The organism is Psychroflexus sp. S27 (genome assembly GCF_002810405.1).
Lineage (GTDB): Bacteria > Bacteroidota > Bacteroidia > Flavobacteriales > Flavobacteriaceae > Psychroflexus > Psychroflexus halocasei_A.
In genome coordinates, this window is sequence record NZ_NEXQ01000020.1 from 1 (window position 1) to 115343 (window position 115343).

At 33.4% G+C, this 115343-nt stretch carries 112 protein-coding genes (1 of these 112 running past the window's edge); 36 read left to right on the forward strand and 76 right to left on the reverse strand.

Translation table 11 applies throughout. From position 1 onward, the window contains the following. The 12 genes from CAP47_RS04135 to xerA form a co-directional block, all read right to left on the reverse strand. Positions 1 to 181 (reverse strand): transposase (locus tag CAP47_RS04135; protein ID WP_192869940.1); only part of this gene is annotated, 181 nt, incomplete at its 3' end. A gap of 151 nt (positions 182 to 332) precedes the next feature. Then, positions 333 to 1142: an enoyl-ACP reductase gene (locus tag CAP47_RS04140; RefSeq protein WP_100775520.1), complete on the reverse strand. Its 810-nt coding sequence runs from the start codon at positions 1140 to 1142 to the stop codon at positions 333 to 335. Positions 1143 to 1176: 34 nt separating this feature from the next. After that, complete coding sequence (gene recN / locus CAP47_RS04145) at positions 1177 to 2829, reverse strand: DNA repair protein RecN (RefSeq protein ID WP_100775521.1); 1653 nt, start codon at positions 2827 to 2829, stop codon at positions 1177 to 1179. Between the two features lie 54 nt (positions 2830 to 2883). Continuing rightward, complete coding sequence (locus tag CAP47_RS04150) at positions 2884 to 3768, reverse strand: DUF4835 family protein (RefSeq protein WP_100775522.1); 885 nt, start codon at positions 3766 to 3768, stop codon at positions 2884 to 2886. Further along, positions 3765 to 4964 (reverse strand): bifunctional phosphopantothenoylcysteine decarboxylase/phosphopantothenate--cysteine ligase CoaBC, encoded by a 1200-nt coding sequence (gene coaBC / locus CAP47_RS04155; RefSeq protein ID WP_100775523.1) that lies wholly within the window; start codon positions 4962 to 4964, stop codon positions 3765 to 3767. The genes CAP47_RS04150 and coaBC overlap by 4 nt, the downstream gene beginning before the upstream one ends. After that, positions 4964 to 5299: a DNA-directed RNA polymerase subunit omega gene (locus CAP47_RS04160; RefSeq protein ID WP_100775524.1), complete on the reverse strand. Its 336-nt coding sequence runs from the start codon at positions 5297 to 5299 to the stop codon at positions 4964 to 4966. Before CAP47_RS04160 ends, coaBC begins: the two co-directional genes overlap by 1 nt. Continuing rightward, complete coding sequence (locus CAP47_RS04165) at positions 5289 to 6110, reverse strand: outer membrane protein assembly factor BamD (protein WP_100775525.1); 822 nt, start codon at positions 6108 to 6110, stop codon at positions 5289 to 5291. The genes CAP47_RS04160 and CAP47_RS04165 overlap by 11 nt, the downstream gene beginning before the upstream one ends. A 65-nt stretch (positions 6111 to 6175) precedes the next feature. Beyond that, on the reverse strand, positions 6176 to 7060 hold the full coding sequence (gene dapA / locus CAP47_RS04170; RefSeq protein ID WP_100775526.1) for a 4-hydroxy-tetrahydrodipicolinate synthase: 885 nt from the start codon (positions 7058 to 7060) through the stop codon (positions 6176 to 6178). Then, positions 7050 to 7556 carry a DUF6913 domain-containing protein gene (locus tag CAP47_RS04175; protein ID WP_100775527.1) on the reverse strand — a complete coding sequence of 169 codons (507 nt, stop codon included), beginning with the start codon at positions 7554 to 7556 and terminating at the stop codon, positions 7050 to 7052. Before CAP47_RS04175 ends, dapA begins: the two co-directional genes overlap by 11 nt. 39 nt (positions 7557 to 7595) lie before the next feature. After that, positions 7596 to 9455, reverse strand: a complete 1860-nt coding sequence (locus tag CAP47_RS04180; protein ID WP_192869941.1) for a peptidase M61 — start codon at positions 9453 to 9455, stop codon at positions 7596 to 7598. A gap of 20 nt (positions 9456 to 9475) precedes the next feature. Further along, positions 9476 to 11479 (reverse strand): monovalent cation:proton antiporter family protein, encoded by a 2004-nt coding sequence (locus CAP47_RS04185; RefSeq protein ID WP_100775529.1) that lies wholly within the window; start codon positions 11477 to 11479, stop codon positions 9476 to 9478. Positions 11480 to 11544: 65 nt separating this feature from the next. After that, entirely contained in the window at positions 11545 to 12441 is an 897-nt protein-coding gene (gene xerA, locus CAP47_RS04190) for a site-specific tyrosine recombinase/integron integrase (protein ID WP_100775530.1), read from the reverse strand. 45 nt (positions 12442 to 12486) lie between these two features. Here xerA and aroQ point away from each other — a divergent pair, with 45 nt between their 5' ends. Together aroQ and CAP47_RS04200 are read left to right on the forward strand one after the other, a co-directional pair. Beyond that, positions 12487 to 12909, forward strand: a complete 423-nt coding sequence (aroQ, locus tag CAP47_RS04195; protein WP_100775531.1) for a type II 3-dehydroquinate dehydratase — start codon at positions 12487 to 12489, stop codon at positions 12907 to 12909. Next, complete coding sequence (locus CAP47_RS04200) at positions 12902 to 13618, forward strand: ATP-binding protein (protein WP_100775532.1); 717 nt, start codon at positions 12902 to 12904, stop codon at positions 13616 to 13618. Before aroQ ends, CAP47_RS04200 begins: the two co-directional genes overlap by 8 nt. A 55-nt stretch (positions 13619 to 13673) precedes the next feature. On the opposite strand, the gene CAP47_RS04205 is transcribed toward CAP47_RS04200, so the two are convergent. Genes CAP47_RS04205 through CAP47_RS04215 form a run of 3 tightly spaced genes read right to left on the reverse strand, consistent with a single transcriptional unit; the run spans position 13674 to position 19065 of the window. Next, complete coding sequence (locus tag CAP47_RS04205; RefSeq protein ID WP_100775533.1) at positions 13674 to 14966, reverse strand: amidohydrolase family protein; 1293 nt, start codon at positions 14964 to 14966, stop codon at positions 13674 to 13676. 1 nt (position 14967) lies between these two features. After that, entirely contained in the window at positions 14968 to 17955 is a 2988-nt protein-coding gene (locus CAP47_RS04210; protein WP_100775534.1) for an amidohydrolase family protein, read from the reverse strand. A 15-nt stretch (positions 17956 to 17970) separates the two neighbouring features. Further along, positions 17971 to 19065, reverse strand: a complete 1095-nt coding sequence (locus tag CAP47_RS04215) for a DUF3810 domain-containing protein (RefSeq protein ID WP_100775680.1) — start codon at positions 19063 to 19065, stop codon at positions 17971 to 17973. Positions 19066 to 19167: 102 nt separating this feature from the next. Between CAP47_RS04215 and purL the strand changes: the two genes are divergently transcribed. Then, complete coding sequence (purL, locus tag CAP47_RS04220) at positions 19168 to 22824, forward strand: phosphoribosylformylglycinamidine synthase (RefSeq protein WP_100775535.1); 3657 nt, start codon at positions 19168 to 19170, stop codon at positions 22822 to 22824. A gap of 87 nt (positions 22825 to 22911) precedes the next feature. Continuing rightward, entirely contained in the window at positions 22912 to 24687 is a 1776-nt protein-coding gene (locus CAP47_RS04225; protein WP_100775536.1) for an AMP-dependent synthetase/ligase, read from the forward strand. A gap of 4 nt (positions 24688 to 24691) precedes the next feature. Here the strand turns inward: CAP47_RS04225 and CAP47_RS04230 are convergent, their stop codons facing one another. Continuing rightward, entirely contained in the window at positions 24692 to 26104 is a 1413-nt protein-coding gene (locus CAP47_RS04230; RefSeq protein ID WP_100775537.1) for a TlpA family protein disulfide reductase, read from the reverse strand. Positions 26105 to 26243: 139 nt separating this feature from the next. On the opposite strand from CAP47_RS04230, the gene CAP47_RS04235 reads away from it, so the two are divergent. Beyond that, the gene (locus tag CAP47_RS04235; protein WP_100775538.1) at positions 26244 to 27866 is read left to right on the forward strand and encodes an ABC-F family ATP-binding cassette domain-containing protein; all 1623 of its coding nucleotides are present in this window, start codon (positions 26244 to 26246) and stop codon (positions 27864 to 27866) included. Positions 27867 to 27944: 78 nt separating this feature from the next. On the opposite strand, the gene carB is transcribed toward CAP47_RS04235, so the two are convergent. Both carB and rpmH read right to left on the reverse strand, forming a co-directional pair. Then, complete coding sequence (carB, locus tag CAP47_RS04240) at positions 27945 to 30797, reverse strand: carbamoyl-phosphate synthase large subunit (RefSeq protein ID WP_100775539.1); 2853 nt, start codon at positions 30795 to 30797, stop codon at positions 27945 to 27947. A gap of 92 nt (positions 30798 to 30889) precedes the next feature. After that, positions 30890 to 31051, reverse strand: coding sequence for a 50S ribosomal protein L34 (gene rpmH, locus CAP47_RS04245; RefSeq protein ID WP_093239703.1), 162 nt, complete (start codon positions 31049 to 31051; stop codon positions 30890 to 30892). Positions 31052 to 31186: 135 nt separating this feature from the next. On the opposite strand from rpmH, the gene CAP47_RS04250 reads away from it, so the two are divergent. Both CAP47_RS04250 and CAP47_RS04255 read left to right on the forward strand, forming a co-directional pair. Beyond that, positions 31187 to 31702, forward strand: a complete 516-nt coding sequence (locus tag CAP47_RS04250; RefSeq protein ID WP_100775540.1) for a hypothetical protein — start codon at positions 31187 to 31189, stop codon at positions 31700 to 31702. 331 nt (positions 31703 to 32033) lie between these two features. Next, positions 32034 to 32738: a TlpA family protein disulfide reductase gene (locus tag CAP47_RS04255; protein WP_100775541.1), complete on the forward strand. Its 705-nt coding sequence runs from the start codon at positions 32034 to 32036 to the stop codon at positions 32736 to 32738. Here the strand turns inward: CAP47_RS04255 and CAP47_RS04260 are convergent. From CAP47_RS04260 to CAP47_RS04270, 3 genes are read right to left on the reverse strand one after another with little or no spacing between them, the layout of a single operon-like run. Further along, complete coding sequence (locus tag CAP47_RS04260; protein WP_100775542.1) at positions 32707 to 33072, reverse strand: sulfite exporter TauE/SafE family protein; 366 nt, start codon at positions 33070 to 33072, stop codon at positions 32707 to 32709. The two genes, CAP47_RS04255 and CAP47_RS04260, sit on opposite strands and share 32 nt — an antisense overlap. Before the next feature lie 5 nt (positions 33073 to 33077). Continuing rightward, positions 33078 to 34025: a lytic transglycosylase domain-containing protein gene (locus CAP47_RS04265; RefSeq protein ID WP_410523959.1), complete on the reverse strand. Its 948-nt coding sequence runs from the start codon at positions 34023 to 34025 to the stop codon at positions 33078 to 33080. Positions 34026 to 34031: 6 nt separating this feature from the next. Continuing rightward, on the reverse strand, positions 34032 to 34682 hold the full coding sequence (locus tag CAP47_RS04270; protein ID WP_238140948.1) for an alpha/beta hydrolase: 651 nt from the start codon (positions 34680 to 34682) through the stop codon (positions 34032 to 34034). Positions 34683 to 34834: 152 nt separating this feature from the next. Here CAP47_RS04270 and CAP47_RS04275 point away from each other — a divergent pair, with 152 nt between their 5' ends. After that, positions 34835 to 35083, forward strand: coding sequence for an N-acetyltransferase (locus tag CAP47_RS04275; protein WP_238140950.1), 249 nt, complete (start codon positions 34835 to 34837; stop codon positions 35081 to 35083). Here CAP47_RS04275 and mtaB read toward each other — a convergent pair. Continuing rightward, positions 35080 to 36408, reverse strand: coding sequence for a tRNA (N(6)-L-threonylcarbamoyladenosine(37)-C(2))-methylthiotransferase MtaB (gene mtaB, locus CAP47_RS04280; RefSeq protein ID WP_100775544.1), 1329 nt, complete (start codon positions 36406 to 36408; stop codon positions 35080 to 35082). The two genes, CAP47_RS04275 and mtaB, sit on opposite strands and share 4 nt — an antisense overlap. 148 nt (positions 36409 to 36556) lie before the next feature. Between mtaB and CAP47_RS04285 the strand changes: the two genes are divergently transcribed. Genes CAP47_RS04285 through CAP47_RS04295 form a run of 3 tightly spaced genes read left to right on the forward strand, consistent with a single transcriptional unit; the run spans position 36557 to position 40015 of the window. Beyond that, positions 36557 to 38158 carry an ABC transporter substrate-binding protein gene (locus CAP47_RS04285; protein WP_317042686.1) on the forward strand — a complete coding sequence of 534 codons (1602 nt, stop codon included), beginning with the start codon at positions 36557 to 36559 and terminating at the stop codon, positions 38156 to 38158. Further along, entirely contained in the window at positions 38158 to 39477 is a 1320-nt protein-coding gene (gene rmuC / locus CAP47_RS04290) for a DNA recombination protein RmuC (RefSeq protein WP_100775545.1), read from the forward strand. Before CAP47_RS04285 ends, rmuC begins: the two co-directional genes overlap by 1 nt. Beyond that, positions 39470 to 40015, forward strand: coding sequence for an acyl-CoA thioesterase (locus CAP47_RS04295; RefSeq protein WP_192869942.1), 546 nt, complete (start codon positions 39470 to 39472; stop codon positions 40013 to 40015). The genes rmuC and CAP47_RS04295 overlap by 8 nt, the downstream gene beginning before the upstream one ends. 1 nt (position 40016) lies before the next feature. Here the strand turns inward: CAP47_RS04295 and CAP47_RS04300 are convergent, their stop codons facing one another. Continuing rightward, complete coding sequence (locus CAP47_RS04300; protein ID WP_100775547.1) at positions 40017 to 40724, reverse strand: DUF4294 domain-containing protein; 708 nt, start codon at positions 40722 to 40724, stop codon at positions 40017 to 40019. Between the two features lie 99 nt (positions 40725 to 40823). Between CAP47_RS04300 and CAP47_RS04305 the strand changes: the two genes are divergently transcribed. Continuing rightward, on the forward strand, positions 40824 to 41894 hold the full coding sequence (locus CAP47_RS04305) for a M42 family metallopeptidase (RefSeq protein WP_100775548.1): 1071 nt from the start codon (positions 40824 to 40826) through the stop codon (positions 41892 to 41894). 72 nt (positions 41895 to 41966) lie between these two features. Here CAP47_RS04305 and CAP47_RS12415 read toward each other — a convergent pair whose 3' ends face one another. Both CAP47_RS12415 and CAP47_RS12420 read right to left on the reverse strand, forming a co-directional pair. Then, positions 41967 to 42245: a hypothetical protein gene (locus tag CAP47_RS12415; protein ID WP_202820546.1), complete on the reverse strand. Its 279-nt coding sequence runs from the start codon at positions 42243 to 42245 to the stop codon at positions 41967 to 41969. After that, positions 42246 to 42407 (reverse strand): hypothetical protein, encoded by a 162-nt coding sequence (locus CAP47_RS12420; RefSeq protein ID WP_202820547.1) that lies wholly within the window; start codon positions 42405 to 42407, stop codon positions 42246 to 42248. It abuts the gene before it with no gap. A 208-nt stretch (positions 42408 to 42615) separates the two neighbouring features. On the opposite strand from CAP47_RS12420, the gene CAP47_RS04315 reads away from it, so the two are divergent. The 3 genes from CAP47_RS04315 to CAP47_RS04325 all read left to right on the forward strand — a co-directional run bounded on the left by CAP47_RS04315 (position 42616) and on the right by CAP47_RS04325 (position 43965). Beyond that, entirely contained in the window at positions 42616 to 43212 is a 597-nt protein-coding gene (locus CAP47_RS04315; protein ID WP_100775549.1) for a Crp/Fnr family transcriptional regulator, read from the forward strand. Between the two features lie 76 nt (positions 43213 to 43288). Next, the gene (locus CAP47_RS04320) at positions 43289 to 43573 is read left to right on the forward strand and encodes a hypothetical protein (protein WP_100775550.1); all 285 of its coding nucleotides are present in this window, start codon (positions 43289 to 43291) and stop codon (positions 43571 to 43573) included. Further along, entirely contained in the window at positions 43570 to 43965 is a 396-nt protein-coding gene (locus CAP47_RS04325) for a group III truncated hemoglobin (RefSeq protein WP_317042687.1), read from the forward strand. The genes CAP47_RS04320 and CAP47_RS04325 overlap by 4 nt, the downstream gene beginning before the upstream one ends. A 61-nt stretch (positions 43966 to 44026) precedes the next feature. Here CAP47_RS04325 and ftsZ read toward each other — a convergent pair whose 3' ends face one another. The 13 genes from ftsZ to mraZ are packed head-to-tail and all read right to left on the reverse strand — an operon-like array spanning position 44027 to position 59389. Beyond that, the gene (ftsZ, locus tag CAP47_RS04330; protein WP_100775551.1) at positions 44027 to 45934 is read right to left on the reverse strand and encodes a cell division protein FtsZ; all 1908 of its coding nucleotides are present in this window, start codon (positions 45932 to 45934) and stop codon (positions 44027 to 44029) included. Between the two features lie 24 nt (positions 45935 to 45958). Continuing rightward, positions 45959 to 47347: a cell division protein FtsA gene (gene ftsA / locus CAP47_RS04335; RefSeq protein ID WP_100775552.1), complete on the reverse strand. Its 1389-nt coding sequence runs from the start codon at positions 47345 to 47347 to the stop codon at positions 45959 to 45961. A gap of 8 nt (positions 47348 to 47355) precedes the next feature. After that, positions 47356 to 48075, reverse strand: a complete 720-nt coding sequence (locus CAP47_RS04340) for a cell division protein FtsQ/DivIB (protein WP_100775553.1) — start codon at positions 48073 to 48075, stop codon at positions 47356 to 47358. Then, complete coding sequence (gene murC, locus CAP47_RS04345; RefSeq protein ID WP_100775554.1) at positions 48072 to 49418, reverse strand: UDP-N-acetylmuramate--L-alanine ligase; 1347 nt, start codon at positions 49416 to 49418, stop codon at positions 48072 to 48074. The genes CAP47_RS04340 and murC overlap by 4 nt, the downstream gene beginning before the upstream one ends. Further along, positions 49418 to 50515 (reverse strand): undecaprenyldiphospho-muramoylpentapeptide beta-N-acetylglucosaminyltransferase, encoded by a 1098-nt coding sequence (gene murG / locus CAP47_RS04350; RefSeq protein WP_100775555.1) that lies wholly within the window; start codon positions 50513 to 50515, stop codon positions 49418 to 49420. Before murG ends, murC begins: the two co-directional genes overlap by 1 nt. Further along, complete coding sequence (locus CAP47_RS04355; RefSeq protein ID WP_100775556.1) at positions 50512 to 51723, reverse strand: FtsW/RodA/SpoVE family cell cycle protein; 1212 nt, start codon at positions 51721 to 51723, stop codon at positions 50512 to 50514. The genes murG and CAP47_RS04355 overlap by 4 nt, the downstream gene beginning before the upstream one ends. An 11-nt stretch (positions 51724 to 51734) precedes the next feature. Beyond that, complete coding sequence (gene murD, locus CAP47_RS04360; RefSeq protein WP_100775557.1) at positions 51735 to 53075, reverse strand: UDP-N-acetylmuramoyl-L-alanine--D-glutamate ligase; 1341 nt, start codon at positions 53073 to 53075, stop codon at positions 51735 to 51737. Next, positions 53075 to 54292 carry a phospho-N-acetylmuramoyl-pentapeptide-transferase gene (gene mraY, locus CAP47_RS04365; protein ID WP_100775558.1) on the reverse strand — a complete coding sequence of 406 codons (1218 nt, stop codon included), beginning with the start codon at positions 54290 to 54292 and terminating at the stop codon, positions 53075 to 53077. The genes murD and mraY overlap by 1 nt, the downstream gene beginning before the upstream one ends. A gap of 3 nt (positions 54293 to 54295) precedes the next feature. Continuing rightward, positions 54296 to 55762 (reverse strand): UDP-N-acetylmuramoyl-L-alanyl-D-glutamate--2,6-diaminopimelate ligase, encoded by a 1467-nt coding sequence (locus CAP47_RS04370; protein ID WP_100775559.1) that lies wholly within the window; start codon positions 55760 to 55762, stop codon positions 54296 to 54298. Beyond that, a complete protein-coding gene (locus tag CAP47_RS04375) occupies positions 55759 to 57723 on the reverse strand; it encodes a penicillin-binding protein (RefSeq protein ID WP_100775685.1) in 1965 nt (654 codons plus the stop codon). The genes CAP47_RS04370 and CAP47_RS04375 overlap by 4 nt, the downstream gene beginning before the upstream one ends. Further along, positions 57716 to 58036 (reverse strand): FtsL-like putative cell division protein, encoded by a 321-nt coding sequence (locus CAP47_RS04380; RefSeq protein WP_093239782.1) that lies wholly within the window; start codon positions 58034 to 58036, stop codon positions 57716 to 57718. The genes CAP47_RS04375 and CAP47_RS04380 overlap by 8 nt, the downstream gene beginning before the upstream one ends. A gap of 2 nt (positions 58037 to 58038) precedes the next feature. Further along, positions 58039 to 58941, reverse strand: a complete 903-nt coding sequence (rsmH, locus tag CAP47_RS04385; RefSeq protein ID WP_410523960.1) for a 16S rRNA (cytosine(1402)-N(4))-methyltransferase RsmH — start codon at positions 58939 to 58941, stop codon at positions 58039 to 58041. Beyond that, positions 58934 to 59389 carry a division/cell wall cluster transcriptional repressor MraZ gene (mraZ, locus tag CAP47_RS04390; RefSeq protein ID WP_093239789.1) on the reverse strand — a complete coding sequence of 152 codons (456 nt, stop codon included), beginning with the start codon at positions 59387 to 59389 and terminating at the stop codon, positions 58934 to 58936. Before mraZ ends, rsmH begins: the two co-directional genes overlap by 8 nt. A gap of 275 nt (positions 59390 to 59664) precedes the next feature. Here mraZ and CAP47_RS04395 point away from each other — a divergent pair, with 275 nt between their 5' ends. Both CAP47_RS04395 and yihA read left to right on the forward strand, forming a co-directional pair. Beyond that, complete coding sequence (locus tag CAP47_RS04395) at positions 59665 to 60429, forward strand: alpha/beta fold hydrolase (protein WP_093239793.1); 765 nt, start codon at positions 59665 to 59667, stop codon at positions 60427 to 60429. 11 nt (positions 60430 to 60440) lie between these two features. Beyond that, complete coding sequence (gene yihA / locus CAP47_RS04400) at positions 60441 to 61037, forward strand: ribosome biogenesis GTP-binding protein YihA/YsxC (protein ID WP_093239797.1); 597 nt, start codon at positions 60441 to 60443, stop codon at positions 61035 to 61037. Positions 61038 to 61039: 2 nt separating this feature from the next. Here the strand turns inward: yihA and CAP47_RS04405 are convergent, their stop codons facing one another. Then, a complete protein-coding gene (locus tag CAP47_RS04405; protein WP_100775561.1) occupies positions 61040 to 61915 on the reverse strand; it encodes a diacylglycerol/lipid kinase family protein in 876 nt (291 codons plus the stop codon). A 67-nt stretch (positions 61916 to 61982) separates the two neighbouring features. Here CAP47_RS04405 and CAP47_RS04410 point away from each other — a divergent pair, with 67 nt between their 5' ends. Next, positions 61983 to 62951: an App1 family protein gene (locus tag CAP47_RS04410; RefSeq protein WP_100775562.1), complete on the forward strand. Its 969-nt coding sequence runs from the start codon at positions 61983 to 61985 to the stop codon at positions 62949 to 62951. Between the two features lie 47 nt (positions 62952 to 62998). On the opposite strand, the gene gldC is transcribed toward CAP47_RS04410, so the two are convergent. Beyond that, positions 62999 to 63334 (reverse strand): gliding motility protein GldC, encoded by a 336-nt coding sequence (gene gldC, locus CAP47_RS04415; RefSeq protein WP_093239810.1) that lies wholly within the window; start codon positions 63332 to 63334, stop codon positions 62999 to 63001. 3 nt (positions 63335 to 63337) lie between these two features. Further along, positions 63338 to 64312, reverse strand: coding sequence for a gliding motility lipoprotein GldB (gene gldB / locus CAP47_RS04420; protein ID WP_100775563.1), 975 nt, complete (start codon positions 64310 to 64312; stop codon positions 63338 to 63340). A gap of 67 nt (positions 64313 to 64379) precedes the next feature. Here gldB and nadE point away from each other — a divergent pair, with 67 nt between their 5' ends. After that, positions 64380 to 65156 (forward strand): NAD(+) synthase, encoded by a 777-nt coding sequence (nadE, locus tag CAP47_RS04425; RefSeq protein WP_100775564.1) that lies wholly within the window; start codon positions 64380 to 64382, stop codon positions 65154 to 65156. Here the strand turns inward: nadE and dnaG are convergent. Together dnaG and CAP47_RS04435 are read right to left on the reverse strand one after the other, a co-directional pair. Beyond that, positions 65149 to 67104: a DNA primase gene (gene dnaG, locus CAP47_RS04430; RefSeq protein WP_100775565.1), complete on the reverse strand. Its 1956-nt coding sequence runs from the start codon at positions 67102 to 67104 to the stop codon at positions 65149 to 65151. The two genes, nadE and dnaG, sit on opposite strands and share 8 nt — an antisense overlap. 9 nt (positions 67105 to 67113) lie before the next feature. After that, entirely contained in the window at positions 67114 to 68091 is a 978-nt protein-coding gene (locus CAP47_RS04435) for a polyprenyl synthetase family protein (protein WP_100775566.1), read from the reverse strand. 268 nt (positions 68092 to 68359) lie between these two features. Here CAP47_RS04435 and CAP47_RS04440 point away from each other — a divergent pair, with 268 nt between their 5' ends. Beyond that, the gene (locus CAP47_RS04440) at positions 68360 to 69184 is read left to right on the forward strand and encodes a T9SS-dependent choice-of-anchor J family protein (protein ID WP_100775567.1); all 825 of its coding nucleotides are present in this window, start codon (positions 68360 to 68362) and stop codon (positions 69182 to 69184) included. A gap of 223 nt (positions 69185 to 69407) precedes the next feature. After that, a complete protein-coding gene (locus CAP47_RS04445) occupies positions 69408 to 70310 on the forward strand; it encodes a T9SS type A sorting domain-containing protein (protein WP_100775568.1) in 903 nt (300 codons plus the stop codon). Positions 70311 to 70382: 72 nt separating this feature from the next. On the opposite strand, the gene rlmN is transcribed toward CAP47_RS04445, so the two are convergent. From rlmN to CAP47_RS04460, 3 genes are all read right to left on the reverse strand, one after another. After that, positions 70383 to 71423: a 23S rRNA (adenine(2503)-C(2))-methyltransferase RlmN gene (rlmN, locus tag CAP47_RS04450; RefSeq protein WP_100775569.1), complete on the reverse strand. Its 1041-nt coding sequence runs from the start codon at positions 71421 to 71423 to the stop codon at positions 70383 to 70385. A 41-nt stretch (positions 71424 to 71464) separates the two neighbouring features. Then, the gene (locus CAP47_RS04455; protein ID WP_100775570.1) at positions 71465 to 72316 is read right to left on the reverse strand and encodes a hydroxymethylglutaryl-CoA lyase; all 852 of its coding nucleotides are present in this window, start codon (positions 72314 to 72316) and stop codon (positions 71465 to 71467) included. Between the two features lie 84 nt (positions 72317 to 72400). Continuing rightward, complete coding sequence (locus CAP47_RS04460) at positions 72401 to 73426, reverse strand: quinone-dependent dihydroorotate dehydrogenase (RefSeq protein ID WP_100775571.1); 1026 nt, start codon at positions 73424 to 73426, stop codon at positions 72401 to 72403. Positions 73427 to 73532: 106 nt separating this feature from the next. Between CAP47_RS04460 and pepT the strand changes: the two genes are divergently transcribed. The 3 genes from pepT to CAP47_RS04475 are packed head-to-tail and all read left to right on the forward strand — an operon-like array spanning position 73533 to position 76141. Next, the gene (gene pepT / locus CAP47_RS04465; RefSeq protein ID WP_100775572.1) at positions 73533 to 74777 is read left to right on the forward strand and encodes a peptidase T; all 1245 of its coding nucleotides are present in this window, start codon (positions 73533 to 73535) and stop codon (positions 74775 to 74777) included. Next, positions 74778 to 75152, forward strand: coding sequence for a fluoride efflux transporter CrcB (crcB, locus tag CAP47_RS04470; protein WP_317042688.1), 375 nt, complete (start codon positions 74778 to 74780; stop codon positions 75150 to 75152). After that, a complete protein-coding gene (locus CAP47_RS04475) occupies positions 75149 to 76141 on the forward strand; it encodes a hypothetical protein (RefSeq protein WP_100775573.1) in 993 nt (330 codons plus the stop codon). Before crcB ends, CAP47_RS04475 begins: the two co-directional genes overlap by 4 nt. Here the strand turns inward: CAP47_RS04475 and CAP47_RS04480 are convergent. The 6 genes from CAP47_RS04480 to CAP47_RS04510 all read right to left on the reverse strand — a co-directional run bounded on the left by CAP47_RS04480 (position 76138) and on the right by CAP47_RS04510 (position 81575). Beyond that, positions 76138 to 77064 carry a 2-hydroxyacid dehydrogenase gene (locus CAP47_RS04480; RefSeq protein ID WP_100775574.1) on the reverse strand — a complete coding sequence of 309 codons (927 nt, stop codon included), beginning with the start codon at positions 77062 to 77064 and terminating at the stop codon, positions 76138 to 76140. The genes CAP47_RS04475 and CAP47_RS04480 overlap by 4 nt on opposite strands. A 9-nt stretch (positions 77065 to 77073) precedes the next feature. After that, entirely contained in the window at positions 77074 to 77697 is a 624-nt protein-coding gene (locus tag CAP47_RS04485) for a response regulator (protein ID WP_100775575.1), read from the reverse strand. After that, on the reverse strand, positions 77694 to 79532 hold the full coding sequence (locus CAP47_RS04490) for a tetratricopeptide repeat-containing sensor histidine kinase (RefSeq protein WP_100775576.1): 1839 nt from the start codon (positions 79530 to 79532) through the stop codon (positions 77694 to 77696). Before CAP47_RS04490 ends, CAP47_RS04485 begins: the two co-directional genes overlap by 4 nt. Before the next feature lie 278 nt (positions 79533 to 79810). Continuing rightward, positions 79811 to 80425, reverse strand: coding sequence for a deoxynucleoside kinase (locus CAP47_RS04500; protein WP_093239866.1), 615 nt, complete (start codon positions 80423 to 80425; stop codon positions 79811 to 79813). A 12-nt stretch (positions 80426 to 80437) separates the two neighbouring features. Beyond that, positions 80438 to 81220 carry a hypothetical protein gene (locus CAP47_RS04505; protein WP_153043487.1) on the reverse strand — a complete coding sequence of 261 codons (783 nt, stop codon included), beginning with the start codon at positions 81218 to 81220 and terminating at the stop codon, positions 80438 to 80440. Positions 81221 to 81227: 7 nt separating this feature from the next. After that, positions 81228 to 81575: a DUF6122 family protein gene (locus tag CAP47_RS04510; RefSeq protein WP_100775578.1), complete on the reverse strand. Its 348-nt coding sequence runs from the start codon at positions 81573 to 81575 to the stop codon at positions 81228 to 81230. A gap of 69 nt (positions 81576 to 81644) precedes the next feature. Here CAP47_RS04510 and rpe point away from each other — a divergent pair, with 69 nt between their 5' ends. From rpe to CAP47_RS04525, 3 genes are read left to right on the forward strand one after another with little or no spacing between them, the layout of a single operon-like run. Continuing rightward, a complete protein-coding gene (gene rpe, locus CAP47_RS04515) occupies positions 81645 to 82304 on the forward strand; it encodes a ribulose-phosphate 3-epimerase (protein ID WP_100775579.1) in 660 nt (219 codons plus the stop codon). 6 nt (positions 82305 to 82310) lie between these two features. Further along, positions 82311 to 83267, forward strand: coding sequence for a YpdA family putative bacillithiol disulfide reductase (locus CAP47_RS04520; protein WP_100775580.1), 957 nt, complete (start codon positions 82311 to 82313; stop codon positions 83265 to 83267). Between the two features lie 50 nt (positions 83268 to 83317). Continuing rightward, the gene (locus CAP47_RS04525) at positions 83318 to 84403 is read left to right on the forward strand and encodes a flavin-containing monooxygenase (RefSeq protein ID WP_100775581.1); all 1086 of its coding nucleotides are present in this window, start codon (positions 83318 to 83320) and stop codon (positions 84401 to 84403) included. On the opposite strand, the gene CAP47_RS04530 is transcribed toward CAP47_RS04525, so the two are convergent. The 9 genes from CAP47_RS04530 to dnaK all read right to left on the reverse strand — a co-directional run bounded on the left by CAP47_RS04530 (position 84373) and on the right by dnaK (position 93336). Next, the gene (locus CAP47_RS04530; RefSeq protein ID WP_100775582.1) at positions 84373 to 85281 is read right to left on the reverse strand and encodes a Ppx/GppA phosphatase family protein; all 909 of its coding nucleotides are present in this window, start codon (positions 85279 to 85281) and stop codon (positions 84373 to 84375) included. The genes CAP47_RS04525 and CAP47_RS04530 overlap by 31 nt on opposite strands. Then, positions 85282 to 87342 carry a polyphosphate kinase 1 gene (gene ppk1, locus CAP47_RS04535; protein ID WP_100775583.1) on the reverse strand — a complete coding sequence of 687 codons (2061 nt, stop codon included), beginning with the start codon at positions 87340 to 87342 and terminating at the stop codon, positions 85282 to 85284. Further along, positions 87343 to 87840, reverse strand: coding sequence for a SixA phosphatase family protein (locus CAP47_RS04540; RefSeq protein WP_100775584.1), 498 nt, complete (start codon positions 87838 to 87840; stop codon positions 87343 to 87345). Next, positions 87837 to 88484, reverse strand: coding sequence for a pyridoxamine 5'-phosphate oxidase (gene pdxH, locus CAP47_RS04545; RefSeq protein ID WP_100775585.1), 648 nt, complete (start codon positions 88482 to 88484; stop codon positions 87837 to 87839). The genes CAP47_RS04540 and pdxH overlap by 4 nt, the downstream gene beginning before the upstream one ends. 62 nt (positions 88485 to 88546) lie before the next feature. Continuing rightward, on the reverse strand, positions 88547 to 89461 hold the full coding sequence (locus tag CAP47_RS04550) for a ribonuclease Z (RefSeq protein WP_100775687.1): 915 nt from the start codon (positions 89459 to 89461) through the stop codon (positions 88547 to 88549). A gap of 6 nt (positions 89462 to 89467) precedes the next feature. Then, entirely contained in the window at positions 89468 to 89800 is a 333-nt protein-coding gene (locus CAP47_RS04555; protein ID WP_100775586.1) for a ribonuclease Z, read from the reverse strand. Then, positions 89790 to 90728 carry an aspartate carbamoyltransferase catalytic subunit gene (locus CAP47_RS04560; protein ID WP_100775587.1) on the reverse strand — a complete coding sequence of 313 codons (939 nt, stop codon included), beginning with the start codon at positions 90726 to 90728 and terminating at the stop codon, positions 89790 to 89792. The genes CAP47_RS04555 and CAP47_RS04560 overlap by 11 nt, the downstream gene beginning before the upstream one ends. A gap of 4 nt (positions 90729 to 90732) precedes the next feature. Continuing rightward, positions 90733 to 91272: a bifunctional pyr operon transcriptional regulator/uracil phosphoribosyltransferase PyrR gene (gene pyrR, locus CAP47_RS04565; RefSeq protein ID WP_100775588.1), complete on the reverse strand. Its 540-nt coding sequence runs from the start codon at positions 91270 to 91272 to the stop codon at positions 90733 to 90735. A gap of 153 nt (positions 91273 to 91425) precedes the next feature. Next, positions 91426 to 93336 carry a molecular chaperone DnaK gene (dnaK, locus tag CAP47_RS04570; RefSeq protein ID WP_100775589.1) on the reverse strand — a complete coding sequence of 637 codons (1911 nt, stop codon included), beginning with the start codon at positions 93334 to 93336 and terminating at the stop codon, positions 91426 to 91428. A 247-nt stretch (positions 93337 to 93583) separates the two neighbouring features. Between dnaK and CAP47_RS04575 the strand changes: the two genes are divergently transcribed. Beyond that, positions 93584 to 95023 carry an L-serine ammonia-lyase gene (locus tag CAP47_RS04575; protein WP_100775688.1) on the forward strand — a complete coding sequence of 480 codons (1440 nt, stop codon included), beginning with the start codon at positions 93584 to 93586 and terminating at the stop codon, positions 95021 to 95023. Between the two features lie 78 nt (positions 95024 to 95101). Here the strand turns inward: CAP47_RS04575 and mltG are convergent, their stop codons facing one another. From mltG to dapF, 3 genes are read right to left on the reverse strand one after another with little or no spacing between them, the layout of a single operon-like run. After that, entirely contained in the window at positions 95102 to 96145 is a 1044-nt protein-coding gene (gene mltG / locus CAP47_RS04580; protein WP_100775590.1) for an endolytic transglycosylase MltG, read from the reverse strand. Next, entirely contained in the window at positions 96135 to 96656 is a 522-nt protein-coding gene (locus CAP47_RS04585) for a GNAT family N-acetyltransferase (protein ID WP_100775591.1), read from the reverse strand. Before CAP47_RS04585 ends, mltG begins: the two co-directional genes overlap by 11 nt. Then, positions 96650 to 97435: a diaminopimelate epimerase gene (gene dapF, locus CAP47_RS04590; protein WP_100775592.1), complete on the reverse strand. Its 786-nt coding sequence runs from the start codon at positions 97433 to 97435 to the stop codon at positions 96650 to 96652. The genes CAP47_RS04585 and dapF overlap by 7 nt, the downstream gene beginning before the upstream one ends. Positions 97436 to 97543: 108 nt before the next feature. Between dapF and CAP47_RS04595 the strand changes: the two genes are divergently transcribed. Beyond that, complete coding sequence (locus tag CAP47_RS04595) at positions 97544 to 98947, forward strand: trypsin-like peptidase domain-containing protein (RefSeq protein ID WP_100775593.1); 1404 nt, start codon at positions 97544 to 97546, stop codon at positions 98945 to 98947. A gap of 75 nt (positions 98948 to 99022) precedes the next feature. Here the strand turns inward: CAP47_RS04595 and CAP47_RS04600 are convergent, their stop codons facing one another. The 7 genes from CAP47_RS04600 to CAP47_RS04630 all read right to left on the reverse strand — a co-directional run bounded on the left by CAP47_RS04600 (position 99023) and on the right by CAP47_RS04630 (position 105762). Beyond that, on the reverse strand, positions 99023 to 99589 hold the full coding sequence (locus CAP47_RS04600) for a non-canonical purine NTP diphosphatase (protein ID WP_100775594.1): 567 nt from the start codon (positions 99587 to 99589) through the stop codon (positions 99023 to 99025). Continuing rightward, the gene (locus CAP47_RS04605) at positions 99589 to 100773 is read right to left on the reverse strand and encodes a DUF58 domain-containing protein (RefSeq protein WP_317042689.1); all 1185 of its coding nucleotides are present in this window, start codon (positions 100771 to 100773) and stop codon (positions 99589 to 99591) included. The genes CAP47_RS04600 and CAP47_RS04605 overlap by 1 nt, the downstream gene beginning before the upstream one ends. A 143-nt stretch (positions 100774 to 100916) precedes the next feature. Continuing rightward, a complete protein-coding gene (locus tag CAP47_RS04610; protein ID WP_100775596.1) occupies positions 100917 to 101963 on the reverse strand; it encodes an AAA family ATPase in 1047 nt (348 codons plus the stop codon). Position 101964: 1 nt separating this feature from the next. Continuing rightward, on the reverse strand, positions 101965 to 103161 hold the full coding sequence (locus CAP47_RS04615) for a DUF4350 domain-containing protein (protein ID WP_100775597.1): 1197 nt from the start codon (positions 103159 to 103161) through the stop codon (positions 101965 to 101967). Continuing rightward, the gene (locus CAP47_RS04620; RefSeq protein WP_100775598.1) at positions 103154 to 103870 is read right to left on the reverse strand and encodes a hypothetical protein; all 717 of its coding nucleotides are present in this window, start codon (positions 103868 to 103870) and stop codon (positions 103154 to 103156) included. The genes CAP47_RS04615 and CAP47_RS04620 overlap by 8 nt, the downstream gene beginning before the upstream one ends. A gap of 37 nt (positions 103871 to 103907) precedes the next feature. Then, positions 103908 to 104813: a hypothetical protein gene (locus tag CAP47_RS04625; protein WP_093245639.1), complete on the reverse strand. Its 906-nt coding sequence runs from the start codon at positions 104811 to 104813 to the stop codon at positions 103908 to 103910. After that, the gene (locus CAP47_RS04630; protein ID WP_100775689.1) at positions 104797 to 105762 is read right to left on the reverse strand and encodes a stage II sporulation protein M; all 966 of its coding nucleotides are present in this window, start codon (positions 105760 to 105762) and stop codon (positions 104797 to 104799) included. The genes CAP47_RS04625 and CAP47_RS04630 overlap by 17 nt, the downstream gene beginning before the upstream one ends. A gap of 37 nt (positions 105763 to 105799) precedes the next feature. Between CAP47_RS04630 and CAP47_RS04635 the strand changes: the two genes are divergently transcribed. Both CAP47_RS04635 and CAP47_RS04640 read left to right on the forward strand, forming a co-directional pair. Further along, positions 105800 to 106513, forward strand: a complete 714-nt coding sequence (locus CAP47_RS04635; RefSeq protein WP_100775599.1) for an RDD family protein — start codon at positions 105800 to 105802, stop codon at positions 106511 to 106513. Next, entirely contained in the window at positions 106513 to 107148 is a 636-nt protein-coding gene (locus tag CAP47_RS04640; RefSeq protein WP_093245648.1) for a trimeric intracellular cation channel family protein, read from the forward strand. Before CAP47_RS04635 ends, CAP47_RS04640 begins: the two co-directional genes overlap by 1 nt. A 3-nt stretch (positions 107149 to 107151) precedes the next feature. Here CAP47_RS04640 and CAP47_RS04645 read toward each other — a convergent pair whose 3' ends face one another. Then, the gene (locus CAP47_RS04645) at positions 107152 to 107862 is read right to left on the reverse strand and encodes a peptidylprolyl isomerase (RefSeq protein WP_238140952.1); all 711 of its coding nucleotides are present in this window, start codon (positions 107860 to 107862) and stop codon (positions 107152 to 107154) included. Between CAP47_RS04645 and CAP47_RS04650 the strand changes: the two genes are divergently transcribed. Next, the gene (locus CAP47_RS04650; protein ID WP_100775690.1) at positions 107850 to 108512 is read left to right on the forward strand and encodes an NUDIX hydrolase; all 663 of its coding nucleotides are present in this window, start codon (positions 107850 to 107852) and stop codon (positions 108510 to 108512) included. The genes CAP47_RS04645 and CAP47_RS04650 overlap by 13 nt on opposite strands. A 72-nt stretch (positions 108513 to 108584) precedes the next feature. Beyond that, positions 108585 to 109397: a lysophospholipid acyltransferase family protein gene (locus CAP47_RS04655; protein WP_093245662.1), complete on the forward strand. Its 813-nt coding sequence runs from the start codon at positions 108585 to 108587 to the stop codon at positions 109395 to 109397. Between the two features lie 7 nt (positions 109398 to 109404). Here CAP47_RS04655 and CAP47_RS04660 read toward each other — a convergent pair whose 3' ends face one another. Genes CAP47_RS04660 through CAP47_RS04670 form a run of 3 tightly spaced genes read right to left on the reverse strand, consistent with a single transcriptional unit; the run spans position 109405 to position 111377 of the window. Further along, positions 109405 to 110277 carry a TraB/GumN family protein gene (locus tag CAP47_RS04660; protein ID WP_100775601.1) on the reverse strand — a complete coding sequence of 291 codons (873 nt, stop codon included), beginning with the start codon at positions 110275 to 110277 and terminating at the stop codon, positions 109405 to 109407. After that, positions 110274 to 110876, reverse strand: coding sequence for a hypothetical protein (locus CAP47_RS04665; RefSeq protein ID WP_100775602.1), 603 nt, complete (start codon positions 110874 to 110876; stop codon positions 110274 to 110276). Before CAP47_RS04665 ends, CAP47_RS04660 begins: the two co-directional genes overlap by 4 nt. Before the next feature lie 6 nt (positions 110877 to 110882). After that, positions 110883 to 111377: an RNA polymerase sigma factor gene (locus CAP47_RS04670; RefSeq protein ID WP_093245674.1), complete on the reverse strand. Its 495-nt coding sequence runs from the start codon at positions 111375 to 111377 to the stop codon at positions 110883 to 110885. Positions 111378 to 111624: 247 nt separating this feature from the next. Between CAP47_RS04670 and CAP47_RS04675 the strand changes: the two genes are divergently transcribed. From CAP47_RS04675 to CAP47_RS04685, 3 genes are all read left to right on the forward strand, one after another. Then, complete coding sequence (locus tag CAP47_RS04675) at positions 111625 to 113373, forward strand: DEAD/DEAH box helicase (protein ID WP_100775603.1); 1749 nt, start codon at positions 111625 to 111627, stop codon at positions 113371 to 113373. A gap of 69 nt (positions 113374 to 113442) precedes the next feature. Continuing rightward, entirely contained in the window at positions 113443 to 114207 is a 765-nt protein-coding gene (locus CAP47_RS04680; protein ID WP_100775604.1) for a carboxypeptidase-like regulatory domain-containing protein, read from the forward strand. Between the two features lie 2 nt (positions 114208 to 114209). Then, complete coding sequence (locus tag CAP47_RS04685; protein ID WP_100775605.1) at positions 114210 to 114884, forward strand: SIR2 family NAD-dependent protein deacylase; 675 nt, start codon at positions 114210 to 114212, stop codon at positions 114882 to 114884. 1 nt (position 114885) lies between these two features. On the opposite strand, the gene CAP47_RS04690 is transcribed toward CAP47_RS04685, so the two are convergent. Next, positions 114886 to 115343 carry the final stretch of a DMT family transporter gene (locus CAP47_RS04690; RefSeq protein WP_100775606.1) on the reverse strand. The gene runs 469 nt beyond the window's last position, so only the last 458 of its 927 coding nucleotides appear in the window; its start codon lies beyond the right edge, outside the window — the gene reads right to left on this strand; the stop codon is at positions 114886 to 114888.

A 115343-nucleotide genomic window follows, 5' to 3' on the forward strand; every position in this document is an offset into this window, starting at 1 on the left:
GATCCGAACTCACTACTCCTTTCAGTATTTCTATACCTTCGGCTTCACATATTTGGATTAAAAGCTCACGACAACGAGTTTGAACATCTCCGCGAAGTACCTTGTACCGATATTTTGTAACCCAAACAATATGGCACGTTAAATAACTTACCGTATGGGAGCCTTTTCTTTGATAACTCATAGTACGAAAATATAGATTTTTTCGCACTACTAAAGTGCTGCAATAAAATTGCAGGGTTTAAATCCCTTTTTTGAGACCAATTAAGAGTTTTTTAAATAAAAAAAACGCCCGAAAGCGTTTTTAGAAATATAAATATTTATAATAAGTGTTATTATTCAAATTTCTCAATAACATCTTGACTCACGCCAACATTAGAGAAACCTCCATCATGATAAAGGTTCTGTAATGTCACTTTTTTTGTTAAGTCAGAAAATAAACTAATTGTGTAATCTGCACATTCAAGAGCTGTTGCATTTCCTAGAGGTGACATTTTATCTGCGTAATTAATAAAAGCATCAAAACCTTTTACGCCTTTACCTGCTGTTGTTGGAGTTGGAGATTGAGAAATCGTGTTTACTCTTACTTTATTGTCTTTACCAAAGAAATAACCAAAACTACGTGCAATAGATTCTAAATAAGCTTTATTATCAGCCATATCATTATAATCAGGAAAAACACGTTGTGCAGCCATATATGTTAAAGCAACAATACTTCCCCATTCGTTCATCGCTTCTTTCTTTTTCAAAACCTGCATCACTTTATGAAATGACATTGCTGAAACATCCATTCCCTTATGAGTCCAGTCATAATTCTGATCAGTATAATGTCTTCCTTTTCTAACATTAATCGACATACCGATTGAGTGCAATACGAAATCTATTTTACCTCCTAAAATTTCTGTCGCCTGATCAACTAACTTTTCAAGATCTTCAATATTAGTTGCATCAGCTGCAATTATTTCAGAATTTGTTTTTTCAGCTAGGTCTTTGATTGACCCCATACGCATCGCTATTGGCGCATTTGACAACACAAAAGTTCCGCCTTCTTCATGAACACGTTCTGCTGTTTTCCATGCGATAGAATTTTCATCTAATGCACCAAAAATAATTCCTCTTTTTCCTTTTAATAAATTGTATGACATGTGATTGATATTTTGATTTGTAAATTTATAACATTTATTGAGCTAACAAAGATTTTGCATGCGAAACTGCTGATTCTGAATCTTTACTTCCAAGCATTTCGGCCAACTCATCAACGCGTTCTTTAGTCGATAAAACTGATATTTGTGATTGTGTTTTCTGATTCACAACTTCCTTAAACACTCTTAAATGTGTCTTCCCTTTCGCTGCAATTTGTGGTAAGTGTGTGATGGATATCACCTGCATATTTTCAGACATGTCAAGCATGACGTCACCCATTTTTTCTGCAATTTCACCTGAAACACCTGTATCTATTTCATCAAAAATTAAACTTGGCAATTTTAAATGTTGAGATAATAAATATTTAATTGCTAAAGTTATTCTTGACATTTCACCTCCTGAAGCAACCTTCTTAATTGCTTTTAAATCTTGGCCTTTATTTGCCGTAAATAACCACTCAAAACGATCGCCTCCCTGAGCTGTGTAATCTTTCGTAAAATCACCTGATATTTTAAGTTGAGCATCTTGAATACCAAGATTTTTCAACATCAACTCAACATGCTCACTGATATTTTTAACGACTTTATTTCGGTTTTTAAATAATACTTGAGCTGATTTTTCTAATTTTTCTTCCTCTTCAGAAATCTGCTTCTTTATCGCATCTTGATTGGATTGTGCGTTATCAGAATTTTCGATTTCTTTTTCTAATCGAGATTGAATCTCTAAAAGCTCTTCAATTGTTTGAACTTGATGTTTATTTTGCAAATGATAAATCGCTTCCAATTTATCATCAACCTGAGTTTTTAATTCAGGATCGTTTTCTACATTTTCAAACTCTCGTTCAAGGTCACTTGTTAAATCTTCAACTTCTATTAAAACACTCTCTAACCTTTCTGAAAAACCTGCCATTTTCTCATCATATTTGGCAGCGTTTTTTAGTGAAGTGGCACTTTGTCTTAATTGTCCTAAAGCGCCCAAGTCTTCATGAGTCAATGCTTGTAAACTTTCCGATAAACTTTCTTGAAGAATTTCAACATTATCAAGTTTAGCTTTAAGCTTTTCTAGATTAGCTTGCTCTCCTGCTTTGAGTTTGGCTTCATCCAATTCATTGTATAAAAATAAATTATAATCATAAGCTGCAGAAGCTTGACGTTGTTGTTCTTCTAGATCATGAAGTTTTCTTTTAAGTTCTCCTAAATGATAAAAAGATTCTTGATATTTTTTCTTTTGAACATCTGTTGAAGCAATCGTGTCTAATATAAAATATTGAAAATCTTCTTCTCCAATACTCAATGTTTGATGCTGACTGTGAATATCAATAAGATGCTGACCTAGTTGTGAGATTTGAGCTAAACGAACTGGGGTGTCATTAACAAAAGATCTTGATTTTCCTGATGGTAATATCTCTCGACGGATAATCGTACTATCATCATAATCGATGTCCAGTTCTTCAAAAATTGCTTGAAGTTGATAATCAGATATATTAAACTCAGCTTCAATAACACATTTTTTAGATGCATCACGAACTGTACTTAAATCTGCCCTTTTTCCCAAAAGTAAACTAATGGCACCAAGTAAAATTGATTTACCTGCGCCAGTTTCTCCTGTAATTACGGTAAAGCCTTTATTGATGTTAAGTTGAACATCTTCAATGAGTGCAAAATTTCGGATATTTAGTTTGTTCAGCAAAGTCTTTAATTTTGCCGTAAATTTACGAAACTTGCGGAATTATCAAGCTTTTGATTAAGATTTGATTTGTCGCCAAGAACGACTGTGAACTGGAGAAATACTTAGAAGTAATTTTTTAATTTCAGTATGATTTTCGTCATTACCACCGCTGTAGATTTGTAAAATTTCATTTGCTTTTGCATCAAAAAATCCTCTTATAACTGTTGAACTGGATCTGGATTTAGATAATGCTGAAATCTCTTTTAAGCTTTCGGTAATTTCAGATTTTGCTTTTTCAGAATCCATATAAAACTGGTCTAAACCTTGACGGTGATAACGGTAATATGCTGATCTAAAATTAGCGTAATTTGCAGAAATGAGCTCTCTAATCAGATTGATACGAGAGTTGTTTCCTGATGAAGCATCCCAACCTGTTCCTCTTTGTTGTGAGAAATTCGCGATTTGGTTAGCTGCTTCATAATAATCTGTTCCACCTTCTTCTTCAAAACTATCAGCATCCAATCCTAAAATTGCATAAACATAGTAGGAAATTGTCGAAACTAAATTATTCTGATAACTCGTTGACGAAAAGTTGAGCGCTTGGTATTCGTTATACTGAAAATTAAAATCAGAATCCTTGTAATTTATTAATGAAGAAACTTGATCGGTTCCAAAAATAGGTCGAGAGGCTTGAATTTGTAATGTTGCTCTGAAATTATTTTCCTTTAAATCTTGCACCATGATAAAGAAACTAATATCAATCTTTTGGTGAGACTCTAAATGTTGATTTGTCCATGAGTTTCTATTGATAAACTCAGTCAATTCAGTTTCCAATGTTTTGAAAACGCTTAATTGGGTTTGTCCTGTTTGCTTAGCATCAATGGTAACTTCAGCATTGATTTCTTGTGAAAAACCAATTTGAACTACAAAACAAAAAGCAATAATAAATAGGTTTTTCATGATAAAATATTTGATGAGATAAATTTAAAAATATCTTGAGCAACTTCTTTTTTAGGTTTTGCATCAAAGTCAAGCTGTTCATTTTTTGTCAATAAACTTACTTGATTAAAGTCTGAACCAAAAACTTGATTAGAAGCATTATGTTGATTTAAAACAATAACATCAAGATTTTTCTTTTCGATTTTAGCTTTTGCATGTGCTTCAGCATTTTCGGTTTCTAAAGCAAAGCCCACAAGATATTGATCGGTTTTATGCTCTCCGATATATTTCAAAATATCTTGAGTTTTCTCTAACTCTAAAGTCATTGTTTCATCTGACTTTTTAATTTTCTGATCAGCTTGGTGTTTAGGTTTATAGTCAGAAACCGCTGCAGAAGAAATGATGACATCAGTAGAGCTAAACTCTTTTTGTACAGCCAGAAACATTTCATCAGTAGATCTCACATCAATAAGTTTAAGATGAGGATGGGAGATAGTTAAATATGTTGGTCCAGAAACCAAAACAACCTCAGCACCTAATCTTAAGGCTTCTTCGGCTAAAGCATAGCCCATTTTTCCACTAGATCGATTCCCTATAAATCGAACAGGATCAATAGCTTCATAGGTTGGTCCTGCAGTGATTAAAACGCGTTTTCCGTGTAAAGGTAATTGTGATAATAAATCTTGACTGACAAACTCAAGAATTTCTTCGGGTTCAGCCATTCGGCCTTCTCCAGATAATCCACTTGCTAACTCTCCTACTCCTGGCTTAATAAATTTATTTCCAAATTTAATCAACTGATCAATGCTTTGTTTTGTACTGCGATGCTTATACATATCTAGATCCATTGCTGGCGCAAAATAAACTGGACATTTTGCCGAAAGATATGTCGTCAATAATAGATTATTTGCTGCTCCATTCGCCATTTTAGACAATGTATTTGCAGTAGCTGGTGCGATTATAAACAAATCAGCCCACAAACCTAAATCAACATGATTTGTCCAGTTTCCTTCATCATCAGCTAATTGATGATAAACAGGATGTCCTGAAAGTGTTGATAAAGTAAGCGGGGTTACAAAATCTAGTGCATCAGGTGTCAAAACAACTTTGACGTCTGCACCATTTTTTTTTAATAATCTAACTAAAAAAGCAGATTTGTAAGCGGCAATACCAGCTGTGATGCCGACTAATATTTTCTTGCCGCTCAAAACTTGCATTATGCTTCTTCGTTTTCTTTAGTATGTCTGTAGTAGATTTTATCTTCTAACCACTCTTCTAAAGCTAAAGCATGTGGTTTAGGCAATCTTTCATAAAACTTAGAAACTTCGATTTGCTCTTTGTTCTCAAATATTTCTTCTAAACTTTCATTATAAGTTGCAAATTCTTCAAGCTTTTCAAGCAGTTCTTTTTTCATATCAGAATTAATCTGGCTAGAACGCTTTGCAATAATAGAGATTGCCTCGTAAATATTATTAGTCGGCGCATCGACTTTATTTTTATCGATCGTTACTGTTGTTGTTGGTGCTTTAGAATCTTTAATATTAGTTTTCATATACTTTTTCTTTTAATCTTTTATTGATATCGTCAAAATACGTTTGAGCTTCTTCTGCAAACTCCCCTTCAGGGTAATATCTTAAATAATCTTCTCCGTAATTTTTCGCTTCTTTTAACCTTTCTTCTACCAAAACTCGCAAGCTATTAATTGCTAACAAGTAAGCAGATTCATATTTGTAAAAGTAAGCTTTCTCTTTATAATCAGTTCCGGGGTAATCAAGAATATAGTTATCTAAAGCTTCAATTGCAGCTTTGTAACGCTCAGTATGATGGTATTGTTTTGCAATTTCATAATACTTTTTGTCTATTTTTTCTTGTAACTCAGCTACCAAAACATTAGCCTCATCAAAATGTTTACCTTCAGTATAAGTGTCAATATATATTTGCAATTTAGCCAAAGCTTTTAAGCTCTGAGATTGATCTAAACTATAAACTGGTGAAACTTCATAGTAACTTTTAGCAGACTTAAAGAGTGCTTCTTCAGATTTTTGACTTGTTGGGTATGATTGCGTAAACCTTTCAAATAAATGCGCCGCTGTAAAATAATCTCCACTTAAATAATAAGCGTTTGCATTCATATAAGTCACAGTTTCACCTTGAGGTTTACCTCTGTATTGTGGTAAAATTTGATCAAACAAACGCATCGATTTATTGAAGTAACGATTTTTGTCTGTTTCAACACCTTTTTCATATAATTCTTTTGCCATTTCATATTTCGGGCCAACTTCTTCAGATTTAAGTACCTTTTGATACTCACTGCAAGAGCTGAAAAGAATTAATGACAATAATAAAACTGTAACGTACCTCATAGAGAATAAATATTTTGCAAAATTACTGATTATAATCTTATTAAAAAAACGCAATTTTTTTAAGCTTATTTTAATGTGTTAATAAAATCTGATAATTTAGTTTTTAATCCGGCTGTTGCTTCCACTAAAGGCAAGCGAACATCTGCTTCACAAAGTGACTTAGCCTCAAAAACCGCTTTGATCCCCGCTGGATTTCCTTCTTCAAAAATCAAGTCAATGCCTTTCATCAATTTATATTGTAAAGCAAAAGCTTCATCAACTTTTCTTGATAAACCGAAATTCATCATTTTAGAAAATTCTTTTGGAAAACCTTCAGCCATCACTGAAATAACGCCTGCCCCTCCTGCTAAAACCATTGGCAAAGCAATCATATCATCACCAGATATCACCAAGAAATCTTTTGGCGTGTCTCTTATTAAAGTCATCGCCTGATTCATATCGCCTGCTGCTTCTTTGATACCGATAATACTATCAAAATCTTCAGCTAAGCGCACGACTGTTTCTGGTTGCATGTTTGACCCTGTTCGACCTGGCACATTATAAAGAACAATAGGTAAATCAGATGCTTTTGCTAAAACTGCAAAGTGTTGATAAATTCCTTCTTGAGTGGGTTTGTTATAAAATGGTGAAACCGATAAAATTGCGTCAAAACCATCAAAATTTTCACGTTGATAGGTTTTAAGCAATTCTGCTGTGTTATTGATTCCGACACCTAACATTAAGGGTAATCTGCCATTGTTTTCTTCGCGAATTGTTTTTTTAACAAGCTCCTTTTCTTCTTTTGAAAGCGTTGCACTTTCGGCCGTTGTCCCTAAAGCCACAATATAATCTATACCATTATCTATTTGGTAATTGACCAATTTTTTTAAGGCTTCAACATCAACTTCTTTATCTTTTGTAAAAGGCGTGACAAGCGCAACACCAGTTCCTTTAAATTGATTAAGATCCATAATCGATTTGTTTTAAATATTTTGAAGCTTCACTAAAGAACTCCTGAGGTTCTTTAGATGAAACTCTAATAAGCATTTGATTTTGTTCTAAGTCTGAAATTCCGACTTGAAAATTGGCTTTTAAACATGAATTCATCAATTGCAAATAAACAGATTCCTCATTAAATAGATTAAAAATCAACTGATAAGTTTGACCATAAAAGCCTTTTAGTTCTTCTGACTTTGGTTTTGAAAAAAAATTAAAATCCTTTTTTGAAAAAACATGCAAGCCTTCTGCTGATTTATCTTGATTTTCATCTGAAAAAGCAATTAAATCCAATTGATAGTTTTTAAATTCTTTAAAATTATTTTGAAAACACTGCAATAATTCATTTGAAGAATAATCACTCAGATGAAACAGAATAGCAACGCGATCAGATTTACGTTCTGATTTCTGATTTTTTAAATTTTTCTTTAATGTCTTCTCTAAAAAGTAACTTTTGAGCCCTTTTCCCATTCTTCATTTATAATTATGAATTGATTTGATTGATAAATCTTAAAATTTCAACCATGCTTTTCTTAGTTTATAAGCCTCAGAATCTTTAGGAATATCCTTAGCTTCTATTTCAAAACTTGTTGTTGTCGGTCTTGAAACTTTCCCTTCAAGTTTAATTTCTTTACCACCTCTTTCAACAACCATCGTTAAGTCGTCACCAGAATTCCATCTAAAAGATGCACTGATCATTGCACGAACATTATGCAGCTCGTATTCTGTACCGTTCACGCTCTTGATATAATCACCTGGTTTTACTCCCAATTCTTTAAAAGTAGAATGTAAAGGGTAAGCTTTTCTAAAGAAAATTTTATTATTCTTAGTGTTTACGTCAATAAAAGGCGTTTCACCATCAATAAAAAACTCTGTTTGCTTTTGTTTTTGAATGTATTCTAAACCAACTTTATTTAAAAATTCCTCATAAGGAATTGGCGTTGAACCTGTGATATAAGTATCAAAATAATTCTGAAGTTCTGGATAAGTTGCTTTCACAAATTCAGAAATCAATTCATCATCTTGAAATGGTTTATTTTTTCCGTATTTATCAATTAATGTTTTTAAAGTTTTTAAAATCCCTTGATCACCATCACTCAATTCACGCAATCTGATATCAAGCGTCATTCCGATTAAAGCACCTTTAAGGTAAACATTGTAATATTGGTCTTTGTAATCGTCTGACAAAATATTTTCGCTTAACTCAGTCATTGGCATTTCATCATTAAATCCTTGTGATGTTTGAATTTTTTCTGCCATACGATCATAAAATTCTTGTTCAGTAATCAAACCTTGATTGACCTGAAATAAATTTGCAAAATATTCAGTCACACCTTCATATAACCATAAATGCTGAGACATTTTAGGTGTATTATAATCAAAAAAATGTACTTCTTTCGACTGAAGATTTAAAGGCGTGATAATGTGAAAAAACTCATGTGACACAACATCCGTCATCGATTCTTCTAACTGCTCAAGAGACATCATTTCCGGCAAAACCACTGTTGTCGATGTGTGATGCTCAAGCGCTCCAAAACCTGTTGCGTCAGTTTTTTCCATATCTGATAAATACAGGATAATTGAGTAGAGCGGCGTGTTATCTATCTTTCCTAAAAAAGATTTCTGCGCTTGCACCATTTTCTCCATACTTGGTTTTAAATCTTCAGCTGTGTATTTATTATTAGGCGAATAAACGCTTAATTCAACCACCATATCTTGGATATCAAAAGTCGTTTTACTTAATTTACCATACATAATTGGGTTGTCAATCAATCCGAAATAACGCGAAGTCATATAAGCATCTGTCACTTTTTGATCAATAGTATCACGACTTGCGATTTGCAATGAAGATGCACTTTTAAAATCAAGTGGTCTTGTAATTTTTAATTGATGATTTTCTTCTTGATGTCCTTCAAAATAACCAACAAAGCCATGTAAATTCAGCATGTAATTTTCGCCTTCTTCAATATTTGTCCCAGCTGGAGAAAAAACACCGCCTTCATCATCGATATCATAAGTGTCATTAACTTTATATGAAATTCTGTCAAGTTCTGTTGCATTATTAATCGTCCATGTATTTTCATCATTTTGAACAACAGGCATTGTTTTGCCTTCATAATCGTAAGCGATCATTTCTTGCACAAACTGTCCATAATCACTAAGATCATAAGTCCCAGGAACTGTTTTAGGAATATAAAACTTGATACTTTCTGTTTTAATTTTCCCCGGATTATGTGTGACGGTTAACATATCTTGATCGACATTTGTTAAGTCAATCGAAACTTCTATTCCTTTTGAAGCATTAGGCTGAACGCCACACGCCACAAAGAGTAAGCTTGAGATGACAAGTGCTGAAATTCTTTTATGCATCATTTCTTTTTTTATTTTATTTAAATTTTAATCACCTTATTCAACGCGTTGATGTCTTTTGGTGCACCAAAGATATAGATGATATCATCAACTTCAATTTTAGATGTTGGTTTTATTTCTGATTTGTAGTAGCGTCCGCGTTTGATGCCCAATACAACTAAATTATATTTTTGCGAAAGCTGTGATTCAATTAATGATTTGCCTACAATATCATTATCCTTATGTTGCACATGCAGTGAAGCAACTTCTTTGTTTGGAATATTGAGTTGTTCAAAGGCTCCTTTTGCAGAAAAAGGTTTCACACTAGTCAACATTTCATAGTCTGAGGATCTGATGTTTGAAACAATTCTGTTGATCTCATCATGCGTGATCATATATTGTTTTAAAACACGTGTAAAAATTTCAATAGAAGTTTCAAATTCTTCAGGAATAACCTCGTCTGCACCCAATTTCATATTTTCTTCTATTTCCTTCACGTATCGTGTTCTCACAATTGTATGCACAGTTTGTGAAAACAAACGAATGGTAGAAATAATTTTCTTTGTTGCATTAGGATCAGAAATCGCAATCACGGCCGTTCTCGCTTTCTGAATATTGATATATTTCAAAATTTCTGGTTCAGACGCGTCTCCATAAACCACAGGATGATTTCGGCGTTTTGCTTCTTGAATTTCATCGTAATCAATTTCAACAATCACATAAGGAATACCTGTTGATCGCGTAACGCGAGCAATATTTTTACCATTAATACCATAACCAATAATGACAACGTGATCATCCCAATCATCATCCTGATCTTCTTCATTAGAACTCAAAGCCTTTTTCTGTGCTTTGATACGAGCTCTCACACGTTTCGGCAATGGAACTTTTAAAAAGTAAGCTGTTAGCGCATCAGATTTTTGTATAAAAAACGGTGTGAGTGCCATCGTCATGATTGAAACGGCCAAGAAATACTGATACATATCTTGTGTCAACAAATCATTTTGAACACCAACTGTCGAAAGTAATAATGAAAATTCCCCAACTTGAAAAACAGCTAAAGCCGTCATCATTGCTGTTTTGACATTCAACTTTAAAACAGCTGAAGTCACAAAAATAATAATCATTTTTACGAGCAAAACAATCAGGACAAAAGCTAGAATATAAAGAACATTTTCAGCGAAGAAACTTAAATCTAAAAGTGATCCGACAGATATGAAAAAAAAGCTGATAAATATTTCTCTAAATGGCAAAACGTTTGCTGTGGCTTGATGACTGTATTCTGATTCTGAAATAATCAAACCAGCAAAAAAAGCACCCAATGCTAATGACAAACCTACTGCTGATGTTAACCAAGCAATAGCAAAACAAAAAACAATTGTTGTCAATATAAAAAGTTCACGATTTTTGGTTTTGACAACCATTTTAAAAACTTGTGGAACAATGTATTTTTGTAAAATCCAGACAACGACACCTAAACCAATCAGTTTAGCTATTAGAATGAGAATTGTCATTGTAACATCATCAGATTTTCCAGCTAAAATTGGTGTCATTAACATCATTGGGACAACAATAATATCTTGAAAAATTAAAATTCCTAAAGCTAAACGTCCGTGAGATTGTGAAATTTCACCGCGTTCCTGAAGCATTTTCAACACAATTGCAGTTGAACTTAAAGCAATCAGAAATCCAATAAAAATAGCTGTATTATAATTGATTCCGAAAGCATAAACCACTAAGCTTGTCAATAAAATTGTACCAATCACTTGAACACCACCGCCCAGAAAAACAATCCGTCGCATTTTCATTAAACCACTAAAGGATAACTCTATGCCAATCACAAAAAGCAAAAAGATAATTCCAATTTCAGAGAGTAATTCAACTTCATGATTTGAGCTCAATAAATTAAAAGCACTTGGTCCTACAATTATTCCCGCTAATAAAAAACCCAAAATAGAAGGTAATTTTAACTTCTGAAAGCCGAGAATAATAAAAATTGAGATGCCAAGTACAACAACAATCTCCTTGAGTAATGGAATTTCCATAAATTAATTTAGGTTTGGTTGAATATATTAATTTTTATGAGTTTCAAATAAATTTTGTTCTTTTTTTACGCACGTGGATGAAATTGCTCAATTGTGTCACGCAAATGAGTCTGATTCAAATGTATATAAACTTCAGTTGTTGTGATACTTTCATGTCCGAGTATTTGTTGTATTGCTCTTAAGTCAGCACCATTTTCTAATAAATGCGTTGCATAAGAATGTCTAAAAGTATGTGGACTTATTTTTTTGTCAAGATTTGCTTCTTCTGAAAATTTTCTAACAATTGTAAAAATCATGGCACGTGTGAGTTGTTTTCCTCGTCTGTTTAAAAACAAAACGTCTTCAAATCTATTTGCGATTTCACCCAATCGCCTTACATCGTTAATGTAGATTTCTATCAAATGCTGTGTGTAATCATTTAGAGGAACAAACCTCTGCTTCTCCCCTTTTCCGACAATTGAGATAAACCCTTCGTCAAAAAACAAATCTGACAAGCGTAAATTAATCAATTCAGAAACACGCAAACCACAACCGTAAAGCGTCTCAATAATCGTTTTGTTACGCTGACCTTGAGGATGTGATAAGTCAATTGCAGCAACAATTTCATCAATTTCTTCAACACTTAAAGTGTCTGGTAGTTTCCTTCCAATTTTAGGCGATTCTATCAACAAAACAGGATTATCATCTCTCACTTCATCGAAAACCAGGAAATCAAAAAAGCTACGCAAGCCAGATAAAATTCGAGCTTGTGTGCGCTCGTTAACCACCTTTGAGAGTTCATAAATAAAAGATCGTAAATCTTCTGTTGAAATCTTTTTTGGACCGACTTCAATCTCATGAACTGCTAAATATTTTACTAATTTTTCGACATCAAGAATATAAGAATTGACAGTATTTTCAAGCAAACCTCTTTCGATTTTCAAGTAATTTTTAAAAGAATTGATTGCCGATTGCCAATGCATGCTGTATCTTAATTTTTTGTAATTTAGCTAACCTAAGCTTAGTTTATGAAATTACATATTATCAACGGACCAAATTTAAACTTATTAGGAAAAAGAGAACCTAAAATTTATGGTAAAAAAAGTTTTAAAACTTTTTTTACAGAGTTACAATTTAAATTTAGAAAAATTGAATTATCCTATTTTCAATCTAATTCAGAAGGTGATCTGATCACCGAAATTCAAAATACAAAAGCCGAAGGTATCATCATCAACGCTGCGGCATACACGCATACTTCAATTGCTATTGCTGATGCCATTGCAGCTATTGATATTCCTGTTGTGGAAGTCCATATTTCGAACACGCATGCCAGAGAAGATTTCAGAAAAAAATCTTACTTATCTCCTGTTGCTAAAGGCTGCATCTTTGGTTTTGGCATGCAAAGTTACGAGCTTGCTATTCAAAGTTTTTTAAACAAAGAAAATGTCTAAAACTTACCTCAACTGGAGTTCTGGTAAAGATGCAATGCTGGCTTTGCATAAATTACAAAACACAGCGAATTCCCCAGATTTATTAGTCAGTACAATCAACGCTGAAGTCAACAGAGTCAGCATGCATGGCTTACCCGTTTCTCTTCTAGAAAAGCAAGCAGAAGCATTACAAATGAAGCTTCATCAAATTCCTTTAAACGGACAATTATCGTTGAATGAATATAATAAAGTGATGCAAAAAGAAGTGACTGATCTTTATCATCAAGGTTATAAAACTTCAGTTTTTGGTGATATTTTATTAGAAGATTTAAAAATTTATCGTGAGAAAGAATTTGAAGGTTCAGGCATTCAAACTTTATTTCCTTTATGGAAGAAAGACACATCAAAACTCATACAAGAATTCATTGAGTTAGGTTACAAAGCAATTGTTGTTTGTACAAATTCAGCTTATTTAAATGATGATTTCTGTGGAAGAATCATTGATGAAGATTTCTTAAAAGATTTACCTGACAATGTTGATCCTTGTGGTGAAAATGGTGAGTTTCACACTTTTGTTTTTGATGGGCCGCTTTTCAAAAAACCAATTTCATTTGAAGTTATTGGAAAAGTTCAGAAAAACTATCAAGCCAATGAAGATGAAAAAGATGATTGTTTTAAGGAAGAAAAACAATCTTGGGATCATGAATTTTGCTTTTTAGATATCAAATAAAAAACTGCCTTAAAATAATCTAAGGCAGTTTTAAAATCATTATTTCTTAGAGAAATTATTCGTTTTCGTATTTCTCAGAATAACGTTTATAAAGTTCAGTTTGATGAGACTCTAAACTAATATCTCTTCCTTGAATATAAGCTTTCATCAATCTGTTTCCGCGCATTTCAAGCGCATCACCTTCACTGATAAAAAGCGTTGCATCTTTGCCAACTTCTAAACTTCCGACTTGATCATCGATTCCTAAAATTTTAGCTGTATTTAATGTGATCATTTTTAAAGCTTCATTTTTATCAAGACCGTAAGCTACAGCAGTTCCTGCATAAAAAGGAAGATTACGTGAGTTTTGACGCTCCATGTCTCCGCTTCCTTCTAAAGCAACCAAAACACCAGCTTCATGAAGTATTTTTGGCAATTTGTATGGCAAATCATAATCGTCATCTTCAAAATTTGGCACTGAATGAACCCGCTGAATTAAAACTGAAATTTGAGATTTATTAAGTTCATCAGCCAATTGATGCGCTTGATAGCCTCCAACAATCGTCAGATTATTTAGCTTCATTTCTTTTTGAAAACTAATCACATCTCTAATTTCTTTCTCACCATTAACATGAACAAAAAGATTTTTATTTCCATTAAAGACACCTTGCATTGCGCGTTTAGCTAAATCAATTTCTTGATTTGTTTCTTTATAAACACGTGCATTTTTGAAGTAAGTTCTTAGCTCATCAACTTCTTTTTGGTAATCCTTATTTTGCTCGTAACGACGATCAGCATCATACCAATTTCCACTTCTTGAAAAACCTGAAGGCCAATTGACATGAACAGCATCATTTTCTTTTATGATCGCATCTTCCCAGTTCCAAGCATCAAATTGTACAATTGAAGAAGTACCTGAAATTCGGCCGCCTCTTGGCGTGATTTGCCCCATCAAGACGCCGTTAGGACGCATACTTTCAACAATTTTACTTTCAGTATTGTAAGCAATAATACTTCTGACGTGTGGTAACATTTTACCAAGCTCGCGCTCATCATCAGAAGCTCTTACGGCATCAACTTCTACCAAACCTAATGTTGAGTTTGGCGCGATAAAGCCTGGATAAACATTCTTACCTTTTGCATCAATCACTTTTCCTTTTGCCTGAGATTGATCAGTACCGACGTAAGTAATTTTTCCTTTTTCAAAAACGATAACAGAATTCTCAATTTGATTCCCGTTACCAATATATGCAGTTGCGCCTTTAATAGAAATCGCTTGTTTTTGAGAAGATGCTGGCGTTTGTTGTGCGTAAGAATATGAAAACATCACAGCAAAAACCAGATATATAAATTGTTTGATTGACTTCATTTTAGTTGTGTTTATGATTGATGTGATCTAAACTATCACAGTGTAAAAACTCTTTTTCTTCCTTTTTAATAGGTTGTGTTTCCATGCCTTTGTTTTTGGCAGCCATCATTTGATTAATTAAAACTTGACGCTCTTTTTTAATCTCTTGTCGCATTTTTTTATCTTTTTCAAGATCAAAATAAACAACACCTTCGATTAATGTTTGAAGTGGTTTAGCATAAACGCTTAAAGGATGTGCATTCCATAATACAACATCAGCATCTTTACCTTCTTCAACAGTTCCGACACGATCTTCTAAGTGTAAAAGTTTGGCTGGGTTTGCTGTGACAAACTTACAAGCATCTTCTTCAGAAACGCCGCCATACTTCATTGTTTTAGCGGCTTCTTGGTTTAAACGTCTGATCATTTCGCCATCATCACTATTAATAGCAACTGTTACACCTTGGTTATGCATAATTGCTGCATTATGAGGAATGGCATCATTAACCTCATATTTGTAAGCCCACCAGTCAGCAAATGTTGAACCGCCAGCGCCGTGTTCTTTCATTTTGTCAGCAACTTTGTAGCCTTCTAGAATATGCGTAAATGTGTTGACTTCAAAATCGAAATCTTCAGCAACTTTCATCAACATATTAATTTCACTTTGCACATAAGAGTGACAAGAAATAAAACGTTCTTTGTTTAAAATTTCTAGCAAAGTTTCCATTTCTTCATCCTTTCTGTAAGCTTTTCCAGAAGCTTTGCGTTCACCGTAAGCTTGAGCTCTTGTAAAGTAATCTCTAAAAACTTGCTCGACTCCCATTCTTGATTGTGGAAAACGTGAACGTCCTCCCCAGTTAGATTGTTTAACATTTTCACCTAAAGCGAATTTGATAAATTTTGGCGAGTTATCATAAATTAACTCATCTGCGCTTTCTCCCCACTTCAATTTGATAATTGCAGAGCGACCACCAATTGGGTTTGCCGATCCGTGCAATAATTGCGCAGTTGTAACACCGCCAGCTAAAGATCTGTAAATACTAATATCATCAGGGTTGACAACATCTTCCATTTTGACTTCTGCAGAAGAATTGTGCCCGCCTTCGTTTACTGAAGACAATGCAATATGCGAGTGCTCATCAATGATTCCTGCCGTTAAAAATTTTCCTGTTGCATCAATTACTTTTGAATTTCCTGATCTGAGGTTTTGACCAATTTTAGAAATTTTACCGTCTTTGATTAGTACATCTGTATTTTCTAATGTTCCATTTTCAGATCCAGTAATCACTGTTGCATTTTGAAAAAGAATTTTCTTAGCTTCTTGTTTTGGTTCTTTAAAACCATAAGCCGTGTTCGGGTAATTGACAGTGAGTAAATCTTCAAACTTCAACTGCTCTTTTTCTTTTTTATCCTTCTTATCAGATTTTTCTTCTTGTACATTTCGTAAACGCTGTGCTGTAAAAGTAGTTGTATTACCATTTTCCAAAGTGACCTTACCTTTAATCAGGCTAGGAACTTCATCAATTTTAGCACTTAAAACTTTGTAGTTTTTATCTTCTTTTGAAGACAAAATCAATCTTAACCATTGGTTTTCAAAAGATAATTTTGCAGCATATTTAAAATCTTTTTGCTTTACTTCAGCAGAATATTTTCCTGATTTTTCTTTTATTTTTAAATCAAAAGCTTCATTATTAATCGTCAATTTATACTGACCTGCAATATCAATCTTATGAATATCCTTATAACGATGACGCTCACCTTGCACCCAGTTTTCTGCAATTTCAAAATTATCTGTAAACAATTCATTATCTGAAATAATGAAGTTTGCTAATTTTCCTTTTTCAAGTGTTCCAACATGCTGATCAGCATTGATTAATTTTGCGGGAACTGAAGTTAAAGCAGCTAGAGCGACTGATTTATCTAAACCTAAATCGACAGATTTTTGAAGATTTTTCAACAACATATCTGGCGATTTTAAATCACGTGTTGTAAATGCAATTTCAATTCCTTTTTGTGAAAGCATTTGCGCATTTGCAGGCGCTAATTGCCAATCTTTCATATCGCTTAAAGAAAGGTATTCTCTTAAATAAGGATCTTCAACATCATAAGCTTTTGGATAATTGACTGGTAAAACAAAAGTAGCTTGAGTTTTGGCAATTTCATCAACTCTTTTATACTCATCACCGCCTCCAATAATTGCGTACTGAACACCAAACTGATCTCCAATTTTATCAGCACGTAAAGCATTTAGATAATTCTCTGTTGAGAAAATTTGCGGTAAATTTTCTTGAGCAATAGAAGCTTCAATCGCCAAATCTTTATCTTCGATCAGGCCATTTTTATAAGCTTCTGTGTCATGATAAAATTGTCTTAACAAAGCTGTAAAGCCCATTATGGAACTAGGGTAAGCCTGCTGAGTTTGTTTGCTTCTATCAAAAGCAAAATACTGAGCTGATTGTGGGTTGAGCATTCGTGAGTGAGCCGTTTCATCAGTTAAAGCTATCAAAGCACTTGTACCGCGCACAAAGCCATCTGCAATATGTGTATTCACAACTCCAAAACCAGCTTTTCTTAGTTTCTCTGCTTTTTTCTGATCGTACTCAAAATGAGATTTCGCTTCTTGATCTGGTCTAACGTGATCATTCCAGTAATAACCGCTTCTGTTAGCGTCATATTGTGGCTGAGATCTTCTTTTTGCAGATTGTATTTTTTTGATTCCAAAATCAGAATAAGTTTCTACAAAAGATGGATAAATATGTTTGCCTGGCGCATCTACAACAACTGTATTTTCAGGAAGTTTAACTGAACGTCCAACTTCTACTATTTTGCCGTCTTTAATTAGAAGTGTTGCATTTTTTAGTGTTTTTTGAGCATTGACATGAATCATAGCCGAGGTGATTGCAACATAATTTGATGTTTCTGACTTTACGGCTTTTGAATCAGGGAAATAGTCCTGAGCAAAACTCGTTATGCCAAATAAAACACAAAACATAAAAATGTACTGTTTCATAAGATAGAATTTAGATTATTGATTTATTGTTTGAGTTGATTGATATAAATTATATTTCTTATTGTAATTCACAAGTAAGGCAACAACATAACTGTAACTTTTCAATCCGTCAGGTTGTTTATTCACTTTTAAATAATTACCATAAATGGTTTTCATAATAAATTCTGTTGGGCCACGATGTTTCTCCCAAAACAACTGAACTTCCATATAATTTTTGAAGATTCCAGGATTCACATCATCCTTCATTATCGAAAATAATTCAGGATCTCTTAAATAGATGTCATTAAGACTATACTTTAAGGCAAAAGTTAAACCTGAATACCTGATAAAATCATTTTTTGAATTTATTGTCACTATTGCACCTATAAAATTGGCTTCATTCTCCTTGGCATAACCCATCTGGTGACCAATTTCATGCGCCATTGTTGTGGGTTGCTTGTATTTTGGTACAAGTGTATTGTATTGTGCTTCGTTTGTAAACGGATTAACATAACCACTAAAACCTGCATAAGTTAATGGTAATGAAAGCATTGAACTTTTGAGGTTTTCATAGGGATAACGCAAGTTGAGATTTTCGTTTTGAAACTCTTGATATGTTTCAAAAACTAAATTTTGCAATTCATTTTTTCTGAAATAATAATCGACAGCTAGCGTATCATGAGCAGTTAATTGACTGTGTAAAAGATTTGATTTTTGAATTAAATCACAAGTAAATTCAGTCAACTCTTCAGTTGTATAATCTGGATCTAAATTTAAATTAACATGCAAAGGATTTCTGTAATAATTGAAACCCCAAAATGCATGAAACAGAAAATAAGTGACAGAAAGAAATGCTAAAGCTTGATAAATAATCAACCTAAACGGTTTAAATTTTCTTTTAAAAAGAAAGATAATCCATTTAACAATCCAAAAAACAATGACAACATAAAATATATCTCCTACAGAAAAAGGAATCCAAAATAATTGTAAGTGCTGAAGTTTTGAAACCATCAGAAAGAAATTCTGACTGTAATAATGCTCTATAAAACCTGGAAATGATGATATGACCGAGACAATAATGATTTGTATGAATAAGAAAAAACTTAATATTTTGAGAATACGTAATTTCAAGTTGAAAGATTTATTTAAGTCCAAACTTAATCAAATTCATACATTACTCATATTTTTATTGTAATTTTGAGGGCGTCTAAACACAACTTTAAAACACAACTAATGATTGTTTTCTTCAAGACCACCCCGACGCACTTTTTTGCAGTTTCCACATCCAAAAGACCTGATTTCGAAAGTATAAAAAAGCTAAAATGGCTTTTTGGCGATGCTACTTTTGTTGATCAAAAAGAAATTACTGGCACTTTTATAGGCCCAAGACAAGTAATGGTCACTCCATGGAGTACAAATGCTGTAGAAATCACCCAAAATATGGGGATTAAAGATATTGAAAGAATTGAAGAATTCCAGAGTGTCGAAAATGGTTTTGAAGCTTATGACCACATGATTTACCAAAAATATGAAGAACTCAATCAACATATTTTTGACATTAATATTGATCCTGAGGAAATTCAGAATATTGATGATATTTCAGATTACAATCTCAAACAAGGCTTAGCGCTAAATGAAGAAGAAATTCAATATCTAAAAGAACTTTCTAAACGTTTAAAAAGACCTCTCACCGATGCTGAAGTTTTTGGTTTCTCACAAGTCAATTCAGAGCATTGTCGTCACAAAATTTTTAACGGACAATTTATTATTGACGGTGAAGAGAAAGAAGAGTCATTATTTAAAATGATTAGAAAAACTTCATCTGAAAACCCTAATTCAATTATATCAGCATATAAAGACAATGTCGCTTTCATCGATGGCCCGAAATTGCAGCAATTTGCACCTCAGCGTCCAGATGAAGCTTCTTTTTATGAAAATAAAGACTTCAATTCTGTTATTTCTCTTAAAGCAGAAACACATAACTTCCCAACAACCGTTGAACCTTTTAACGGAGCTGCAACAGGAAGTGGTGGTGAAATTAGAGATCGATTAGCAGGCGGAAAAGGTTCTTTGCCTTTAGCAGGAACTGCTGTTTACATGACATCTTACTCTCGCACAAATTCTCCACGTTCATGGGAGAAAAACATAAAAGAAAGAGATTGGCTTTACCAAACGCCACTTGATATTTTGATCAAAGCTTCTAATGGTGCTTCAGATTTTGGAAACAAATTTGGTCAACCACTTATCGCTGGTTCTGTTTTTACATTCGAGCATGAGGAACATGAATGTTTTTTGGCTTTTGATAAAGTTATCATGATGGCTGGCGGAATTGGTTATGGTAAGAAAGAGCAAGCTTTAAAAGAAACACCAGCTTTAGATGACGACATCATCATTTTAGGTGGTGAAAATTACCGTATTGGTATGGGCGGTGCAGCTGTTTCTTCAGCTGACACTGGCGAATTTGAAAGTGGCATTGAACTGAATGCCGTACAACGATCAAACCCAGAAATGCAAAAAAGAGTTGCCAACACAATTCGTGGCATGGTTGAGAACGACCATAACCCGATTAAATCAATTCATGACCATGGCGCTGGCGGACATCTTAACTGTTTGAGTGAGCTTGTAGAAGACACAGGCGGATTTATCAATTTAGAAGAATTGCCTATTGGTGATCAAACGCTTTCTGATAAAGAAATTATCGGCAACGAATCACAGGAAAGAATGGGACTTGTGATTGATGAAAAAAATGCGAAGTTTTTAAAGAAAATTGCAGATCGTGAACGCTCTCCAATGTATTTTGTTGGTAAGGTGACTGACGATCATCGTTTTACTTTTAAAAATAATAAGACTGACAAAACCTCAATGGATTTAATGCTTGAGGATATGTTTGGAAGCTCTCCAAAAACAATCATGCAAGATAAAAGTGTCAATAGAACTTATGCTGAAATTAAAGAAAGCGAAAATGACATTTATAAGCATGTAAAAAATGTACTTCAACTAGAAAGCGTTGCTTCAAAAGATTGGTTAACCAACAAAGTTGATCGCTGCGTAACTGGTCGTGTTGCAAAACAACAAACATTAGGTCAATTACAAATACCTCTGAACAATGTCGGTGTGATGGCACTTGATTATTTAGGTCAAAAAGGTGTTGCAACATCCATTGGACACTCACCAATTTCAGGATTGATCAATCCTGTTGCTGGCTCAAAAAACTCCATTGCAGAAGCACTTACAAATATCATTTGGGCACCTTTAGAAGAAAATCTTAAATCGGTTTCTCTATCTGCCAACTGGATGTGGCCTTGCAGAAATGAAGGTGAAGATGCTAGACTTTATGAAGCTGTAAAAGCGGTTTCTGATTTTGCCATCAACCTTGGTATTAATGTGCCAACAGGGAAAGATTCTTTATCCATGACGCAAAAGTATAAAGACAAAGAAGTTATCTCTCCTGGTACTGTTATCATTTCTGCTGCTGGACAATGTTCAGAAATCACTAAAGTTGTCGAGCCACTTCTTCAAGCTGAAGCTGGAAAAATTTATTACCTCAACCTTTCAAAAGATCAGTATAAGCTTGGCGGCTCAGCCTTAGGTCAAACTTTAAACAAAGTTGGTTCAGAAGCACCTTCAATTAAAGATGATAATTTCTTTAAAGAACAATTTAATGGCATCCAAAAGCTAATTAAAGCTGACAAAATCGCAGCTGGTCATGATGTTTCTTCAGGCGGATTAATCACAGCTTTGTTAGAAATTTGTTTCGCAAATAAAGATTTAGGTGCTGACATTAATTTAGATAATTTAAAAGAAGAAAATACACTCAACTTACTTTTCTCAGAGAACAGCAGTTTGATTTTTCAAGCGAAAGGTGATATTGAGAAAGAGTTGAAAGAATTTGGTATAGAAGCCATAGAAATTGGTCGAGCAACAAGTAAGCCTGAATTAAATATCACACATCAAAATCAAGAATTAAATTTTGATATTGATGAATACCGTAAAATCTGGGCTAAAAAATCTTACGAATTTGATTGTGAACAAAGTGGAAAAGAAAAAGCTTTAGAAAGATACGAGAACCTTGATAAAGTTGGGTTGAATTATAAATTTCCAAAACAGTTTACAGGCAAAAAACCTGAAACACCAATACAAAAAATCAAAGCTGCTATCATTCGTGAAAAAGGTTCAAACTCTGAACGCGAAATGGCTAGAGCCTTACATATTGCAGGCTTTGAAGTGAAGGATATCCACATGACAGATTTGGTTTCTGGTAAAGAAAATCTTGAAGATGTGCAAATGATTGCTGCTGTTGGTGGTTTTTCTAATTCAGACGTTTTAGGAAGTGCAAAAGGTTGGGCTGGTGCTTTTAAGTATAATCAAAATGCTCAAAACGCTTTGATTAATTTCTTCAATAGAGAAGATACTTTATCATTAGGTGTTTGTAATGGTTGCCAATTATATATTGAGCTAGGCCTTATCAATCCTAAGCATGATGAAAAACCTCGAATGCTTCATAACGACTCAAATAAATTTGAATGTCAATTTACAGCAGTTGATATTTTAGAAAATAATTCAGTGATGTTAAAATCATTAGCTGGTTCTCGATTAGGAATTTGGGCCGCTCATGGCGAAGGGAAATTTCAATTACCTAAAGCTGAAAGTGATTATCAGATTCCTGCAAAATATTATGCTGACTCATATCCTTCAAATCCAAATGGATCTGATTACAACGCAGCGATGCTTTGTGATGAAACCGGCAGACATTTAGTGATGATGCCTCACTTGGAAAGATCAACATTTAGTTGGAATTGGGCTTACTATCCTAAAGACAGAAATGATGAAGTGACACCATGGATAGAAGCATTTGTAAACGCCAGAAACTGGCTTGTCTCAAAAAAATGATAAATACCATGCAATAATGTTATAAAATATAGAATAAAAGAATTCAATAATTTTTTCTTATTTTGCAGGGTACAAAACTTAAGATTAATGAAAAACATTAAACGTCTTTTTGACTTTCCATATTATCAGTTAGAAAACTATGAGCTTGAAGAAGCCTTAGTGACTAAATATGATGGAAAATGGATTGCAACGTCAACACGTTCATATATAGATCAAGCGAATCAAATCAGTAGAGGTTTATTAAAAATGGGAGTTAATGCAAATGATAAAGTTGCTTTAATTTCATCAACAAACCGTACTGAATGGAATATCATGGATATTGGCATCATGCAATTAGGGGCTCAAAACGTTCCTATTTATCCAACAATTTCAGAAGAAGACTATGCCTATATTTTAAATCATAGTGAATCAAAATATTGCTTTGTTTCCGATAAAGAAGTTTATGACAAAGTGATGGCAATTAAAGATCAGGTTCCATTATTAAAAGAAGTTTTCACCTTTAATGACATCAAAAACACTAAAAACTGGAAGGAAGTTTTAGAGCTTGGAAAAAATGACAGCAGACAAGCTGAAGTTGAAGCCTTAAAAGCAAAAGTTACCGAAGATGATGTGGCGACAATTATCTACACATCAGGAACAACTGGAAGACCTAAAGGTGTTTTGCTCTCTCATAAAAACATAGCGAGTAATGCAATTAACAGTTCCACACGTTTGCCCTTTGAGACTGGTAAAGCAAGAGCTTTAAGCTTCTTGCCCATTTGCCACATTTACGAAAGAATGTTGCATTATCTATATCAAGCTAATGGTGTCAGTATTCACTTTGCTGAATCTATAGAAGCTATTAGTGATAACCTTAAAGAGGTGAAGCCAGACGTGATGTCTGCAGTTCCGCGTTTATTAGAAAAAGTTTACGATAAAATTATTGCTAAAGGTTCTGACTTATCTGGTATAAAAAAAGCACTTTTCTTTTGGGCTGTAGATTTAGGTTTAAAATACAAACCTTATGGTCAAAATGGATGGTGGTATGAGTTTAAGCTCAACATCGCAAATAAGTTAATCTTTAGTAAATGGCAAGAAGCTCTTGGAGGAAATCTAAGCGTTATTGCTTCAGGAAGTGCTGCTTTACAACCGCGATTAGCCAGAGTTTTTAATGCTGCAAATATTCGTGTTATGGAAGGCTATGGTTTAACAGAAACTTCACCGGTTATTGCGGTAAACGACATGAGAGATCATGGCTTTAGAATCGGTACAGTCGGCAAACCAATTCCTGAAACAATCGTTAAAATTGCTGATGATGGTGAAATTTTAGTCAAAGGTCCTCAGGTGATGAAATCTTATTATAAAGATGAAGAGAAAACTAACGAGGCTCTCGTCGATGGTTTTTTCCATACTGGTGACATAGGTGAAATTGATAATGATGGTTTCTTAAAAATTACCGATCGTAAAAAAGAAATGTTCAAAACCTCTGGCGGAAAGTATGTAGCTCCACAAATCTTAGAAAATACAATGAAGCAATCTCGTTTTATTGAACAGATCATGGTGGTTGGTGAAGGTGAAAAAATGCCAGCTGCTTTTATACAACCAAATTTTGAATTTGTTATAGAATGGGCAGAGCGTAAAGAAATTAATTTGGGGGATACACCTCAAGAAATCGTTTTAAATAAAGATTTAATCAGCCGAATTGAAGAAGAAGTTATTTACTATAACAAGAAGTTTGGCAACTGGGAACAAATTAAAAAATTTGAATTAACTGGTGAAATTTGGACAATTGAAGATGGACATTTAACACCTACATTAAAACTAAAAAGAAGAAATATTAAAGAAAGATACTTGAATCTTTACAATAAAATCTACGGTTATTAATCAATTATTGATTAACCAACTCTAATAAATTAGATTCTATTTTATTACTTGAGAAGGGGATATTACTTTTTGTGATATGCCCTTTTTTATTGATTAAAAACATACGATTAATATGATTCACAATAAATCTAACTTCTCGGTTTTCTGCATTAGGTTTTAGCAACAACTTGTATTCTTTGGACTTATCGATTCCAAATTTTTTGAGTCTTTGCTTCCATAATTCTGCACTTTCTGTGTCAAAATTTAAACCTATAAATTTTATTTCAGGATACTTTTTTTGAAGGTTTTTCACCTTATTAACCTGATAATTTCTATATGCAGGTGAATGAAAAGACCAAGAGGATATCGCTAAAGGCTTGTTTTTAATGAGTTCGCTCACTGTGATTGTATCGAGTTCAGATGTCACTAATTTTTGATCACCTAAGTAACGATTTTCAAGGAAATTCTTTTGTATTTTAGTTGAAGCTAAGAGATCTTTTTTAATCTCATCAGATAGGTTGCAATTTTTGATTAAAGATTTAGTGTCTTCTAATTGATTTTCATTTTTAGAAAATAAAATTTCTTCTTTAACAAAGCGTTTATAAAAACGATTCCGAATCACATCATTTGTGAACAATTCATCTGCGATAGTTAGACGCTTTTTAACATTTTTAAAGCTGTTAATTTTAAAGCAATCCACATCATTTTCATCACAGTCCTCAATAGACTTATTTTTTAGATAATTATCTAAAAATCTTAAATACCCAAAATGATTTAATAATTCATCATCATTAAAATCAATCGTATCTCTATAATTGAAGAAATCATCACTAAAATCTTTTTTACGTTCTTTGAAATACTTTTGAATTAAAAAAGCATAACGCTCTCTCATATCATAAAATTCGTAAACAATACTTTTTTTAGCGATACGGTTGAAGTAATCAGAAAAATCATAATGTTGATTCAGATCTTCAAGTGAACTCAAACGCATTTGTCTGATAGAATCAGTTTTAAAAGAAAAATCTGAAGGTTTGACTTTGTAATATTTTAAAATCAGGTTATCGTTCTTTTCATTCATCAAATACATATTGATGAGAAAGTTGTTCTCTGCTGCTGATGATCCTCCAAAAGCTAAAGATTCATCAAAAGCCTTCATATTTACCCTAAAAACAAGACTGTCGTTAGGTTTTAAATAAATCAGTTGCCATTCAGGGACGTGGTGAAAAGTATAAATACCTTCTTCTTCAATATTTATAGAGTCAGAAAAACGGTTGTTAGAATCAATCTTTATATGCTTTATCAGTTCGCCGTCTTTACTAATAGATACAACACTATCAAGCGGATGAATCACTTCACCACCTATGTAGGTCATTTCATTTTCAGTTTTTGTACAGCCTGCAATAAAACTGATAAAAACTAAAGACAATAAAATTCGCATAAGATTTAATCCTGTTGGTCCCGCACAAATATATATTTAGCAAAACTATTTTGATGTTAAGCAGTCGTTAAAAGCTATATTTTGAGTCCTTTATAATGTGGATTAATATGCTTACTTTTGCAAAAAAATTAAAATAACTATGCTTACAGTTTCTAATTTGTCTGTTCAGTTTGGCAAACGCATTTTGTTTGATGAAGTCAACACGTCTTTTACTGATGGCAACTGCTACGGTATTATTGGTGCAAATGGCGCCGGGAAATCGACTTTTCTAAAAATCCTATCAGGTCAAAACGAGCCGACTTCTGGACATGTTCACCTTGAACCTGGTAAACGTATGTCAGTACTAGAACAAGACCACAGTATCTATGATGAATACAACGTTTTGGAAACCGTCATTATGGGAAATAAACCTTTGTATAAAATCAAAAAAGAAATGGATGAGATTTATGCAAAAGAAGATTTTGGTGATGCTGATGGTGAGCGTGTTGGTGTTCTTCAAGTTGACTTTGAAGAAATGGACGGCTGGAATGCTGAAAGTAATGCCGCCTCTCTCCTATCAAACTTAGGTATTGATGCAAGTATTCACTACACACACGTTAAAGATTTAGATGGTAAGCAAAAAGTACGTGTTCTATTAGCAAAAGCAATTTTTGGTAATCCTGATGTGCTTATCATGGATGAACCGACTAACGACCTGGATTATGAAACAATCACGTGGTTAGAAAATTTTTTAGCTAATTTTGATAATACTGTTATTGTTGTTTCTCACGACAGACACTTTTTAGATGCTGTTTGTACACATATTTCTGATATTGATTTTGGTAAAATCACACACTACAGCGGGAATTATACTTTCTGGCATGAGTCATCTCAATTAGCTGCGAAACAGCGTGCACAACAAAACAAAAAAGCTGAAGAAAAGAAGAAGGAACTTCAACAATTTATTGAACGTTTTAGTGCAAACGTTGCTAAATCTAAGCAAGCGACATCCCGTAAGAAAATGTTGGATAAGTTAGATTTTAAAAATATTAAGCCTTCAAGTCGTCGATATCCTGCAATTATTTTTGAAAAAGATCGTGAAGTTGGAGATCAGATTCTTCACGCTGAAAACCTTTCTGCGAATATTGATGGCGAAGTTTTATTCTCAAAAGTTGACATCAACTTAACTAAAGGAGATAAAGTTATTTTGTATTCAAAAGATTCAAGAGCAACAACAGCTTTATACGAGATCATCAACGGAAAACAAGAACCAGATACTGGCAAATATCAATGGGGCGTGACTACCTCTCAATCATATTTACCAAATGATAACAGCGAGTTTTTTGATAATAAACTTTCTTTAGTTGATTGGTTAAGACAATGGGCACAAACTGAAGAAGAACGTGAGGAAGTTTACATCCGTGGATTTTTAGGGAAAATGCTTTTCAGTGGTGATGAAGCCTTAAAAACTTCTGATGTTTTATCTGGTGGTGAAAAAGTAAGATGTATGCTCAGCAGAATGATGATGATGAGAGCTAATGTTTTGATTCTTGATGAACCAACCAACCACCTTGATCTTGAATCGATTACTGCTTTTAACAACTCTCTCAAGAACTTTAAAGGTAATATTATTATGACAACGCACGACCATCAGTTTGCTCAAACAGTCGCTAATCGTGTTATAGAGATTACACCTAAAGGCGTTATCGATAAGCATAGTACTTTCGACGATTACATGTCAGATCCTAAAATTAAAGAACAAAGAGAAAAAATGTACGCTTAATTTTATCGGATTTTTTATAAAGCTTAAAAGGCTGCTTTTATCAAAAAGCAGCCTTTTTTAATAGATATAATTCAGTTATTATTTACTTAAATACATGCGTCTTTTTGCATAAAGATTATAAAAATCATCATCTCGTAAACTATCGATAAATAAAATACTTTCTCCTGTACTTTTCATTTCAGGACCTAGTTGCTTATTCACATTATGAAATTTATCGAAAGAAAAAACTGGTTGTTTTATCGCGTAACCTTCTAATTGTGGGTTAAAATCAAAATCTTTCACCTTTGCATGACCCAACATCACTTTAGTTGCAAAGTTAACATAAGGTTCGCCATAAGCTTTTGCGATAAAAGGAACTGTACGAGAAGCTCTTGGGTTTGCTTCAATAATAAAGACCTCATCATTTTTCACGGCAAATTGAATGTTGATTAACCCAACTGTATTTAAAGCAAGAGCGATTTTACGCGTGTGATCTTTGATTTGTTCAATCACTAAGTTTCCTAAATTAAAGGGAGGTAATGTTGCGTTTGAGTCACCTGAATGAATTCCGCAAGGTTCAATATGCTCCATTATTCCGATAATGTAAACATCTTCACCATCACATATTGCATCAGCTTCTGCTTCAATAGCACCATCTAAATAATGATCTAAAAGAAGTTTGTTATTTGGAATTTTACTTAACAAATCGACAACATGCGCTTCTAATTCTTTTTTGTTGATCACAATTTTCATCCCTTGACCACCTAAAACATAAGAAGGTCTAACAAGAATTGGAAAGTCTAATTCATCAGAAAGTTTTAATGCTTGGTCTGCAGTTTCAGCAACACCAAACTCTGGATAAGGAATATTATTTTCTTTTAACAAAGTTGAGAAACTCCCTCTATCTTCAGCTAAATCCAAAGATTCATAACTTGTTCCTATGATATTTATACCGTATCTGTCTAATTTTTCTGCTAATTTAAGCGCTGTTTGTCCACCCAATTGAACGATCACACCATCAGGTTTTTCATGCCTGATGATATCATAAATATGTTCCCAAAAAACAGGTTCAAAATAAAGTTTATCCGCAATATCAAAGTCGGTAGAAACTGTTTCTGGGTTACAGTTAATCATGATAGTTTCGTAACCACACTCTGAAGCAGCAAGCACACCATGAACACAGCAATAATCAAATTCTATTCCTTGGCCAATTCGGTTTGGTCCAGATCCTAGAACAATAATTTTTTTCTTGTCCGAAACTTCACTTTCATTTTCAACATAAATTTCTCCATCAGCTGTTTCTATCTCTGCTTCAAAGGTTGAATAATAGTAAGGTGTTTGTGCCTCAAATTCTGCAGCACAAGTATCAACAAGTTTATAAACGCGATTAATATTGAGGTTACTTCGTTTATTATAAACTTCACTTTCTAAACAATTCAACATGTGTGCGATTTGTCTATCAGCAAAACCTTTTTGTTTCGCTTCAAGTAAAAGTGGCTTTTGAAGTGTTTCAATGGTAAACTTTTCTATTTCTTTTTCTAAAAAATGAAGTTCTTCATATTGTTTTAAGAACCACATGTCAATTTTAGTGATTTCATGAATTCGACTGAGAGGAATTCCCATTTGAATGGCATCATAAATGACAAAAACTCTATCCCAACTTGCAAATTCAAGTTTTTCTAAAATTTGGTTATAATCTTTGTAACCTTTTCCATCTGCACCTAAGCCATTTCGTTTGATTTCAAGTGACTGTGTTGCTTTGTGTAAGGCTTCTTGAAAAGAACGACCGATTCCCATCACCTCGCCGACAGCTTTCATCTGTAAACCTAAAGTTCGATCGGAACCTTCAAATTTATCAAAATTCCATCGTGGAATTTTAACAATAACGTAATCTAAAGTTGGCTCGAAGTAAGCTGAAGTTGTTTTGGTAATTTGGTTTTCAAGCTCATCTAAGTGATAGCCTATTGCGAGTTTTGTCGCAATTTTAGCAATTGGATAACCTGTTGCCTTAGACGCTAATGCGGAAGAACGAGAAACTCTAGGGTTAATTTCAATAGCGATGATATCCTCATTTTCATCAGGGCTTACTGCAAATTGCACATTACAACCTCCAGCAAAATCTCCAATACTTCGCATCATTTTGATAGCCATATCACGCATGCGTTGATATGTTTTATCGCTTAAGGTCATTGCTGGTGCGACAGTAATTGAGTCACCTGTATGGATTCCCATCGGATCCATGTTCTCAATGCTACAAATAATAGTTACATTATCATTGGCATCACGTAATAACTCAAGCTCATATTCTTTCCAACCTAATAAAGCTTTATCGATTAAAACTTCATGTATCGGTGAAGCTTCAAGTCCACGATGAAGAAGTTTTTCAAACTGATCTTCAGTATGCACAAAAGAAGCGCCTGTACCGCCAAGTGTAAAAGACGCTCGAATAACTAGAGGAAAACCAAATTCTTGAGCAACTTCTTTTCCTTCAAGGTAAGAAGTTACAGTTTTTGAAGGTGCCACAGGGATATCGATTTTCTGCATGAGTTTTCTGAACTCTTCTCGATCTTCGGTAATATTAATCGCATCAATATCGACACCAATAAGCTTGACATCAAAATCTTTCCATATCCCTTTTTCGTCAGCTTCGATACAAAGATTTAATGCAGTTTGTCCTCCCATTGTTGGTAAAACAGCATCAATTTCTGGATGTAATTTAAGAATTTCAATAATCGACTTAGTCGTTAATGGCTTAAGATAAACGTGATCTGCCATTGTTGGATCAGTCATTATAGTTGCTGGGTTTGAGTTGATCAATATCGTTTTGATACCGTCTTCTCTAAGCGATCTTAAGGATTGTGATCCTGAGTAATCAAATTCGCAAGCTTGACCAATAACAATTGGACCAGAACCAATAAGTAAAACGTTTTTTAGATCGTGATTTTTAGGCATAATAATGGGCGTTGAAATTTCATTAAATTGTATAAAAAAAGGTGTTGCTTTTAAAAAACAACACCTTTAAAATATGATTAAGTGATCATAAATTATCTTTTTCTCATGCTTAATTCAGATGACACAGATAATCTTTTTCTACCTTTTGCTCTTCTTCTTGAAAGAACCTTTCTTCCATTCTTAGAAGCCATTCTCTCTCTAAAACCATGTTTGTTCTTACGTTTTCTTTTCGAAGGTTGGAAAGTTCTTTTCATTATCTTTATGTTTTATTAATCTTAGTATTTATTTTATCGCGTGCAAATATACAATAAAACCTTTTTTAAGCAAACTTGTACTTAAAGATTTTCTCATTCTTTTTTGTAAATTTGCAAATTGACTAAAACTTAAACATGTTCAATAAAAATTTAAAACTCATTATCGCCGGATTGATTATTGCATTTGGTATTTACCAAATCACTGAATCGTTTATTGGTAACGGCATTTCGCTTATTTTATTCTCAGGAATTTTCATCTTTCTTTATTTTAAAAATGAAATGATTCTTTTGGCATTTTTAAGATTGCGTAAGCAAGATTTTGAAGGTGCCAAAAAATGGCTCGACCGCATCAAAAATCCTGAAAAGGCACTTACTCAAAAGCAATTAGGCTATTACAATTATTTACACGGTTTGATGCTTTCACAAAAAAATATGACTCAAGCCGAAAAGTATTTCAAAAAAGCGATTAAACTTGGTTTGTCAATGGATCATGATTTAGCGATGGCTAAACTCAACTTAGCAGGGATTGCTATGACAAAACGTAGAAAAAGAGAAGCGCAAATGCTTCTTAAGGAAGCTAAAAAGCTTGATAAAAATGGTATGATGACAGACCAAATCAGAATGATGAAACAACAGATGAAAAAAATCTAAAAATTTGCTTTTCTGAAACTCATTGGTGTTTGTTCAAAACACCTTTTAAAAACTTGAGGTAGAGTTAAAACATAAATCAATTGTGATATCTTGAATTTTAAGATCCATATTGATAAGTAGGTTTTCCACTTTCTCAAGTTTTTTTATTATATATTGTCGAAGTGTTGGACATATCCATATTATACGAGAAAAAAATTATATCCAGAACTCTATCTTAATCTGAAATAAGTATTAAAATTACTATTAATCTTAAGTTCAATAGATTAAATCTGTATTATATAGCTTTGAGTTATCATTTTTTCCTAAATTTACAAATAACCAACCAAAACTAATGCTAAAACTATTCTCTATATTATTTCTATTTTTTCAATTATCTTATGCACAAGATGATCAATCAAGCTTAGATGATTTTGTTTTTGAAAACGTACTTGCCAATCATAGAGAGTTTGATTACAAAATCCACAATGCATACCTCAATCAAGATTACGATAAGGTAGAAAAAATATTTAGAGATTTTATCGAAGATAATCTTCATAATAAAATCATGAATGATTTCACTTGGAATAAATTTAGGTCTAAATATAAATCTCTTTATGACATTGATCTTCCTATTTATTTAATGACCAGAAGTTCATGGTCGCTTCCTAATATTGGCGAAATACCAGCAATTAATAGATTAGCCAAAAAGTACAAAAAAGAAATTAAATTTGTTGTTTTGTTTTGGGATAATAAGCAAAAAATGAAAAAGCAAGGACGCAGATACTCACGCCATGTCAATGTAGTTTATATTGATGAAATGCAAAATAAAGACGCTTATACTATCAAAGCATTAAAACATGTTTTAGGAGTTCCAACTTCTTTTGTTATAAATAAAAATAAGCTTGTTATGGATGTTGACCGACCAGTTGCAACACCTTTTCACATTGAAGAAAGTCAAGCAAAACAAACTTGTGTTGAATCAATAGAAGAGAAAATTAATCATGCCTTTGATAGTTCTTATAAACTTATTTCTGAAAAATCATCCGCAGACCGATAATAAGCATCAAAGCGCCAAATAAACGCTTTAAAAGAGACTCACTAATTGTCACTGCCAATTTGGATCCTAAATAACCTCCCACAACAAAAAATATCGCCATAACTAAGGCATACTTCCAATTGACATGACCTTCTTGGTAATAATTATAAGCGGCTGCAAAAGTAACTGGTACTGCTAACACAGCTAAACTTGTCCCTTGAGCTTCTTGTTGAGAGCCTAATAACAGAAGTAGTAAAGGCACCATAATAACGCCGCCTCCTACACCAAATATCCCACTCATGAAACCACTCAAAAGACCAAATAAAATCAAGAAAAACAAAAATGAAGCTGACATAAAGTTTATTTTAAAAGTGGGATTTTAATTTCATAATTTTTACGAGAAGCATTGTTCAAATGCGTATCTCTCAACCATGTATTGTAATTTTTAAAAGTTTTGTAAGATAAATTGTAGTTCTTAGCAAAGTCAGCAAAATCTGAAATAACTGTATCAACTTCAACAATCTTTGTTGGTATCAATTCATAAAGGTCTTCCTTCTTATAATGATAGCCATAATCACTAGGGTCTGTCATAATTGTTTTGATTGCCAAAATTCTGAAAACATAACGCCTTGTTTCTTCATTAAGAAGTAAATCATAATAATTATCTGTTTTCTGACGCTCCATTTGCCTGCTAATTCCTGACATGCCTCTATTATAAGATGCTGCAGCTAAGCTCCATGTTCCAAATTTTTCTTTAGCTTTTTTAAGATATTGACAAGCTGCTCGTGTTGATTTTTCAATATGGTAACGCTCATCAACATTACTATTAATTTCAAGCCCGTATTCGCGTCCCGTTTGAGAAAGTATTTGCCAAAAACCTGTTGCTCCAGCTGGTGAAACAACTTGTGTTAAACCACTTTCAGCAACGGCTAAGTATTTGAAATCTTCTGGCACACCTTCTTCTTTGAGGATAGGTTCAATTAACGGAAAATATTTGTGCGCTCTTTTAATCAACAATAAAGCATTTGATTGCCAATATGTATTGACTAAAAGTTCTCTATCAAGTCTTTCATGGATGTCTGGATCATCAAGCGGTACATTTTCACCTGCAAATTTAATCTGATGAGGCACCTTTAATGCAAAGACATTGTAATCTTCTTTAAAAGATTTCTGTAGCTCTTCTTTTTTTGTTCTTTGCTCTTTTACACTAGTTTGCGTGAAACTGGTGACGCCTAAATAAGCTATAAATAGAAGCGCAAGTGCTCCTGTTAATTTTAGTGCTTGATTAAAAATTTTTGTCATTGACATAATTTATTATTTTAGTAATTCTGGCAAATGCTCATTAAACCATTTGTAACGGTTAAGTATCATTATATGTGTTCCTCCTTTAATAGTGATACAATTTGTGATATTTTTAATAGGAAAAACGATGTCCTCATCTCCTTGTATGTGAATTAAATCTTCGTCTGGCACTGCATTTTTCCAATTTAGAATTTTATCAATTGACCAATCTAAATAAGTTTTATTATTCATCACCATATAATTTTTATAAAGCTCAATTCTTTTACGAATCGTATTCCCCACTGGTAAACGTTCTATCTGGTCTAAATAATTGAGTAAACCCGTTGGCAATATTTTATAAAAACTTGTATCACGTGCTAAATTCATATGAGTTGGCAACTCGGTATGAGATTTTACACTTGAAATAATGATTACTTTTTTGACGTTCAAAAATTTTTTCATTTCCTGAACTAAAATTCCCCCAAAAGAAACACCAATTAAGATAATATTTTCATGATTAACATCTTTAGCCATACGCTGAGCATAATCTTCAAGAGACTCGTCTACCTCTGGTAATTTCCAACTCAACCAATGCATTTCAAAATGCTTTTCTGGTAATTTTATTCTTTCAAAAATCCTTGGACTGGCAGCCATTCCAGGCATAAAATAAACATGTGTCAGCATAAAATCTGCATCTTATATTCCTTCTTACAAAGCTACGATTTAAACTTAATATGTTGTATTTTTATAGTGGATTTTCTAATGATACAATACCAATTATAATGAAAAATCAAAACTCAATATTAAGAAAAAATGAATTTCAAAGACAATTTGAAATGGAGACTGAAAAAGGTCTTATCTCTCTTGAATATCAAGAACATGCAAGACAAATTTTTTTAACAAAATTAAATTTACCCTCTGAATTTGACGATCAAAACTTAGTTGACCAGTTCTTAAAAGAAGTGTTGAGTACTTTTGATGATGAGCGCATCAGTGTGATGCCAACATCTCCAGAAGTTGCTAAATTTTTCAAAAAAAACAGAAACAAATATAAAAATTTGCTTCCAGCCGGAATCTCTATCTAAACAGAAACTTCTTCATGCACAAAACTGCACTTCACTAAACCGTCTTCTGCAATTTCGTCAAGTCTAATTTCATGTAGAGTATTGACTAATTCAGGATTCCAAGGCGTTTTTATTTTAACATAATTCTCTGTAAAACCGTGAATATAACCTTTGATATTTTCGCCTTCAAAAAGAACTTCGTGTGTTTTCCCGATTTGATTTTCGTAAAAAGAACGACGCTTTTTAGCCGACAAACCTCTTAACATTTTACTTCTTTTTTTACGCTTTGCATTAGAGACAACACCATCCATTTCTGCAGCTAAAGTGTTTTCTCTTTCAGAATAAGTAAAAACGTGTAAATAAGAAATATCAAGTTCGTTTAAGAAATTGTAGGCTTCTAAGAAATGTTCATCCGTTTCACCAGGAAAACCAACAATGACATCAACACCAATACAGGCATCAGGCATCAAAGATTTAATCTGCTCAACGCGATCAACATAAAGTTCACGCATGTAACGACGTTTCATTTTCTTTAATAAATCATTGCTTCCACTTTGTAAAGGAATATGAAAATGCGGAACAAATTTCTTGCTATTCGCAACAAAATCAATGGTTTCATTTTTCAACAGATTTGGCTCAATTGAAGAAATTCTCAAACGCTCAATCCCGTCAACTGCTTCAAGACCTTTCACCAAATCAAGGAAAGTGTGCTCATGCTTTTTGTTGCCAAATTCGCCTTTTCCGTAATCACCAATATTTACACCTGTCAGAACGATTTCTTTGATGTCTTGATCAGAAATATCCTTTGCGTTTTTAAGAACATTTTCTAGCTTATCTGAACGTGAAATACCACGAGCCAAAGGAATTGTGCAATACGTACATTTATAATCGCAACCATCTTGTACTTTTAAGAAAGCTCTCGTCCGATCGCCTATTGAATAAGAACCGACATAAAAATCAGCTTCATCAATTTCACATGAATGCACCTCGCCAAAATCATTTTTACTTAAATCGTTGATGTAATCTGTGATTTTGAATTTTTCAGTTGCTCCTAAGACCAAATCGACACCATCAACAGCAGCAAGCTCTTCTGGCTTAAGTTGTGCATAGCAACCAATCCCGATAATAAAAGCATTTTCATTTACTTTTTGTGCTTGACGCACAATGGTTTTAAAACGCTTATCAGCATTTTCAGTTACGCTACACGTGTTGATCACGACAATATCAGCAGGCTTACCAAAATCTGTTTTAGTGTATCCTTTATCTTCAAATTGTCTTGATATTGTTGATGTTTCTGAGAAATTTAACTTACATCCTAATGTATAAAAAGCGACTTTTTTCTGCATGATATCCGATTCTTCAGGTCTCTAAAAAACTTTTTTTATGCGAAATTCAGATTAGATTTTATCGCAAACTCACTGCCGCGGTGCGTTAATCTTCTTTATATTCGCATTAGAATTTGCAAATATACCAACTAAAATCTGTTTTACTAAATTGAAAGAAAGGCTTCTACATTTTTTTATTATAATTTTCATTGCAACAGCTTTATTTTCATGCACTTCAAATCAAAAAGAAGAACGTGACCACATGGTCTTTCGCTATAATGAACATGCCAACATCACGTCATTAGATCCTGCTTTTGCTAAAGATCAACGAAATATTTGGGCTTGCGAACAACTGTACAACACTTTAGTCAGATTGGATAATGAGCTAAATATTCAACCAGATATAGCTAAAAGCTGGACGATTTCTGAAGATGCTAAAACCTATCGTTTCAACTTAAGAGATGATGTTTTTTTTCATCAAAACAAAATTTTTGGAAGAGACTCAACACGTCAACTTGTTGCGAAAGATGTTGTTTACAGCCTCAATCGACTAACCGACCCTAAAGTTTCTTCCCCAGGAAGCTGGATTCTAGAAAAAGTAAAACACATCAAAGCGATTGATGAATCGACTATTGTAATTGAACTTAAAGAAGCTTTTCCTGCATTTCTAGGGACTTTAAGTATGAAGTATTGTAGTATTCTACCTCAAGAAGCCGATGGAATTAACCTTAGAAAAAATCCAATTGGCACTGGTCCTTTTAAATTTAAACGTTGGATTGAAAATGAAAAATTAGTTTTCAGAAAAAATGAACTTTATTTTGAAACTGATAAGAATGGAGAGCAACTTCCCTATTTAGAAGCTGTTGCGATTACTTTTCTACCAGATAAACAAAGTGAGTTTATGGCTTTTGTTCAAGGAAAAATAGACTTCCTAAGTGGTCTTGATCCGAGTTATAAAGATGAGTTACTGACAAATACTGGCCAGTTACAAAAGCAATATCAGGATGATATCGTTCTAGATAAATCACCTTATTTAAACACAGAATATTTAGGATTTAATATGGAAAGTGAATCACCTGAAATACAATCCATTGATTTCAGGCGTGCCGTCAATTACGCTTTTGATAGAACTAAAATGATCAAATATCTGCGAAACGGCATTGGCAGACCTGCACATCACGGCTTTATTCCTGAAGGTTTACCGGGTTTTGAACAAATAGAAGCTTTTACTTATCAGCCTCAGAAAGCAAAAAAATTATTGGAAAAATTCAAAAACGAATCTGGTATAAAAAGACCTCAACTTCAAATCACAACCAATGCAAATTATTTAGATTTAGTTGAATACATTCAAAAATCACTTGAAGATATCGGGATTCAAGTTGCGATTGAAGTTTTGCCTCCGTCAACAATTCGACAGCAAAGATCGGCAGGTCAACTCGATTTATTTCGTGCCAGTTGGATTGCTGATTATCCTGATGCTGAAAATTATTTAGGTTTATTTTATTCACCTCAAAAAGCGCCAAAAGGGCCAAATTATACCTTTTTTGAAAATGCAGAATTTGATTCTATTTTCGAAAAAAGTCAGACAACCACAACCGACAGTTTAAGATATCAGATGTATACAAAACTCGATCAATTAATTATTGAAGAAAGTCCGATTATTCCTCTATATTACGATGAAGTCACACGGTTTTATCAAAAAAACATCGAAGGCTTAAAAATGAATCCTATTAATTTATTGGTTTTAAAAACCGTTAAAAAAACAAAATAATGGAAGTTCTTATTTTCAGTGGTGTCGCCATATTATTTGCTTTGATAGGAATCTTTATTGGACAAAAATTTCAAAAGAACAAGCTTTCAACTGAAGTCAAATTGCTTAAAGATCAAAATGAACAATTAAAGCACAATGCTATTCAAGAAAGAGAAAGTTTGCAAGGTAAAATAGATGAAATCATTCAGAAAAAGAATGATTCAGAAATACTTTTAGAACGGAAAAATGTTGAGAATGAAAATTTGAACGAAAAACTCCTTCATCAAAAAAATGATTTAGAACAACTTCAAGAAAAATTTAAAACAGATTTTGAGAATTTAGCCAATAAAATTTTAGAACAAAAATCAGCCAAATTCACATCACTTAATAAAGATAATATCTCTCAAATTTTGAATCCTCTTAAAGAACGAATTCAAGATTTTGAAAATAAAGTTGATAAGAATAATCTAGATTTCTTGAAAACGCATTCAGAATTAGGTGAAAAACTCAAAAACCTGAATGACTTGAATCGGAAAATCAGCCAAGATGCAGAAAATCTAACCAAAGCACTTAAAGGTGACAACAAAGCTCAAGGCAATTGGGGTGAGCTTATTTTAGAAAGAGTTCTCGAAAAATCTGGACTCGTAAAAGGTGAAGAATATGAGGTACAGCAAAGTTTTGAGGATGAAACAGGCAAGCGTTATTTACCTGATGTTGTCATCAATTTACCTAACAAAAAGCAGATGGTGATTGACTCGAAAGTTTCATTGATCGATTATGAAAAATATGCCAATTCAACAGATAAAAAAGAAAAAACAGAGCATTTAAGAGCGCATTTAAAATCATTAAAAACGCATTTAAAACAACTCAGCGAAAAAAAATATGAGAATTTAGGTCAGCGCCACTCACCAGATTTTGTATTGATGTTTATTCCTATTGAACCTGCTTTATATCTGGCTCAAAATGAAGATCCTGCATTTTTTTATTCAGCTTTTGATCAAAATATTTTATTAGTCAGTCCAACAACATTACTTTCAACCTTGAGAACTGTTGAAACCATTTGGAAAAATGAAAAACAGCAACAAAACGCAAATGAAATTGCTAAACATGCTGGAAATCTCTATGATAAATTCAGCCTATTGCTCAACGAATTAGAAAGCATTGGAAGACGAATCAAATCAACTGACGCGGCTTACCAAAATGCTTTAAAGAAATTAACTGGAAATCAAAATCTGGTCAAGGATGTAAAAAAACTCAAAGAATTAGGCGTTTCAACATCAAAAAATATAGATTCAGATTGGATTCCAAATGCCCAAAACCAAAAATTAAATCATGATTGATTACAAACACTCATCAGATTCAGAAGTCACAATTTCACAATTAATGCTGCCATCACATTCTAATTTTGGCGGAAAAATACATGGTGGATTTATACTTTCACTTTTGGATCAAATCGCTTTTGCTTGTGCCTCAAAACATTCAGGAAATTATTGTGTTACCGCCAGTGTAGATCGTGTAGATTTTTTAAATCCTGTTGAAGTTGGAGAGCTTTTAACATTAAAATCTTCTGTTAACTATGTCGGCAAAACATCAATGGTTGTTGGTGTTCGTGTGGAAGCAGAAAACATTCAAACAGGCGTCAAAAAACATTGTAACTCATCTTATTTTACAATGGTTGCTAAAGATGGAAACGGAAAATCAACAAAAGTGCCTGGTTTAATTCTTAAAAACGAAAATGACATTCGTCGTTTTATCAAAAACATCAAAAGACGTGAATTTAGAAATGAGCACGATGAAACTTTTGATGATTTTGAAGTTGATCTTAAAGCTCATTTAGACATACTTGAAAAGCACAATACAAAAATAAAGTTGGATTAAATTAATCTGATATTTGAGGTATAATAAGACTTCTCTGTTGTTCGTTAGCTTCCCATTGATTAAACAATTCAAAAAAGTCAATAGGCTGATCAGGATCTTGAGATTCTAGGGAACCATTTTGAAAAGCTTGCATCAATATATTTTCGATGTAAAAATCCTCTTTAACTTCAAAGGGTCTGTATGTTTCTTTTAAAGATATACTGAATAAGCTTGCTGTTGTATTGTACCAAAAGGCACGCCAGCCAGAGCGGAGTTCTCGCACCATCTCAAAAGTGGAAACACCTACTTGTCTATGCATCAATTTGACTAAGATTTGACCTTCAGTTTTTGTTAGATTTTTAAGTTCTTCACTAAATTCATCTTCAATATACTTCTGAATCATCTTGGTATATTTACGTTTTTTTCGTTTAGACTCAATACGTTCAAGACGACTATTTAGGCTATCTAATCTTTGCGATGCAAGTACAGCATAAGGCCAAACACGTTTTACTTTTCGTCTTAAAATTAAGTATTGATGAATTTCAGTTCTGTCTGATAAACTTAATTTAGGGTAAATAATAACTTCATCAAGTTCAATAGAACTTCTAGGAATACTATCCATTCCCATAATGTAAAATTGCTTCTGCTCTTCAGGTTCAAGAATCGTGTCTTGCGCATTCGAAGAATAAAAACTAAATATTATACAAAAAAGAAATAAGGAATATTTCATAGTTAGATTGCATCCAAAGTTGTACCAAAATTAAGTTTTTATAAAGGAAATAGTCCTAAATTCTTTTCTAAATTCGCACAAGAATTAAAACAAAGAACAATGGATAAGAATGCATTAGAATTTTTAGAGAAATATTTAAATAACGCAGCACCAACTGGCTATGAAGCTGAAGGTCAGAAAATGTGGATGGATTATTTACGTCCTTATGTTGACGAATTTATCACAGACAATTACGGAACTGCTGTTGGCGTTATTAATCCAGATGCAAAATACAAAGTTGTGATAGAAGGCCATGCTGATGAAATATCTTGGTATGTCAACTATATCACAGATAATGGATTAATTTACGTGATTAGAAATGGTGGTAGTGATCACCAAATTGCAACGTCAAGACGTGTTAATATTCACACTAAAAAAGGAATTGTTAATGGTGTTTTCGGTTGGCCAGCAATTCACACACGTGATAAATCTAATGAACAAGCACCAAAACAAGATAATATTTGTATTGATGTTGGTTGTGCAACAAAAGAAGAAGTAGAAGAACTTGGCGTTCATGTTGGTTGCGTGATAACTTACCCAGATGAGTTTTTTGTCCTTAACGAAAATAAATTTGTGTGTCGTGCACTTGATAACAGAATGGGCGGTTTCATGATTGCTGAAGTTGCTAAAATGTTGAAAGAAAATGAAGTCGAACTTGACTTCGGGCTTTATATTACAAACTCAGTGCAAGAAGAAGTTGGTTTACGAGGTGCAGAAATGATCACACAACGCATCAAACCTGATGTTGCTATTGTCACTGATGTTTGCCATGACACAACAACACCAATGATTGACCAGAAAAAAGAGGGAAAAACAAAAATTGGTGATGGACCAGTGATAAGCTATGCACCAGCAATACAAAACAATTTGAGAGAACTCATTATAAACGCTGCTGAAGAAAATAAGATTCCTTTTCAACGCCTTGCTGCAAGCCGCGTTACAGGAACAGATACAGATGCTTTTGCATATAGTAATGGCGGTGTTCCTTCAGCTTTAATATCGCTTCCACTTCGCTATATGCACACAACTGTTGAAATGGTACACCGCGATGATGTTGAGAACGTGATTAAAATGATTTATGAGAGTTTATTGAAAATTAAAAATAATCATAATTTCAGTTATTTTCAATAATAGAAATTTCTAAGAAAAGAAAAGTTGCTGTTTAGAATTGAATTCCAAACAGCAGCTTTTTATATAGCAAAATTATTCTTTAGCCTTCTTTCTTCGATATCTAAATCTAATTAAAATACCAACGACATATCCGTAAATTAAGTGAGCAAAAGTCCAGAAAAACCAAGCATAGAAATCATTTGAAGCTGGAGGTTGATCCGATAAAGCTGTCAGAAAAAAGAGAGCTCCACTTCCAATTGTATAAAAAGCAACATAAAGTGAAATGAGGTTTTCTTTATTGAAAAACTTTAAAATAACATACAAACCGATAACACTAATGATACATGTTGCAAAATGAAATATGTATCCCATTTACCACACAGGCTCTAAATCTTTAACGACTGGTACATATTCAAAATTTAACAACAAAAAATAAGCTGAATTTCCCGTTGTTAACATCACCACTTTTAAAAATAGCAAAAGAACAATTCCTGCAATAAAGCCGATAGTAAATAAATTTGTTAGAGCTTTCATCTTCTTAAGTTTTAAAAATTCATATCAAGAAATCACTTCTCATTTATAACTTTCATATAATATAATAAATATCAGCCTATTAACTGACCAACTCCTCTACTATCATAAAAATCATATCATTTTCAACGGAAATAAAAATGATATTCATCATCTTACACTCAAATAGGATAAATATATCTTATTTTTGAAGTAAAATCCTACTTGACAAATGGTTCCTGAAAACATTTTGAATGCTTACCAAGCATCTATTGAAAAATATAAAAAAGGTGAAGTTATTTTTGAAGAAAATGATAATGCACATCATTATTTCCAAGTCCATCAGGGACAGGTTAAAATGAATAATTATAATGAAAATGGGAAAGAATTTATTCAAGGCATTTTTTACGCTGGAGATAGTTTTGGGGAGCCACCATTATTCGCTGACATCAAATATCCCGCGGCAGCTGTAGCGCTTGAGGATTCCTTGATTTATAAACTTTCAAAACCTAAATTGATCAACTTGCTTGAAGAGCAACCAAAAGTACACTTTCATATCACCGAACGTTTATCAAAACGCTTGTATTACAAATCTTTAATGGCTTCTGAAATTTCTTCTGAAGAACCTGAACATCGTATTGTAAGCCTTTTACATTTTTTAAAAAAACATGTGCATCACCTAGAAGATCATGAGGATTTTGAGGTTGATTTAAAACGTCAACAAATTGCTGATTTAGCAGGTTTAAGAGTTGAAACAGTTATTAGAGCTTGTAAAAATTTAGAAAAGAAAAAGAAAATTAGAATTGTAAAACGTAAAATATTATTCTAATAAAATCTAAAAATTCGACTTGATTGAAATCATAAACTGAAAGATTTATTATATTTAAGTTTGTAATAAAAAGATTATGAGCGTATTACAAGATTTAAATCAGAAGTTTCAGGAAGAATATATGGCAAACGCAGTTCTAGGAATTATCCTTTCAAGTTGTTTGGGATCCATTGCCGCCATGATGATTTTGATTGATGGAAATACAATTTTCAATCTCATACATCTTACATGGATTGTGAGTGTTTGCATGATTTACAATATGGCTTTTATAGTTCATCTTAAGGAAAACTTAGTCCTGAACATACTTTACCTCAGCGTTGCATCAAGTTTATTAACAATCTTATATCACATTATATTTTGATTAAAAAAGATATTTCAAACAGAGCTGATGTCGAATTACTCGTCAATACTTTTTATGATCGCATTCGTCAAAATGAAAAAATAGGCTTTTATTTCAATGAGACTATTGATGATTGGGAGAGTCATTTAATCAAATTAACTGATTTCTGGGACACACAGCTTTTAGGTGCTAGAAATTTTAGAGGTAATCCAAGAGTGGCTCACATCAAAGTCGATAATCATTTTAATCATGAAATAACAACGAAAGAATTTGGTGAATGGCTCAATTTATGGTTTCAAACTGTTGATGAGCTTTTTAAAGGCGAAGTTGCTCAAACAGCTAAAGACAGAGCCAGGAGGATGTCAACACATCTCTTTATGAATATGTATAGATACAGAAACATTGACACTTAAACAAAAAAAGTCGCTTTGAAAATAATCTCAAAGCGACTTTTATATTTTAATTCAAAATCTACTAATCTACATTATCATGTAAAAATGAATTATTAGATTTTAAAGAGATTCCATCTTCATCATTTTGAACTGAAGTTCTAGAAATATTTTGTTGATTACGCTCATGTTTTTCGATATCAACACCTGCACGTTTATAAGCTGGTTGCTTCTCGATTTCATCAATATTATTTCTGTTTCTAAACTTATAATTGAACTGCTTCATCTTAGCACGACGCTCTTCAGCACGTGCAGCAAGATCAGCAATTGATGAATTGAAAGGATCAACTTCTTTTGGAGCAGATGCTTCTTGAGTTTCATTTCTTTGAGATCTAGGCTCTTCTCTTTTTGTAAACAAATCAGCTTTTAAAGCAGGATTCTCTTCAGGTTCTTGTTCCTTTTTAGAATCCTTAGATTCTTGTTTCTGCTTTGGCTCAAAATCAACATCGCTATTGTAATCTTCGAAGTCTTCTAAATTATAACGCTTTACCAATTCAGGCTTTGCTTGTTCACTTTGACGACTTTGAGAATGGCCTTGTTGTGAATGTTGGCTTTCCTCAGAGTGAGATTTGTAAATCTCTTCATGATGAACTTCCTCTTCTTCTTGAGGTGAAGAGAAATCAAAATCTAAAAAAGTATTCGCTTCTTTTTCTTCTTCAACTTCAAGTTCTTGAGGTGTTTTATCATGAATTTCAAAATCAAAATCTTGCTCAGTTTTTTGTGATTCAGCTTTTAAAGATTGATCATCATTAGATTGTGGCTTTTCTGGCTGAGTTGGTTTAGGCTGAGGCTGATTTGTACTTTGCTCAGGTTTTGGTGTGTTCGGTTTCGGAATTGGTTGATCAAAAGTTGAGCCTGATTTTGGCGCAGATAAATTTTGCTCTGCTTTTTGCTCATCTTCTAATGTATGAATGATTTTTTTCGTTTCAGTATTAACGATTTCATCCTGAGTTTCAGTATTAAATCCCGTAGCGATAATTGTTACCGTGATTGACTCTTCAAGCGCTTCGTCTTCACCGATACCCATAATAATATTTGCGCTATGTCCAGCTTGCTTCTGAATATGATCATTGATTTCGCCGATCTCATCAAGAGTAATTTCATCACGACCAGAAACAATAAGTAACAGCACATTTTGAGCACCTGTAATTTTATTGTCGTTTAATAATGGTGACTCTAGCGCTTTTTCAATAGCAACATTTGCACGGTTTGTACCTGATGCAGATGAAGATCCCATAATTGCAGTTCCACTATCGCTCAACACTGTTTTTGCATCGCGCAAGTCAATGTTTTGCGTGTAGTGATGCGTTATCACTTCGGCAATACCACGAGAAGCAGTTGCTAAAACTTCATCAGCTTTAGAGAAACCCGATTTAAATCCGAGGTTTCCATAAACTTCTCTCAATTTATTATTGTTGATCACAATTAAAGAATCAACATTATTTCTTAACTCTTCAACACCTATTTGTGCTTGTTCATTTCGAGTACGACCCTCGAATTGAAAAGGAATCGTCACAATACCGACCGTCAAAATATCTAATTCTCTAGCGGTTTTAGCAATCACAGGTGCTGCACCTGTTCCTGTACCACCACCCATTCCGGCAGTAATAAAAAGCATTTTAGTATTTGTTCCTAAAAGATCTTTGATATCTTCAACAGATTCCTCTGCTGCTTGTCTTCCAATATCAGGATTAGCGCCAGCACCAAGACCTTCAGTTAAGTTCACACCTAATTGAATTTTATTTGGAACGGGACTACTTTCTAAAGCTTGCGAATCTGTATTACAGATTACAAAGTCAACACCATTAATCCCTTGCCTAAACATGTGATTAATAGCATTAGATCCGCCACCTCCTACACCTATGACTTTGATGACGTTTGATTGGTTTTTTGGTAAATCAAAAGCGATATTATTATCTAATTCCATGCTCATTTTTTTTGTCGTAATTTTCTTTACTTATTCTGCTTTGTCTAAAAAATCTTTCACTTTGTCAAAAAACTTGTCAAAAAAACTGCGTTTTGGTTCTGCAGGTTTCTTGGATTCGTAATCTTCATGAAGAAACGAATCTTTGTCCCGGTGTATTTTTTCTTCAGTTTCTGGTTGATCAGTGATATTCTCTTCTATGTTCTCAGAGTTTTCTAACTCTTCTTGTTGCGCCTCCTGCGCTTCTCTTTTTTCTTCTACTTGACGTTTCAAACTATCCATCACAAGGCCAACAGCAGTTGCATACATTGGGCTTGCAATTTCATCATCTGTGTCACCTGCTAAATGCTCGTTAGGAAAACCAACACGCGTGTCCATGCCTGTGACGTACTCAACTAACTGCTTTAAATGCTTGAGTTGCGCACCTCCGCCGGTAATTACAATGCCAGCAATTAATTTTTTCTTTTGCTCTTCGTGTCCGTAATTCTTAATTTCTAAAAAGACTTGCTCTATAATTTCTACCGCACGGTAATGAATAATTTTTGAAAGGTTCTTTAAAGAAATCTCTTTTGGTTCACGACCTCTTAATCCAGGAATTGAAACGATTTCGTTTTCCTTGTTTTCTCCTGGCCAAGCTGATCCAAATTTTATTTTTAGAAGTTCTGCTTGTTTTTCAATGATGGAGCAACCTTCTTTGATATCTTCAGTAATAACGTTTCCTCCAAATGGAATAACAGCCGTATGACGAATAATACCATCTTTAAAAATCGCTAAATCTGTTGTTCCACCACCAATATCTATGATGGCAACGCCAGCTTCTTTTTCTTCTTGACTCAAAACTGCATCAGCCGAAGCTAATGGTTCCAAAGTCATTCCGTTGAGGTTGAGTCCAGAATTCTGAACGCAACGCGCAATATTTCTAATCGACGAAATTTGACCTACAACAACATGAAAGTTGGCTTCTAAACGACCGCCTGACATACCGCGAGGTTCAACAATTTCTGATTGGCCATCAACTTTATATTCTTGAGGTAAAACATGTATTATTTCTTCACCAGGAAGCATCACTAATTTATGAACTTGATCACATAAATTCTCGATATCTTCATCATCAATAACTTCCTCTGGCTTTTGCCTTGTGATATAGTCACTATGTTGCAAGCTACGTATATGCTGACCTGCAATACCAACAGTCACCTCTTCTACTTCAGTTTTAGAGTTTGATTCAGCTTGTTGTAAAGCTTGCTGAATCGATTGAATAGTTTGCGTAATGTTATTGACAACACCTCTGTGAACACCTAAACTTTTTGTGCGTCCGATGCCGAGAATTTCAACTTTTCCATATTGATTTTCACGACCAATCATGGCAACAATTTTAGTTGTACCAACGTCTAGACCTACTACAATATTATCATTTTCCATGTTACAAACTATTGCTTTAAAGTACAAACGACTTGATTGCCAAATTGCAAATTAATCGTTTTGTAATCTTTTAATTTTTTATCTCTTTCTGCTTTTAAATAAAAAGCTTTATAATTAGAAATTTTCAACTCTATGTGTTCGGTTGTCCCAAAATCTATGGTATAGTCCTGATTTCTAACACTTAACTCAATCTGCGACTTTCCTGCCTTTTTACGGAGTGCAATGATATGTTTTTTTAAAAATTCATCCTTATAAAAAGTCCTTAAAAGTGGATAAATTATCGTGATTTCTTCTTCTGAAAAACCAGATACCAAAGGCACACGTGCCGAATATAATTTTGACAATGGCATAACATCACCATTTTTGTCTAAATATTGATAGCTTCCATCATAAAAACGCGCTATAGGTTCACGTTGTAAAACACGTACGCCCAATTCGCCTTGAATGTCTGAATAAATGTCAGCAGAAGCAATCATTTTGTTTTCATTTAACATTTGTTCTAATCCATTCAAATCTAACATATATTTGGAAAAACTTAAACTGTCTGCCATATTTTCTTTCAACAAATTCTCTATCGTTTCTTCATCGATAAAAAGCGCTTGTGCATCATCAAAATAAACTTTGATATTGCTGATTTCTCGTTTGTTATGATTCTTTTTTGCAAAGCCATATAAAGCACCTGCAAAAACAAAGACAACAACTATTCTTATCACAGACCAATTCATCATAACGCTATGTTTTTCAACAGTTTCTGAACTTCCAAACCAATATCTCCTGCGCCTAGCATGAGTATAATTCTATTTTTATTTTTAAATACTTTATCCTTTATTTCTTCTTTTTCAATTATATATTTTTCACTTGTAATTTTATCATACAAAAACTTTGCGTTGATACCTTCAATAGGTTCTTCACGCGCTGGATAAATTTCTAGTAAATTGACTTCATCAAATCCATTTAAAACCTCTATAAATTCATCAGCAAAATCTCTTGTTCGCGTGTAAAGATGTGATTGAAAAATAACAGATTTTTTTTCATCAGGATACAAATCATTAACCGCATCTAATACAGCTTCAATCTCTTTTGGATGATGCGCATAATCATCGATTAAAATAAGTTCATCAGTATCGATAACTTTATTAAAACGACGCTGAATACCTTCAAAATCGGACAACGCATCAGCATAAACCTGTGCATGCTCTGGCGCATAAGAAATTGCTAAACTCAATGCCATAGCCGAGTTTAAAACATTATGCCTCCCAGGTAAATTCGACTGAATATTTCTCAACTGAATGTCTTCAGAAGCATAATCGAAATAAAAATGTCTATTTTTGATAGAAATATTTTCTATATATACATCAGTATTATTTGAATTGAGAGAAATTTTCTTTCCTTCTAAATCAATCTCTTCACTGATAAAAATTTGATCTTTTGAAGTAACTTTTTGAGCGAAATCAATAAAGGTTTTTTCAAAAGCTCTTTTGGTTTCATAAACATCAAGATGATCGGGATCCATTGCAATAATGCAAGCATGTGTTGGTGATAACGACATAAAAGATCGATCAAACTCATCAGCTTCAACAACAAAAATATCACTTCCTGTTGAAATGTAATTTGAATTAAAGTTATTTAAAATTCCGCCTAGAAAACCTGTGACTTTCAATCCAGCTTTATAAAGCATAAAAGCAAGCATTGCAGAAGTTGTCGTTTTACCGTGTGTTCCTGCTACAGCCAATGTTGGTGTGCCTGTAGTAATTTCTCCTAAAACTTTCGCACGTTTGAGACACTCAAAATTTTGCTCACTAAAATATTTCAGAAAAGGATTGTTAACGTTTATCGCAGCTGTATAAACAACAAGTGTTTCTTCTTTAGAAAATTCTTGAAGCATTTCTTTATTGAATTCATCTATGAACTGAACGCCTTCTTTTTCAAGATTTTGAATTAAATCAGTTTTTGTCCTATCGTAACCTGAAACGGCAAAACCGTTTTGATTAAAATAACGTGCAAGCGAACTCATCCCGATACCACCAATACCGATAAAGAAAATATTTTTTATGTTTTTAAAAGCACGCATTAAGATCTTAGTTTTTCTATTCGTTCTATTTCATCCACAATTTCCTTCGTTGCATTTGGCTTAGCTAATTTTTTAAAATTATGGCTTAAGTTTTCTTGTAACTCAATGTCTGAGGTAAGCTTATGCATGATATCGTCAAATTCCTTATCAAGATTACGTTCTTCTAACATTAAAGCAGCATCTTTATCAACAATAGCTTCAGCATTTTTGACTTGATGATTCTCGGCTACATTTGGCGAAGGAATGAATAAAACAGGCTTGCCAACAATTGCTAATTCACTTACAGAACCCGCGCCTGCTCTTGAAATAATCACATCACTAGCAGCATAAGTCAGATTCATGTCTTCGATATACTTTAAGATCTTAACGCTGTCGTTTTCTAAATCTTTGTAACGTTCATAATACAACTGACCTGTTTGCCAAATCACTTGAATATTACGCAACTGAAACCAGTCCAATTTATCTGCGATAAATTCATTTATTCTTTGTGAGCCAAGGCTTCCGCCCACAACAAAAACAGCTTGCTTACCAGTAGATAAACCTAGTTTTCGTTTTGCTTCTTCAGAAGATAATTTTTGATTCAGTAAATTTAAACGGATCGGATTTCCAGTTAATTTGATTTTAGCTTTAGGAAAATAAGCGTCCATATTCTCATAAGCAACACATATTGATTTTGCACCAGGTGCTAACCATTTATTTGTGATGCCTGCATATGAATTCTGTTCTTGTATTAGTGTCGGAATGCTTAACCAACTCGCTGCTTTCAATGCAGCTGCTGATGCAAAACCACCTGTACCAATTGCCATTGATGGCTGAAATTTGATCATGATCGCGACGGATTGAAACAAACTAAAAATGAGTTTAAATGGAAAAAGAAAATTCTTCAAATCAAATTTTCTTTGAATCCCACTAATCCAAAGTCCTTTAATATTATAACCTAATTGAGGAATTTTTTCCATTTCCATTTTTCCCTTTGCGCCTATAAAAAGAAATTCAGCTTCAGGGAAACGTTCTTTAAGTTCTTCCGCGATCGCAACAGCAGGATAAATATGTCCGCCTGTGCCTCCACCTGATATGATGTATCTATGTTTTTTCATACAGTTTCACTTAAAACATCTAAAGGATTTTCTTCAGATTCATTTGCTTCGGTTTCGTCATTCGTTTTTTCAGATCTGTTTGATTTTTTACTAACACTCAACATCACCCCTAAAGCAACACATGTCATCCATATAGATGAACCTCCACTACTAATCAGTGGTAGAGTTTGCCCTGTAACCGGAATCAATTCTACAGCAACACTCATGTTAATCAATGCTTGAAAAATGATTGGTAAGCCAACAGCAATCGCTAAAAGCTTGGCATAAAAACTTGATGATTTCACAACAACAATTGTAAACCTGAAAAACAAGAATAAATAAGCTAACAAAACTGAAATACCACCAATAAGTCCAAATTCTTCAACAATAATGGCGTAAATAAAATCTGATGATGACTGTGGCAGGAAGTGTCGTTGAACACTTTTACCAGCACCTTGCCCAAAGATTCCACCAGTTGCAATGGCAATTTTTGCTTTTTCAACTTGATATTGTTCTTCTCCAGATGCTTCAGAAAAATTCTCTATTCTGCTCATCCAAGTATCAACTCTATTTGGAAAAAGATCAGGAAAAGCTTTAGCTGTTAGTCCAAAAATCAAGAGGAAAGCAACACTAATTCCTATCACATAGCTCATATATTTCATAGGATATTGACCTATAAAAGCCAAAATAATTACCATCATAAATATTAAAGCAGCGGTAGATAAATTGGCAGGTAAAATAAGGCCTGTAATGATGAAAACTGGAAGCCATAAAAATAATAAGCTTTGCTTAAACTTGATTTCTTTATCTTTATACTTAGCGAGATATCGCGCAACATACATTAGTAAGACAACTGACGCTAAACTTGAAGTTTGAAACGAGAGATTGACGTAAGGCACAAAAATCCAACGGCTTGCATTCGCACCGCCAATTGTTGTTCCTTGTGTTAATGTGATCACCAATAATATTATGACAAAAGGAATCATGATCATCGAGATCCCTTTAAAATAATGGTAAGGCACACGGTGAAAGAAATATATAAGGGAAAAACCTAATGTAAGATGTACTAAATGTTTTAAAACATAGGCAAAGGTATTGCCATCGCCTCCGTTGATATATGCAAGATTACTACTTGCACTAAAAACTGGAACGATAGAAAATAAAGCCAAGATGGCAACAACTGCCCAAATAGCTCGATCTCCTTCAATATTGTTGAAAAACTTTAGCACCTTATTTTACGTTATAAATTATTCACTACTTTTTTAAATTGATTTCCGCGATCTTCATAATTTTCAAATAAATCAAAACTAGCACAAGCTGGTGAAAGCAACACTGCATCACCTGTTACAGCAAAATGTTGCGCTGCCAAAACTGCTTCTTCCATTGAATCTGTTTCAATTACATCATCAACACTTTTACCGAAAGCTTCGATTATTTTTGAATTATCTAAACCAAGACACACAATTGCTTTGACTTTGTGGTTTACCAAATTCAATAAATCTTTATAAGCATTGCCTTTATCAACACCGCCAACAATCCAAACTGTTGGTTTTGTCATGCTATCTAAAGCATAGAAAGTTGCGTTGATATTCGTTGCTTTTGAATCGTTGATATATGAAATATTTTCAAATTTGCGAACTTCTTCTAATCGATGTTCAACACCTTTAAAGCTTTCCATACTTTCACGAATTGTTTGTTTTCTGATTTTTAACAAACGTGCTGCAGCTGAAGCAGCCATTGCGTTTTGTGCATTGTGCGCACCTTTAACGTTTAAATTATCTACTGACATACTAAATGACTTATCTAAAGGTAAATTGATTTGTATTTTATTATTTTCTATAAATGCTGATAAATCTTGCTTGAGGTGTGTTCGGCTAAATGGAATCATTTGCACTGGCACATCAATCTGATTCAAGTACTCTGTAATCGATTTTTCATCTTTATTATAAATGAAGAAATCTTCAGCGGTTTGATTTTTTAATATTCTAAATTTCGAGGCTCTATAAAGTTCAAAACTGTCTTCATATCGATCTAAGTGATCAGGCGTTATTGAGGTTAAAATTGAAATATGCGGCTTAAAAGTCACACAACCATCCAGTTGAAAGCTACTGATTTCAAGAACATAGTTATCAACTTTTTGAGTGGCTAAATGCATTGCAAAACTATCGCCGACATTTCCTGCCATGGCAACTGATAATCCAGCAGATTTCAGGATATGATAAACCATCTTTGTGACTGTGGTCTTTCCGTTTGAACCTGTAATGGCTATGATTTTAGCATCACAATACCTGAAGCCAAATTCTATTTCTGAGATCACTTCTATGCCTGCTTTGATAGAATCTTTAATCAAAGTAACAGAATCAGGAATTCCAGGACTTTTGACAATTAAGTCAGCTTCTGAAATTCGTTTTTCATTATGTTGTCCTTCTTCAAAAGAAATATTATATTCTTGAAGTAAGTTTTTGTACTTTTCTTTTAATTGGTTTCGATCAGATAAAAACACATCGTACCCTTTGACCTGCCCCAATATCGCAGCGCCAACTCCACTTTCTCCTCCACCAAGCACAACGAGCTTTTTCATTATCTAATTTTTAGAGTTACAATTGTAATCACCGCTAATAAGATTCCGATAATCCAAAAGCGCACAACAATTTTGCTTTCGTGAAATCCAAGCTTTTGGTAATGGTGATGTAAAGGCGACATTAAGAAAACACGTCGGCCTTCACCAAATCTTTTTCGTGTATATTTAAACCAACCTACCTGAAGAACAACAGATAAATTTTCTATAAAAAATATACCACATAATATCGGGATTAAAAGTTCTTTACGTGTTGCAATAGCAATCACAGCAATGATTCCACCAATCGTCAAACTCCCAGTATCACCCATAAAAATTTGAGCTGGATAAGTGTTATACCACAAGAAACCGATTAAAGCACCGACAAAAGCAGCGATATAAATCGTCATTTCTCCAGATCGCGGAATGTACATGACATCGAGATAATCTGAAAAAATAAGGTTACCCGAAACCCATGCAAAAATACCTAAGGTAAGAACAATTATTGCTGAACTTCCTGCTGCCAAGCCATCAACACCATCAGTGAGATTGGCTCCGTTGGAAACTGCTGTGACAATAAAAATGACAATTGGTATAAAAATAATCCAAGCATAAGCACCTAAATCTTCAGAAATCCAAGTTAATGCTTTTGAATAATCAAGTTCATTATTTTTAACAAAAGGAATTGTAGTCGTTGTTGATTTCACTTCATTGGCTTGTTCAATCTTAGTTTCTTCAACTGTGTTTTTAATCACATTAGCCTCACGCACTGTCACATCTTCATGAAAATACATAGTGGCACCAACGATTAAGCCCAAGCCAATTTGACCTATGACTTTAAATTTCCCTTTTAAACCTTCTTTATTCTTTTTAAAAGTTTTGATGTAATCATCTAAAAAACCGATTGCACCCATCCATATAGTTGTGATGATGAGCAAAATGATGTAAATATTATCAAGTTGATTGAATAATAAAACAGGAATTAAAGTCGCAATGATAATAATTAGTCCACCCATTGTCGGTGTTCCTGCTTTTTCGACTTGACCTTGTAAGCCAAGTTCACGAACACTTTCACCGATTTGTTTTCTTTGTAAAAACAGAATAATACGTTTACCAAAAATGGTTGAAATGAGCAGTGCAAAAATCAATGCAAATGCAGCTCTAAATGAGATATACTGAAACAACCTTGCGCCTGGCAAGTTGTAATTCTCTTCTATAAAATCAAATAAATAATAGAGCATGATTTAAAGATTAAAAAGTTTAAAATTAGTTGTCACATGCTCAACATCATCAAAGTCGTTTTTAACGCCATTGACATCTTGATAAGTTTCGTGTCCTTTTCCAGCAATAAGAATAATATCGTTTGCTTGAGCCATTTTACAAGCCGTTTTTATCGCCTGACCTCTGTCTGTTATTCTGATATATTTTGAAGTATTCTGGGCTTCTACGCCAGCTTCAACATCATCGATTATTTCATCTGGATTTTCAAAACGTGGATTGTCACTAGTAAATATCACTTGTGTGCTTAAACTCGTCGCGATATTTCCCATCACAGGACGTTTTGTTTTATCTCGATTTCCGCCACAACCAACAATTGTTGTGAGTGTTTCGTTATTTGTACGAATAGAATTGAGTGTTTTTAACACGTTTTTTAAAGCATCTGGTGTATGCGCATAATCAACAACGGCATGAACTTTCTTTTTGGGAGAAACGAGATGTTGAAAACGACCAGCTACTGGTTCTAATTTTGTTAATGCTTCAACAATTTCAAGCTCTAGCAAATCAAACTGTGACGCAACTGCATAAACTGCTAGAAGATTATAAACATTAAAATCTCCGATGAATCTCGACCAAACTTCAAGGCCATTTAATTCTAATTTTAAACCTTCAAAACTTTTTTCTAAAATTTTAGCCCTAAAATCTGCAATGGTTTTAATCCCATAGAAAACTTTTTTTGCAGAGGTGTTTTGTAAAATGAATTCACCATTTTTATCATCTTTATTACTGACCGCAACAGCAGTTTTTGGAAGTTGATCGAAAAGCTGTTTTTTGACATCGCGATATTCAGCAAATGAATGATGATAATCAAGATGGTCATGAGATAAATTCGTAAAAGCAGTGACATCAAAGTCTAAACCTAAAGTTCTTTTTTGATCGATTCCGTGTGAGCTCACTTCCATAAAGCAATATTCAACACCAGCATCAACCATATCTCTCATGTGCTTATTAATTGTTAATGAATCAGGCGTTGTTAATGAAGTTGAAATAGATTTCTCATTAATTTTAATGACAACGGTTGATATCAAACCCACTGGAAATCCGAGATTTTTAAACAATTGATACATCAAACTCGTCGTTGTTGTTTTTCCGTTGGTTCCTGTCACACCAATTAATTTCAAAGACTTTGATGGGGAATCGTAATAATGATTTGCCATATAAGCCATGGCTTGACGAGAGTCATTCACCCTAACATAAGTCACATCATTCGAGATGGTTTTCGGCATTTCTTCACAAATCACTGCAGTCGCACCAAACTCAACAGCTTTTTCTATAAAATCATGTCCGTTTGCTTTCTCACCATCGATAGCTATAAAACAATCATTGACTTTGATTTCACGAGAATCAAAATGTATGGCATTGATGTCTTGATCTGTTCGACCGATAACTTCTTCAAGAGAAACTCTATATAATATGTCTTTTAATTGTTTCAACCTAAAATTAAATTTATTTGTGTTTGAGATTTGATTTTTGTTCCTGCTGAAATAGATTGCTTCACGACTTTCCCTTCGCCGATTAGCTTTACATTAAGACCATTATTTTCCAAAATAGAAATGGCATCCATTGCTGGCATTCCGACTAAATTTGGCATAATGGTTTTATACTTTCTAGCTATTTCATTGTAATTATCTGATGATTCTTCTTCTTTTAATGAAGCAAATTGAACTTTTTCAATTTCATCAACCAATGGCGTATCGGAATAAATTTTCTTAGCAATACTTTTAAAAACAGGTGCTGCTACTTTACTTCCATAATAACCTATTCTTGGGTTTGGTTTATGAATAACAACGATGCAAGAATACTTTGGCTCATCCGCTGGAAAATAACCTGCAAAAGATGAGATGTATTTCCCTGAACCTTTCCAGTATTCAGTTTGGCATGTACCTGTTTTACCTGCCATCGAAAAATCTTCTGAATAAATCCCTTCTGCAGTTCCCCGCTCAACAGCGTTTTGCAAAATACTTTTCGCTTGCTTCGCAGTTTCTTCAGAGCAAACACTTCCTGAGATAATTGGTTTTTCGTAACTTTCTATAATTCGATTACGATCTCTTACAGATTTAATAAATTTCGGTTTGACCAACATTCCATCATTTGCAATCGCATTATAAAAAGTTAATGTTTGCAAAGCAGTCAGCGAAACACCATAACCAAAAGACATCCACGGTAAAGTTGTTCCATACCAATTAGCATCATCAGGATGTGGTATATGCGGGTGTCCTTCTCCTTTTATCTGCAAACCTATTTTCTCATCTAATCCCATCATTTTTAAACGATTAGAGAATTGCTCTGGTTTGTCTTTATAATTGTTATAAATCATTTTTGCAAAAGCCGTATTTGAAGATAACTCCAGAGCACGAGCAACAGAGATTTTACCATAACCTCCATAACGTGAATCTGTGACAACACGGTCAAAATATTCAATACGGCCTTTTTCAGTATTAATAACAGTACTTGTATCAACAACTTTATCCTCTAAAGCTGCAACCAGGCTCATCAATTTAAATGTTGATCCTGGTTCATGCGTTTCGTAAACAGCGTAATTTCTTTTTTCATAATATTTACCAAACTCTTTACTCATACCCAAATTGGCAATCGCTTTTATTTCACCAGTTTTGGTTTCCATCACGATGGCAGTTCCGTGATCAGCCTCAAAAGCTTCAAGCTGTTTTAGTAAAGCATGATGCGTAATATCTTGAATGTTCACGTCAATTGTCGTGACAACATCAAGACCATCAACTGGTTCAATTTGATTAATATCGGTAATTGGTTTCCACTGTCCTTTCGCTATTTTCTGTTTTAAACGCTGCCCTTTTTCTCCTTGTAAATAATCTTCAAAAGCACCTTCTAAACCAACATTATTGTAACCAACAGTTCTTTTCCCAACTTTTCCAAGAGGATATTCTCGCACTGTTGATTGCTCCGCGATAAATCCGCCTTTATAGGCACCGAGATTAAACATCGGTAAGCCTTTCACTTTTAAATATGCAGAATAGTCAAGGTTTTTGGCAATAAAAACGTAACGGTTATTGAGCTGACGCGCCTTCTTGAATTTTACTTGATAATGATTTGAAGAACGAGGAAAAATTTCCGCTAAACCATCAGCAAGTGGCTCAAGGTATTTTTTAAAGTTAGCATCTGAAACAGAAACCGGATCAAAACGGATTTCATATTTTGTAACAGAAGTTGCCAACAGATTCATTTTAGAATCATAAACATTACCGCGATTTGGTTCAATTGTAAATGTGCGATAAACTGTACTTTGTGCTAAATCTTCATATTTATCACCTTCGACAAATTGAATTGTAAAAAGCTTATAAACGATCAGCACTGCCACTGCAAAAAATGCAGCAAGAACAATGAAATAACGTTTGATTATGTGCTTTTCTTTATTCATCTTCTGACTTAACAACTATTTTGTAAGCTGGTTTAAGCGACGTGTAAATTCCTCTTTCGCTCATCATATCAGCTATATTTGACTCCATTTTCAAACGCATTAAGCGTTTTCTTGTATCAACAAATTCACTTCTTAATTCTTGCAATTCTTGATTGAGCTCTGCAACTTCATAAACTTTCTGTTCTGCTTGATGAGAACTCGCAATCATGATCATTGCCAAAACAGTGATATACACAATAAAAACCCATGTTTTCAATGAATCTTTACTGGTTAAAAAATCTCCTTTTAAAAAAGAAAAAAAACCATCTTGCATACTTATACTTTTTCTGCGATACGAAGTTTTGCGCTTCTTGCTCGATTATTTTCTAAAATTTCGTTTTCTTGAGGAACAATTAATTTCCCCACCTTTTTAAGAGGTGCTAAATTATTACCATAAAAATCTTTTTGAACCTGACCAGAAAAGTTTCCATCTCTTATAAAACGCTTAACCAACCTATCTTCTAAAGAATGATATGTGATACAACTCAAGCGACCTCCTTGAGATAAAACATCTGGAGTTTGCTTAAGAAATTCTTCAAGTGCGAGCATTTCTTGATTGACTTCAATGCGAATGCCTTGATATATTTGTGCTAAAAATTTATTTACTTTCGTTTTTGGTAACAGAGGCTCAACAATTGAATTGAGCTGTGTTGTCGTTTGTATTTTTTCATTTTGTCTAGCTTGAGAAATAACACGAGCCAACTTATGCGCCATTTTTAATTCGCTATAACGTCTGAAAACACGTGTCAACTCTTCTTCCTCATATTCATTAATAAGTTCAGTAGCGCTCAATTCTGTATTCTGATTCATTCTCATATCAAGACTTCCTTCAAAACGGGTTGAAAAACCTCTTTCTGCTTTATCGAATTGATGAGAAGACACGCCAAAATCAGCTAAAATCCCATCAACTTTTTTGACTTTATAAAATTTTAAAAAGCGATTAATATGTCTAAAATTCGCTTCAATTAATTCAAATCTAGGATCATCTATTTTATTCAAAACAGCGTCTTGATCTTGATCAAAAGCATATAATTTTCCCTCATCACCTAAGCGTGATAAAATTTCACGTGAATGTCCGCCACCTCCAAAAGTGACATCAACGTAAATGCCTTCTGGCTTAATCGCCAAAGCATCAACTGATTCTTTCAGCAAAACCGGTATGTGATACGCTTTATTCATCATCTTGATCTCCCATTACTTCTTCTGCCAATTCAGCAAAATCATCAACATCATTTAATACTTTCTCATAATTCTCTTTATCCCAAATCTCGATCATTTCACCGGCTGAAGACAAAACGACTTCTTTTTGAAGCTCTGCAAAAGCTGATAAATCTTTTGGAACTAAAATTCTAGAGTTAGCATCCGCCTCTATCAACTTCACGCCAGCGGTAAATTTTCTAACAAAATCGTTGTTTTTCTTTTTAAATTTATTCAAGCGGTTAATTTTGCCCATCAACTTGTCCCATTCCTGCATTGGATAAATTTCTACGCAGTTTTGAAATACAGATCGCTTAAGCACCAAGCCGTCATCAACAACATTTGCTAACTGCTTTTTGAGTGCTGATGGCAATGTGAGTCGACCTTTAGCGTCGATTTTACATTCATATGTTCCTATAAAGTTGAGCATTGCTAAAAATTACATTTCAAATATATTGAAAAATTTCCCACATTTACCCACTTTTTACCACATTGTTGATAAGTTTTTACTCAAGTCCATTTCTTAAAATTTGAAAAGCAAAGAATAGCGCAGCATTCGAAAGATTTGAAGTCAACTCATTGATAATGAATTTGTTTTCATTTAAAAATACATTAGCCTTAGAGAAATAATTTGAATTGAATTTAAAATCATAACAAGGCTTTTATAAATATCATTATATTTGAGAATTCAAAGAACCGGATTTAATGGAACAACATATACAGCAAGACGGTAAGTTTAAATTTTTTGAATATGGCGAAGGTCAACCGCTAGTCATTCTTCATGGATTAATGGGCGGATTGAGTAACTTCGATGGTGTTATGAGTTTTTTCCCTGAAAAGGGTTATAAAGTTGTCATACCTGAACTTCCGTTGTACGACTTACCTCTTCTTAAAACAAACATTAAAGTTATCACCAAATTCATTAAAGAATTTATTGAGAAACGCGATTATGGACAAGTCATTTTAATTGGTAATTCCTTGGGCGGACATATTGGTTTACTCACAACCAAACTTTATCCCGAATTAGTCAAAGCACTTGTTATTACTGGGAGTTCCGGTCTTTATGAAAGTGCCATGGGTGAAAGCTACCCTAAACGTGGTAACTATGAATACATCAAAGAAAAGGCAGAAAATGTCTTTTACGATCCTGAAGTTGCGACTAAAGAAATTGTTGATGATGTTTATGAAACGGTCAATGATAGATCTAAATTAGTCAGAACTTTAGCGATTGCAAAAAGTGCAATCCGTCACAATATGTCGAAAGATTTACCAGAGATGACAACGCCAACTTGCATTATCTGGGGAAAACAAGATAATGTGACGCCACCAAATGTGGCCGAAGATTTTAATAAACTACTTCCAGATTCTGAATTACATTGGATTGACAAATGCGGTCACGCTGCTATGATGGAGCATCCAAATGAATTTAATGAAGTGCTATACACTTGGCTTAAAAAGAGAAATCTTTAAAAATTAATTTTATGTTGATCAAATCTGCAAAATTCGTTGAAAGCAACAGCGATGTGCTTAAATGCCCAAAATCTTCTTTACCTGAATATGCTTTTATCGGTCGAAGTAATGTTGGAAAATCTTCCTTAATCAACATGCTGACTAACCATAAAAATTTAGCAAAGGTTTCTGGGAAACCAGGAAAGACAAGATTGATTAATCATTTCTTAATTAATGACAATTGGCATCTTGTCGATCTTCCAGGTTACGGTTATGCAAAAGTGAGCAAGAAGGAAAAACGAACTTTTCAAAAATACATCACAGCATATTTTGAAAAAAGGCCTCAACTGGTCAACACATTTGTTTTAGTCGATATTCGACATGAAGTTCAGCCAATTGATCTTGATTTTATGATTTGGTTAGGCGAAAGCACAATTCCTTTTTCTATTATTTTCACAAAAGCTGACAAGTTAAAATCAACTCAAATCGAAAAAAATGTCGCTGCTTATTCTGCGAAATTGCTGGAGACTTGGGCTGAAATGCCACCTTACTTCATCACTTCTTCAGCTCACAAAATTGGACGTGATGATATTTTAGATTACATCAACAATATCAACAAAAGTTTATAGTTTTAAGGGATAAGAATCGGCAATTTTCTCGTTGAGAGCTTAACTGAGACTTTTTCTTTTTCACCGCAATATTCTCCATCTATCTGAAATGATACAGGTTGATGACAAAAAACTTCTACTTCCTTAACAGGGAAAATCTCAACAATGTTTGGATCAAATTCGATTTCATTTGAAAGCGTTTTTAAAATTTCTTTGACATCAAAATCTTTAAAAATTAAAACTTCAAAAATACCATCATCCATTTTTGCATTTGGATTGACAACAGCACCTGTTCCATATTTTTGAGCATTGGAAAAAGCCAGAAAAACACCACTTCTTTTAATTTCCTTATCATTATATTTAATAGTAAAATCAAAAGGATATCTGCTTTCCCATAAAGTAGGAAGCGATTGTAATAAATATCCCATTTTACCACGAATGGCTGATGCTTCATAATTTTTGATCAATTCAGCATTAAGTCCAAAATCACTGATATGTAAATAAATTTCATCTTCAATTTTCAACATATCTATTGATATTTTATTTCCACCCAAAGCAATATCAATTTGAGAATACAAATTATCAGGAATATTAAGATTCACAGACAGTCCGTTAGCGGAACCTGTGGGAAATAAGGCGACTGCCGTAGTCTCATCCTTCAAAACCTCAGCAAGCATTTTTAAAGTTCCGTCTCCACCTAAAACAAAGATGCGATCAAACTTTTGTCTGTCGAGAATTTTCACTATTTCAGCATGATCATTTTCTCCTGTGGTTTTATAAATTTCAAAAGCTATATTTTTTTCATTTAAAACACTGACAATTCTGTCAACAATATCTGTTTTGTCAATGTTTCCTGAAATTGGATTGACGATTATTAAAACTTTTTGTAAATTTTCCATTGTGGCGTCTTTCAGTTCATAAAATTAATTAATTTAAAGCAACAGAATCACATTAAAACATCAAAATTTGAAACTCGATCTCAAACTTTATCGCGGCTATGCAAATAACAATGAAATTAAAGTTTATGGACATGTTTTTAAGTCTTGGGCGCCTGATAAATTTCGCCTAGACAGAAAGGGAATCAAGCACGCTTTTTCTGTCATACATATGTTTAGGATAAAACCTTTAAAAAACATTGAGATTGATTTTAAATTTCAAAATTTGACAGCACAAGCTGTAACTCGAGAAGATGGTTACTTTGAATTTAATGTCCCTTACGATGGCGATCTAAAAAGTGGCTGGCACACCTATGAAGTCAGTTGCAAAATCAAAAAAATTGGTATTGTCGAAAAAGGAGAATTCCTAAAACCTTATGAATCTGAATATGCAATTATTTCAGATATAGATGATACTTTTTTAATATCACACAGCAATAGTTTCTTTAAAAAACTATATGTGATGTTATCTAAAAACGTCAATAAACGAAAGATTTTTGATGATGTTGTTGACCATTATAAAGCTTTAAGTCAGGCAGGTCAAGAATCTAAAAAAGCATCTAATTCATTTTTCTATGTTTCCAGCAGTGAGTGGAATTTATATGCATTTATTGAAAATTTTGCACAATTACATGAATTACCAAAAGCTGTTATTCAACTCAAAAAAATAAAAAAAGGAATTACTGACTTCTTGATGACTGGTCGAGGTCAGCACAATCATAAATTGGAAAAAATCAAAGACATCATTTCATTTTACCCTGAAATTTCTTATGTTTTACTAGGTGATGATTCTCAAAAAGATCCTTTTATTTATGAAAAAATTTGTCAAACTTATCCAAATCGTATAAAGGCGATTTATATAAGGCAAGTTGGAAGTAATCAAAAAAAAGAGGTCGTTTCAACTTTAAAGAAAATTGAAAACCAAGATGTTGAAGTCTGTTATTTTAAAGAAAGTTCAAAAGCGATTGAACATTCTAGGAAACATAAAATTATCACTTAAAATAAGCTGATCTCATCTTTAATTGCAGACAAGATCAGCATTTGAAACTATTCTTTCTTCAACTCTAATTTTTCAGCAAAGTAATCACAGAAATCGTGGAAAGTTGCTGTCATTTTCTCATCATCTGTTGCACGCTGAAAGGTGTTAGCCATACTGACTAAGGTTTGATGAAAAAACTTCTGCATCTCATCAACAGGCATATCTTTCGTCCATAAATCAATACGTAAAGTTTCTTGCGCTTTATGATCCCAGATTGACAACATTGCTGCTTTTGCTTCAGCGTTTTCTATGCCGCCATCTTTTGCAGACCATCTAATTTTTTCTGGAACTTTATTCTCATCTGTTTCTAGATTGATATTGATATCAGCTTTTCTTTTTGACATTTCTTAAGGTTTATAATTCGCTTTATTAAAAATTTCTATCGCTTTCATTTGTAACATTTCGGCTGGTGACACCTCAGGGTTTTTCTTCATAAAATCACGTACAATCTGCCACCCTATATATTGACCAATTCTTGGTGAAGATTCATTATCAACACCTAAATAAAATTTTGAAAAAGGTGCCAAATTGATAAATCTTTCATTTAAATCAGTCTTTGTGGAATAGATCATTTCTTGCTCTACAAAATGTTGCCAAGTTTGTTTTTCATTATTTTTCGCCCAATTCATTTGATCTTCAGTATAATGAATTTTCACAGCATCAGACTCAAAAGGAATCGTAATATCTTTAAAATACAATAATTTACCATAGTAAATCATTTTTGAAATAAATTGACGCGAATCTGCCTTTGGGGTTAGCGATTCAGCATAAGTTAGAGCGATGTCTGATAACATATATTTCTTGTCTTGATATTGACTGATATATGTTTCAAAATCCATGTAAAATTTATGATCTTTTCCTAAATAATTATCTAGAGACACAAACAATAAAGTGTCAACAACAACTGCTTTATTTTTGTAATCAACACTTTCAGCCAAAGTCAGAACAGTGGGTTTGTTCACTTGAGGGAAATAATGCTTAACATATTTAAAAAAACGCTCGATATCTTTCTTTTCTTCTGAAAAACTCTCAAAAGCCTCAGCTACTTCACTGTTAATTTCATTCTGTAAACTATCATTCATTTTATCAATCCATAAGCTATCTTGAACATTAGGATTAAAAAAATAAGGATATTCCTTTTTAAGTTCAGGTAAATCTGAAGCCTCTGCATTAGCAAAAGTACGATCAAATCTATCGATTTTTATGTCGATATTTTGCGCTTCAACTTCTTTTAAAATTTTTGAATCCTCTTGATTTGAACATGATGTCATCAAAAATACAAATCCACTCAAAAAGAAAGTAATTCTAACCAATTGCTTCATCAAAATTTATTTGGTTTTGATATATTTGACTGCAAATGTAATTATAATAAATCTTAATCGAGAAGGCATGCAATCTGAAAAAATCATAAACTTTATCAAAAATTGGCTTACAGATTATGTAGAAAAAGCTCATCAAAAAGGTTTTGTCGTTGGTATCTCTGGCGGAATTGATTCAGCAGTTGTCTCAACTTTATGTGCCATTACAGGAAAACCGACCTTATGTGTTGAAATGCCAATACACCAAGATATAAATCAGGTTGATCGCGCTCAAAAACATATCGATTTTTTAAAGAAAAAACATAAAAATGTCAGTTCGATTTCTGTTGATTTAACCTCTACTTTTGAAACCTTTAAAAATGAAATGCCATCAACAGATTCGCCTCAGCTTGATTTAAGCTTAGCCAATACAAGAGCTCGACTACGCATGACATGTTTATATTATTTTGCAGGACTTGGTAAACAACTGGTTGTTGGAACCGGAAATAAAGTTGAAGATTTTGGTGTTGGTTTTTTTACTAAATATGGTGACGGCGGCGTTGATATTAATCCGATTGCCGATTTAATGAAGTCTGAAGTTTTTGCATTAGCGAAAGAATTAGAAATTATTGATGTTATCCAAAAAGCTCAGCCAACAGATGGTTTGTTTGGAGACGAAAGAAGCGATGAAGATCAATTGGGCGCGACTTACGATGAACTTGAATGGGCAATGACTTTTGAAGGAGATGTTACTCAACTTAGCAAAAGACAAACTGAAGTTTTAGAAATATTTCAGCGTTTAAACAAGCAAAATCAACACAAAGTGACGCCAATTCCTATTTGTGAAATTCCTGAGAATCTTAAATAATACGATTTAATTTTCTGGCAATTAGAACTTCAAGTTGCTTGTATTCCATCGTTTCTTGTAAAATTTCCATGCGTTGATCATCATCAGCATTTTGAATTTCTTTCATCATATCTTCTACTTTTTGATGAATCAGAATACGTCTTAAATTAAGGATGGTTTCTGTCACTTCTGAAGGCTCGAGTTCATTTCTATCTTTAACAAAAATATTCTGACTTTCCCATTTATGAATATCGTATTTATCAAATTGCATCACAACAGAAGTTGCTTCACTCGCTAATTCTGTATTAAGATTATTGATAAATGAAGAGATTTCAAATTTTTCTTGCGTTGATAAATTATCAATTAATTTTTGATATAAATCTTTAAAAACATCATCAGTAAATTCAACTTCATCACTTTGAAGATCCATGTAGATTTTTTCATAAACCTTATGTTCAGTCGAAATAGGTTTTAAAACCTCATTTCCCGTTTCATCAAAATCAATTTCAAAATCTTCAAAACTTGCAGAATGAGAACCATACTTAAAAAGTAAACCGATAATAATACGTTCCAACTCTTTTTGCGGATCAACTTTTGGCAGCTCAATGTCTTTAACTTTAGAGAGTTTTTCTGGTTGTTTCTGCTGTTGTTTATTCTTATTTTTAGATTGACGATTCAGCATTTGATCCAGCGTACTGAATAGAATTCCTTCAGAAACTTGCATGATGTTCGCACAGCTTTTAATATACAATTCCTGCTTAATTGGATCAGGAATTTTAGCGATGCTTTCGACAATATCCCGAGTTAACTCGGAAGTTTTGACAGGATCATTTTGTGCTTCTTCTGCTAAAAGAGAAGCTTTATACTGAATAAAATCTTGCGCATTATTTTTTAAAAAATCTGAAACTTCTTCAAAGGAATTTTTCCTTGCAAAACTATCAGGATCTTCACCTTCTGGAAAGCTACAAATTTTGACATTCATGTCTTGCTCTAAAATCAAATCGACACCACGTAATGAAGCACGCTGACCTGCAGCATCACCATCAAATAAAACAGTAATATTTGAAGTTAAACGTTTGATGAGTCTGATTTGATCTGGCGTTAAAGCCGTTCCAGAAGAAGAAACAACATTTTGCAGACCACTTTGGTTAAACTGAATAACATCGGTATAACCTTCAACTAATAAACAATTATCATTTTTTGCTATGGATTGCTTGGCTTGATATAAACCGTAAAGAATTTTACTTTTATGATAAATTTCGCTTTCTGGCGAATTAAGATATTTAGCTGTTTTTTTGGATTGATCTAGAATACGACCACCAAAACCAAGCACACGACCAGACATGGAATGAATCGGGAAAATGACTCGCCCACGAAAAGCATCATAAGTTCGGTCACCACTTTTTTTGGTCAAACCCGTTGATAAAAGATAATCGAGTTGATACTTTTCTTTCTGCGCCCTATCGGTTAACGCAGTCCAATTTTCAGGTGAATACCCAAGTTCAAATTTTTTGATGGTTTCATTTGTAAAACCACGTTCTTTAAAATAGCTTAAGCCAACAGATTTCCCTTCATCAGTTTTGAAAAGTTGTTTAACAAAAAAATCACGTGCAAAAGCTGAAACAGCAAACATGCTTTCTTTAACAGAAGCCTTTTCTTTTTCTTCATCAGTTTGCTCGGTTTCTTCTATTTCAATGCCATATTTTTTAGCTAAATATCTGATGGCTTCAGGATAAGAATAATGCTCATGCTCCATGATAAAGCTAATCGCGTTCCCTCCTTTTCCCGAAGAAAAATCCTTCCAAATCTGCTTTACTGGCGACACCATAAAACTCGGTGTGCGTTCATCAGAAAAAGGACTCAAACCTTTAAAATTAGAACCAGATTTTTTGAGTTGAACATAATCGCCAATCACCTCCTCTACTCTGGCGGCATCAAAAACTTTATCTATTGTTGACTTTGAAATCAATTGTATAAATTATTTTTCGCGGTTAATCACATAATCAACCATTAATAATAAGGACGCTTTGTAATCAGATTCTGGATATTTCTTTAGATATTGAAGTGCTTCATCTTTATAGGCATGCATTTTTTCTTCAGCATAAACCAGTCCATTTGAATCTTTGACAAACTGAATCACTTCTTGTACACGCTTAGAGTCTTTGTTATGATTTTTCACAGAATTGATCAACCATTTTTTATCCTTTTTGGAAGCTTGGTTCAATGCATAAATTAATGGCAATGTCATTTTCTGCTCCTTAATATCTATACCCGTAGGTTTACCTATTTTCTGTTGACCATAATCAAATAAATCATCTTTTATTTGAAAAGCCATTCCGATCAACTCGCCAAACTTTCGCATATCCTCAACATCTTGAGATTTGGGCTTAACAGCAGCAGCGCCCAAACTACAACAAGCTGCGATTAGTGTTGCTGTTTTTTGACGGATGATATCATAATAAACCTCTTCAGTAATATCAAGACGTCTTGCTTTTTCGATTTGTAAAAGTTCGCCCTCACTCATCTCACGAACAGCAACTGAAATAATTTTCAACAAATCAAAATCATCATTATCTATAGAAAGTAATAATCCTTTGGATAAGAGGTAATCACCAACAAGCACGGCAATTTTATTTTTCCATAAAGCGTTTATTGAGAAAAAACCTCGACGTTGATTACTATCATCAACAACGTCGTCGTGAACTAAAGTTGCGGTATGAATAAGTTCTATGACTGAAGCGCCACGATAAGTTCGGTCATTGACTTCTCCTTTTGAGACCATTTTTGCCACTAGAAATACAAACATTGGACGCATCTGTTTTCCTTTGCGATTAACAATAAAGTGTGTGATTTTATTAAGAAGCGCAACCCTCGAAGACATAAAGAGCGAAAACTTTTTCTCGAAAAGTTCCATTTCATGCGCAATGGGTTCCTTTATTTGATAAACTATTTTCATATGTCAAAAATAGCAAAGTAAATATAAATTTCATTCATTAAAAGAAGCTAAGAATATTTTAAGAAAGAGTATCTTGATTTGATGTAATAGCTTAATTTTTTCTAAACAATAATAAGGACAATTAACACTCGGAACAATCTTAAAAGTATGAACTCAACAGAGATTCTCTTAAAAAACAATAAGCTTGTCACTTTTAACAAATAATTTTTTGGACTTAATATGATTTATTTTAAGTTCACGCCAGATTTAATAACTTAAATAAATTAACATGAAAAAAATTACTTTACTAGCTTTACTTTTTGTGGCATCAATCGGTTACTCTCAAACAGTGATTTGGGAAGATGACTTTAATGACGAAGATATTTCAGATTGGACACTTTATGATGAAGATGGAGATGCTAACGAATGGTTTGTTGTTCAAATAGAGGAAGAAGATGGGACTCCTGTCAACACTCCTGTTCTTAGATCAGCATCATGGAGCTCTTTTTCAGGTCCATTGACTCCAGATAATTACGCTGTTTCCCCTGCAATAGACTTAACTGGGGAGGATGGAACAAATACAATTACTTTAACTTGGAATGTGTCAGCTGCAGACGCTGCGTACTCTGATGAAAACTACACTGTTTATGTTGCCACAGGAAACTCTGTTTCAGAATTAACATCAAGCTCTATTAGTTTTAATGAATTGGTTTCAGACAATGGCCCTGCTGGTTCAGAAAATTTCTATGAAAAAACTCTAGATTTGACTAGTATGGCAGGAGAAACAGTCTATGTTGGCTTTAGACATCATGACGTTACTAATGTTTTCACAATTGAAATAGATGATGTTTCTGTAACCACTGAGCCAAATGCTTCAAACGATCAATTTGCAGCGCATAACTTTAAATTCTACAACACAACTGATGTTCTTGGTTTATCTGCAAATACAAATATTGATACTATTGAAATTTTCAATTCTTTAGGTCAAAAAGTTGGGACTTATGAACTTGATTCAATGAATTCTGAAATCAATATCAGTAATTTATCATCTGGTTTATTTATTGCTAAAGTAAGCATCGGTGATTCTTCAGAGACATTCAAATTTGTCAAGTAAAATTAATTTTACATTACATAATATGACCCAGAACTTTTGTTCTGGGTTCTTAAAAGATTCTTTATTGTGTTAATGAATTCAATTTTTAAAAAACAGAAATAAAAATTTTATATAGATTTCCTTAAATAAAAAACACTCTAGTTGTTTTTAACAATTAAATTTATAGTATTATCATTAATTGTTATATATTCACGCCGTAATTAATAACTTAAAATAAATAAACATGAAAAAAATTACTTTACTATTAGCTTTTGCTTTAATGTCAATAGCGACACAAGCGCAAGAAATCATCAACAGACCAGGTGGCATAGCACAAACAGGTTTAATTTCAACTAAAGGAAATGACGGTACTGCTGTCTATGGTGCTGATTTTTTTACAATTACTGAAGAAGTCACTCTAGGAACATTAGATATTAGTGGCTTTGGTAGTTTAGATGTAAGTTCAGGTGGTCTATTTTCTTTTGAAAGTAATATTACCGACTTTAATGTTTATATTTTTGAAGATAATAATGGTGCACCTGATGGTGATCCAGAATCAGGCGGAGAACTTTACGCACTAGCTAATATTACTGACGCCAACTACACTTTAACAGATGGTAACTTTTTACAAATTGATTTAACAGCGGCTAATGGAGGTACAGAAATTACCTTACCAGCAGGTAACTATTGGATTTCTGCTTTCCCTTCTGCAACAACTGCTCCTACTGGAGATGGTCGTTGGAACTGGATGGGTTCTGATGAAACTACTACATACAATGCTGTATTAATTGACCCAGCTAACTTATTTGGAGCCGGAGCAACTTCTTGGACTGATGCGTCAGCTTTACTTGGCGAGCCATTCCCAACATTTTCATGGGTTTTAAGAGACAATACAGCAATGGGTGTTGCAGGTGATTTAGCTGAAATGATTTCTGTTTATCCTAATCCAACTTCAGACTTTGTACAATTGAACTTACCTTCTCATATCGAAGTAACTTCAGTACAAATGTTTGACCTATTAGGAAAAAACATTGATGTTGAACTTAACAATAATAAACTTGATTTAACTTCTTTTGCTGAAGGTGTTTACATGATTAGCATTGAAACAAACCAAGGTAAATTAACTAAGAAGATTATCAAAAAATAATCTAAGTTTTCTTAGAATAACAAAACCCAGAACTTTCGTTCTGGGTTTTTTGCTTTTAAACATGTTTTATATTTAATGCTTATTCGCTAATTGTCCACAAGCAGCATCAATGTCCTTACCTCTTGAGTGTCTTAAAGTTACTGTTATTCTGTTTGCTTCAAGTGCATTTTTATATTTCGCAACAGCATCATCTGAAGCTTGCTGAAACTGTCCATCATCAATTGGGTTGTACTCAATCAAGTTAACCTTGCACGGAATGTGTCTGCAAAATTCAATTAATGCACGAATGTCTTGATGAGTATCGTTAATCCCTTCCCACACGATGTATTCGTAAGTGACAGGTTTATTTGTTTTCTCATACCAATATATTAAAGCATCTCGCAAATCTTCTAAAGGAAATCTTTCGTTAAAAGGCATGATCTGGCTTCTGACTTCATTTCTCGCAGAATGCAATGAGACAGCTAAATTGAATTTCACTTCATCATCTGCCAATTTTTTAATCATTTTCGGAACACCGGAAGTTGATAAGGTAATTCGTCTTGGTGACATTCCTAATCCTTCAGACGATGTGATTTTTTCAATAGACTTTAAAACATTATTGTAATTCATCAATGGTTCGCCCATTCCCATATAAACAATATTTGATAAAGGCATATCATTATACAAACGGCTTTCTCTATCAATGGCGACAACTTGGTCATAAATTTCATCTGCATTGAGATTTCGCAAACGCTTTAATTGTGCTGTTGCACAAAATTTACAATCTAAACTACATCCTACTTGTGAAGAAACACAAGCTGTTGTTCTTGAATAAGTCGGAATCAAAACAGATTCAACTGTGAAGCCATCATGAAGTTTGACAGCATTTTTGATGGTTCCATCAGAACTGCGTTGCATGGTATCAACTTCGATGTTATTAATCACGAAGTTTTCCTGAAGCATTTCACGCGTTTGTTTTGAGATATTTGTCATATCATCAAAATCATAACAGGCTTTTTGCCACAGCCACTCATAAACTTGAGTGCCTCGAAATGATTTATCTCCCTGAGCCACAAAGAAATCTTGCAACTCTTTTTTACTTAATGCGCGTATATCTTTCTTAGAATTTTTCACGTTGCAAAGGTAAAGAGAAAAAATGAGCTGACTCAATCTTATCAGAAAACCTGCATCGACTGATTATAAGCCGCCTCAAAACTCGTCATTTTGACATTTGTATCGACTTTATGTTGTGTAAAGTAAGAAAGCATTTTTTCGGTTGGCATATTTCCTGTCAGTTTATCTTTAGCCATTGGACAACCACCAAAACCCTTAATTGCGCCATCAAAGCGTCGACAACCTGCTTGATAAGCAGCATCAACTTTGTCATGCCAAGCTGTTGGTGTTGTGTGCAAATGCGCTCCAAACTCGATATGAGGATATTGAGGAATTAAGTTTGAAAAGAGATACTCTATTGTCTCACGATCTGATGAGCCAACAGTGTCAGAAAGCGACAAGATTTCAACACCCAATTGAGCAAGTTTTTCTGTCCACTCAGCAACAATATCAACATTCCATGGATCTCCATAAGGATTTCCGAATCCCATTGATAAGTAAGCCACAACTTTTTTATCATGTCGATGTGCAACTCCGATAATAGATTTAAGAACTTCAACAGATTCTGCTATGGTTTTATGTGTGTTTCGCATCTGGAAATTCTCAGAAATTGAAAAAGGATAACCTAAATAATCGATTTCATTAAACTGGCAAGCATCTTGAGCACCACGCAGGTTAGCAACAATTGCTAACAATTTGCTTTGTGTTCGGCTTAAATCTAATTGATCTAAAACTTCAGCCGTATCTCGCATTTGTGGGATTGCTTTAGGCGAAACAAAACTTCCGAAATCAATGGTATCAAAACCACAATTCAGCAAAGACTGTATGTACTTTGCTTTTTTATCTGTAGAAATAAAATTTTTGATGCCTTGCATTGCATCACGTGGGCATTCGATTATCTTCACTGATTCCATGCCTCAAAGATAAGATTTTGCAGTATTTATGAAAGCTTTAGCTGAAATAAGTCTTTGTCTCCTTATTAACTTTTATATAAAAAATTAAGACTCCTTTTGCTGAAGCACAGCTTCATTAATGTCTTTAATGAGTTGAGGCCCTTTATAAACAAAACCAGTGTAAAGCTGAACTAAACTTGCGCCAGCTTTGAACTTTTCAATCGCATCTTCAGCCGTCATAATTCCGCCAACACCAATAATCGGAAATTTTGTTAAGCTTTTTTCTTTTAAAAATTTTATTACTTCAGTTGAACGCTTTGTCAATGGTTTTCCACTCAATCCGCCAATTTCATCTTTATCAGAAGAAGTTAAACCTTCTCGACTAATTGTTGTATTCGTTGCAATCACGCCAGCTATTTTTGTAGTTTCAACGATTGAAATAATATCTAAAAGTTGATCATCAGTTAGGTCTGGTGCTATTTTCAAAAGAATTGGCTTCTGCGTTTCTTTCTCATCATTAAGCTTCTGTAAATGCAAAAGTAATTTTGTGAGCGGCTCTTTGTCTTGTAAAGCTCTTAAGTTTGGCGTATTTGGCGAACTCACATTCACAACAAAATAATCAACAACATCAAACAATGCATGGAAACAAATGGCGTAATCATTCATTGCATCTTCATTGGCTGTGATTTTATTTTTACCAATATTACCGCCAATAATCACATTTTTGTTATCTTTTAATCTTTCAAGAGTCGCCCCTACTCCTTCATTATTAAATCCCATTCTGTTGATAATCGCCTCATCCTCCTTTAATCTGAATAAACGTTTTTTAGGATTTCCATCTTGCGGTTTTGGGGTCACAGTTCCGATTTCTATAAAACCAAAGCCTAGACTTGACAGTTCTTTATAAAGTTTTGCATCTTTATCAAAACCGGCAGCTAATCCAACTGGATTTGGGAATTTAATACCAAAAACTTCAGTTTCTAATTTTTCAGAATTAACTTGATATTTTTTAAAGAATAAAAAATTAAAACCAGGGATGTTATGAAATTGACGTAAAGTCTTGAAAGTAAAATGATGTACTTCTTCAGGATCAAATTGAAAAAGAAGTGGTTTAAGAAGAGAATTATACACGAGCCAATGTTTTTGCAAAAATAACTTAATAATAAGATTTCTCAATTGAATTTGAACAGAAAAGGAAAAATAAATTGCTTATTTTTGAACATCAAAAAATAATAACATGCTGAATAATAAAGAGATTTTAGAACGATTTTTAACCTACGTCAAAATCGATACAGAAAGTGATCCAAATTCCAATGAAACACCAAGTACAGAAAAACAATGGGATTTAGTGAATTTACTAAAAAAAGAGCTTGAGGAAATCGGGATGAGTGATGTCAGTATTGATGAAAATGCATACGTGATGGCAACTTTGCCTTCTAATTGTGATCATGATATTCCTGCCATTGGTTTTGTTTCACACTTTGATACCTCTCCTGATTATACAGGTAAAAATGTCAATCCTCAGATTCATGAAAATTATGATGGAAAAGACATTGTTCTGAATCAAGAAAAAAATATTGTTTTGTCACCAAGTTATTTCGACGACTTAAAAAGATATATCGGAAATACAATTATCACGACAGATGGGACAACGCTTCTTGGTGCTGACGATAAGGCTGGTATTACAGAAATCATGTCTGCAATGGAGTACTTATTAAGAAATCCAGATATCAAACATGGAGACATTAAAGTTTGCTTTACACCTGATGAAGAAATCGGTCGCGGTGCGCATAAATTTGATGTCAAGAAGTTTGGTGCTGAATATGCTTACACAATGGATGGTAGTGAAATTGGAGAATTGGAATACGAAAACTTTAATGCAGCTTCTGCTAAAGTCACTGTTAATGGTCGTATTGTACATCCTGGTTATGCCAAAGGAAAAATGATCAACTCAATGTATATGGCTCAGAAATTCATCGATAGTTTACCAAAAGGTGAAGTTCCTGAAAAAACTGAAGGTTATGAAGGTTTCTTTCATTTAACAGCAATTAATGGTGAAGTTGAAGAAACGAAACTCAACTATATCATCCGTGATCATGACAAAGATAAATACGAGGCTCGTAAACAATTGATGGAAGATATTGTGAGAAATCTTAATGAAGAATATGGTCAAAACACTTTCGAAATTAAGATTGAAGATCAATATTTTAACATGAAAGAAAAAGTAGAACCTGTTAAACATATCGTTGATATTGCTGAAGAAGCGATGAAGGCTGTGGATATTGAACCAATCATCAAACCGATTCGTGGTGGCACTGATGGCGCTCAATTAAGTTATATGGGATTACCGTGTCCAAATATTTTTGCTGGTGGACATAACTTCCACGGAAAATTTGAATATGTTCCTTTAGAAAACATGGTAAAAGCTACTGAAGTTATTATCAAAATTGCTGAATTAACAGCAGAAAAAAGTAAATCATAAATGATTAAAAACCTCGCATTAGTCTTTATAGGTGGAGGTTTAGGAAGTATTTGTCGATACCTTATCGGCAAATACTTTTCTCAATTCAAATGGGTTGATTTTAATTTAGGAACGCTCACAGTTAACATTATTGGTAGCTTCTTAATTGGACTTTTTATAGGCTATTTTTTAAAAGACGAAAGTCAAAATCAAGATTTGTATCTTTTAACTGCAGTCGGCTTTTGCGGCGGCTTTACAACATTCTCTAGCTTTAGCATCGATCAATTAAATCTTCTTAAAAATGGCGCCTATCAAAGTTTTTTCATTTATCTTATACTGAGTTTAGTTTTAGGACTTACAGCAACATTTCTTGGTTTATTAATGACGAAAGCATGAAAAAAGCACTTTATATTTTGCTTGCCATTATCCTGATTTTTTTAGGATTTTATTTATTTGTTCATTTTCAGAAAATAGAAACGAAAGGCTATGTTAATCATGAGTTTGATGTTCCTAAGGAAATTGTTACTCAAAAATTAAATAACTTTGACTCATTTAGAAAAAATTGGCCTGTTGCAACAAAAACAGATTCGGTTAATATTGTTTTGAACTCAAATAAATCAAGTTACAGTAGTATAGAATTACTACCATCACAAAATAATTTCCCAGAACAAATTCATTTCAAAAATTGGCTCAGCAATCAGTATGTCAATTTAGATTGGACAGTTTCTAAAAACAAAAATGAATCAACTTCTGTAACCCTTAAAATTGACACGCAAGTCGACTTTTTTGATAAACTGAATCAATTGATCAATAAGGAAACAGCCATTAAAATTGCTAAAAAACAATTTACTGAAGGTCTTGAGAATTTAGAGAAAAGTATCATTAAAGAAATGCAATCATTTGATGTCAAGCCTTTAGAAAATAAAAGCTTATCTGGTGGATTCTTGTTGAAATCTCCAATGCAAAGAAGTTCAGATTTGAATGCTGCCGTGAACAATGCAAATTCAATTTTTAAAGATTTCAATCAAGCAGAAAAAGAAATCAATGTGACATTAAGTTGTATATTGATCAACAAAATCAGCTCTGATGAAGTTCAATATCAAGTAGCACAAATTCATTTAATTGAACCTGAATTGTCTCACGATTTAATTAATGCGGATTACAATATTTCTCGCATCGAAAATCAAAATTATACACGGCATCGCTTATTAGGAAATTATTCAAATATCGATAAACTATGGTATGAAAGTTTTCAAAGCATCAATCAATCTAATTCAGAAGTTTTAAACGAATTACCAATCATCTATATGTTATCGAAAGATAACCAAAGAGAAATTAATCCTTCGAAATGGCATTCTGAGTTATGGATTCCTATCGAAAACTAATATTTCTTGGAGCGATCAACTTGATTTTTTAAATCTTTTCCATTTTTCATATTTTCAATATTATCATAAATCTGGTTGACGACAGATTGTGGATCCGTCATACTTGCGACGTGAGGTGTCACTAAAACTTTAGGATGCGACCAAAAAGGTGAATTATTCGGCAAAGGTTCTTCATCAAAAACATCGAGAACAGCACTTGACAAATGCTCTTCGTTAAGCAATTGAATCAAATCATCAACAACAACATGTGGCCCGCGTGCAAGGTTAATTATCTTTGCGCCTTGAGGTAGCTTTTTAAGGTTTACATAATTCAAAACACCTTCTGTTTCTTCGGTTAATGGTAATAGGCAAATCAAAATATCGAGTTGTGACATAAATTCATCAAACTCATTTTCTGTAAAACTTCTAAAGGCTTTATTCTCTTTCTTTGATTTTGACCATCCTAAAACTTGAAAGTCATTTTGATAAAGTTTTTCTGCCACAGCTTGTCCTAAAACACCCATTCCTAAAATACCAACTTTTGTTTCCTGTGGTTGTCGGTAAGCTTTTATTTGCCAATTTCTCTCTTGTTGCTGCGCTATATGAAAATTATAATTTCTGATATGAAACAGGGTATTCAACAAAGCAAAATCAGCCATATCGCGTGTCAGGTTTTCATCGACAATTCTTGTGATTTTCACATCATCAGGAATCGTTTGATCCTTCAAAACATGATGAACTCCTGCTCCCATCGATGCAATGACTTTTAAGTTGGGATAGTTCTTATAAATCCCTTCAGGATGACGCCAAGAAATGGCAAACTCTATATCATTAGGATTTTCAACTTCAGGATAAACCTGAATATCTAAATCCGGATTTTTTTCTTTAAAAGCCTTGAACCAAGGTTTTGAATCGCGATGTTGACAAACAAGTAATATTGACATATTGTTATTTTAAGAAAAGTTATATTTATTTTCAACTGCATATTTTAGCAGTTCATTTTTGCCTTTAAGCTTTAGCTTGGCAGACATGTTTTTTCGATGCGTATAAACTGTAGAAATTGCACAATTCTGAACATCGGCAATCTCTTCAGAAGTTTTACCATTTGCTATTAGACCAAGAATTTTCTGTTCTGTTGAAGATAATAAAGAATTAGGTATGAACTCTGTTGCTTGTTTTAAATCACGAGAAATATCTTGATCATAAAACGTATTTCCAGCAACGATTTTATGAATCGCTAAGACTAAAACATCAAGCGAAGAAGTTTTAAGAACGTAAGCATCAGCGCCAGCATCAGAGGCCTTTTTGACCGCTTCTGGTTGATCGAACATAGAGAAAACAATGACTTTGATTTCAGAAAAATTCTCTTTTATTTTTTGAGTTAATGCAAAACCATCCATATCCGGCATTTTCAGATCGGTAATAACAACATCAATTTTATTATTTTCTAAAAGTTTAAGCATCTCGACTCCATTATGAGCCGCATCGATAAATTCAAAATTCGGTGTGTTCTCAAGAAGCATTTTAACGCCATCTATCAAGGCTTGATGGTCATCTGCAAAAGCGATCTTAATCATAATTTTACATCTAAAATAATCGTGGTTCCTCTATTAATTCGTGTATCTATTTGCATTTCTCCATTTAGATTTTCCAATCTTTTTTTAATGCTCGACAATCCCATTCCGTTATTTTCTATTTTTTCAACATCAAAACCAACACCGTCATCTTCTACGATAATATTTAAACTATCATCATAAAAATTGACATGGATTTCAACATTTTGAGCCTTAGCATGTTTAACAACATTAGCTAACAATTCTTGTAAAATTCTAAACAAACCAACTTCAAGATGCTGTGGTATTTTTTGATTTGTATTAAAGCTATGAATTTTAAATTTGATTTCATGAAGATCTTCTATTTGTTGACACAAATCTTTCAGCGCTACAAAAAAGATTTTATCAGCAATCATTTCAGAGTTTTTGTAATGTGAAAGTCCACGGATATCTTTATAAGTTGACCTCAATAATTCATAAGTTTTCGCAAAAACTTCTGCATCTTTAGTGTTTGACATTTTTTGTTTTAAAACTTCAAAATATGCGCTGATTGAAGCTAAGTTTGCCCCAACATGGTCATGTAAATCACTAGCTATTTGCTGACGCTCTTTTTCTTGACCTTCAAGTAAAGCATCAATTGCTTTTAATTCTTGTTCTTTTAACTTTTTCTCAGTCTTATTAATTTTCAATTGACTTTTTTGTTGTTTAATCAATTGTTGTCTTTTAAAATTTTGATAATACAAGAATGAAAGAAGTAGTAAAACAGCGGAAATTCCAAAAGTTGAATAAATAACTATTCGATTTTGTTCATTCTTTTGGGTGAGAATCAAATTTTCTTTTTCCTTTTTATCAGCCTGAAATCGTGTTAAGTTAATATTCTGCTTTTGAGCATTAAGACTATCTAAATAATTCATTGACTTTTCTAAATACACATAAGCCGAATCTGGTTTTTTTAAGGCCATAAAATCTTCAGCCATCAACTCGTAAACATAAGCACTCAAGTCATGATCAATACTTTTATTGCTTTGCTTGATCGCCATTTTAGCATAATTAATTGCTTTACTGTGATTGCCTTGAATTCGCTCTAATTCAGCCAAATTATGATATGCTAAACGAATTTTATTCTGCAAACCTAATTTACGATTAATCCTAATGCCTTTATTATAATAATATTTTGCTGAATCTTTATCAAAAATATAATCCGTGTAATACATGCCTTTATAAGTATGAAGAATACCTAGTGTAAAAGGATTTTTATCTTGACTATTGTAGTCGTAGGCCTTATTTAAATGGGTTAAAAAATCTTGATAAGTTGTATCAACTTCAATGCTATTAAAAGCTTTTTCTATTTCTAAAAAGCATAATTGATTCAGGTTGTCTAATTTTTTAGCGTTTTCAGCGTAAGCCTCGAGGTATTTAGGTTGAGATTTGCTGTAAAAAGTCGGGTCGAACATTGTGTAATAAATGTCCAAATTCAAATCATTATAGCGTAATTTATCGCCGATATCAAGATAACGTTTTTGGGCTTTTTGATAATGTTTAAATGCTAAGTCAAAATTACTGTTGTGATCATAGGCTTTCCCAAGAAAATGATGGTAATACGCTAAATTTTTGTTACTAAGCTGAAGCGTATCAATGCTTAAAAGAATTTCAAAAGATTTCTCTAACTTCTTTTGAACAGTATAATAATTAGCAGTCACAAGCTGATCTTCAATACCTGAAAGTTCATTTTCGTTAAAAACAATTTGTTCAATTGAGTCTAATTGTGCACGTTTAAAAAAGCGATCCAGAGATTTATTTTGTGCGAAAGAAAAATGTACCCAGAATATGAGTAAGAGAATTAACTTGTATTTTGACATTTTGGAGCGGGGTTTGCCCAAAAATATGAAATCTACAAACTAATACAAAAAGATATAATTAATTATGAAGCACAAACTTCATTAAGAAAAGAATTATCAGGAAAACAAAAAAAGCATAAATTACATATCTTGAATTTTTATAATGAATCGCTCGTAGCGCTTTGTCTTTTCGGTACATAAAGAAAATGACGATAACAAAAGCAACAAAAAATAACACTGCAAAAACAAGCTGACCTGTTGAAAACATAATAAAAAATTAAAGATTTAACAAAAGTTAATTAAAATAACCCGTGTAATTCACCATCAATACGGTTGATGATTTCGCCTAAGTCTTCAGGCTCATCAACAAAATTTAAACCATCAACATCAATAATAAGCAACTTCCCTTTATCATAATTACTGATCCATTCATCGTAACGTTCATTTAAACGATTGAGGTAATCGATTGAAATTGAATTTTCATAATCACGGCCACGACTTTGAATTTGCTTGACTAAATTAGGAACCGAACTTCTTAAATAAATCAACAAATCTGGTGATTCTGTCACGGATTCCATCAATTCAAATAATGAAGCATAATTCTGATAATCGCGATCAGACATATAGCCCATTTGATGAAGATTAGGGGCAAAAATAAAGGCATCTTCATAAATTGTTCTGTCTTGAATTACATCTTTTTTACCTTCTCTAATATCTAGTATTTGTCGAAAACGACTATTTAAGAAGAAGATTTGTAAATTGAAAGACCAACGCTTCATGTCAGCATAAAAGTTTTCCAAATATGGGTTTTCAATCACATCTTCAAACTCAGGTTCCCAATTATAATGTTTTGCTAATAAACGTGTGAGCGTCGTTTTTCCTGCTCCTATATTTCCTGCAATTGCAACATGCATATCTTCAATGATTTAGACAGTAATTTTGAAAAAATATACTTTTTTACCGTCGTAAAGATAGAGGTTTTCACCATTCAAATGAAAATCTTGAATAAGAATATCAGGAAGTTTTAGCTTTTTTTCATCTTCTGTTTTAAGATGAAGCAAAATCAAATCTTCATTAGTTTTATACAAAAGTTGTCCCTGATTAAGTTTTATTTCTTTCGCTGAATCTACATGAAAAGATTTTATAAAAATTGTATAAGTTGAGTAAATATATAACTGTTTTGATCCTGTATAAACAAAATTATTATAATCACTTGCAAAAGATTGATAAGGCGCCTCAAGCGGCAAACTTTCCGATATAACTTTCAAAGAATTAATATCAATACTTAAAAGGTTTCCACTTAATGCATCAACCACCCAAAGCTGATTTTTTCTAGAGAGTGAAGCAAATTCAGCAGATATTGGATTTTCTAAACTTGAAAAATCAAGGCGTGTAATTTCATTAAGATGATTATCTAAAATAACAACTGTATTGGCATTTTTATAGAAAAGACTGATCCTGAGTGGGTTTAATAAATCAACATGCGTGATTTCTCCCAATTGAAAGTCTTGAAAACTGAGTTGCTTTTGTTTTGATTGTTTATAAAAAACACGATCCGCACTAAAATAAATTGCATCAAAATCATCTACACCGAAAAACTTTTCAGCCTCTAACAAGAAATCTTTTTGAAATTCTAAATTCATACTTTGTGCTGAAGCTTCAAGCATCAATAAGAAATTGATCAAAATCAAAAATACAATTTTTCGCATTGGTGTTTTAAATAGAGTTTTTCATCATTGTCATCAAGCAATCGACTTCATCAGTAATAAGATGAAATATTAAACCAAAGCTAATCAATTTCAGCCAACTTGATTTCGTTAAGAAATAGATTAAAATATAGATTAAAAAAGCATAAAGTGAATGAAAAGTATGATATCCAAAACTGCATCGATCCGCTTGAAAGATTGGAGTTGCCCACAAATGATCGATATCAATCAACATGGTTGACAAAAAAATCAAATAAATTTTAAAAGCAGAAAAGTTAGCATGCTTGAATTTTATAGCAAAAAAATAAATCACACCAAAGTGCATTGCGTAATGAATCAGCGCTTGTAGGTAGATCATAAAACAAAAGTTAGATTAAGCAAAAGAATCAAAAGCAATGATTATTTTTGTACAAATTAATATAAAATTATGGATACCAAAATAATTGCTCCGTCTATTCTTGCTGCTGATTTTGCAAACCTTCAACGCGATGTAGAACTCGTTAACAGAAGCCAGGCTGAATGGCTTCATATCGATATTATGGATGGTGTTTTTGTACCAAATATTTCTTTTGGAATGCCTGTTTTAAAAGCGATACAAAAGCATACCAGCAAGTTTCTTGATGTTCACTTAATGATTGTTGAGCCTGAACGTTATATTGATGAGTTTGCTAAACTTGGTGCAAACATGCTAACCATTCATTACGAAGCTTGCACGCATTTACATAGAAATTTGCAGGCGATTAAATTTAAAGACATGAAAGCTGGTGTGGCGATTAATCCGCATACAAATGTTGAGTTGCTTCGCGATACAATTACAGAGATTGATATGGTTTGCATTATGAGTGTTAATCCTGGATTTGGTGGTCAGCACTTTATAGAAAATACTTATGATAAAATTCGTGATCTTAAAAAGATTATTGAAGACAAAGGCGCCTCGACAAAAATTCAAATCGACGGTGGCGTGACTGATAAAAATGCTAAAGATTTAATAACAGCAGGTGCTGATATACTTGTAGCAGGTAGTTTTGTATTCAAATCGGAAAATCCGACGCAAACTATTGCTGATTTAAATTCTTTGATAAATTAAGATATTATGACTTACGATGTATTGATTATTGGTGGAGGTCCCATCGGGATTGCTTGTGCTTTAGAAGCAAAAAAGAAAAATTTATCATACATCATTATTGAAAAAGGAACGCTCGTCAATTCGCTTTATCACTACCCTGAAAACATGACTTTCTTTTCAACTTCAGAAAAGTTGGAACTTGACAACATTCCTTTTATCAGTAAAAACCCTAAGCCGACAAAGCAAGAAGCTTTAGAATATTACAGACGAGTCGCCACTTCAAATCAAGTGAATATCAAGCTTTTTGAAAAAGTTGAAAAGGTTGAAAAAACTGATGAGCATTTTGAAATTAAAAGTGATAAAGACACTTATTTTACGAAAAACATTGTTGTCGCCACAGGCTTTTATGACATCCCTAATAAACTAAACGTTGAAGGTGAAGATTTACCAAAAGTGACACATTATTATAAAGATCCGCACTATTATGCAATGCAAGATGTTGTTGTTGTTGGCGCGAGTAATTCTTCTGTTGATGCAGCTTTAGAAATTTACAGAAAAGGTGGTAATGTCACTATGATTGTGAGAGGAAAAGATATTGGTGAACGCGTTAAATATTGGGTTCGACCAGACATGATGAACAGAATTAGCGAAGGAAGTATTAAAGCTAATTTTGAATCTGAAATCATTAAAATAGAAAAAGATAAGCTTCACTTTAAAGACAGTCAAGGAAAAATACAGTCTATACCGAACGACTTTGTTTTAGCTTTAACGGGTTATCAACCTAACTTTTCATTTCTAAAAAAATTAGGTGTTAAATTAAGTGATGACCACCTGAAAAAACCGATTTATAACCCTCAAACTATGGAAACAAATCTTGACGGTATTTATTTAGCAGGCGTTATTTGTGGAGGAATGGAAACTCATAAATGGTTTATTGAAAATTCACGTATTCATGCAAAAGTTATCATGAATGCACTGAATTAAGTGATAAAATCTTTTTTTCGTATCTTTCAGCGATAACCATTAAATAATATATGCTGGACTTTGTGATTATTGGGGCTGCCCAAGCAGGACTTTCTATTGCTTACGAATTAAAACAACGCGGATATTCTTTCTTAATTTTAGATAAAGAAGAAGAAATAGGCGCTTCGTGGCTTAACCGTTGGGATTCGCTCAAGTTATTCACACCAGCTGAATTTAACAACCTAAAAGGTTTCGAGTTTCCCGCACCAAATGGAAGTTATCCAAATAAATACGAAGTTGCAGATTATTTCAAGAAGTACGTCAAGCATTTCAACTTTCCAATTCAGCTCAACACACTTGTGACCGAGGTCAAAAAAGAAAAGGGTATTTTTGAAATTTCCCATTCTCAAGGGAAAACAATGGCGAGAAACTTAATTGTTGCGACTGGTCCTTTTCACATTCCTTACACACCAAGATTTGCAGAAAAAATCAGTGATGAAGTCGTGCAATTGCACAGTAATTATTATGAAAATCCTGATCAGCTTCAAGATGGGAAATCTTTGGTGGTTGGTGATGGAGATTCTGGGTTTCAGATATTAAATGAAATTTCAAAGTCAACAAGAAAAACAGTTTACTTTTCAGGAAACACTTCTGTACAAACTTTACCACAAGAGTTTTTAGGAAAAACACTTTGGTGGTGGTTTACAAAAACAGGATTTTTAAGCATCAGTAAGGAATCTTGGTTAGGCCAAAAAATCATCAATTCAAGACAACCCATCATTGGCACAGATGTTAAGGAAATTATTTCAAGAGAAAATGTAGAATGTGTTGGTTTTACTCAGAATGCAGATGATAATCTTATAGAAGCAGAAAAAAAAGATATAAAAAATGTCAAAAATATTATTTGGGCAACTGGTTACCGTCCAAATTTTGAATGGATCAAGGGTTTGGAGTTGGATAAAAATGCTTACCCAATACATGAACGCGGCGTGAGCCACATGAAAGGTCTTTATTTTATAGGCTTACCATGGCTTCACACAAGAGCTTCAGCAACTTTAGGCGGCGTTAAAGAAGATGCAGAATACATCGCAAATCATATTGAAAATCACGTTAAAAAAGAAGTTCCTCAAGAATTTTCAGAAGCAGAAGTTTCTTGATGATAAAGTGATTTTATAATACCATCTGATAAACCAATTTTAGGCACAAGTATCGAGCGTGCACCAACCCATTTCATCGCAGAAAGATATATTTCAGCTGCAGGAATAATAACATCTGCTCTATCTTGATTAAGATTGAGTTGAGCTATTCTTTCTTCGTAAGTCAGTGATTTTAAAAGTTGATAATAAGACGTTAAGTATAAATATGACAAAGGTTTTCCTGCTTTCTTCCCACTTGATTTGAAAATATTATTGATATTACCTCCAGAACCAATCATCTGGATTTTATCATAAGATTTTGCCTTTTCTTTAATCCAATTTTTCGCATCATCCCAAACCTGCTCAGCAACTGTATCATTTAATAACCGGACTGTTCCTAATTTAAAAGATTTAGAGGTCACTGTTTTTCCTTTCGAAAAAAGGGTGAACTCAGTACTTCCACCCCCAACATCAACATACAAATAAGTTTTGTGATCATCAATCATGCTATATAAATCTGTAGCTGCAATAATGGCGGCCTCATCTTTACCATCGATAATATTAATCGAGATACCCGTTTTATCTTTGATCTTATCAACCAGGAGTTCATTATTTTCAGCATCTCGCATGGCTGAAGTTGCACAAGCTCTATACTTTTCAATATTATGACACTCCATTAAGTTCTTAAAAGCATCCATCGCTGTCAACATTCTTTGACAATTGGTTTCAGAGATACGCCCTTCAGTAAAAACATCTTGCCCTAAACGAATAGGAACTCTAATTAAAGATGTTTTTTTAAAGTTTGTCGGTTTATTCTCAACTTCTGTAATTGTAGCAATAAGTAATCTCACTGCATTTGAGCCAATATCGATGGCTGCATATTTTTTGATAGAAAGCATTTACTCTTCTAATTTTTTTAAATAATAATTATAAATTTCAAACTGACTTCTTATGGCTTTACCGCCTTGTCTTCTGTACTCATTCAACGGACTCGCATTTGTGATATCTCTGGCTTTAACATTATCACTCCAACTGATATCAAAAGTATCCATCAATTCTGCTTTTATATCTTCATCATAAATTGGGCAGGTGACCTCAACACGATTATCGAGATTTCTTGTCATCCAATCTGCTGAGGATATAAAAACTTTTGAGTCTCCAGCATTTTCAAAATAAAACAAACGCGTATGCTCTAAGAATTTATCAACGATACTAATGACGTGGATATTTTCACTTAAACCTTCAACTTGAGCTCTCAAGCAACAAATCCCTCTAACAATCAAATCAATTTTCACACCTGCTTGACTCGCTTCGTAAAGTTTTTCAATCATTTTATAATCTGAAAAACTATTCATTTTTAAGCGAATCCTAGATTTCAAGCCTGCTTTATGATTATCGATTTCTTGATCGATTAATTCTATAAATCTTTCTCTCGAATAATGTGGAGAAACAATTAAGTGCTTGTATTTTTTTATTTTGTAATTGACTTCAAAGAAATCAAAAACTTTTTTAATGTCTTTTAAAATTCCTTGATGTGAAGTGAAAAGTGTGTAATCTGTATAAACTTTAGCAGTTATTTCATTGAAATTTCCCGTACTAATAAATCCATACTTCCTCACCTTTTTATCCTCCAAACGATCAATCACACAGGTTTTTGCATGAACTTTAAGACCGACAACACCAAAGATTAATTTAACGCCTTCACGTTCCATTTTTTCAGCATATTTGATGTTATTAACTTCATCAAATCTGGCTTGGAGTTCAATAGATACGGTGACTTTCTTTCCATTTTTTGCGGCATTAATTAAGGAACTTGCAATATGAGAAACCTCAGCCAAACGATAAATTGTAATTTTAATCGCTTTCACTTTTGGATCTAAAGCAGCTTCTCTTAAAAACTTGACAGTGTATGAAAATGTATGATAAGGCGTAAATTGTATAAAGTCTTTATGCTTCAGTTTTGACAACAAACTCCCTTGCATATTTAAGCCTTTCACTGGAAGAGCTTCAATTTTATCATACAATAAATGCTTGGCTCCCAAGTCTGGAAATGCCATATAATCTCGCCTGTTGTGATAACGTCCTCCAGGAATCAGGCTATCAGTGTTATCGATGCCCATTTTCTGAAGGAGAAAATCTAAAGTATCTTGTTCGATTTCTTCATCATAGACAAATCTTACTGGATCGCCGTCAATACGATCTTTGACACTATCAATAATTTTCTTAAAATAACTTTTGTTTAAATCGCGTTCCATTTCCAAAGATGCGTCACGTGTGATTTTCACCATGTGCGCAGAAATAGATTGATAATCGAAAATATTAAAAATCACATCGAGATTGTATCGAATTAAGTCGTCGATGAGCATGATATATTTTTGATCGTTTTGAGAAGGTAGCTCTACAAAACGGCTAATATTGGTCGGGATTTCAATCAGAATATATTTATTGATGATCTCTCCTTGCACCTTCTCCTTCATTTTAACAGCTAGATAGGCTTTAGAATCTTTGAGGTGTGGCACCGTTTCCACTGCGTTTAACATGATTGTGACTAAAGCAGGACTCACCTTTTGAAGAAAGTAATCTTTGATGAATTTTATCTGATAATCTTCAACTTCATTTTCGTTGATAATTGAGATTTTTTGCTTTTTTAATTCCTGCCTAATTTCACTCAATATTCTTAAACTTTCAGCTTGTCTTTCAATAACAATCTCTGTTATTTCATTTAAGAGTTTCCCAGCTTTAAAGCCACCTAAAGCTTTTTTTCCGCTTTTACCAGCTTGATTAATTCGCTTAACGGTTGCGTAACGCACCTTAAAAAATTCATCGAGATTGTTAGAAAAAATCCCCAGAAACCGAAGTCTTTCAATTAAAGGGACGCTCTTATCTGCGGCTTCTTGCAGAACTCGAGCATTAAAATGTAACCAGCTTATTTCTCTGTTAATAAATTTCTTTTCTGCCATTTAGCGGAGATTTTTAGGGAATAAAAAAAGTTGTGTTTCGCCCTTGTCAATTTCAGACCAATGCGATTTTTTAAAGTGGATTTCGACCAATCCAGTAGTTGGAACATTCTGAAAAAATTCAGAACCAATTTGATTAACAACTTCAGTAATCGCTGGATTATGTCCAAAAAGCATCACGTTGTCAATGTCATCTGGCAGATTTTTAATAAAATCTAAAAGCGTGGATGGCGAAAAAGTATAAAGACCATCTTCTACTTTCAAACTTTTGATGTGATCTTTAAGTTGGTGAGCGATTAATTTTGATGTTTCATGGGCGCGAACGGCAGGGCTTGTAAAAGCAGTAAAGTTGTGCCTTACACCAGCTTTATACGCAGTAGTAACCAATTCAGCATCATTAAAAGCTCTCTCTTTTAATGGCCTCTCAATATCTTCTAATTCTTCATCTTTCCATGATGATTTTCCATGTCTGATGATGACTAAGCGTTTTGTTTTCATCATGGCGCGAGTCTTTCTATTTTCCAATTAAAATCTTCTTGCAAAGTGTATAAAAATCTATCGTGAAGTCGATTTGGTCTGCCTTGCCAAAACTCAATTGATTTTGGTTTAACTAAAAAACCACCCCAATTATCAGGTTTCTCAACTTCTTTATCCTTGTAAATACCTTCTAACTTAATCAGCTTTTCTTCTAAAACCTCTCTGTTTTCAACCACTTCACTTTGTGGAGAAACCAAAGCGCCTAGTTGGCTTCCTTTTGGACGAGAAGAAAAATAATTTTCTGAAACTTGCTCAGAAACCTTCTCTACATCTCCCTTAATAATGACTTGACGCTCAAAACTTGGCCAGAAAAAAGAGAGACATCCTTTAGGATATTTGATCAAAGCTTTGCCTTTTTCACTTTCATAATTTGTGTAAAAAACAAAACCATACTCATCGTATGATTTAAGAAGGACAACCCTACTTTTTGGATAACCATCTTCGCTTAAACTGGATATTGTCATTGCGTTGGCTTCATCAATGCTTTCGGAGTCGTCAACTTCATGAAACCAAGTTCTGAATTGTTGCATCGGATTCTCATCCAATTTATCGCGTGTCAATTCAGATTTATTATATATTTTCCTGTAATCGTTTAAATTACTTTGCATTTTAATTCGTTTGCAATAAAAATACACATTGCAAATGAAATTGCCATATAATGACTTTAAAATTATGCTAAATGGTAGGTAAATTTCTTTCCTGAAGAAGCTAATTTTACATTATCAAAAACTGTTTCTGCTTCTTCTTTGAAATCTTCTGTGTCTCGATATCTGGCAGAATAATGTCCTAAAATAAGCTCTCCAACTTTTGCCTTTTGAGCAATGATTCCAGCTTGTTTAGCAGTTGAATGCATAGTTTTATAAGCTAAATCTTCATGTTTCTCAAGAAAGGTCGCCTCATGATACAAAACGTCAACGTCTTGTATTTGCTTAACAATATCTGGTTTAAATGCTGTATCACTACAAAAAGCATAACTCAAAGTTTTTTTTGGAGGTAAAGTCAGTTCTTCATTTTTGATGATTTTTCCTGAAGCTAATTTAACATCTTTACCTTTTACGATACTTTTATAATAAGCTTTTTCAATGGAAAGCTCTTGCAAAACATCTAACAACAACTGTCGATCTCCAGGCTTTTCTTTAAACAAAAATCCATTGGTATAAATTCGATGTTGGAGCGGAATGGTTTCAACACTAACTTTCTCTGTTTCTAAAATTTTCTTAGGTTCTTCAGATTCTAATTCATGAAAAATTAATTGATAAGATAAATGCGTTTTGGTTAAAGCCAATTGATGTTTAATGAAGTTCTCAATACCTTTGGGTCCGTAAATATTTAAATCTGGTTGACGATTAAGCAGACCAAATGTGGATATTAAACCGATTAAGCCAAAACAATGATCGCCGTGCAGATGAGAAATAAAAATGTGTTTTATTCTAGAAAACCTAATTCTATTTCGGCGTAATTGTACCTGTGTACCTTCTCCACAATCAATCAAAAAAACTTCACCGTTAACTTCTAAAACTTGAGAAGTTGGATTTAAAGAAGCTTTGGGCGTTGCAGAATGACAGCCTAAAATACAAAGTTCCATCATGGATTAAAAGCCTAAATCACGTTCGATATCTTCCATTTCAATAATATCATAAGCTTCTTGAACTGTTGGTGCAACTGCAAGTTCTTCAGGGACTTTATCTATATCAATAGTGTCTGTCAACATTACAAAAGACCTTTTAGATATTTTGTGTTGCGTTGATATTTCAATAAAAGGAATTAAATCTAAAGCTTCATTGATTTTCATTTTTGACAAATCAACAATAATGTGTTTGTCTTTTAAGTCTTTATAATCGGCTTTAAGCTTTTCAACAGCTTGCTTCACTTCACTTTTTTTTAATGAAACAATATATGCGTTTTCTTCTTTTTTAATTTTCATAAGATTTGATTTTTGAAGCCAATAAATACAACACTGACATCCGAATGGCAACTCCATTTTCAACTTGATTCAAGATAATTGAATGATCTGAATCAGCAACATCACTTGATATTTCAACGCCACGATTAATGGGACCTGGGTGCATGATTGTGATTTCTTTTGACAAACTATCAAGTAAACTTCTATCTAAACCATATTGCTGCACATATTCTCTAATATTAGGAAAATAAGGCATGTCCATTCGCTCATTTTGAACGCGCAACATATTTGCAATATCGCACCATTCCAATGCTTTATGCAGATTTGGTTCAACTTTAACACCCAAGCTTTCTATATGCTTTGGAATTAAAGAAAGCGGACCACAAACCTTCACTTGAGCGCCAAGCTTTTGTAAGGCAAAAATATTGCTTAAAGCGACTCTTGAGTGTGAAATATCGCCAACGATAACAACTTTTTTACCAGCTAAATCACCATGTTTTTCTCGAGCTGAATAAGTATCTAAAAGCCCTTGTGTTGGATGTTCATGCGTGCCATCACCAGCATTTACAACTGCAGCATTGATTTTGCGAGATAAAAAAACGCCCGCGCCAGGTTGTGGATGTCGCATCACTAACATATCAACCTTCATGGATAAAATATTATTGACTGTATCAACAAGGGTTTCTCCTTTATTAACTGAAGATGAAGCCGCTGAGAAGTTAACAACATCAGCACTTAATCGCTTTTCTGCCAACTCAAAAGATAAACGTGTTCTTGTACTGTTTTCAAAAAATAAATTAGCAATTGTGATATCTCTTAACGAAGGAACTTTTTTAATAGGTCTATTTATGACTTCCTTAAATTGATCCGCAGTTTTGAATATGAGCTGAATGTCTTCTTCAGTAATGTATTTAATCCCCAATAAATGATTTACGCTTAACTCGCTCATATCCTTAATTTTTCACTAAATAAACGGCATCTTCTCCATGAGTTTCTTTCCAATGGACTTTCACTTTCTCGTCATCAATCGCATCAACTTTTCGACCTTTATAAGTCGCTTGTATGGGTAAATGTCGACTAAACCTTCTATCAATCAAACTTAAAAGTTCTATTGATTTTGGTCTTCCGTAAGATTGAATTGCTGTTAAAGCTGCTCGAATACTTCTACCCGTATAGAGGACATCATCTACAAAAACAACATTTTTATTCTCAACGATAAAATCAATTTCTGTTGTATTTGCAGTTAAGGTTTTATCACTTCTTCTAAAGTCATCACGGTAAAAAGTCAGATCAAGTTTACCAACTTCCAAAAAGTCAATTTCTGGCTCCAATTTGAGAATTTCTGCTAATCGATGCGTCAATTGTATACCTCTAGGTTGAAGTCCGATCAAACAAGTTTCTTTAAAATCTTTATGATTTTCGATAAGCTGACAAGCTAAACGATTTAAAATAATATCGATTTCTTTAGTGTGAAGCAATATTTTTTGGCTCATCAGTCTGCGGTCTAAAAAATTTGTAAAACAAAAGTAATTAAAATATTGTTTTAGAGCGATAAGTTTGAATTGAAAGCCAAAACATCTTTAAATGAAAAGAGGCACAACAAATAAATGCTGCACCTCTTTACTTTATTTATAAAGCGAAATAGATTACTTCACTTCTTCAAAGTCGACATCCTCGACATCGTCTCCTTCTTTACTTCCACTTTCTTCACCCTGAGCTCCAGTTGCACCTTGTTGAGCGCCACCTTGAGCATCAGCTTGAGCTTTGTACATTTCTTCAGAAACTTTAGTCCACTCTTCATTAAGCTTTTCTAAAGCTGGCGTAATTTGATCAAGCTCTTTTGTTTCATGCGCTTTTTTCAATTCTTCTAAAGCATCTTCAACTGGCTTCTTCTTATCATCAGAAAGCTTATCTCCAAATTCTTTTAATTGGCTTTCAGTTTGGAAGATCATCGCATCAGCTTCATTAAGTTTGTCCACTTTTTCTTTGGCTTTTGCATCAGCATCAGCATTCGCTTCAGCATCTTGCTTCATTTTAGCGATTTCATCTTCAGTTAATCCTGAAGAAGCTTCAATTCTAATATCCTGAGATTTACCAGTTGCTTTATCAGTTGCGCTCACTTTGATAATTCCGTTTGCGTCAATATCAAAAGTTACTTCAATTTGTGGAGTTCCTCTTTTTGCTGGTGGAATACCATCTAAGTGGAAACGACCAATTGTTTTGTTATCAGCAGCCATTGATCTTTCACCCTGTAAAACGTGAATTTCAACACTTGGCTGATTATCTTGAGCCGTAGAGAAAACTTGAGATTTTTTTGAAGGAATTGTTGTATTCGATTCAATTAACTTCGTGTTTACTCCGCCCATTGTTTCAATACCTAATGATAATGGTGTCACATCAAGAAGTAAAACATCTTTCACATCCCCAGTTAAAACACCACCTTGAATTCCTGCACCAATTGCAACAACCTCATCTGGGTTAACTCCTTTTGAAGGTGCTTTTCCGAAGAAATCTTCAACAGCTTTCTGAACTGCAGGAATTCTTGTAGAACCACCGACTAAAATGACTTCATCAATATCGCTAGTTGATAAACCAGCATCTTTTAAAGTTTTCTCACAAGGAATAATTGTTCTCTTTACTAATTCAGAAATCAATTGCTCAAACTTTGCTCTTGATAAAGTTCTTACCAAGTGCTTTGGTCCTGAAGACGTTGCAGTCACGTATGGTAAATTAATTTCAGTTGAGCTAGAAGAAGATAATTCAATCTTAGCTTTTTCAGCAGCTTCTTTTAAACGTTGAAGTGCCATCGCATCTTTTCTTAAGTCGATATCTTCATCTTTGATAAACTCTTCAGCTAACCAATCGATAACAGTTTCGTCAACATCATCACCACCAAGGTGTGTATCACCATCAGTTGCTAATACTTCAAAAACACCATCACCTAACTCAAGTACAGAAACATCATGCGTTCCTCCACCAAAGTCAAATACTGCAATTTTTTGATCAGAATCTTTTTTATCAAGACCGTAAGCTAATGATGCAGCTGTTGGCTCGTTAATAATACGGCTCACTTTAAGACCTGCAATTTCACCTGCTTCTTTTGTTGCTTGACGCTGAGAGTCATTAAAATATGCTGGAACAGTAATCACAGCTTCAGTCACATCTTGACCTAAATAATCTTCAGCTGTTTTTTTCATTTTCTGCAAAACCATAGCAGAAAGTTCTTGTGGCGTGTACTGGCGACCATCAATATCTACACGTGCAGTATCGTTTTCACCTTTAACCACTTTGTAAGGAACACGTCCTACTTCTCTTTCAGATTCAGAGAATTTATTTCCCATAAATCTTTTGATAGAAGAAATTGTTTTTGTTGGGTTAGTCACTGCTTGTCTTTTAGCAGGATCACCAACTTTAATTTCACCATCCTCTACAAATGCGATAACTGAAGGTGTTGTTCTTTTCCCTTCAGCATTAGGAATCACCGTTGGCTCGTTTCCTTCCATTACAGAAACACAAGAGTTCGTTGTTCCTAAATCTATTCCTATAATCTTACTCATAATAATTTATTTTCGTTGTTCTTATCATTCAAATTCGGTTTCATAATTTCAATCTTTGTGCCATGAAAAATAATATGACAGCATGACAGGTAAACTGACAAAAAGGTAACTCTATCATTTTAAACAACTTAAAGTTGAATTGAAATAAACTCTGAGAATTTAGCAAAACTCGGTATTAACAAGCTTTAGTTTAATAAATCATAAAAAAAGCTGATATTTGTCAGGAATCAAATTGAAAAAATCTGAAATGAAAAAAATTGAATGTATCAGTGTTTTTGATATGCTTAAAATAGGTGTTGGTCCTTCAAGTTCGCACACTTTAGGGCCTTGGCGTGCATCTCAACGCTGGATAGAGGAACTCAAAGATGCTAATATCCTTCACAGAGTTAAAAACATAAGCGTACATTTATATGGCTCATTATCCTTAACAGGAATTGGACATGCAACAGATATTGCAACCGTTTTAGGATTGTGTGGACATGATCCCGTGACGATGGATACATCCATCATCAACTCTGAAATAGATAAAATTAAATCCTCAAAAAAATTAGACCTTGACAAAAGTAACCTGATTGATTTTGATTTTAAAAAAGATATAGAGTTCCATCATGATTTTCTTGAATTCCACCCCAATGGAATGACATACGTTGCACATTTAGAAAACGGTGATAAAATTGAAAGCAGCTTTTTCTCTATTGGCGGAGGTTTCGTCGTTAAAGAGGAAAGAGAAAATGCGAAGCAAAAAATTGAAGAATTTAAAAGCTTTCCTTTTTCAATTGAGAAAGCAACTGATTTAGAAAAATTCTGCAAAGAAGAAAACAAAACAATTGCAGAAATCGTCATGGAAAACGAACGCTCACTCAGAAGCGATGAAGAAATACACAATGAGCTCAAGAAAATATGGGAAACCATGCTTGAGTCAATGTATATTGGCAGCCATACAGAAGGTGAGCTCCCTGGCGGATTACGCGTCACAAGACGTGCAGCTAAAATGAATAAAAAACTACTAGAGGAACTGCACAATACTTATGATTCACCTCAAGAATGGATGGAAACCATTAGAAAAAAAGAAGTCAAATTCAGACAAATTCTACAATGGGTGAGTTGTTTTGCTATTTCGGTTAATGAAGTTAACGCCTCATTAGGTCGCGTTGTGACAGCACCAACTAACGGAAGTTCAGGAACATTACCCGCAGTGATGATGTATTATATGACGATTGAAAATCATAAAGCTGATTTTGAAGATATGAAACGCTTTATGTTAGTCGCTGGTGAAATAGGCAGTTTATTTAAAAAAGGAGCAACTATTTCAGCAGCAATGGGTGGATGCCAAGCAGAAATTGGTGTTTCCTCAGCAATGGCTGCAGGCGCGTTGACTGATTTGATGGGTGGCTCAACTGAACAAGCTTTAATGGCAAGTGAAATCGCAATGGAACATCACTTAGGTTTAACCTGCGATCCTATCGCTGGTCTTGTGCAAGTGCCTTGTATAGAAAGAAACTCAATGGGCGCAATAAAAGCGATCAATGCTGCTGAAATCGCGATGGAATCTGATGCTTCAAAAGCTAAAGTTCCTCTTGATAAAGTCATCAATACAATGTGGGAAACCGCTCAAGATATGAATACAAAATACAAAGAGACTTCTAAAGGCGGCTTGGCCGTTAATGTTGGCCTCAGCGACTGTTAAAAGTTTGTTTTACTCATGACTAAAAAAAGGTTTTGTATTTCTACAAAACCTTTTTTTATGCTTTTATTTTTGATCAGTTTATCTATAAATTTTATTTTCATTGACCCAGCGTCTATACTTATTTGCATAGATATTATGCTGTCTTAATGTTTTAGCAAATTTATGATAACCGAAATTTTCAACATCTGCGACGAAATACAAATAATCATGTTCTTCATAGTTTAGAACTGCATCAATTGATGAAACATCTGGCATTGCAATTGGCGCCGGAGGAACACCTAAATTTAGATAAGTGTTAAATGAAGAAACAATCAATTTATCTTTATTTAAAACACGCTTGATAATTGTATCAGGTCTATTGAGTTGTTTTTTAAGCGCATAAATCAAAGTCGGATCGGCTTGTAATTTCATGCCGCGTTTTAATCGATTGATGTAAACACCTGCAACTCTTGGTCTTTCATCAACTTTCGCTGTTTCTTTTTGTACAATTGCAGCTAAACTTGACACATCAATTCTGGAAAGATTGAGAGCTTTTCTCTTCTTTTCTCGCGAAGGTGTCCAAAAAGATTCGTTTTGTTTAACAAGTCTTTTTCTAACTAATTCCGGAGAACTATCCCAGTAAAATTCATAAGTATTTGGAATATATAAAGACAAAGATTGTTGCTCTGTCATTTCTCGCCCAGCTAAAAACAATGAATCTGAAAGTACGGCATAAATCTCATCTTGAGTTGGATCCAGTTGTTCTGATAAGCGTTCGGATAGCTCTTTTAAACTATTTTGATTATTAAAATTAATATCAACTGGCACATTTGTACTTCTTAAAGTATTGATGATCTCGTTATTATTCATCCCTTTATTCAACACAAAGTGACCTGATTTTACATTATTGTGATAAGCCTTTTTTTCGGCTACCTGAACAAAAGCACCTGCATCTTTTAAATAAGGAGATAAACTATCAACAACAGCTGAAAAATCTGATTTTTTTGAAATATATACAGAATGTTCTTCAGTATCAAAACTCGTATTTGGAGAAAAGATAAGTTGATAAATAGTGAAACTAAAATAGCCCAAAACAACAAGTCCGATTAAGGCTATGGCAAGCAAGATTTTTCTAATGTACATTTCTTATATTTTGATAAACTAAAACTGAAGTGTAAACGCCGTTTTCATAATGCCAATCTTTTAATTCGCCAACTTTTTGAAAATTCAAATTTTCAAAAAGAGAAACACTTTTCTGATTTTCAATATGAATATAAACGTAAATTTGATGCAAATCTAAACGATTATAAGCAAAGTTAAGCATCATTTTTAAAGCAGATTTACCGAGACCTAAAGATTGATAATCTTCATGAATGATAATTCCTAAACCAGCGCGTTTATGCTGCGGATTGAAATCATATAAATCAATAAATCCAATTGGTGTATGATCAGATAAACTCACAACCAGACGCAATTGTTTTGCTTCATAAATATCTAAATGCGCATTTGAAATATAATCTTTTAAAAGCTTTTTTGAATACGGTTGAAGCGTATCACTGAGATGCCAAAACTTCTGAAGGTTTTCGATTTCAAATAAAAAATCAAGATCTTCAGGCTCCAACGCTCTTAAATGTATGGCTGTATTTTCTAACATTCGATTTCTCCTTTAAAAACAAATTTAGCTGGACCTTTTAACCAGATATCTTCAAAATTTTGAGCGTTTTTCATATTAAAATCAACACTTAAATCTCCGCCAACTGCTTTAACTTGTATTGGTTTTTTGAGGTTTTCATATTTAACAAAACTAGCAATTGCAGCAGCAGTAACACCTGTTCCACAAGCTAAGGTTTCATCCTCAACACCACGCTCATAAGTTCTGATAAGAAGTTGATTGCCTTTTTTTTGGATAAAATTGACATTGGTTCCGTTTTGAGATTCGTAAGCTGAGGAATAACGAATGTCAGCGCCTTTCTTTTTGATATCAATTGAGGAAAGATCATCAACAAAGACAATGTGATGCGGTGAACCTGTATTGAGATAAAAGGAATCTGATTCTTGTTTAATTTCAGTAATATTTGACATTTTTAGCTGAACCAAATCTTCTTCAAAATAAGCTTCATGTAAACCATCAATTGCTTCAAAAACACAAGATTTTTCAATTAAGCCTAGTTTTTTTGCAAAAGCAACAATACAACGGCCACCATTTCCGCACATCGTGCTTTCATGGCCATCGGCATTATAATATACCATCTTGAAGTCAACATGACTTTGCTTTGAGTTTGCGAGAAGAATCAGTCCATCTGCACCAACTCCAAAACGTCTGTCACACAGAAATTGAACTAATTCATTGCTGAAATTTTCATTAAACTCTCTTGCGTCTATCATGACAAAATCATTGCCTGCGCCTTGATATTTGTTAAAGTTTAGTTTCATATTCTGCAAAGATAAGAATAAATGCCTATTATCTGTGTGGTTAAAAACGCGTTAAAAAGGTAATAACTAAAGAGTAATAGTCAATAAATTAGCATAAAAAATAGAAAAATGAAAGATACTTTTAAATTAGCTTTAATCGCAATTATTGCAAGTGGTTTGAGTATAGGCTCATACCATTTTATTTATAACAATCCTTCAGAAAACGAAGAAAAACCAACATTTGAGTGGTCTTCAGAAAGTGCTCCTTTGGTCCAAACTTCTGCAAAAACTTATGATGCATCACCAGATAATTTTACCGCAGCTGCTGAAAACACAGTTGATGCAGTTGTCCACGTCAAAAATATGACACTCATGCGAACTGCTTCAAGTTATTATGAATATAAATTTGGCGGCGGCGAAACCAGAAAAGTTTTACGCGGTGCTGGCTCTGGTGTCATCGTGAGTCCAGATGGTTACATCGTAACAAACAATCACGTGATTGAAGGCGCCAATGAAATACAAGTGACTTTAAATGACAATGAAACTTTTACAGCCGAAATTATCGGAACTGCACCTGAATCAGACATCGCTTTATTAAAAATTGAAAAAGATGGTTTGAAGTATTTACAGTTTGGCGATTCTAATTCAATCAGAGTTGGTGAATGGGTTTTGGCTGTGGGAAATCCATTTAATTTAACCTCAACAGTGACAGCTGGCATTATCAGTGCAAAGGCTAGAGATTTGAATAATAATGATAATCAATTTCAATCTTTTATACAGACTGATGCTGCCGTTAATCCAGGGAACTCTGGTGGTGCCTTAGTGAACACCAAAGGAGAATTGATCGGGATTAACACGGCCATTACTTCTCAAACAGGTTCATTTATCGGGTATTCTTTTGCAGTTCCTAGTAATAATGCCAAAAAAATTATTGAAGATTTAATTGAATATGGAAGTGTGAGAAAAGCAGTTTTAGGTGTTAGGGGAACTGATATTAACGAACAAAATTATAAGCAGTTAGAAACTGAAATTTCACAAGGTTTTCTTATTGGAGATGTTTCTAAAAAAAGCGGTGCTGAAAAAGCTGGATTGCAAAAAGATGATATCATTACAAAAATAGACAATATCAGAATCCGTCGTTTTTCAGATATGGCTGGTTATTTAAATTCTAGAAATCCAGGTGATAAAGTAAATGTGACTTACTTGAGAAATGGCAAAACCAAAGAAACAACAATTCAGTTGGATATACTTTCAACTTATTTAATAAAATCTATTGGTATTGAGGTTCAAAATATTGAAAAGAAGGATCTAAAGAAATTTGGAAACGCAAAAAATGGGGTTGGTATAAGTGAAATTTTTGATAAACGTTTAGAAAATTCGTTTATATCTGAATCCATTATTACGAAAATTAATAAAGAAGAGGTCAACTCTATTGAAGATGTCAGAAAAATTATTAATCAAAGTAAAAGTCAAACTTTACTCATCACTTTTATGACAAAAGATGGTGAAGAAAGTACTTATGTTTTTAGGTAATTTATTTTTGAATTATAAACAAAAACGTCAAGAATTTTAAATTTAATTCTTGACGTTTTTTTTACTCTTTTTTCATTAAAGACTTTTAATAAATTTTTGAAAAGCCAAAGCTCTATGGCTGATTGTATTTTTCAATTCAGATGACATTTCTGCAAAACTTTTCTCATAATTATCTGGCCGAAATAAAGCATCATAACCAAAGCCGCCTTCTCCTCTCTCCTGCTCTAAAATTTCACCCTTACAAATTCCTGTGAAATTTGTTATTTCACCATTATTCACAAAACAAATCACGGTTTTAAAATGAGCTTTTCTATTATTTTTCGAGTTTAATTCTTTGAGTAATTTTTGTCTGTTTGCTTCATCACTTTTCTCTTCGCTCGCATAACGTGCTGATCTTACACCTGGTTCTCCATTCAGCGCATCAACTTCAAGACCTGTATCATCAGCAAAACAAGGCATTCCAAAATGTTTTGCAATCGTTTCAGCTTTAATTTGTGCATTACCTTCAATCGTGTCAGAAGTTTCTTCAATATCATCGTGATAACCTAAATCAGTGAGTGAAACCAGCTCATATTGCTCTGGCATCATTTCTTTAACTTCTTTGAGTTTATTCGCGTTGTGTGTGGCAAAAATGAGTTTCATTATATTAATCCTTTGGCTTTAATTTCTAAATACTTATTAATGGTATTGACTGACAAATCTTGAGGTTTTGTCAAAATTGATTGAATACCATTTGCGTTTAATGACTTCACCATTAGCCTTTTTTCATAAGAGAATTTTTCGGCGACTGTTTTTTCATAAACACTTGTAATATCATCTGCTTTTGCATGAATCATGTCGTCAATTTCAGTATTTTCAAACAAAACAACCACAACCAGATGCTTTTGAGATAAAGCTCTCAGATATGGTAATTGTCGCTCTAAACTCACTTGATGTTCAAAGTTTGTATAAACTAAAAGCATGGAACGCTGCGTGATTGAGCGTTTGACTTGCGCATATAATCGCTGAAAATCTGAAACTAAATAATTTGACTCAATGTTGTAAAGCTTTTCTAAAACGCGATTAAGCTGAGTTTTTTTATCAGTTGCTTTAATAAAATCACGACAGTCTTCAGCAAAGGTCATCAAGCCTATTTTATCATTCTTTTTTAAAGCAATATTACTAAAAGCTAAAGTTGAATTAATCGCATAATCTAATAACGACAAGCCTTCAAAAGTCATTTTCATCAATCGACCACGATCGATGATATTGTAAATTGGCTGAGATTTTTCATCCTGATATTGATTTACCATCAATTGGTCGTATTTAGCTGTTGTTTTCCAATTAATCGTTCTGACATCATCACCTGGCACATATTCCTTGATTTGCTCAAACTCAAGGGTGTGACCAATTCGTCTGATTTTTTTAGCTCCAAAATCTGACTGCCTATCAAGCGCCAAAAATGCCAAAGCTTGCATTTGAATGTAAGACGGATAAACTTTCACCTCAGCATCTGCATCAAATCTGTATCGCCTTTTTATCAATCTAATGGGAGACGAAACAAAACAATTAATCGCACCGAAAACATAAGTTCCACGTTCTTGTGGTGTTAGCAAGTAGGTGAATTCTGACTTTTCTTTTGTCTGTAATTTTATTCTTTTATAGAAATCTCTTTTCTGAAACTGAATCGGAATTTCATCAATCACTTCAACATCAATTGAAAAGTTATAGCCGTTTTCAAGTTGAACTAAAACAGGGTTTTCATCGCTGTTTGAAAATCTTTCAGTTAAAACACGTTTTGCTTTAAAAGCTCTATTTTTATATAATGTCAGTATTTCTGTAAGCATTAAAAAAACAAGAAACAACAACAGAAGCCAAGCTGGCAAATACAAAAAATGTAGCCAAGCAGACAGCAAGAAAACAGCAGCAATGCTGAATAAGCTGATAAAAAATCGCTGACTAAAAAAAAGTGATTTGATGAATTTGATCACTATCTCGGGATTTCTACAGATTTCACAATCATATCAACCACATCTTCAGTATTCATGCCTTCCATTTCTTTTTCTGGCGTAAGCACAATTCGATGGTTTAAAACAGGTTCCAAAGATTTTTTAATATCATCTGGTGTCACAAAATCTCGGCCTTGAATTGCTGCAAAAACTTTTGATGTATTCAAAATAGCAATTGAAGCTCTTGGCGAAGCACCTAAAATGAGATGTGGATGTTGACGCGTTTGATGCACAATTTCGGCGATGTAATCAAAAAGCTTATCCTCAACAATCACATCTTTTAATAAGTTGCGATATTTCAATAAATCATCAGCGTTTAAAACAGATTTGATTAACGAAATCGCATCTTTATTTTTACGTTCGTGGTGCGTTTTGATCACTTCTTTTTCTTCTTCTAAGCTTGGATAAGTGAGTTTTATTTTAAATAAAAATCTATCGAGTTGCGCTTCTGGCAAAGCGTAGGTTCCCTCCTGCTCAATCGGGTTTTGAGTAGCGACAACCATAAATGGCGGCGGCATTTTATAAGTTGTGCCATCCATTGTGATTTGTTGTTCTTCCATAACCTCAAACAAAGCTGATTGCGTTTTAGCAGGTGCTCGGTTAATTTCATCAATTAAAACAATATTTGAAAAAATCGGTCCTTTTTTAAACTCAAATTCTGATTTTTCTTTGCTGTAAATCGATGTTCCTAAAACATCACTCGGCATCAAATCCGGCGTAAATTGAATACGATTAAATGAGGTATCTATCGTTTTTGCGAAAAGCTTTGACGTAATTGTTTTTGCAATTCCTGGCACACCTTCAATCAAGACATGACCATCGGCAAGCAGACTGACAATTAATAAATCGATGAATTTATCTTGACCGATAATCACTTGCTGAATTTGACTTTTAAGTTGCGTAACAGCTTCTTTTAAGTTTTCTAAAGGAATGCGAGCATCAAACTCAGAAGAATGTTCTGTCGTTTGCTCAACGCTTTCAATATTTTGCTCTGTATTTTTCTGTTCTTCTGAATTAAATTCTTCCATATTATTGATAAGGATTTAGATATTCTTCGAGTAAAATTAAATCTTTTTTTGAGACTGTCTCCAATTGATTAATTCGCTCGATATATTTGAATGTTTTGATGATGTGCTCCTCTGATTGTTCAGATTTTAGAGCTAAATTTTTAATAAAAGTTTTGTCTATATCTTGTGTTTGCAAATGATATTTTTGTCTGATTTTTGCAAAAAACAAATCAATTTTCAGCATTGCAATTTTTTTATGATTGCTTTTATTCACATACATGTCAGCAATTGTTTTGACATATTCGTATGATTTATTTTGCAATGGCTTCACGATTTTAATCGCTTTCTGCTTGCGTTTGCCTTCAAAGAAAATAAAAATAATCAAACTTATAATCAAAAGATAATAAGTGATTCTGAGATATTTATTGTTCAATAAATAATGCAATAAACTATCAATAGTTTCTCGTCCGTTTTTATAATAAGCATCCCAAACAATAGGTTTTGAAGTGTCAACAAACTGCATCACCGCTGAAGTATAGCGATAATTATCATCTGTTAGTAAAAAATGATTTGAGAATACTTCTGGCATTGTATGTAAATAAAATTGACCTTTCCCAAAAGGAACTTTGATGAAGTTGACATGCATTCTATTGTTAACAATACTATCAGAATCTGCTCTAAATTCTCCTAAAATAGTCGTTTTGATTGTGTCAATTTCTTTGAAGTAAGCAAAGTAATTTTGATCTCTATCATAAAGTTTATCAGCACCAATCTCAAAGTTTTCATTAGATAAACTCAACAAAGGTTTGTAGCTAATTCTGTTATTTAAAGAATATCCTGAAATCAACAAATTTAAGGTATCCATAATTGCGGGCGCGGTTGATGTCGCCATAAAAACATCATTTCCCCTTTCAACCCATTGTAGTAAAGAATCAGTTTCTGCGCCGTTGATTGCTATGTAACTATTGATCAATAAAAGTGTTTTGAGAGAGTCATTTTTATGAGAAAACAATTCAAAAGGCGGTCGATTATTCATTTGAAAATCAAGATCACTTTCTTGTAATTGATCAAAGAATATTTTTGCTCCTAAAGGAATTTTTGCATCGCGATGATAGCTTGGCGTCCAATCCAAAGGTTCCTTAGCCGTTGCTTCTAATAAAAATATAAAAAGTACCAAAAACACAAACAAACCAATCATGATTTTAAAAGATCTATTCATTTTTTTTGGCTTTAGGAATTTGACTTAATAAGTCTTCAAATTCTTTTTTTACAGTTACAAATAATGAATCGTCAACAGCAAAATCACCATACCATATATAATCATAATAGCGTGTTACCTCCGAAAAATGATCATCTAAAACTGTTTTTGACAATTCTTTTTGGTAGGCTTCATTTGTTTTTTGATATTCATAATCGATGAGTTCTTTATCGCGTAATTTCTTTAAAATCAATAAAAAATAATAGCGTGTTGCTAACCTGTATTCAGCGTCAGCAATTGCTTTTTCAATAAGTTTCGGGATGTCTTTTTGATTGATAATTTCTTCCTCTTCTGTCCAATTCAATTCTGAAGAATTTGAATTTTTTAAAAAAGATTGACCTGGGTTGTATTTCGCAAATAAATAGATAATTAAGAAAATTAATCCGGCAATTGAGCCCCATTTGAGGATAAAACCTAAAACACTCCAAAAGTTTGAGCCATCAACATCAGCAAAAAGCCAATTTAAAAACTCATTCCATTTAAGAGTCGCCCAATTTTTAAATCGTTGCCATAAGCTAGGTTCTTCAATATATTCCGTGTAATCAAAATCAGAATCATTAAGATATTCTTCTTTAAAATCTGATTCAAAAAAATCTTTTTGTTGGTAAGTTTCATCATCGTATTGAAGCTCATTTTGTGCAAAACTTGGCAACACAAAACCTAGCAACATGATGATGAAGCTTAATTTAAAAATATATAAATATATGTTATGAAATTTCTTCTCCACCAATTCTTTCTATCTCTTCACGCTGACCTGTGCTGTTATGAAATTCATCTAAATTAAAATAAATATATGCGGAGCTAATTACGGAAATTGTCATTAAAACATAACTCGCAATTGTCGATATTGCATAGAAAATAATATACCACCAACTTCCCATGTAATTCATACTAATATCACCTGATTGAGATGCTGCAGTAAAGCCTTCAATTAAGCCCAAGATAATCATCGGAACTTGAAAAATACTACTGATAAAAGAAACTAGAAGTCCGATGACAATTAAAGTTAAAAATGTCATCCACCAATTTTGTTTAATCAAAGTAAAACATGAGCTAAAAGCATCTGTTAAAGGCTCATGATTGAAAACCATAATTGAAAAAATCAATGATAAAGTCACAAATAAATAAATCCCAGGAATGATAAAGAAAAGTGTTCCTATTGCGGAAACTATTGAAACAACAAGTACAGCTCCTAAAATTGGGAAAAACTTTGAACGCATATTTTTGACAACATGACTTTCAATAATTTCACCATCATCTAAAACAGATTTGATGCAATAAAGCACGCAAGAAATTAAAGCTGTGTAAGTTGCAATTGACAAAATAACCAGTAAAACAGAAACTAGTGAAGTGGTCAGAAAGCTTTGTCCAAAAGCAGACGAGAAAAAATCTGTACTCACGCCACTTTGTGCATCTTCACCTGATAAAGTTAAAAGATTACCTGTTGATTTTTGAATGTAAGAGCCAACAATTGTTGTCAATAAGATTAAAGGGCCGACATGTTTGAAAAAAACTGTAAAAAAAGATTTAGCGTGATTTCTATAAAAGCTAAAAGTATCTGTAATGATTGCGCCTAAATCGCGCTTTTTTCTAAATTTAATCTGCTTTTGCATACTTTTTATTTAATTGGTGTGGCAAGATAACGTAATAATAAATGATCAACAATAATGAAGAAGCGATAATGAGAATCGCAAGCCAATCGGGCATTTCAGTATGTCGCGTCACATAACCTTCAAGAAAACCTGCAATCACAAAAAACGGAATGCTGCTGATCACAATTTTCAATCCATCTTTTGCGCCTCTAATAAATGAATCAAGTCTTTTGTAAGTGCCTGGCATCAGAAGGCTTTGTCCCATGACAAATCCTGCACAAATCGCAATAATAATCACAGAAATCTCAATTGTTCCGTGTATCCAAATCGTACGCGCTGATTCCCAAAGCAAACCTTGATCATAAAAGAAATACTGAAAAGAACCCAACATAATAGCGTTTTGCATTGCGATATAAAGTGTTCCTAAACCAAACAATAAACCTAAGCTGAAAGCGGTTAATGAAACGCGAATATTATTAATTGTGATTCCAAGAAACATATCCGTCTGGTTAGCTTCTTTATAAACTGCCATCGGATCGCCACTTTCAATATTGGCAATGGTGTTGTTAACGTAAGTATCACCTAAAATGAGCCTTACAAAATCACCATCACTCGCTGCTGAAAATGCACCGACTAAAGCAAAAAGAAGAAATATTGAAAAAGAAAACAGTAAATGTTTTTGATATTTATAAAACATCAACGGAAAATCACGCCTATAAAAATTGATAAACGTGTAACGTGACTCTCTTTTGTTTTTGTAAATTTTTTGATGTGCCGAAACTGACAATTCATTTAAGTAAATATGTGTTTCGCTTTTTGGGTAAAAAGTTTGCGCATAACTGAGGTCATCTGTGATTTGAATGTATAGATTTGACAAAATTTCTGGATCAATTTGAGAATAATTCTTAAGAAGACTTTCAAATTTTAACCAATTGTCCTTATTTTGTTTTATAAAAGCAGCCTCGCGCATGAGATGTTGAAATAATTTATCCAAAGAAAAACAATTCATGAATATATATCAAATAGAAACTGCACAAAATGTGCAAATTCTTCAAACGCCAGCTTCAGTTTTAAGCAGAATGTTAGCTTACCTAATTGATTACGCAGTGTTGATCATGTACTCCATTGTCACAGTAGCAATTTTAGCCGCCATGGACATCACACCCTTTGAAAGTTGGGCGACAAGGCTTCTCATTGGTCTTCCTTTTCTTTTATATTTTTTACTATTTGAAGTTTTCATGAATGGTCAAACCATTGGTAAAAGGTTGATGAATATTCGAGTAGTTTCAATTGATGGTACAAAGCCGAAGTTTTCATCATATCTCATCCGTTGGTTATTGCGTGTGATAGAAATTTCTATGACATCTGGTAGTATCGCAATTGTAACAATTCTGATTAACGGCAAAGGTCAACGCCTTGGTGATCTTGCTGCCAAAACAAGTGTCATTACTGAAAAACGAAAATCAAATTTCTCAAAAACCATTGCAACAGATTTACCTGAAGATTACACACCAAAGTATCCACAGGTGAGTTTATTGAGCGATGATGATATCAGACGCATAAATGAAATTTATAAATCGGCAAAAATTGAAGGAAAACAAGATTTAATTATAATTTTGGCCCAAAAAGTAGAAAAGCAAATGAACATCAAAGCCAACGAAAAACCTTTGTTCTTTTTAAAGCAAGTCCTACAAGATTATAACTTCTATACGCAAGGCTAATGGAATTAGATTACACGCTTATTCTGGACATTATTGGTGTTATCGCCTTCTCGATTTCAGGTGTTTTGGCAGCTTTAAGAAAAAGAATGGATGCTTTTGGCATTTTAATAATCGCCTTTGTCACTTCCATTGGTGGCGGTACAATTCGTGATATTTTGATTGGCGCACCAGTGATCTGGATGACACAAATGATTTATGTTTACGTTATTATTGCCACAACTATTTTAGCTGTCATTTTTAGAAAAAAATTAGCTTTTCTGAGAAAATCACTTTCGCTTTTCGACTCAATCGGAATAGGTTTATATACAGTTATTGGTATTGAAAAAGGTTTAAAATATGGTTTTTCACCAGAAATATGTATTGCTATTGGAACAATAAGCGCGTGTTTTGGTGGTGTTATTCGTGATACGCTTTGTAATGAAATACCAAGTATTTTCAAAAATGAAGTTTACGCAACAGCTTGTATTTTGGGAGGTGTTAGTTATTTCATTTTCTTAAAACTCAATTTCCCTAACGGATTAATTTTCTTTTTAGCAGGAATGACTGTCATCTTGATCAGATTAGCGGCAGTTGTGTTTAAAATCTCACTACCTTCAATTTACAAAAAAGAAGAAAATATAGAGGATTATTGGTAAGATTTAATCCAAAACTTCAACCTTAATTCCCACATTGCTCAGCGGCCATTCAGATTCATCAACCTCAACTTCTGAAATTTTTTCAGCGACATCCATTCCTTCAATCACACGTCCAAAAACTGTATGATCTTTATCTAAATGATGTGCGCCTCTTTCTGAAACCACAATAAAAAACTCAAATGGTGAAGATGCATTACTTACATTTTGCTCTGAATATTTAGCAGCAGAAACAACGCCGTATTTGTGTTTATGTTGCGCTTCAGCTTCATTAGGAATCAAATATTTCCCAACTTTCGATCTAAATCTATGCGTAATCACTTTATCTGAATTTCCGCCTTGTATCACAAAATCATCAGCGACACGGTGAAAGAATGTTGTATTGAAATAACCTAATTTCGTTAAACGCAAAAAGTTTGCTGTATGCCAAGGCGTGTCATCATAAAGCTCAATTTTTATATTTCCAAAATCTGTTTTAATCACAAAACGTCTTTCTTTATTTTCCTTAAAATACTTTTCTAAAAAAGGCATCAATTCCTCTTGATTAACCTTATCAACATTCGTTAAGTCAAGTTCCTTATCGCCCGCTGAAGGGATGACAACTTCAGGTTCTTTTTTTTCGATTGTCTCTTTCTCAGATTCATTTTCGCTGTCTTTATTTGTATCTTGCTGACAACTTAAAAACAAAACAGAAACAAGTATTAATGCATATTTCATCATTCATCAATTTGGTGCCCAAATTACAAAAAATTGAACTTCCAGGAATTGAAGCGCAATATAAATTAGCACCTTTTCACAGAAAAGAAGACCTACAAAAAATTGATTTTTCAAAATTAAAAGCAAAGAAATCGGCTGTTTTAGCTCTTTTTTTTCCAGATGAAAATGAAACCATGCAATTGGTTTTCATCCTTCGTAAATCATACAAAGGCGTTCATTCTAACCAAATCGGATTCCCTGGTGGTCGTTATGAGGAAGATGATATCAACTTTGAGTTTACTGCAAAAAGAGAAACCGAAGAAGAAATTGGCATTGATAAAAATGACATTCAAGTTGTGCGTGAACTCACACAAATGTACATCCCGCCATCAAACTTCATCGTTCATCCTTTTATAGGTTTTATAGATTACACACCGAAATTCATCAAACAAGAAACTGAAGTTGAAGACATTTTCAGCGCCTGTTTAGAAGATTGTTTAAATGATAAAAACATCATCAAAACGATAATTTCTGCTTCATATTCTAAAAATACAGAAGTTAAAGCTTTTAAACTCAATAAAAAAATTGTCTGGGGCGCAACGGCAATGATGCTCTCTGAAATCAGAGATATTTTCAAAAATATCTCACAAGTAAATTTAAAAGTTTCCTGAAAAAAAGTACTCTTTTCTCTACATCATTAGAAATGCGCTTATATTTGCAGGTCAAATTTGTTATACATATACATGGGATTATTTAAAAAAAATCCATTTGGACATTATTTATTTTTAAAGAAGTGGCTGATCAGAATCATGGGAACAGCGACGCACAAGCGCTACCGTGGATTTAATGAGCTAAAAATTGAAGGTTCGCAAATCATTCGAGACTTACCTGATAAAAATGTTTTGTTCATCTCTAACCATCAGACTTATTTTGCTGATGTAGTTGCCATGTATCATGTTTTTAACGCGAGTTTAAGCGGACGAGATGACAATATCAAGAATGTTGCTTACCTCTGGAATCCTAAACTTAACATCTATTACGTCGCGGCTAAGGAAACTATGAAAGGCGGATTTCTACCAAAAATATTAGCTTATGCAGGTTCCGTCAGCATTGATAGAACATGGCGTGCAGATGGTAAATCTGTCAACAGAAAAGTAAAATTTAGTGATATTTCTAACATCGGTAAGGCACTTGACGATGGCTGGGTGATTACCTTTCCTCAAGGCACAACACGACCTTGGAAACCAATCAGAAAAGGAACGGCCCATATTATTAAAAAATACGAGCCGATCGTTGTTCCTGTTGTGATTGATGGTTTTAGACGTTCTTTTGACCGAAAAGGCATCAGAATTAAAAAACGTAATATTTTACAATCGATGATTATTAAAGATCCGCTTGATATCGATTATAAAAATGAAAGCATCGATCAGATTGTTGAACGTATTGAGTACGCCATTGAACAACATCCTTCTTTCATTAAAGTGATTCCTGAAAAAGAATTAAAAGCTGAAGAAGAACTTAACGAACAAAGACGTTACAGCGCTAAAAATCATTGATTCTCAATTATTGATCCATAGGTTCAACTTTATAACCTTGTTTTCTTAATAAATTAACTACACCATTTTCACCAGCTAAATGCGCAGCTCCAAAAGCGAAAAAAGTAGATTTACTATTTGCTTTTTCTTCAATAATTGAGATCCAGTTTTGGTTACGTTTATCCAGAAAATCTTCTTGGTAAAGATTGACAGAAGAATCATCTTCAACCATATAATCCATCATTCCTTTTAAATCTTTTGATTCGTAAAGAGAAATCAATTCTTGATATTTTTTGATATTGTCTTCTTCTGAAAGATCAGCCATTTTTAATAAATCTTGAACTTGGTGTTCATAAGACACTTTATCAATCATATCAAATTGATCTTGTAATTTTTCTAGACCAAAAATTTCTTTTTTGGCCTGAAGTGCTTTTTGCATAAAATAAGTATCATAAGCTAACGGCATTCCATCGCAATTTGCGAAAGAACTCATTGCCATTGCGCTCAAAAAGAATGGCTTGATGCGTTTCATCATTTCAAAATTCATTCCTGGCACTTTTCCGTCCATTAAATTTTGCAATTTTTGCATTTCTTCTTCTGAGGTATAATCAGAAATAGCTTTGTCATCCTTCATATACATTGAGTTCATCATTTGAACTTGTAATGACGGATCAGACATGTCGATTTCCAATCCGAGTTGTTCCGTACTTTCAAAAGCTTTTTTAACAACATCTGAAGTTTTGATTTCGCATGTAATATGAATCGTACCGTATAAATACGATGCCTTTTCAATTCCGTTTCCTGACACTTTCCATAAAAGTGCATTTTCAATATTTTGCGCATGCACTTGAAGACTTGCGAAAATAAAAAAACTGAGTCCGAAAATTAGTTTTTTAATCATAGTTCTATTTGTTTAAGGTTATTATAATTTCTTTTTAAACGTCGTGTTAACACGCCGTAAACCACTCTATAAAAAAGTAAAAACAGCAAGACAATCACAAGCAAAACAGCGATGCTGATACCGATGCTAATCCAGAATTGAATTGTATCAAAATTTATATAATGTTTTATAGTCATCACAATACTGACGATAAAAGACAAGCTAAAAAATAAAATATTGAACCATACATAAGCTTTCACTGTGCGCCTAGTTTTCAAAATATTCTTCATTAAACCTCTTGTACTATCTGTCGTTTTAATCGCTTTATAATTCAGAAAAAACAAAACGATAAAACCAATAATGACAACGTAATTGATAATTAAAGAAACTCTGTAAAATCCGTTCAGACTCATTTTTTTAATGATTTCATCGGTTTCTTGAGAGCTCGTTAAAAGCTCTAAAGCAATCCAAAAAGCGAACTCAATAATGCTGATGATAAAAATCCACTTCACAATCGAAGATGACTTTTCATGCATCATTAGATACAAATCGTCTTTTTTATAAGAAGGCAAATCGTCTTGAGATTGCCATTGCTTTTTAAATAATTCTAAATCATCCATAAGTTGCTAAGGATTCAATATTTTCTTAAGTTTAGTTTTCACTCTGTTCATTTTCACTCTTGCATTTACTTCTGAAATTCCTAATGTAGCTGAAATTTCTTTATAATTTCTGTCTTCTAAATAGAGAAAAACCAAGGCTTTATCAATATCATTTAATTCTTTAATCGCCGCGTACATCAATTTGAGATTTTCCTCAATCGTATCGTCATAATACTCAGCTTTTATTTTAAAGTTAAAAGCTTCTATGTCTGAAGTTTTAACACGCCTTTTTTGTTTTCTGTAAAGTGTAATAGCAGTGTTAAGCGCTACTCTGTACATCCATGTGCTAAACTTCGCATCTCCTCTAAATTTTGGATAAGCTTTCCAAAGTTGTATTGTTATTTCTTGAAATAAGTCTTTATGGGAGCTTTTATCATTTGTATATAAACGACATATTTTATGCGCAATGTTTTGATGCGTATTAAGGTTGTCTATAAATTCTTTTTCTAAAGCTTCCTCCACAGAATTTTCAATCTAATTAATCAGTCGTTATAAATTTTCAATCGTTACAGCAAATAAACAAAATTTATTAAGCCTCCTTAAAATTATTAATCTTAAATGAAAGACCTTATCTATTTCAGTAAAGCTTTCATAAAGATCAAATTATAATAAACTAATAGTCAATTCATTATAATTATCAATCTTATAAAGAAAAAAAATTGAGTGTAAAATTAAAATCGTACATTTGCACCTATTTTTAAATTACTACATGAATACATTTGAATCATTAGGCTTAAGCCAAGAAATCTTGCGTGCAATTGAAGATATGGGGTTTGAGTCACCGAGTGAAGTTCAGGATAAAACGATCCCGATACTACTCGAAGAGCCAACAGATATTGTTGCGCTAGCCCAAACTGGAACTGGAAAAACTGCCGCATTTGGTTTTCCTTTAATTCAAAATATTGACCTTAATTCGAAGAAAACTCAGGGTTTGATTTTATCACCAACCCGAGAGTTATGTTTACAAATTACCAACGAATTAAAAAATTACTCTAAATATTACAAAGGCCTCAACACAGTTGCGGTTTATGGTGGTGCCAGTATTACAGACCAAGCAAAGCAAATTAAGCGTGGTGCTCAGGTTATTGTTGCGACACCAGGACGAATGAAAGACATGATTCGTCGTCAAATTATTGATATTTCAGCAATTGATATTTGTGTTCTTGATGAGGCAGATGAAATGCTAAATATGGGTTTTTATGAAGATATAAAGGAAATTTTATCTCATTCACCTAGCTCAAAAAGCACATGGCTTTACAGTGCAACAATGCCAAAAGAAGTTTCGCAAATCGCGAAAAAATTCATGAAATCTCCTGTGGAAATTACAGTTGGTCAGAAAAACGTTTCTACAAAAAACGTCAGTCATGAATATTATGTTGTTGCTGGTCGTGACCGTTATAATGGCATGAAAAGATTAGTCGATGCTAATCCAGAAATTTATTCTGTTATTTTCTGTCGTACAAAACGTGATACGCAAAAAGTTGCTGAACGCCTTATTGAAGACGGATACAGCGCTTCAGCTATTCACGGAGATTTGAGTCAAAATCAGCGTGACTTAGTCATGAAAAGTTTTAGAAACAAACAAATCCAAATGCTTGTTGCGACTGATGTTGCTGCACGTGGAATTGATGTTGATGATATTACTCACGTGATTAATTACCAATTACCTGACGAAATTGAAACCTATACGCACCGAAGCGGACGTACTGGTCGTGCTGGTAAAGAAGGAACTTCAATGGTGATTATCACTAAAAGTGAAATTCGTAAGATCAAACAAGTTGAACGTATTATCGGTCAAAAGTTTGAAGAGAAAAAATTACCTTCAGGTGACGAAATTTGTAAAGTACAACTTTTCCACCTTGCTAAGGAAATGAAAGAAACTTCAATCAACAATGAAATTGATCAATACATCGGTAAGCTTGAAGAAGAGTTTGCTGACGTTTCTAAGGAGGAATTAATCAAAAAATTCTTCTCAGTTGAATTTACACGTTTCCATAATTACTATAAAAACGCGCCTAAAATGGCACAACCTTCTGAGTCTTCTAGATCAGGCGGAAGTGATTCTTATGGCGATGAAACACGTTTCTTCATCAACATCGGAGAAAAAGATGGCTTCAACTGGATGTCGCTTAAAGACTTCTTAAAGGAAACTTTAGAATTAGGTCGTGATGGCGTAGCTAAAGTTGATGTCAAAAACACATTCTCTTTCTTTAATGTTGAAAATGATCACGTTGAGAAGGTTAAAGCAACTTTTGAAGAGTTTAAACTCAACAATCGACACGTTAATGTTGAAATCACTAAAGACAATAAGTCTGGTGGCGGTGGCGGAAGAGGTCGCAAGAAAAGTAAAGGCGGCGGCGGAAGACGGGATGGTAAATCTGGTGGCTTCAAAGGAAAATCAAAAGGCGGTAATAAAAACGTCAAAAGTTCTTTTGAAAGAAGACGCCGTAATCGTTAGTGTTAATTTTTAATCAAATCTCCGAGACAAATATTTTTATCTCAAGTCTATTTGATTAAATTTAGAGCGATGAAGTATTTAACAATTATATTTCTTTTCACAACCATGATAGTTTTCAGTCAGGAAGAAAATTCCGAACTGAAAACTATTCGTGGAAGTGTTATGAATGCTGCAAATGATCGCATTTTAAAAAATGTGAACATTATTAATATCAACACTGTTCGAGGAACAGTAAGTGATCAAGAAGGTAAATTTAAAGTCAAAGCACATATCAATGACACAATTTATCTTTCCCACCTAGGTTTTAAACCTATACAAGTTAGAGTCACTGAAGATTGGGTGAAGTTTGGCGATGTCAAAATCAAAATGACAGAATCTGCCATTGCCCTTGAAGAAGTGAAACTCAGCGATGTCAAACTCACAGGTTTTATTGAGATTGATGCCAAAAACATTCCTATTTACGATAACTACCGTTACAGCATTTCGGGAACTGATTATGCTTATGAAGGCGGTCAATATCAAAGTACATCTTTATCTAAAACAATTAGTGCGATTCTAAATCCCGCGGATTTATTGTATCAAATATTTGGTAAAAAACCAAAGCAGATGCGACGTTTGCGTAAAATGAAAGAAGACGATGCCATCAGGCAATTGCTTCAAGATAAATTTGACAGAGAGACTTTATCTGCTGTGCTTCAAATCAGCAAAATTGATATTGTTGACATCCTTAAAAAATGCGATTATTCTGAATCCTTTGTAAGATCAGCAAATGATCTACAACTTTTAGATGCAATTAGTAATTGCTACGAAGAATATCGCGCTGTAAATCGATAATTATGAAAAAGATTTGCGTACTTACTGGAGCTGGAATGAGCGCAGAAAGTGGCGTTAAAACTTTCCGTGACGACGACGGCTTATGGGAAAATCACGAAATTACTGAAGTTGCAACTCCCGAAGCTTTTGAACGAAACCCAGAATTAGTTTTAGATTTTTATAACCAAAGAAGACGTCAACTTTTGGAAGTCAAGCCAAACGCTGCACATCTTGATTTAGTTCGGCTTGAAGAAAAGTATGATGTCCAAATTATCACTCAAAACGTCGATGACTTGCACGAACGTGCTGGCAGTTCATCGATTTTACACCTTCATGGTGAACTCATGAAATCACGCTCAGTTGAGCATCCTCATTTAATTTACAATCAAATAGATGATTTGAATTTAGGTGATTTGTGTGAGAATAATTACCAGCTCAGACCACATATCGTTTGGTTTGGAGAAGCAGTTCCTGAAATGGAAAATGCAATTAAACTTGTTTCTGAAGCTGATATCATTATCATCATCGGTACTTCAATGCAAGTTTATCCCGCAGCAGGTCTTATCGATTATAAAAAAGAGGAAGCGCCTGTTTATTTCATAGACCCAAAACCTTCAATAAAATCTTCAGACTCTATCGAAGTTATTGCTAAAAAAGCAAGTCTTGGTGTTCATGAATTAGTTAATCGCTTACTTTAATTTAATGCATATTGAATTTTGCCCTTTTCCTTCTTTGTGAAAAAAGGACAAGCTTTTTTGGTATTAAATAAGCCCAAAGTGGTTTCGACACAAATGTCATTGCAATACCAGATAATAAAACCAAACAGCCCAAAATCATTTGCATTGTAATTGGTTCTGATAAAATCAGCCATGCCAAAATCGCTGTAATCAATGATTGAGACAACAATGATAAACTGACGCGTGTTGCTCTCATTCGGCTAATCGCATAATTCAACGCAAACCAACCAATCAATTGAGTTGTTATCGATTGAATGACCAAAACCGACCAAGCAGCTGCGCTGTGATTGAAGAAATTTTCTCCTGCTACATAATTTATCACACCTAAAAACGCAACAGAACCGACAAGATTTATTGTCATAAATGTCGGAACATTCATTTTGTCGAGTATTGATTTTGAAATCAAGAAATACCAAGAAT

Coding starts and splice junctions, on each gene's coding strand:
- CAP47_RS04185 (WP_100775529.1), bottom strand. CDS start 11,479: ATGGAAATTCCATTACTCAAGGAGATTGTTGTTGTACTTGGCATCTCA.
- pyrR (WP_100775588.1), bottom strand. CDS start 91,272: ATGAGCCAAAAAATATTGCTTCACACTAAAGAAATCGATATTATTTTA.
- CAP47_RS04225 (WP_100775536.1), top strand. CDS start 22,912: ATGAAAAACATTAAACGTCTTTTTGACTTTCCATATTATCAGTTAGAA.
- purL (WP_100775535.1), top strand. CDS start 19,168: ATGATTGTTTTCTTCAAGACCACCCCGACGCACTTTTTTGCAGTTTCC.
- CAP47_RS04525 (WP_100775581.1), top strand. CDS start 83,318: ATGCTGGACTTTGTGATTATTGGGGCTGCCCAAGCAGGACTTTCTATT.
- CAP47_RS04685 (WP_100775605.1), top strand. CDS start 114,210: ATGAAAAAGATTTGCGTACTTACTGGAGCTGGAATGAGCGCAGAAAGT.
- rsmH (WP_410523960.1), bottom strand. CDS start 58,941: ATGAATAAAGCGTATCACATACCGGTTTTGCTGAAAGAATCAGTTGAT.
- CAP47_RS04505 (WP_153043487.1), bottom strand. CDS start 81,220: ATGCGAAAAATTGTATTTTTGATTTTGATCAATTTCTTATTGATGCTT.
- CAP47_RS04475 (WP_100775573.1), top strand. CDS start 75,149: ATGAAAAAAGCACTTTATATTTTGCTTGCCATTATCCTGATTTTTTTA.
- carB (WP_100775539.1), bottom strand. CDS start 30,797: ATGCCTAAAAATCACGATCTAAAAAACGTTTTACTTATTGGTTCTGGT.
- CAP47_RS04585 (WP_100775591.1), bottom strand. CDS start 96,656: ATGTTAGAAAATACAGCCATACATTTAAGAGCGTTGGAGCCTGAAGAT.
- CAP47_RS04540 (WP_100775584.1), bottom strand. CDS start 87,840: ATGATGAAAACAAAACGCTTAGTCATCATCAGACATGGAAAATCATCA.
- CAP47_RS04510 (WP_100775578.1), bottom strand. CDS start 81,575: ATGATCTACCTACAAGCGCTGATTCATTACGCAATGCACTTTGGTGTG.
- CAP47_RS04575 (WP_100775688.1), top strand. CDS start 93,584: ATGAAAAAAATTGAATGTATCAGTGTTTTTGATATGCTTAAAATAGGT.
- ppk1 (WP_100775583.1), bottom strand. CDS start 87,342: ATGGCAGAAAAGAAATTTATTAACAGAGAAATAAGCTGGTTACATTTT.
- CAP47_RS04530 (WP_100775582.1), bottom strand. CDS start 85,281: ATGCTTTCTATCAAAAAATATGCAGCCATCGATATTGGCTCAAATGCA.
- CAP47_RS04445 (WP_100775568.1), top strand. CDS start 69,408: ATGAAAAAAATTACTTTACTATTAGCTTTTGCTTTAATGTCAATAGCG.
- CAP47_RS04295 (WP_192869942.1), top strand. CDS start 39,470: ATGATTGATTACAAACACTCATCAGATTCAGAAGTCACAATTTCACAA.
- CAP47_RS04270 (WP_238140948.1), bottom strand. CDS start 34,682: ATGCTGACACATGTTTATTTTATGCCTGGAATGGCTGCCAGTCCAAGG.
- rmuC (WP_100775545.1), top strand. CDS start 38,158: ATGGAAGTTCTTATTTTCAGTGGTGTCGCCATATTATTTGCTTTGATA.
- CAP47_RS04605 (WP_317042689.1), bottom strand. CDS start 100,773: ATGCTTACAGAAATACTGACATTATATAAAAATAGAGCTTTTAAAGCA.
- CAP47_RS04150 (WP_100775522.1), bottom strand. CDS start 3,768: ATGAAAAACCTATTTATTATTGCTTTTTGTTTTGTAGTTCAAATTGGT.
- CAP47_RS04265 (WP_410523959.1), bottom strand. CDS start 34,025: ATGTCAATGACAAAAATTTTTAATCAAGCACTAAAATTAACAGGAGCA.
- CAP47_RS04175 (WP_100775527.1), bottom strand. CDS start 7,556: ATGGGAAAAGGGCTCAAAAGTTACTTTTTAGAGAAGACATTAAAGAAA.
- dapF (WP_100775592.1), bottom strand. CDS start 97,435: ATGAAACTAAACTTTAACAAATATCAAGGCGCAGGCAATGATTTTGTC.
- CAP47_RS04665 (WP_100775602.1), bottom strand. CDS start 110,876: ATGGATGATTTAGAATTATTTAAAAAGCAATGGCAATCTCAAGACGAT.
- CAP47_RS04655 (WP_093245662.1), top strand. CDS start 108,585: ATGGGATTATTTAAAAAAAATCCATTTGGACATTATTTATTTTTAAAG.
- crcB (WP_317042688.1), top strand. CDS start 74,778: ATGATTAAAAACCTCGCATTAGTCTTTATAGGTGGAGGTTTAGGAAGT.
- mtaB (WP_100775544.1), bottom strand. CDS start 36,408: ATGCAGAAAAAAGTCGCTTTTTATACATTAGGATGTAAGTTAAATTTC.
- CAP47_RS04305 (WP_100775548.1), top strand. CDS start 40,824: ATGGATAAGAATGCATTAGAATTTTTAGAGAAATATTTAAATAACGCA.
- ftsZ (WP_100775551.1), bottom strand. CDS start 45,934: ATGAGCATGGAATTAGATAATAATATCGCTTTTGATTTACCAAAAAAC.
- CAP47_RS04140 (WP_100775520.1), bottom strand. CDS start 1,142: ATGTCATACAATTTATTAAAAGGAAAAAGAGGAATTATTTTTGGTGCA.
- pdxH (WP_100775585.1), bottom strand. CDS start 88,484: ATGCAAAGTAATTTAAACGATTACAGGAAAATATATAATAAATCTGAA.
- CAP47_RS04165 (WP_100775525.1), bottom strand. CDS start 6,110: ATGAGGTACGTTACAGTTTTATTATTGTCATTAATTCTTTTCAGCTCT.
- CAP47_RS04440 (WP_100775567.1), top strand. CDS start 68,360: ATGAAAAAAATTACTTTACTAGCTTTACTTTTTGTGGCATCAATCGGT.
- CAP47_RS04620 (WP_100775598.1), bottom strand. CDS start 103,870: ATGTTGCTAGGTTTTGTGTTGCCAAGTTTTGCACAAAATGAGCTTCAA.
- CAP47_RS04520 (WP_100775580.1), top strand. CDS start 82,311: ATGACTTACGATGTATTGATTATTGGTGGAGGTCCCATCGGGATTGCT.
- CAP47_RS04555 (WP_100775586.1), bottom strand. CDS start 89,800: ATGAAAATTAAAAAAGAAGAAAACGCATATATTGTTTCATTAAAAAAA.
- CAP47_RS04560 (WP_100775587.1), bottom strand. CDS start 90,728: ATGAGCGAGTTAAGCGTAAATCATTTATTGGGGATTAAATACATTACT.
- murG (WP_100775555.1), bottom strand. CDS start 50,515: ATGAAAAAACATAGATACATCATATCAGGTGGAGGCACAGGCGGACAT.
- CAP47_RS04275 (WP_238140950.1), top strand. CDS start 34,835: ATGGAGACTGAAAAAGGTCTTATCTCTCTTGAATATCAAGAACATGCA.
- CAP47_RS04160 (WP_100775524.1), bottom strand. CDS start 5,299: ATGAAAACTAATATTAAAGATTCTAAAGCACCAACAACAACAGTAACG.
- CAP47_RS04320 (WP_100775550.1), top strand. CDS start 43,289: ATGAGCGTATTACAAGATTTAAATCAGAAGTTTCAGGAAGAATATATG.
- CAP47_RS04380 (WP_093239782.1), bottom strand. CDS start 58,036: ATGCAAGATGGTTTTTTTTCTTTTTTAAAAGGAGATTTTTTAACCAGT.
- CAP47_RS04315 (WP_100775549.1), top strand. CDS start 42,616: ATGGTTCCTGAAAACATTTTGAATGCTTACCAAGCATCTATTGAAAAA.
- CAP47_RS04640 (WP_093245648.1), top strand. CDS start 106,513: ATGGAATTAGATTACACGCTTATTCTGGACATTATTGGTGTTATCGCC.
- mraZ (WP_093239789.1), bottom strand. CDS start 59,389: ATGCTCAACTTTATAGGAACATATGAATGTAAAATCGACGCTAAAGGT.
- mraY (WP_100775558.1), bottom strand. CDS start 54,292: ATGCTCTATTATTTATTTGATTTTATAGAAGAGAATTACAACTTGCCA.
- CAP47_RS04210 (WP_100775534.1), bottom strand. CDS start 17,955: ATGAAACAGTACATTTTTATGTTTTGTGTTTTATTTGGCATAACGAGT.
- CAP47_RS04455 (WP_100775570.1), bottom strand. CDS start 72,316: ATGGAATCAGTGAAGATAATCGAATGCCCACGTGATGCAATGCAAGGC.
- CAP47_RS04660 (WP_100775601.1), bottom strand. CDS start 110,277: ATGATTAAAAAACTAATTTTCGGACTCAGTTTTTTTATTTTCGCAAGT.
- CAP47_RS12420 (WP_202820547.1), bottom strand. CDS start 42,407: ATGAAAGCTCTAACAAATTTATTTACTATCGGCTTTATTGCAGGAATT.
- rpe (WP_100775579.1), top strand. CDS start 81,645: ATGGATACCAAAATAATTGCTCCGTCTATTCTTGCTGCTGATTTTGCA.
- ftsA (WP_100775552.1), bottom strand. CDS start 47,347: ATGGAAAATGATAATATTGTAGTAGGTCTAGACGTTGGTACAACTAAA.
- CAP47_RS04600 (WP_100775594.1), bottom strand. CDS start 99,589: ATGAAACTCATTTTTGCCACACACAACGCGAATAAACTCAAAGAAGTT.
- coaBC (WP_100775523.1), bottom strand. CDS start 4,964: ATGCAAGTTTTGAGCGGCAAGAAAATATTAGTCGGCATCACAGCTGGT.
- CAP47_RS04595 (WP_100775593.1), top strand. CDS start 97,544: ATGAAAGATACTTTTAAATTAGCTTTAATCGCAATTATTGCAAGTGGT.
- CAP47_RS04645 (WP_238140952.1), bottom strand. CDS start 107,862: ATGAAATATGCATTAATACTTGTTTCTGTTTTGTTTTTAAGTTGTCAG.
- CAP47_RS04255 (WP_100775541.1), top strand. CDS start 32,034: ATGCTAAAACTATTCTCTATATTATTTCTATTTTTTCAATTATCTTAT.
- CAP47_RS04485 (WP_100775575.1), bottom strand. CDS start 77,697: ATGATTAAGATCGCTTTTGCAGATGACCATCAAGCCTTGATAGATGGC.
- CAP47_RS04340 (WP_100775553.1), bottom strand. CDS start 48,075: ATGATGAATTGGTCTGTGATAAGAATAGTTGTTGTCTTTGTTTTTGCA.
- nadE (WP_100775564.1), top strand. CDS start 64,380: ATGCAATCTGAAAAAATCATAAACTTTATCAAAAATTGGCTTACAGAT.
- CAP47_RS04635 (WP_100775599.1), top strand. CDS start 105,800: ATGAATATATATCAAATAGAAACTGCACAAAATGTGCAAATTCTTCAA.
- aroQ (WP_100775531.1), top strand. CDS start 12,487: ATGAAATTACATATTATCAACGGACCAAATTTAAACTTATTAGGAAAA.
- CAP47_RS04650 (WP_100775690.1), top strand. CDS start 107,850: ATGCATATTTCATCATTCATCAATTTGGTGCCCAAATTACAAAAAATT.
- CAP47_RS04205 (WP_100775533.1), bottom strand. CDS start 14,966: ATGAAGTCAATCAAACAATTTATATATCTGGTTTTTGCTGTGATGTTT.
- CAP47_RS04630 (WP_100775689.1), bottom strand. CDS start 105,762: ATGCGCGAGGCTGCTTTTATAAAACAAAATAAGGACAATTGGTTAAAA.
- CAP47_RS04675 (WP_100775603.1), top strand. CDS start 111,625: ATGAATACATTTGAATCATTAGGCTTAAGCCAAGAAATCTTGCGTGCA.
- CAP47_RS04230 (WP_100775537.1), bottom strand. CDS start 26,104: ATGCGAATTTTATTGTCTTTAGTTTTTATCAGTTTTATTGCAGGCTGT.
- rpmH (WP_093239703.1), bottom strand. CDS start 31,051: ATGAAAAGAACTTTCCAACCTTCGAAAAGAAAACGTAAGAACAAACAT.
- CAP47_RS04480 (WP_100775574.1), bottom strand. CDS start 77,064: ATGTCAATATTACTTGTTTGTCAACATCGCGATTCAAAACCTTGGTTC.
- murD (WP_100775557.1), bottom strand. CDS start 53,075: ATGAAAAAGCTCGTTGTGCTTGGTGGAGGAGAAAGTGGAGTTGGCGCT.
- gldB (WP_100775563.1), bottom strand. CDS start 64,312: ATGAAGCAATTGGTTAGAATTACTTTCTTTTTGAGTGGATTTGTATTT.
- xerA (WP_100775530.1), bottom strand. CDS start 12,441: ATGCATTGGCAATCGGCAATCAATTCTTTTAAAAATTACTTGAAAATC.
- dapA (WP_100775526.1), bottom strand. CDS start 7,060: ATGGATCTTAATCAATTTAAAGGAACTGGTGTTGCGCTTGTCACGCCT.
- CAP47_RS04250 (WP_100775540.1), top strand. CDS start 31,187: ATGTTCAATAAAAATTTAAAACTCATTATCGCCGGATTGATTATTGCA.
- CAP47_RS04435 (WP_100775566.1), bottom strand. CDS start 68,091: ATGAAAATAGTTTATCAAATAAAGGAACCCATTGCGCATGAAATGGAA.
- CAP47_RS04300 (WP_100775547.1), bottom strand. CDS start 40,724: ATGAAATATTCCTTATTTCTTTTTTGTATAATATTTAGTTTTTATTCT.
- CAP47_RS04375 (WP_100775685.1), bottom strand. CDS start 57,723: ATGAATAAAGAAAAGCACATAATCAAACGTTATTTCATTGTTCTTGCT.
- murC (WP_100775554.1), bottom strand. CDS start 49,418: ATGCGTGCTTTTAAAAACATAAAAAATATTTTCTTTATCGGTATTGGT.
- CAP47_RS04180 (WP_192869941.1), bottom strand. CDS start 9,455: ATGCATAAAAGAATTTCAGCACTTGTCATCTCAAGCTTACTCTTTGTG.
- dnaK (WP_100775589.1), bottom strand. CDS start 93,336: ATGAGTAAGATTATAGGAATAGATTTAGGAACAACGAACTCTTGTGTT.
- CAP47_RS12415 (WP_202820546.1), bottom strand. CDS start 42,245: ATGGGATACATATTTCATTTTGCAACATGTATCATTAGTGTTATCGGT.
- CAP47_RS04550 (WP_100775687.1), bottom strand. CDS start 89,461: ATGGAACTTTGTATTTTAGGCTGTCATTCTGCAACGCCCAAAGCTTCT.
- CAP47_RS04260 (WP_100775542.1), bottom strand. CDS start 33,072: ATGTCAGCTTCATTTTTGTTTTTCTTGATTTTATTTGGTCTTTTGAGT.
- mltG (WP_100775590.1), bottom strand. CDS start 96,145: ATGTACATTAGAAAAATCTTGCTTGCCATAGCCTTAATCGGACTTGTT.
- CAP47_RS04395 (WP_093239793.1), top strand. CDS start 59,665: ATGGAACAACATATACAGCAAGACGGTAAGTTTAAATTTTTTGAATAT.
- gldC (WP_093239810.1), bottom strand. CDS start 63,334: ATGTCAAAAAGAAAAGCTGATATCAATATCAATCTAGAAACAGATGAG.
- yihA (WP_093239797.1), top strand. CDS start 60,441: ATGTTGATCAAATCTGCAAAATTCGTTGAAAGCAACAGCGATGTGCTT.
- pepT (WP_100775572.1), top strand. CDS start 73,533: ATGCTGAATAATAAAGAGATTTTAGAACGATTTTTAACCTACGTCAAA.
- CAP47_RS04490 (WP_100775576.1), bottom strand. CDS start 79,532: ATGTCAAAATACAAGTTAATTCTCTTACTCATATTCTGGGTACATTTT.
- CAP47_RS04680 (WP_100775604.1), top strand. CDS start 113,443: ATGAAGTATTTAACAATTATATTTCTTTTCACAACCATGATAGTTTTC.
- CAP47_RS04615 (WP_100775597.1), bottom strand. CDS start 103,161: ATGAATAGATCTTTTAAAATCATGATTGGTTTGTTTGTGTTTTTGGTA.
- CAP47_RS04200 (WP_100775532.1), top strand. CDS start 12,902: ATGTCTAAAACTTACCTCAACTGGAGTTCTGGTAAAGATGCAATGCTG.
- CAP47_RS04235 (WP_100775538.1), top strand. CDS start 26,244: ATGCTTACAGTTTCTAATTTGTCTGTTCAGTTTGGCAAACGCATTTTG.
- CAP47_RS04625 (WP_093245639.1), bottom strand. CDS start 104,813: ATGCAAAAGCAGATTAAATTTAGAAAAAAGCGCGATTTAGGCGCAATC.
- CAP47_RS04610 (WP_100775596.1), bottom strand. CDS start 101,963: ATGGAAGAATTTAATTCAGAAGAACAGAAAAATACAGAGCAAAATATT.
- CAP47_RS04405 (WP_100775561.1), bottom strand. CDS start 61,915: ATGGAAAATTTACAAAAAGTTTTAATAATCGTCAATCCAATTTCAGGA.
- CAP47_RS04500 (WP_093239866.1), bottom strand. CDS start 80,425: ATGCATGTTGCAATTGCAGGAAATATAGGAGCAGGAAAAACGACGCTC.